Annotated in this window: 106 protein-coding genes (1 of these 106 running past the window's edge); 58 read left to right on the top strand and 48 right to left on the bottom strand. The window is 38.2% G+C overall.

Features of this window, described 5'->3' with window-relative positions; genetic code table 11:
• Window positions 1–455: 455 nt before the first annotated feature.
• From R2R28_RS08810 to R2R28_RS08825, 4 genes are all read left to right on the top strand, one after another.
• Window positions 456–596, top strand: a complete 141-nt coding sequence (locus tag R2R28_RS08810) for a twin-arginine translocase TatA/TatE family subunit (RefSeq protein WP_084153034.1) — start codon at window positions 456–458, stop codon at window positions 594–596.
• Window positions 597–654: 58 nt separating this feature from the next.
• Entirely contained in the window at window positions 655–867 is a 213-nt protein-coding gene (locus R2R28_RS08815; protein WP_316825317.1) for a hypothetical protein, read from the top strand.
• Between the two features lie 223 nt (window positions 868–1,090).
• Entirely contained in the window at window positions 1,091–4,570 is a 3,480-nt protein-coding gene (locus R2R28_RS08820) for a PKD domain-containing protein (protein ID WP_316825318.1), read from the top strand.
• Between the two features lie 2 nt (window positions 4,571–4,572).
• The gene (locus tag R2R28_RS08825) at window positions 4,573–5,583 is read left to right on the top strand and encodes a type IX secretion system membrane protein PorP/SprF (protein WP_316825319.1); all 1,011 of its coding nucleotides are present in this window, start codon (window positions 4,573–4,575) and stop codon (window positions 5,581–5,583) included.
• 258 nt (window positions 5,584–5,841) lie between these two features.
• Here the strand turns inward: R2R28_RS08825 and rpoN are convergent, their stop codons facing one another.
• On the bottom strand, window positions 5,842–7,314 hold the full coding sequence (gene rpoN / locus R2R28_RS08830) for an RNA polymerase factor sigma-54 (RefSeq protein ID WP_316825320.1): 1,473 nt from the start codon (window positions 7,312–7,314) through the stop codon (window positions 5,842–5,844).
• Window positions 7,315–7,480: 166 nt separating this feature from the next.
• Here rpoN and mscL point away from each other — a divergent pair, with 166 nt between their 5' ends.
• Window positions 7,481–7,870, top strand: a complete 390-nt coding sequence (gene mscL, locus R2R28_RS08835) for a large-conductance mechanosensitive channel protein MscL (protein ID WP_316825321.1) — start codon at window positions 7,481–7,483, stop codon at window positions 7,868–7,870.
• Window positions 7,871–7,910: 40 nt separating this feature from the next.
• Here the strand turns inward: mscL and R2R28_RS08840 are convergent, their stop codons facing one another.
• On the bottom strand, window positions 7,911–8,783 hold the full coding sequence (locus R2R28_RS08840; protein WP_316825322.1) for a ChaN family lipoprotein: 873 nt from the start codon (window positions 8,781–8,783) through the stop codon (window positions 7,911–7,913).
• A gap of 130 nt (window positions 8,784–8,913) precedes the next feature.
• Here R2R28_RS08840 and R2R28_RS08845 point away from each other — a divergent pair, with 130 nt between their 5' ends.
• The 8 genes from R2R28_RS08845 (at window position 8,914) to tsaB (ending at window position 15,042) form a co-directional block, all read left to right on the top strand.
• Window positions 8,914–9,678, top strand: coding sequence for a LiaF transmembrane domain-containing protein (locus R2R28_RS08845; RefSeq protein WP_316825323.1), 765 nt, complete (start codon window positions 8,914–8,916; stop codon window positions 9,676–9,678).
• 22 nt (window positions 9,679–9,700) lie between these two features.
• Window positions 9,701–10,048: a DUF4288 domain-containing protein gene (locus tag R2R28_RS08850; RefSeq protein WP_316825324.1), complete on the top strand. Its 348-nt coding sequence runs from the start codon at window positions 9,701–9,703 to the stop codon at window positions 10,046–10,048.
• Window positions 10,038–11,099, top strand: a complete 1,062-nt coding sequence (locus R2R28_RS08855; RefSeq protein WP_316825325.1) for a sensor histidine kinase — start codon at window positions 10,038–10,040, stop codon at window positions 11,097–11,099. The genes R2R28_RS08850 and R2R28_RS08855 overlap by 11 nt, the downstream gene beginning before the upstream one ends.
• Complete coding sequence (locus R2R28_RS08860; protein WP_316825326.1) at window positions 11,077–11,811, top strand: LytR/AlgR family response regulator transcription factor; 735 nt, start codon at window positions 11,077–11,079, stop codon at window positions 11,809–11,811. Before R2R28_RS08855 ends, R2R28_RS08860 begins: the two co-directional genes overlap by 23 nt.
• A gap of 996 nt (window positions 11,812–12,807) precedes the next feature.
• Window positions 12,808–12,966: a 50S ribosomal protein L34 gene (gene rpmH, locus R2R28_RS08865; RefSeq protein WP_010601723.1), complete on the top strand. Its 159-nt coding sequence runs from the start codon at window positions 12,808–12,810 to the stop codon at window positions 12,964–12,966.
• Between the two features lie 67 nt (window positions 12,967–13,033).
• Window positions 13,034–13,432 carry a ribonuclease P protein component gene (locus tag R2R28_RS08870; protein WP_316825327.1) on the top strand — a complete coding sequence of 133 codons (399 nt, stop codon included), beginning with the start codon at window positions 13,034–13,036 and terminating at the stop codon, window positions 13,430–13,432.
• On the top strand, window positions 13,416–13,646 hold the full coding sequence (yidD, locus tag R2R28_RS08875) for a membrane protein insertion efficiency factor YidD (protein WP_108201106.1): 231 nt from the start codon (window positions 13,416–13,418) through the stop codon (window positions 13,644–13,646). Before R2R28_RS08870 ends, yidD begins: the two co-directional genes overlap by 17 nt.
• 700 nt (window positions 13,647–14,346) lie before the next feature.
• A complete protein-coding gene (gene tsaB / locus R2R28_RS08880; protein ID WP_316825328.1) occupies window positions 14,347–15,042 on the top strand; it encodes a tRNA (adenosine(37)-N6)-threonylcarbamoyltransferase complex dimerization subunit type 1 TsaB in 696 nt (231 codons plus the stop codon).
• A 2-nt stretch (window positions 15,043–15,044) separates the two neighbouring features.
• Here the strand turns inward: tsaB and R2R28_RS08885 are convergent, their stop codons facing one another.
• Together R2R28_RS08885 and R2R28_RS08890 are read right to left on the bottom strand one after the other, a co-directional pair.
• The gene (locus tag R2R28_RS08885) at window positions 15,045–16,457 is read right to left on the bottom strand and encodes a DUF5723 family protein (protein ID WP_316825329.1); all 1,413 of its coding nucleotides are present in this window, start codon (window positions 16,455–16,457) and stop codon (window positions 15,045–15,047) included.
• A 29-nt stretch (window positions 16,458–16,486) separates the two neighbouring features.
• A complete protein-coding gene (locus R2R28_RS08890; RefSeq protein WP_316825330.1) occupies window positions 16,487–18,055 on the bottom strand; it encodes a hypothetical protein in 1,569 nt (522 codons plus the stop codon).
• Window positions 18,056–18,145: 90 nt separating this feature from the next.
• Between R2R28_RS08890 and R2R28_RS08895 the strand changes: the two genes are divergently transcribed.
• The 3 genes from R2R28_RS08895 (at window position 18,146) to R2R28_RS08905 (ending at window position 21,885) form a co-directional block, all read left to right on the top strand.
• Window positions 18,146–18,532 (top strand): DUF423 domain-containing protein, encoded by a 387-nt coding sequence (locus R2R28_RS08895; RefSeq protein WP_113948270.1) that lies wholly within the window; start codon window positions 18,146–18,148, stop codon window positions 18,530–18,532.
• A complete protein-coding gene (gene priA, locus R2R28_RS08900) occupies window positions 18,532–21,012 on the top strand; it encodes a primosomal protein N' (RefSeq protein ID WP_316825331.1) in 2,481 nt (826 codons plus the stop codon). The genes R2R28_RS08895 and priA overlap by 1 nt, the downstream gene beginning before the upstream one ends.
• A 216-nt stretch (window positions 21,013–21,228) precedes the next feature.
• Entirely contained in the window at window positions 21,229–21,885 is a 657-nt protein-coding gene (locus R2R28_RS08905) for a protein-L-isoaspartate(D-aspartate) O-methyltransferase (protein ID WP_316825332.1), read from the top strand.
• Between the two features lie 90 nt (window positions 21,886–21,975).
• Here R2R28_RS08905 and smpB read toward each other — a convergent pair whose 3' ends face one another.
• Window positions 21,976–22,425: an SsrA-binding protein gene (smpB, locus tag R2R28_RS08910; RefSeq protein WP_316825333.1), complete on the bottom strand. Its 450-nt coding sequence runs from the start codon at window positions 22,423–22,425 to the stop codon at window positions 21,976–21,978.
• A 554-nt stretch (window positions 22,426–22,979) separates the two neighbouring features.
• On the opposite strand from smpB, the gene R2R28_RS08915 reads away from it, so the two are divergent.
• Window positions 22,980–23,459: a TlpA family protein disulfide reductase gene (locus R2R28_RS08915; RefSeq protein WP_316825334.1), complete on the top strand. Its 480-nt coding sequence runs from the start codon at window positions 22,980–22,982 to the stop codon at window positions 23,457–23,459.
• 263 nt (window positions 23,460–23,722) lie between these two features.
• On the opposite strand, the gene R2R28_RS08920 is transcribed toward R2R28_RS08915, so the two are convergent.
• Entirely contained in the window at window positions 23,723–25,588 is a 1,866-nt protein-coding gene (locus R2R28_RS08920) for an Nramp family divalent metal transporter (RefSeq protein WP_316825335.1), read from the bottom strand.
• On the bottom strand, window positions 25,575–26,237 hold the full coding sequence (locus R2R28_RS08925) for a metal-dependent transcriptional regulator (RefSeq protein WP_316825336.1): 663 nt from the start codon (window positions 26,235–26,237) through the stop codon (window positions 25,575–25,577). Before R2R28_RS08925 ends, R2R28_RS08920 begins: the two co-directional genes overlap by 14 nt.
• Window positions 26,238–26,364: 127 nt before the next feature.
• On the opposite strand from R2R28_RS08925, the gene R2R28_RS08930 reads away from it, so the two are divergent.
• Complete coding sequence (locus tag R2R28_RS08930) at window positions 26,365–26,835, top strand: Lrp/AsnC family transcriptional regulator (RefSeq protein WP_025142637.1); 471 nt, start codon at window positions 26,365–26,367, stop codon at window positions 26,833–26,835.
• 323 nt (window positions 26,836–27,158) lie between these two features.
• Here the strand turns inward: R2R28_RS08930 and R2R28_RS08935 are convergent, their stop codons facing one another.
• The 4 genes from R2R28_RS08935 to R2R28_RS08950 form a co-directional block, all read right to left on the bottom strand.
• Window positions 27,159–27,569 carry a GxxExxY protein gene (locus tag R2R28_RS08935; RefSeq protein ID WP_316825337.1) on the bottom strand — a complete coding sequence of 137 codons (411 nt, stop codon included), beginning with the start codon at window positions 27,567–27,569 and terminating at the stop codon, window positions 27,159–27,161.
• Window positions 27,570–27,634: 65 nt separating this feature from the next.
• Window positions 27,635–28,303, bottom strand: coding sequence for an alpha/beta hydrolase (locus R2R28_RS08940; RefSeq protein ID WP_316825338.1), 669 nt, complete (start codon window positions 28,301–28,303; stop codon window positions 27,635–27,637).
• Window positions 28,303–28,983 carry a uracil-DNA glycosylase gene (gene ung / locus R2R28_RS08945; protein ID WP_316825339.1) on the bottom strand — a complete coding sequence of 227 codons (681 nt, stop codon included), beginning with the start codon at window positions 28,981–28,983 and terminating at the stop codon, window positions 28,303–28,305. Before ung ends, R2R28_RS08940 begins: the two co-directional genes overlap by 1 nt.
• Window positions 28,984–29,113: 130 nt before the next feature.
• Entirely contained in the window at window positions 29,114–29,632 is a 519-nt protein-coding gene (locus R2R28_RS08950) for a thioredoxin family protein (protein ID WP_316825340.1), read from the bottom strand.
• Window positions 29,633–29,748: 116 nt separating this feature from the next.
• Between R2R28_RS08950 and R2R28_RS08955 the strand changes: the two genes are divergently transcribed.
• Window positions 29,749–30,288, top strand: a complete 540-nt coding sequence (locus R2R28_RS08955) for a DUF2892 domain-containing protein (protein ID WP_316825341.1) — start codon at window positions 29,749–29,751, stop codon at window positions 30,286–30,288.
• Between the two features lie 336 nt (window positions 30,289–30,624).
• Here the strand turns inward: R2R28_RS08955 and R2R28_RS08960 are convergent, their stop codons facing one another.
• The gene (locus tag R2R28_RS08960; protein ID WP_316825342.1) at window positions 30,625–31,122 is read right to left on the bottom strand and encodes a YdeI/OmpD-associated family protein; all 498 of its coding nucleotides are present in this window, start codon (window positions 31,120–31,122) and stop codon (window positions 30,625–30,627) included.
• Between the two features lie 197 nt (window positions 31,123–31,319).
• Between R2R28_RS08960 and R2R28_RS08965 the strand changes: the two genes are divergently transcribed.
• Window positions 31,320–31,874, top strand: a complete 555-nt coding sequence (locus tag R2R28_RS08965; protein WP_316825343.1) for a pyridoxamine 5'-phosphate oxidase family protein — start codon at window positions 31,320–31,322, stop codon at window positions 31,872–31,874.
• A gap of 107 nt (window positions 31,875–31,981) precedes the next feature.
• Here R2R28_RS08965 and R2R28_RS08970 read toward each other — a convergent pair whose 3' ends face one another.
• From R2R28_RS08970 to R2R28_RS09005, 8 genes are all read right to left on the bottom strand, one after another.
• Window positions 31,982–32,194: a hypothetical protein gene (locus R2R28_RS08970; RefSeq protein WP_316825344.1), complete on the bottom strand. Its 213-nt coding sequence runs from the start codon at window positions 32,192–32,194 to the stop codon at window positions 31,982–31,984.
• Between the two features lie 140 nt (window positions 32,195–32,334).
• On the bottom strand, window positions 32,335–34,044 hold the full coding sequence (gene lysS / locus R2R28_RS08975) for a lysine--tRNA ligase (protein WP_316825345.1): 1,710 nt from the start codon (window positions 34,042–34,044) through the stop codon (window positions 32,335–32,337).
• A 63-nt stretch (window positions 34,045–34,107) separates the two neighbouring features.
• Window positions 34,108–34,464 (bottom strand): type II toxin-antitoxin system HigA family antitoxin, encoded by a 357-nt coding sequence (locus R2R28_RS08980; RefSeq protein WP_025142628.1) that lies wholly within the window; start codon window positions 34,462–34,464, stop codon window positions 34,108–34,110.
• A 4-nt stretch (window positions 34,465–34,468) separates the two neighbouring features.
• The gene (locus tag R2R28_RS08985; protein WP_187595364.1) at window positions 34,469–34,762 is read right to left on the bottom strand and encodes a type II toxin-antitoxin system HigB family toxin; all 294 of its coding nucleotides are present in this window, start codon (window positions 34,760–34,762) and stop codon (window positions 34,469–34,471) included.
• 57 nt (window positions 34,763–34,819) lie between these two features.
• Entirely contained in the window at window positions 34,820–36,736 is a 1,917-nt protein-coding gene (locus tag R2R28_RS08990; RefSeq protein WP_316825346.1) for a long-chain fatty acid--CoA ligase, read from the bottom strand.
• A 639-nt stretch (window positions 36,737–37,375) separates the two neighbouring features.
• The gene (locus R2R28_RS08995) at window positions 37,376–37,702 is read right to left on the bottom strand and encodes a HesB/IscA family protein (protein WP_025142623.1); all 327 of its coding nucleotides are present in this window, start codon (window positions 37,700–37,702) and stop codon (window positions 37,376–37,378) included.
• A gap of 103 nt (window positions 37,703–37,805) precedes the next feature.
• Window positions 37,806–38,219 carry a Fe-S cluster assembly scaffold IscU gene (gene iscU / locus R2R28_RS09000; protein ID WP_025142622.1) on the bottom strand — a complete coding sequence of 138 codons (414 nt, stop codon included), beginning with the start codon at window positions 38,217–38,219 and terminating at the stop codon, window positions 37,806–37,808.
• Between the two features lie 108 nt (window positions 38,220–38,327).
• A complete protein-coding gene (locus R2R28_RS09005) occupies window positions 38,328–39,539 on the bottom strand; it encodes an IscS subfamily cysteine desulfurase (protein ID WP_316825347.1) in 1,212 nt (403 codons plus the stop codon).
• Between the two features lie 117 nt (window positions 39,540–39,656).
• Here R2R28_RS09005 and mce point away from each other — a divergent pair, with 117 nt between their 5' ends.
• Window positions 39,657–40,064: a methylmalonyl-CoA epimerase gene (gene mce / locus R2R28_RS09010; protein ID WP_316825348.1), complete on the top strand. Its 408-nt coding sequence runs from the start codon at window positions 39,657–39,659 to the stop codon at window positions 40,062–40,064.
• Between the two features lie 336 nt (window positions 40,065–40,400).
• Window positions 40,401–40,685 carry a hypothetical protein gene (locus R2R28_RS09015; RefSeq protein WP_316825349.1) on the top strand — a complete coding sequence of 95 codons (285 nt, stop codon included), beginning with the start codon at window positions 40,401–40,403 and terminating at the stop codon, window positions 40,683–40,685.
• A gap of 10 nt (window positions 40,686–40,695) precedes the next feature.
• On the opposite strand, the gene R2R28_RS09020 is transcribed toward R2R28_RS09015, so the two are convergent.
• Window positions 40,696–41,385: a hypothetical protein gene (locus R2R28_RS09020; RefSeq protein ID WP_316825350.1), complete on the bottom strand. Its 690-nt coding sequence runs from the start codon at window positions 41,383–41,385 to the stop codon at window positions 40,696–40,698.
• A gap of 6 nt (window positions 41,386–41,391) precedes the next feature.
• Entirely contained in the window at window positions 41,392–41,559 is a 168-nt protein-coding gene (locus R2R28_RS09025) for a hypothetical protein (RefSeq protein ID WP_316825351.1), read from the bottom strand.
• 289 nt (window positions 41,560–41,848) lie between these two features.
• Here R2R28_RS09025 and R2R28_RS09030 point away from each other — a divergent pair, with 289 nt between their 5' ends.
• The 8 genes from R2R28_RS09030 to R2R28_RS09065 all read left to right on the top strand — a co-directional run bounded on the left by R2R28_RS09030 (window position 41,849) and on the right by R2R28_RS09065 (window position 48,384).
• Window positions 41,849–42,097, top strand: a complete 249-nt coding sequence (locus R2R28_RS09030) for a type B 50S ribosomal protein L31 (protein ID WP_025142617.1) — start codon at window positions 41,849–41,851, stop codon at window positions 42,095–42,097.
• Window positions 42,098–42,169: 72 nt separating this feature from the next.
• A complete protein-coding gene (locus R2R28_RS09035) occupies window positions 42,170–43,336 on the top strand; it encodes a putative sugar nucleotidyl transferase (RefSeq protein WP_316825352.1) in 1,167 nt (388 codons plus the stop codon).
• A 48-nt stretch (window positions 43,337–43,384) separates the two neighbouring features.
• Entirely contained in the window at window positions 43,385–44,146 is a 762-nt protein-coding gene (gene tpiA / locus R2R28_RS09040) for a triose-phosphate isomerase (RefSeq protein ID WP_316825353.1), read from the top strand.
• Window positions 44,146–44,994: a 50S ribosomal protein L11 methyltransferase gene (gene prmA / locus R2R28_RS09045; RefSeq protein ID WP_316825354.1), complete on the top strand. Its 849-nt coding sequence runs from the start codon at window positions 44,146–44,148 to the stop codon at window positions 44,992–44,994. The genes tpiA and prmA overlap by 1 nt, the downstream gene beginning before the upstream one ends.
• A gap of 103 nt (window positions 44,995–45,097) precedes the next feature.
• On the top strand, window positions 45,098–46,450 hold the full coding sequence (locus tag R2R28_RS09050; protein WP_316825355.1) for a UDP-N-acetylmuramate--L-alanine ligase: 1,353 nt from the start codon (window positions 45,098–45,100) through the stop codon (window positions 46,448–46,450).
• A 68-nt stretch (window positions 46,451–46,518) separates the two neighbouring features.
• Window positions 46,519–46,839 (top strand): helix-turn-helix transcriptional regulator, encoded by a 321-nt coding sequence (locus R2R28_RS09055; RefSeq protein ID WP_316825356.1) that lies wholly within the window; start codon window positions 46,519–46,521, stop codon window positions 46,837–46,839.
• 119 nt (window positions 46,840–46,958) lie between these two features.
• Entirely contained in the window at window positions 46,959–47,438 is a 480-nt protein-coding gene (locus R2R28_RS09060) for an Lrp/AsnC family transcriptional regulator (protein ID WP_316825357.1), read from the top strand.
• A gap of 4 nt (window positions 47,439–47,442) precedes the next feature.
• Window positions 47,443–48,384: an EamA family transporter gene (locus R2R28_RS09065; protein WP_316825358.1), complete on the top strand. Its 942-nt coding sequence runs from the start codon at window positions 47,443–47,445 to the stop codon at window positions 48,382–48,384.
• Between the two features lie 237 nt (window positions 48,385–48,621).
• Here the strand turns inward: R2R28_RS09065 and R2R28_RS09070 are convergent, their stop codons facing one another.
• From R2R28_RS09070 to R2R28_RS09090, 5 genes are all read right to left on the bottom strand, one after another.
• Entirely contained in the window at window positions 48,622–49,740 is a 1,119-nt protein-coding gene (locus tag R2R28_RS09070) for a GNAT family N-acetyltransferase (protein WP_316825359.1), read from the bottom strand.
• Between the two features lie 73 nt (window positions 49,741–49,813).
• Window positions 49,814–50,011, bottom strand: a complete 198-nt coding sequence (locus tag R2R28_RS09075) for a hypothetical protein (protein ID WP_316825360.1) — start codon at window positions 50,009–50,011, stop codon at window positions 49,814–49,816.
• A gap of 87 nt (window positions 50,012–50,098) precedes the next feature.
• The gene (gene scpB, locus R2R28_RS09080; protein WP_316825361.1) at window positions 50,099–50,665 is read right to left on the bottom strand and encodes an SMC-Scp complex subunit ScpB; all 567 of its coding nucleotides are present in this window, start codon (window positions 50,663–50,665) and stop codon (window positions 50,099–50,101) included.
• A 251-nt stretch (window positions 50,666–50,916) separates the two neighbouring features.
• Complete coding sequence (locus tag R2R28_RS09085) at window positions 50,917–53,778, bottom strand: two-component regulator propeller domain-containing protein (protein ID WP_316825362.1); 2,862 nt, start codon at window positions 53,776–53,778, stop codon at window positions 50,917–50,919.
• 133 nt (window positions 53,779–53,911) lie between these two features.
• Window positions 53,912–54,697 (bottom strand): LytTR family DNA-binding domain-containing protein, encoded by a 786-nt coding sequence (locus tag R2R28_RS09090; protein WP_316825363.1) that lies wholly within the window; start codon window positions 54,695–54,697, stop codon window positions 53,912–53,914.
• Between the two features lie 124 nt (window positions 54,698–54,821).
• On the opposite strand from R2R28_RS09090, the gene R2R28_RS09095 reads away from it, so the two are divergent.
• On the top strand, window positions 54,822–55,562 hold the full coding sequence (locus R2R28_RS09095) for a ferritin-like domain-containing protein (RefSeq protein WP_316825364.1): 741 nt from the start codon (window positions 54,822–54,824) through the stop codon (window positions 55,560–55,562).
• 6 nt (window positions 55,563–55,568) lie between these two features.
• Window positions 55,569–56,447 (top strand): ferritin-like domain-containing protein, encoded by an 879-nt coding sequence (locus tag R2R28_RS09100; protein WP_316825365.1) that lies wholly within the window; start codon window positions 55,569–55,571, stop codon window positions 56,445–56,447.
• Window positions 56,448–56,825: 378 nt separating this feature from the next.
• Here the strand turns inward: R2R28_RS09100 and R2R28_RS09105 are convergent, their stop codons facing one another.
• Window positions 56,826–57,950: a CofH family radical SAM protein gene (locus tag R2R28_RS09105; protein ID WP_121284745.1), complete on the bottom strand. Its 1,125-nt coding sequence runs from the start codon at window positions 57,948–57,950 to the stop codon at window positions 56,826–56,828.
• A 232-nt stretch (window positions 57,951–58,182) separates the two neighbouring features.
• On the opposite strand from R2R28_RS09105, the gene R2R28_RS09110 reads away from it, so the two are divergent.
• A complete protein-coding gene (locus R2R28_RS09110; protein WP_316825366.1) occupies window positions 58,183–59,427 on the top strand; it encodes a pitrilysin family protein in 1,245 nt (414 codons plus the stop codon).
• The gene (locus R2R28_RS09115; RefSeq protein WP_316825367.1) at window positions 59,420–60,691 is read left to right on the top strand and encodes a pitrilysin family protein; all 1,272 of its coding nucleotides are present in this window, start codon (window positions 59,420–59,422) and stop codon (window positions 60,689–60,691) included. Before R2R28_RS09110 ends, R2R28_RS09115 begins: the two co-directional genes overlap by 8 nt.
• Window positions 60,692–60,840: 149 nt before the next feature.
• On the opposite strand, the gene R2R28_RS09120 is transcribed toward R2R28_RS09115, so the two are convergent.
• The 3 genes from R2R28_RS09120 to R2R28_RS09130 are packed head-to-tail and all read right to left on the bottom strand — an operon-like array spanning window position 60,841 to window position 65,025.
• Entirely contained in the window at window positions 60,841–61,122 is a 282-nt protein-coding gene (locus R2R28_RS09120) for a pyrimidine/purine nucleoside phosphorylase (protein ID WP_316825368.1), read from the bottom strand.
• Window position 61,123: 1 nt separating this feature from the next.
• Window positions 61,124–63,019, bottom strand: a complete 1,896-nt coding sequence (locus tag R2R28_RS09125; RefSeq protein ID WP_316825369.1) for a DUF3857 domain-containing protein — start codon at window positions 63,017–63,019, stop codon at window positions 61,124–61,126.
• On the bottom strand, window positions 63,019–65,025 hold the full coding sequence (locus tag R2R28_RS09130) for a DUF3858 domain-containing protein (protein ID WP_316825370.1): 2,007 nt from the start codon (window positions 65,023–65,025) through the stop codon (window positions 63,019–63,021). Before R2R28_RS09130 ends, R2R28_RS09125 begins: the two co-directional genes overlap by 1 nt.
• 263 nt (window positions 65,026–65,288) lie before the next feature.
• Here R2R28_RS09130 and guaB point away from each other — a divergent pair, with 263 nt between their 5' ends.
• The 10 genes from guaB to R2R28_RS09180 all read left to right on the top strand — a co-directional run bounded on the left by guaB (window position 65,289) and on the right by R2R28_RS09180 (window position 79,572).
• Window positions 65,289–66,758 carry an IMP dehydrogenase gene (gene guaB, locus R2R28_RS09135; protein WP_316825371.1) on the top strand — a complete coding sequence of 490 codons (1,470 nt, stop codon included), beginning with the start codon at window positions 65,289–65,291 and terminating at the stop codon, window positions 66,756–66,758.
• A 615-nt stretch (window positions 66,759–67,373) separates the two neighbouring features.
• Window positions 67,374–69,953 (top strand): TonB-dependent receptor, encoded by a 2,580-nt coding sequence (locus R2R28_RS09140; protein ID WP_316825372.1) that lies wholly within the window; start codon window positions 67,374–67,376, stop codon window positions 69,951–69,953.
• A 197-nt stretch (window positions 69,954–70,150) separates the two neighbouring features.
• Window positions 70,151–70,744: a TIGR00730 family Rossman fold protein gene (locus R2R28_RS09145; RefSeq protein ID WP_316825373.1), complete on the top strand. Its 594-nt coding sequence runs from the start codon at window positions 70,151–70,153 to the stop codon at window positions 70,742–70,744.
• A 230-nt stretch (window positions 70,745–70,974) separates the two neighbouring features.
• Window positions 70,975–71,436: a MaoC family dehydratase gene (locus tag R2R28_RS09150; protein WP_316825374.1), complete on the top strand. Its 462-nt coding sequence runs from the start codon at window positions 70,975–70,977 to the stop codon at window positions 71,434–71,436.
• Window positions 71,437–71,495: 59 nt separating this feature from the next.
• The gene (locus R2R28_RS09155; RefSeq protein ID WP_316825375.1) at window positions 71,496–72,035 is read left to right on the top strand and encodes a hypothetical protein; all 540 of its coding nucleotides are present in this window, start codon (window positions 71,496–71,498) and stop codon (window positions 72,033–72,035) included.
• 652 nt (window positions 72,036–72,687) lie between these two features.
• Window positions 72,688–74,316, top strand: a complete 1,629-nt coding sequence (locus R2R28_RS09160; RefSeq protein WP_316825376.1) for an acyl-CoA carboxylase subunit beta — start codon at window positions 72,688–72,690, stop codon at window positions 74,314–74,316.
• A 307-nt stretch (window positions 74,317–74,623) separates the two neighbouring features.
• Window positions 74,624–75,580, top strand: a complete 957-nt coding sequence (gene trxB / locus R2R28_RS09165) for a thioredoxin-disulfide reductase (protein ID WP_025142590.1) — start codon at window positions 74,624–74,626, stop codon at window positions 75,578–75,580.
• A gap of 620 nt (window positions 75,581–76,200) precedes the next feature.
• Window positions 76,201–78,111: a beta-N-acetylhexosaminidase gene (locus tag R2R28_RS09170; protein WP_316825377.1), complete on the top strand. Its 1,911-nt coding sequence runs from the start codon at window positions 76,201–76,203 to the stop codon at window positions 78,109–78,111.
• A gap of 62 nt (window positions 78,112–78,173) precedes the next feature.
• Window positions 78,174–78,788: a hypothetical protein gene (locus tag R2R28_RS09175; RefSeq protein WP_316825378.1), complete on the top strand. Its 615-nt coding sequence runs from the start codon at window positions 78,174–78,176 to the stop codon at window positions 78,786–78,788.
• A 412-nt stretch (window positions 78,789–79,200) separates the two neighbouring features.
• Complete coding sequence (locus tag R2R28_RS09180) at window positions 79,201–79,572, top strand: diacylglycerol kinase family protein (RefSeq protein WP_316825379.1); 372 nt, start codon at window positions 79,201–79,203, stop codon at window positions 79,570–79,572.
• On the opposite strand, the gene R2R28_RS09185 is transcribed toward R2R28_RS09180, so the two are convergent.
• The 3 genes from R2R28_RS09185 to R2R28_RS09195 are packed head-to-tail and all read right to left on the bottom strand — an operon-like array spanning window position 79,561 to window position 81,247.
• Window positions 79,561–80,127: a DUF922 domain-containing protein gene (locus R2R28_RS09185; protein WP_316825380.1), complete on the bottom strand. Its 567-nt coding sequence runs from the start codon at window positions 80,125–80,127 to the stop codon at window positions 79,561–79,563. The two genes, R2R28_RS09180 and R2R28_RS09185, sit on opposite strands and share 12 nt — an antisense overlap.
• Before the next feature lie 36 nt (window positions 80,128–80,163).
• Window positions 80,164–80,763, bottom strand: a complete 600-nt coding sequence (locus R2R28_RS09190; protein ID WP_316825381.1) for a hypothetical protein — start codon at window positions 80,761–80,763, stop codon at window positions 80,164–80,166.
• Complete coding sequence (locus R2R28_RS09195; RefSeq protein WP_029275756.1) at window positions 80,750–81,247, bottom strand: RNA polymerase sigma factor; 498 nt, start codon at window positions 81,245–81,247, stop codon at window positions 80,750–80,752. Before R2R28_RS09195 ends, R2R28_RS09190 begins: the two co-directional genes overlap by 14 nt.
• A gap of 162 nt (window positions 81,248–81,409) precedes the next feature.
• Here R2R28_RS09195 and R2R28_RS09200 point away from each other — a divergent pair, with 162 nt between their 5' ends.
• From R2R28_RS09200 to R2R28_RS09215, 4 genes are all read left to right on the top strand, one after another.
• Complete coding sequence (locus R2R28_RS09200) at window positions 81,410–82,792, top strand: dicarboxylate/amino acid:cation symporter (RefSeq protein WP_316825382.1); 1,383 nt, start codon at window positions 81,410–81,412, stop codon at window positions 82,790–82,792.
• Between the two features lie 158 nt (window positions 82,793–82,950).
• Window positions 82,951–83,400 carry a hypothetical protein gene (locus R2R28_RS09205; protein ID WP_316825383.1) on the top strand — a complete coding sequence of 150 codons (450 nt, stop codon included), beginning with the start codon at window positions 82,951–82,953 and terminating at the stop codon, window positions 83,398–83,400.
• Between the two features lie 264 nt (window positions 83,401–83,664).
• The gene (locus R2R28_RS09210; RefSeq protein ID WP_316825384.1) at window positions 83,665–84,027 is read left to right on the top strand and encodes a BlaI/MecI/CopY family transcriptional regulator; all 363 of its coding nucleotides are present in this window, start codon (window positions 83,665–83,667) and stop codon (window positions 84,025–84,027) included.
• Between the two features lie 5 nt (window positions 84,028–84,032).
• On the top strand, window positions 84,033–85,529 hold the full coding sequence (locus tag R2R28_RS09215; protein WP_316825385.1) for a M56 family metallopeptidase: 1,497 nt from the start codon (window positions 84,033–84,035) through the stop codon (window positions 85,527–85,529).
• A gap of 145 nt (window positions 85,530–85,674) precedes the next feature.
• Here R2R28_RS09215 and R2R28_RS09220 read toward each other — a convergent pair whose 3' ends face one another.
• Window positions 85,675–88,335 carry a TonB-dependent receptor gene (locus tag R2R28_RS09220; protein WP_316825386.1) on the bottom strand — a complete coding sequence of 887 codons (2,661 nt, stop codon included), beginning with the start codon at window positions 88,333–88,335 and terminating at the stop codon, window positions 85,675–85,677.
• Window positions 88,332–89,282 carry a GLPGLI family protein gene (locus R2R28_RS09225; RefSeq protein ID WP_316825387.1) on the bottom strand — a complete coding sequence of 317 codons (951 nt, stop codon included), beginning with the start codon at window positions 89,280–89,282 and terminating at the stop codon, window positions 88,332–88,334. Before R2R28_RS09225 ends, R2R28_RS09220 begins: the two co-directional genes overlap by 4 nt.
• A 1,079-nt stretch (window positions 89,283–90,361) precedes the next feature.
• On the opposite strand from R2R28_RS09225, the gene rplU reads away from it, so the two are divergent.
• From rplU to R2R28_RS09240, 3 genes are all read left to right on the top strand, one after another.
• Window positions 90,362–90,673, top strand: coding sequence for a 50S ribosomal protein L21 (rplU, locus tag R2R28_RS09230; protein ID WP_316825388.1), 312 nt, complete (start codon window positions 90,362–90,364; stop codon window positions 90,671–90,673).
• 52 nt (window positions 90,674–90,725) lie between these two features.
• The gene (gene rpmA / locus R2R28_RS09235) at window positions 90,726–91,148 is read left to right on the top strand and encodes a 50S ribosomal protein L27 (RefSeq protein WP_316825389.1); all 423 of its coding nucleotides are present in this window, start codon (window positions 90,726–90,728) and stop codon (window positions 91,146–91,148) included.
• Window positions 91,149–92,234: 1,086 nt separating this feature from the next.
• The gene (locus R2R28_RS09240) at window positions 92,235–93,095 is read left to right on the top strand and encodes a hypothetical protein (RefSeq protein ID WP_316825390.1); all 861 of its coding nucleotides are present in this window, start codon (window positions 92,235–92,237) and stop codon (window positions 93,093–93,095) included.
• A gap of 173 nt (window positions 93,096–93,268) precedes the next feature.
• Here R2R28_RS09240 and R2R28_RS09245 read toward each other — a convergent pair whose 3' ends face one another.
• From R2R28_RS09245 to R2R28_RS09260, 4 genes are all read right to left on the bottom strand, one after another.
• Complete coding sequence (locus tag R2R28_RS09245) at window positions 93,269–94,243, bottom strand: polyprenyl synthetase family protein (protein WP_316825391.1); 975 nt, start codon at window positions 94,241–94,243, stop codon at window positions 93,269–93,271.
• A 45-nt stretch (window positions 94,244–94,288) separates the two neighbouring features.
• The gene (gene rnr / locus R2R28_RS09250; RefSeq protein WP_316825392.1) at window positions 94,289–96,421 is read right to left on the bottom strand and encodes a ribonuclease R; all 2,133 of its coding nucleotides are present in this window, start codon (window positions 96,419–96,421) and stop codon (window positions 94,289–94,291) included.
• A gap of 328 nt (window positions 96,422–96,749) precedes the next feature.
• Window positions 96,750–98,453 (bottom strand): ABC transporter ATP-binding protein, encoded by a 1,704-nt coding sequence (locus R2R28_RS09255; protein ID WP_316825393.1) that lies wholly within the window; start codon window positions 98,451–98,453, stop codon window positions 96,750–96,752.
• On the bottom strand, window positions 98,453–99,166 hold the full coding sequence (locus R2R28_RS09260) for a 3'-5' exonuclease (RefSeq protein WP_316825394.1): 714 nt from the start codon (window positions 99,164–99,166) through the stop codon (window positions 98,453–98,455). The genes R2R28_RS09255 and R2R28_RS09260 overlap by 1 nt, the downstream gene beginning before the upstream one ends.
• 95 nt (window positions 99,167–99,261) lie before the next feature.
• On the opposite strand from R2R28_RS09260, the gene R2R28_RS09265 reads away from it, so the two are divergent.
• On the top strand, window positions 99,262–99,759 hold the full coding sequence (locus R2R28_RS09265; protein WP_316825395.1) for a DUF1579 domain-containing protein: 498 nt from the start codon (window positions 99,262–99,264) through the stop codon (window positions 99,757–99,759).
• A gap of 382 nt (window positions 99,760–100,141) precedes the next feature.
• Here R2R28_RS09265 and R2R28_RS09270 read toward each other — a convergent pair whose 3' ends face one another.
• From R2R28_RS09270 to R2R28_RS09295, 6 genes are all read right to left on the bottom strand, one after another.
• The gene (locus tag R2R28_RS09270; protein WP_316825396.1) at window positions 100,142–101,038 is read right to left on the bottom strand and encodes a DUF72 domain-containing protein; all 897 of its coding nucleotides are present in this window, start codon (window positions 101,036–101,038) and stop codon (window positions 100,142–100,144) included.
• 174 nt (window positions 101,039–101,212) lie between these two features.
• A complete protein-coding gene (locus tag R2R28_RS09275; protein WP_025146786.1) occupies window positions 101,213–102,601 on the bottom strand; it encodes an arginine decarboxylase in 1,389 nt (462 codons plus the stop codon).
• A gap of 534 nt (window positions 102,602–103,135) precedes the next feature.
• A complete protein-coding gene (locus R2R28_RS09280) occupies window positions 103,136–103,714 on the bottom strand; it encodes an alkylphosphonate utilization protein (RefSeq protein ID WP_316825397.1) in 579 nt (192 codons plus the stop codon).
• A 573-nt stretch (window positions 103,715–104,287) separates the two neighbouring features.
• Window positions 104,288–104,602, bottom strand: coding sequence for a hypothetical protein (locus R2R28_RS09285; protein ID WP_316825398.1), 315 nt, complete (start codon window positions 104,600–104,602; stop codon window positions 104,288–104,290).
• Window positions 104,603–104,622: 20 nt separating this feature from the next.
• Window positions 104,623–105,555 carry a citrulline utilization hydrolase CtlX gene (ctlX, locus tag R2R28_RS09290; RefSeq protein ID WP_316825399.1) on the bottom strand — a complete coding sequence of 311 codons (933 nt, stop codon included), beginning with the start codon at window positions 105,553–105,555 and terminating at the stop codon, window positions 104,623–104,625.
• A 126-nt stretch (window positions 105,556–105,681) separates the two neighbouring features.
• Entirely contained in the window at window positions 105,682–107,133 is a 1,452-nt protein-coding gene (locus tag R2R28_RS09295; protein ID WP_316825400.1) for an arginine deiminase family protein, read from the bottom strand.
• Window positions 107,134–107,516: 383 nt separating this feature from the next.
• Between R2R28_RS09295 and argS the strand changes: the two genes are divergently transcribed.
• The 3 genes from argS to R2R28_RS09310 are packed head-to-tail and all read left to right on the top strand — an operon-like array spanning window position 107,517 to window position 110,086.
• Entirely contained in the window at window positions 107,517–109,289 is a 1,773-nt protein-coding gene (argS, locus tag R2R28_RS09300; RefSeq protein WP_316825401.1) for an arginine--tRNA ligase, read from the top strand.
• A 24-nt stretch (window positions 109,290–109,313) separates the two neighbouring features.
• Window positions 109,314–109,955 carry a sulfite exporter TauE/SafE family protein gene (locus R2R28_RS09305; RefSeq protein WP_316825402.1) on the top strand — a complete coding sequence of 214 codons (642 nt, stop codon included), beginning with the start codon at window positions 109,314–109,316 and terminating at the stop codon, window positions 109,953–109,955.
• A complete protein-coding gene (locus tag R2R28_RS09310; protein ID WP_316825403.1) occupies window positions 109,937–110,086 on the top strand; it encodes a hypothetical protein in 150 nt (49 codons plus the stop codon). The genes R2R28_RS09305 and R2R28_RS09310 overlap by 19 nt, the downstream gene beginning before the upstream one ends.
• 181 nt (window positions 110,087–110,267) lie before the next feature.
• Here the strand turns inward: R2R28_RS09310 and R2R28_RS09315 are convergent, their stop codons facing one another.
• Window positions 110,268–111,392 (bottom strand): AI-2E family transporter, encoded by a 1,125-nt coding sequence (locus R2R28_RS09315; RefSeq protein ID WP_316825404.1) that lies wholly within the window; start codon window positions 111,390–111,392, stop codon window positions 110,268–110,270.
• Window positions 111,393–111,629: 237 nt separating this feature from the next.
• Here R2R28_RS09315 and mnmE point away from each other — a divergent pair, with 237 nt between their 5' ends.
• From mnmE to R2R28_RS09330, 3 genes are all read left to right on the top strand, one after another.
• Window positions 111,630–112,991 (top strand): tRNA uridine-5-carboxymethylaminomethyl(34) synthesis GTPase MnmE, encoded by a 1,362-nt coding sequence (mnmE, locus tag R2R28_RS09320; RefSeq protein WP_316825405.1) that lies wholly within the window; start codon window positions 111,630–111,632, stop codon window positions 112,989–112,991.
• A 248-nt stretch (window positions 112,992–113,239) separates the two neighbouring features.
• Window positions 113,240–114,076, top strand: a complete 837-nt coding sequence (locus R2R28_RS09325; RefSeq protein ID WP_316825406.1) for a helix-turn-helix domain-containing protein — start codon at window positions 113,240–113,242, stop codon at window positions 114,074–114,076.
• Between the two features lie 78 nt (window positions 114,077–114,154).
• The gene (locus R2R28_RS09330; protein WP_316825407.1) at window positions 114,155–115,267 is read left to right on the top strand and encodes a site-specific integrase; all 1,113 of its coding nucleotides are present in this window, start codon (window positions 114,155–114,157) and stop codon (window positions 115,265–115,267) included.
• 38 nt (window positions 115,268–115,305) lie between these two features.
• On the opposite strand, the gene R2R28_RS09335 is transcribed toward R2R28_RS09330, so the two are convergent.
• Window positions 115,306–115,343 carry the final stretch of a helix-turn-helix domain-containing protein gene (locus tag R2R28_RS09335; protein WP_316825408.1) on the bottom strand. It continues 307 nt past the right edge of the window, so 38 of the gene's 345 nt are visible here — the last part of the coding sequence; the start codon falls outside the window, past its right edge; it ends in the stop codon at window positions 115,306–115,308.

Below are 115,343 nucleotides of genomic sequence, written 5' to 3' on the forward strand. Positions count from 1 at the left end.
GTCGATTTATTCTTTCGTTTGGTCATCCTGAGCGTAGTCGAAGGGTTTTTAAGTTTGGAGTTTGGAAATCGATTAACCGATTTAAACAATTAACCGCTACTTAGCCCTAAGTCCATAGTCTTTAGTCGATTCATTCTTTCGTTTGGTCATCCTGAACGTAGTCGAAGGGTTTTTAAGTTTGGAGTTTTGGGTTGGGAGTTTGGAACCGATTTAAGCAATTAACCGCTACTTAGCCCTAAGTCCATAGTCTTTAGTCGATTCATCTTTTCGTTTGGTCATCCTGAGCGTAGTCGAAGGGTTTTTAAGTTTGGAGTTTGGAATCGATTAACCGATTTAAACAATTAACCGGTTAACCGAAAAATTAAACAAAAACAACTATTAACCAATGAACCAGTGACTAATGAACTATTGACTAATAAACTTTTCTCCCTATATTGTACAAAAAACAAAACGAGATGTCTGCAATAGAAATTATTTTAATCGGAGTGGTAATCCTGCTCATTTTTGGTGGTAAAAAACTGCCTGAACTGATGAGGGGAATAGGGAAGAGCGTGAAAGAATTTAAAGATGCCAAAAACGAACCTCCTGTTAAATAATTGTTTTTGTAAAACTTTCCTGTACGGGTACTGTTTCTAATCCAAAAGCATCTTTAAAATGGAAAATCAAAAACACGGACAGGACAAATTGAAATCAGATTTTACTGAAGAAAATGCCAAACATCCTGAAAAAGGATTAAATGAGTGGAATGATCGGCTGGATGAAAATCTGGAACCTGAAGATCACAGCAGCAGTACCGCCGACGAAAAAGCAAAAGAATTTTCTGAAAAATACGGAAGCGGGGATCAATCCGACGAAAGCGATAAGTGAATATTCATTATTTAATTTACAAATACTTTTTGTTAAGTTCTTTTCAATAAGGATTTTGTAAAACTATTCAAAAATTTTACACCACACCTCGTGCTTTATTACACGAAACCCGGTTTTTCTGCCTAAAAAATGTTAATTTTTTTCCATGTGATTTGATTAATAGTATATTGCATCTCTAATCAAACAAACATGTATAACGTTTTCAAACTAAGCTGATAGGTTAATGAACAGGCATTGGTTATTGGTTTTGTTGGTGTCTTTGTTTTTTACCAAAACATTTGGGCAAAATATTTCTAACGAGGGAACCGACTTTTGGGCGGTTTTCCCAACACATGTGCCATCTAATGGGGCAAATGGAAATATTGCTATTTTTGTAACTTCAAAATCTATTTCAGAAGTTACGGTAAGTTGTGGAAGCGCAGCGCCCGTTACCAAAACCATTCCTGCAAATACTGCCGTTAGATTTGATGTACCTCGTGCAAATGCTTATATTGATAGAGTAGCCGATGCAAATAAGGTGTTAGCTAACAGGGGGATACATATTAAAGTTAGCGATGGTAAACCTAAGGTATCTGTTTATGCCCACATTTATGGCAGGCAACGATCTGCCGCTTCTTTAATCCTGCCATTTGAAACTTTAGGACAGACCTATTATTCTATGAATTTTACACAGACTAATGGGGGGAATAATTTTTTAACGTTGGTTGGGGTAGAAGATAATACCAATATTATCCTGCATGAGAAAAATGGAAATAAAATACCCATTACCCTAAATAAAGCAGGTGATGCCTATGAATATTTGGCGCCTGGAACCGAAGATCTAACCGGCGTTTATGTTGAAACTGATCCTGCAACATCATCCTGTAAACGTTTTGCCGCATTTTCCGGGACTTCTGCCGTTGCAATTGTATGCAATAGCTCTCAGGACCCGTTGTTTCAGCAACTTTATCCAACAAATAGTTGGGGTAAAAATTATGGCGTGGTACCTTTTATCGACCGGAAATATATTTTGAGGATACTTGCACAAGAGGATAATACGAGTGTAAGCTATAACGGCATTACCCAGATTATTGATAAAGGGAAATTTATTGAAACTGAAGCATTAAGCATTTCTACCTTTATTACGGCTAATAAATTAATCAGCGTAGCAGAATATGCACTTTCTCAGGATTGTTCTTCAATAAATGGAAGACCTATCATGGGCGATCCGGAAATGGTGATTTTAAACCCCATCGAGTTCAATATAAAAGGGGTTACGGTATTCTCTTCCAATCTGGAGTCAATTGAAGAAAAATACATTAATGTGCTGATCCGGACAGATAAAACTTCGGGCTTTAGGTATAATGGTGTAGCACCCACTACTGCATGGACAACCTTAATTGGCAATCCGCTTTATTCCTACACGCAAATTCCGGTTAACAGTGAAAGTGTAACACTTACTGCCGCCGATGGTTTTAATGCCATTGCTTATGGTTTTGGCGATCACGAATCTTATGCCTATTCGGCGGGTACAAATTTATCATCCAATAACTACCTTACTGTTTATAACACGATAAGAAATGAAGAGGGACAGGATGGCTGTGTTGGCGAAAATTACAACATTAAAATTACGCTCCCTTATAAACCCAATCAGATCAGTTGGTCGCTGGATAATGAGGCTGTTATTTTACAGAATGCTCCGTTATTGTTAGAAACCAAAAATTTACCTGATGGAACCAGTATATACACCTACGATTCGCCTTACAGCAAAACTTATACAACAAAAGGCAAACATAATCTGGATGTTATCGCCTATCTGCCCAATGGATCAGCTTGTATATCAGGAGAAACACCTATAAATTACACTTTTGATATCTACGATCTTCCTACATCCAAATTTGACCCGCTAATAGGTTGTGCAGGTTCGGATGTGAAATTTACCGATAAAAGTGTACCCAATTCGGATCTTACCATTACAAAATGGTTATGGGATTTTGGTGATGAAACTAGCCCATCAACCGACCAGCATCCTGTGCATACTTATACAAAAGCAGGCGAATATTTTGCAAGGTTAACAGTGAGTACGGAATACAATTGCTCAAGTACTTCAGATTTAGTAAAAATAATTATAAATCCTACACCAGTTGCTGATTTTAACATTGCTGGATTCTGTACCAATAAACCAACAATTTTAACCGACAAATCTACGATTGAAAATCCCGGAAAGATTGTAAAATGGACCTGGGATTTTGGTGATGGAACGCCTCCGGTAACCTTCGACAATAATGTTATTCCGCCACATCAGTACAGTATTGTGGGTTCTTATATCATTACTTTAACTGTGGAGAGTGATAATCATTGTTCGAACATCAAGACGAGTGAGAAAATTGAGATATTTGATCCTCTTAAGGATGTTGATTTTACACTTCCGGATTTCTGTTTGGATGATGGTGTAGCCAAGTTTAAAAATACTTCTAAAAATCCTAATGGAACCACTACAGGTTTAACCGCAAAATGGACCTACAGTTTCAATAATGTTGTTGTTGCTTCTTCTTCGGGATTTGACGGCTCTTTTTCACCTACCGAAGTAGGGGATTATACCGTTACATTGATTGTTGAAAGCCAAAGTGGATGTGAAAGTTCTGTGCCTAAAACATTTACAGTTAACGGGGCAGTGGAAAAGGCTGAAATTGAGGTTGTAAGAAATAATGTTTGTGTAAACGATAAAATTATAATAAAAAACCGGTCAAACACTTTTGCCGGTAAGATTACCAAAATTGAAATTTATAGAGATTATCCAAAGGACAAAACAATTTATAAAACGATTCCTTATCCCGATAATAGCGATATAGAAATTCAATATGATACTTTTGGAGGTACTCTTGATCGGGAGGCGACAATAAGACTTGTTGCTTATTCAGGCGAAAGTTGTTTTAAGATTGATGAAAAACCTGTTATCTTAAAGCCTATACCGCAACTGGAATTTGGTGATATGCCTTCGGTTTGCGAAGCTGACGGAACGGTACAAATTACACAGGCTAGGCAGAAAGCTGAAGAAGAAGTAACCGGGGGTGAGGGCGAATACGCAGGCGATGGGACGAAATCTGATGGGACCTTTAACCCTAAAATTGCGGGTGTTGGAGAACATACCATTACCTACACTTACAGGGGGGATAATGGCTGTTCTAATTCTATCAGTAAAAATATCATCGTAAATCAATCACCAATAGCCGATGCAGGTAATTCAATTTATATACTTTCTGGCGGACAGATCGAACTTCCGGCAACCGCTGAAGGAAAGAATTTAAAATATGAATGGTCGCCGGCCACAGGTTTAAACAAAACCAATGTATTAAACCCGGTTGCTTCGCCAGATCAGGATACAGAATATACCCTAACGGCCACTACGCAACCAGATGGTTGTGCAACTACATCAAAAATATTGGTTAAGGTATTGCAGGCTTTAAATCCACCAAATACTTTTACCCCAAATGGTGATAATGTAAACGATACCTGGACGATCAAATATTTAGAATCTTATCCTAATGCTACCGTGGAAATATTTAACAGAAATGGCCTTAAAGTATTTTCAAGCAAAGGGTATAAGGTGCCGTTCGACGGAACTTACCAGAATGAACCACTTCCTGTTGGGGTTTATTATTACATTATTGCCCCGCAAAACGGACGAAAAACCATCACAGGACCTCTCACTATAATCAGATAAAATTGAAGAAGATCACGACCATATTTGCCCTTTTTGTAACTCTTAACTGTTTTGCACAGCAGAAGCCACAGTATACACAGTATATTTTTAATCAATACCTATTGAATCCCGCACTTTCGGGTATCGAAAATTACCTCGATTTTAAAGCGGGTTACCGCAAGCAATGGTCGGGCATTACCGATGCACCTCAAACCTCATTTGTATCGGCAAATTGGGCACTGGGCGATAACCAGCTTTGGAGCAATGCGCTCACTTCTTTTCCGGAACAAACAGGTAATCCAATGGACAGGAATTATATGCAGAATTATATGTCGTCGCCATCGCACCATGGCATGGGTTTAACGGCGGTGCTTGATAAAACCGGGCCAATAAAAAGGTTGGATGCGAATGTAACTTATGCTTACCATTTACAATTGAGCAATAATTTTAATTTATCGGCTGGTGTCGCCGCCGGCATTTCGAGTATCTCACTGGATGTAAATGCGCTTACTTTTGATACTCCGATCGATCCGATTATGAACAGGGCACTGATTAATCAGGTAAAACCTGATTTAAGCATTGGTTTATGGTTATATGGCGCCCGGTTATTTGCAGGTTTATCCGTACAACAGATTTTACCTCAAAAACTAAGTTTTACAGGCGATAATAACTATAATTTAGGGAAAGAAGTGCCCCATTATTTTGCAACAGCAGGCTATAAGTTTTTTGTAGATGATGAAATTTCTGCCATACCTTCAATAATGGTAAAATATGTATCGCCGGCACCGACTTCTATTGATTTAAACCTGAAGCTGGCTTTTAAAGATAAAATATGGTTGGGTGGGAGTTACCGTAAAGATGATTCTTTTGCGGCAATGGCTGGCTTTAATATCGGTAAAATGGTAAACTTAACCTATTCTTACGATTTTACAACGTCTCAATTAAATCAGGTAAGTAACGGCAGTCACGAAATTGTATTGGGTTTATTGCTTAACAACGTTTATAAAGTGCCGTCGTATATTAGAATGTGGTAATCTGTTGGCCGTCCCATCACTATAAAATACATAGCTTTTATTTGAAGCGCAAAGCCTGTATAAAACACTAAATTTCTTCCCGTTTCGCGCTTTTTATGGTGTGCTTGCTTGTTTCACAGATTTCTTCGGAGCTATTGCGAATGGCAGGACTGCAAACTGCCAAGCACACAGAACTGTTCATTTCCAATCCCAATAGCAATAGATAGATAGCTTATTTAGTGTTTTATGCCTTCAGCCGGCAATTAACTGTTAACTGATCTAAAGTTCTTTTCTTAACCTTGCAACCGGAATATTCATCTGTTCGCGATATTTGGCCACCGTTCTTCTTGCAATGTTATAACCTCTTTCTTTTAAAATTTCGGTTAATTTTTCATCAGCCAAAGGTTTACGTTTGTCTTCGTTGCCAATACAGTCTTCGAGTATTTTTTTAACCTCTTTATTCGAAACTTCTTCACCGTTTTCGGTTTGGATGGCTTCTGAAAAGAAAGATTTTAATAAGAAAGTACCAAATTCAGTTTGTACATATTTAGAGTTTGCTACACGCGATACAGTTGAGATGTCCATATCGATTTTATCAGCAATATCTTTTAAAATCATCGGGCGCATTTTACGCTCATCAGCCGTTAAAAAATATTCGTACTGGTAGTGCATAATGGCATTCATGGTTTTTAACAAAGTTTGTTGCCTTTGTTTAATCGCATCAATAAACCAACGGGCCGAATCCAGTTTCTGTTTTACAAACTGAACGGCTTCTTTAAGCTTTTTATCTTTTGATGAAGCTTTATCGTAATGCTCGAACATTTCCTGGTAAGACCTGCTTACTTTAAGTTCTGGGGCATTTTTCGAGTTTAAAGTTAAAATCAGGATGCCATCATTGTTGCTGATGTGAAAATCAGGGATGATCTGCATCTGTTTGGTGGTTACCTGGTTGGCATCACCCGGTTTTGGGTTTAAACGCAGGATTTCATTTACCACTTCCTTAAGTTCTTCGCTGTCTAAACCTAAGCTTTTTTCTAACTTATCGTAATGTTTGCGTGTAAACTCATCCAGGTAATTTTCTACCACATTCATGGCTTTAATAATGATGGGGTTACCTGGATCTTTCCTTTTTAATTGGATGAGCAAACATTCTTTTAAATCTCTCGCGCCAATGCCCGGAGGATCGAAACTCTGAATCAGTTTTAACATTTCCAATACATCTTCTTCCTCTACAATTACATTCTGCGAGAAAGCAAGGTCATCGATCATAGAACCCAGCGGACGGCGTAAATAACCATCATCATCCAAACTGCCGATAATCTGTTTACCGATGATAAAATCCTGATCAGAGAGGGGGATGAGGTCTAATTGTTCTTGTAAACTTTCGAAAAATGTACTTTCAATGGCGATTGGGGTTTCCTTTTTCTCCTCATCATCATCGCCGTTATTATAATTGGTGCTGTAATCATTGGCCGAATCGTCCTGCAGATAATCATCCACATTAAATTCGTCCATGCTGGTATCTTCTGATGATTTTTCGTAATCTTCCGGACCATCATTTAAATCGTCGTACTCGCTTTTAGGCTCGTCCTGCGTCATTAAACTTGGATCTTCAAGTGCCGGGTTTTCTTCCAGTTCTTCTTTTACACGCGTATCTAAAGCAACAGTTGGCACCTGTAACAGCTTGATAAACTGTATTTGTTGTGGTGATAACTTTTGTAATAATTTTTGTTGTAGATGTTGCTTTAGCATATAAAATATAAAAGAATGGGGCAAAAATAAACAATAGATTTCAGATATTCTCTGCAATTGATCTAAATGCTGTCGATATGTTAGGTTTTTAAAATTATTTCCTAAACATTTGCATTAAGTTTAATGTTTGCTATTTTAGTAAATAAATAAACTAAAATTATAAAATATGGGATTTGTAAAAGAATTTAAAGATTTTGCAGTTAAAGGAAATGTACTCGATTTAGCTGTTGGTGTAATTATTGGCGCAGCATTTGGCAAGATTGTGAGCTCATTGGTTGAAGATATTATTACCCCTGCGGTTTTAGGGCCAGCATTAAAAGCTGCCGGGCTGGAAGACCTGAGTAAACTTACTATTGCAGGCACCGCCATTAAGTATGGTAATTTTCTTTCACAGGTAATATCCTTTATTATTGTGGCATTGGTTCTTTTCCTGATTATTAAAGCAGCCAATAACTTGAAGAAAAAAGAAGAAGCAGTAGCGGTTGCAGCTCCTGTACCTACAAAAGAAGAAGTGCTTTTAACGGAAATCAGAGATTTATTAAAAGCAAAAGCATAACATTAAAGCTCCGCAGACCGATCCCGCCTGCGGAGTTTTTTTAATAACTCCTTTTTACCGTCGGGTCGGTAATAATGATGTAATCGCCCAGGTTTTTAAATTTTTCCCAATCTGGTTTTGCAAAACTTTCATCAGAAAATGATGAAATGTTTAATATTTTTAATTTCGGGCTTGCTTGCGCCAGTTTAGCCAGCGTGCCCAGTTTTTCATCACTATGGAAACGGCCATTCAGCTGTAAAACTTTTATTCCCTTATTTGCTTTCACAAATTTATTGATAGACCATGCCATGGTGGCATCCCATAAATTCTGGGTTTGGTAAATTTTCATTGAGCCCATATTGTGGCCACCTAACGTTTCGGTAAATTTCTCATAATACCTGCCCCTGGCGGTATCAATAGGTGTGGGAGGCAGAAAGTTAAATGAATTTTTAGGAAAATTTTCCAACACTTTCAATCCACCCATGGTAACCGCATTGCTGTAACGCGTGGCTGCATTAGCAGCTATCACTTTTAATTGATGTGCTTTGGCATATTCTACCAAAGGTTTATAATCTTTGTAATTTCCCCAGGCCCTGCCTTCTTTGATGAAATTTTTCTCCGAAATCAAGCCTGCTAAATATTCATCTACTTCCGGTTGCACATCAGTATAGAACATCTCTAACGATAGGGCCGTTTTTTGTGGATAGGCTGTACTTAGTTTTTTAAAAATTTCAGCTTCCAGGTAGTGCCCGATGGAATCGTTATGGTCTTCGCCAAAAAACAATACATCATTAGCATTCATATCTGTAATAATATCCTCTATGGTGATGGTTTTTTGCTTTTTTACATCGTAGATTTTGTAATGATCATTTATTTCCTGCGCATATGTTGCAGAAGAAATGCTTAAACCCAACATTAATAATAAAAATTTCATGGCCTCAAAATAGCAAAATAATTTTCACCGATAAAATAAGGTCGCTTACCGCCTTTTTGCCATTTCCTGCACTTTGTATATATGAAGCCTGCATGCTTATCAATACATTTGGTTATTAAATATTACACACATGGATAATCTCAATCATAACGATAACAACAACACTAAAACCTCCGGGAGGGCCTTAAGTGGTTTCATCATAGCGATCATTGGGGTCGCACTTTTGTTAAACAATATGCACTTAAATATTCCACGATGGATATTAAGCTGGTCTAATTTTTTAATCTTAATTGGTGTATTTATCGGCGTTCGTCGTAACTTTAAAGGAGTAGCCTGGTTAATCCTGATTTTAATCGGTGCTTACAATACTTTAGATAATATACCCAACCTGGATTTTGACCCCTCTAAATATGCTTTGGGTGTTGGTTTAGTGATTATTGGTGGGTTTTTGATTTTCAGGACAAAAGATTCACAGTTGTTTGGTAAGAAACGTAAGGATAAAAATAAAGCCAAATTTGATTTCGAAGGGGCAGCTAATGATAAAACGGCAAATAATAACGATATTATCGATGTAACGGCCATTTTTGGCGGAAGTACACAAACTGTTTATTCTAAAAACTTCCAGGGAGGCGATATTATGGCGATTTTTGGTGGGGCAGATATTGTAATGACCCAGGCCGATTTCCCTGAAACCGTTTCGCTTGATGTTACTGCAGTTTTTGGAGGAATTAAACTCATTGTACCGCAAAACTGGGCCATAAAATCGAACGTAACTGCTTTATTTGGTAGCGTTGAGGATAAAAGATCTCATTTGATGCCGGTATCAGAAATGAAAAAAACACTGATTTTGGATGGTACTGCATTATTTGGAGGGATCGAGATTAAGAGTTTCTAAACATTTATATAAAACATCGCCTATGAAATGGTTTGCAGTAAATTGTATCTATCAGGTAATTTGTGGTGAAGGAAAGCACATGCCCCAGTTTAACGAGCAAACACGTTTAATACTGGCAGAGGGAATTGCCCAGGCCTTGGATAAGGCAAAATTAAATGCTATACATTTTAACCCGCCTTTTAACAATTGTAAGGGCGATAAGGTGGTATGGAAGTTTATAGGTGTAGGAGGAATATCAGCTGTAGAAGAACCCGCTGATGGTGTAGAAGTAAGCTCGAGGATTGTTGAACCGAAATCGGTTGATAAATACCTGGAGAAACTGGAACACCGCAATAAATCATTAACTAATCAAAACCGTTTTGACAACTAGACCTTTATCCGTTCCGCAGATACAGAAGACATCACTTGCCCTTGCAATCGTATGGACTATACTGTGTGGTATTGGATTGCATTATGTGGTAAATTTTTCGTGGTGGATAGCTATAACTGATAGCCTGATCAATAATTTTTTATTGGCGCTGGCCTGTATCGGGATCAGTAATATGCTGGGTTATTATCAGCCTAAAAACGAACGGATCCTCTATGTGTTGATTATTACCCTCGCCCTTACATTCGTAATTATTTATGCTGCAAAATATAGCATGCTTTATATTTTTGCTGATTATACAAGTTATAAGGATTTCTATAATTTCTCTTTTGCTTTCCGTGGATTGATTTCTTTTATGTGTTTGGCCTGGTGTGCGCTGGCCAATATTTTATGGTATAGGTTAGAAGAACAATCAGAAACGCACGAAAGGCTTTCTGCTGTTAAAAGTCTGGCTAAAGAAGCCGAACTGAATAAACTAAGACATCAATTACAACCACATTTTCTTTTTAATAGCTTAAACTCCGTATTTGCCTTAACCATGGTCAATCCGAAAGAGGCAGGGGTGATGATTATGAAACTGGCATCCTTTCTCCGTGGAACCTTAAAACGTGATGACGAATTATGGGTATCGGTAGAGGAAGAAATGGAGTACATTCAATTGTACCTCGATATTGAAAAGGTGAGGTTTAGTCATAGGTTAAATATCGAAGTAAACGTAGCAGAGGATACTTTAAACCTTTGTTTGCCAGGAACTTTATTACAGCCCATAGTAGAAAATGCTATAAAATTCGGACTTTATAATACTTCTGCAGGCATTACGATAAAGGTTGATGTTACCGTTGAATATAATATTTTACAATTGCGCGTACAAAATCCTTTCGATCCTGAAATGAAGGCTGCCGGTGGAACCGGATTTGGTTTAAGCGCCATTAAACGCAGGTTATATCTGTTATTTGCAAATACTCATTTATTACAAACCGATATTGAGGCAAATAATTTATATATTACCACCCTAAAAATTCCACAAAAAAATGATCAGAACCATACTAATTGACGATGAGCCTTTAGCAAGAGATATTGTAAAATTTTATCTTTCCGATCATGCAGAAATAGAGATTGTAGCCGAATGTGGCGATGGATTTGAAGGCTTAAAAGCAATTACCCAGCATAAACCCGACTTAATATTTCTGGATATCCAGATGCCTAAAATCAGCGGTTTCGAAATGCTCGAACTGGTTGAAGATAAACCCGCAGTCATTTTTACTACCGCTTTTGATGAGTTCGCCATTAAAGCATTCGAAGTTAATGCCGTAGATTACCTGTTAAAACCGATTGATAAATCGCGTTTTGATGCGGCCATTAAAAAACTGCCGAATAAATTAAACCAAACCGAAAATACAGAAGCCGTTTTAGATGCAGCAGCATTAAGTCCTGCACAAAACAATAGGGTAGTAGTTAAAAAGGACGGTGTAATTAAAATTATTCCGGTCGCCGATATCAATTACCTCGAAGCTGATGATGATTACGTGAAATTAAGCACAGTTGATGGCGTATTTTTTAAAAATAAAACCATGGCTTATTTTGAGCAGACGCTCGATGCGGGCCAGTTTATCCGCATACACCGCTCATACATCATTAACCTTGCACAGGTAACCAAAATAGAGTTAAAAGAGAAAGATAGTTATGTGGTGCTGTTAAAATCCGATATCTGGCTGCCGGTAAGTAAAACTGGTTATGTGAAGTTGAAAGCAGCTTTGGGGTTGTAGGCTGATTTTTATTTGGAAAACAATCAATTGCTAAAGTCATTGTTAGTCCTGCTTTCCGTTACAATCTTTTGCCCTTCAACTGCGTTACCATTGACAGATTTCACAAAAGCGGGTCGTCATTCCCGCCTTCGCTTATGGTGTGGACACATCTTTTTTAAATTTTTGTGGCGTTATGCTAGCTTGCTTTGAAATAACCCGGTCCTAACCGAAGGACTCCGTCAATCCCAAGTGGCGGAAGGATCAAAAAAACAGTTTCACAATAGGACAACTTGCGCTACCAAACCTGAAATGCAGTGGTTTTGTGAAAATATCAATCAAACTTTCATTGAGCAGAAACGAGCAAAACAATTGCCGCTGTTTTTTTGATGAGCGTGGGATGGTGAGAAGCCACATTGCCGGATTGACAAAGCGCTTTGGGTAATTGGCGCCCCAAAATGCGCAGCATTCTTGAACACCATTAAAAACAACATTAACTGTGAAAAACTACCTTGCCGCCGCGGCATAGAGCGGAAAAAGAATCTTTATAATTAATTGTGTCCACACGATAGGCACAGGCGGGAATCTTAAAGCTTATTGCATTAAGATTCCCAATCCAGTTGGGAATGACGATTTCTCGCAGCCTGTCGATTCCTTAAAATTTCTGTCATTTACATTGGTTTTTATGCCATAAATTATTTCTCAGGAGGCAAAAAGAATTTTCACTGCAATCAGGTTTGTTTTACGGGGGGGGGATTCTTATTAGCGGATTGTTCCTTTATAGCGTATTAAATTGCCTATCTCGTTCGGTAGGAATGCCTCCTGGGTAGAAAAAATGCAATATGCATATTTTCGTTTCGTGAAGAAATATCCATTAATAAATGGCCATTAGTTGCGTTTTTGAAAAGATTTTTTACATTTGCATCTAAATAGAAAAAATAATAATTAATCACTCTTGCATTTGTAGAGAAATCGCTTTATATTTGCACCTCTTAATTTTACAATAGATAATATACAGTCATGAAAAGAACATACCAACCTTCGCAAAGAAAGAGAAGAAACAAACACGGCTTCCGCGAAAGAATGGCAACAGCTAACGGCAGACGAGTATTAGCATCACGTCGTGCTAAAGGAAGAAAAAGATTAACAGTTTCTGACGAACGCAAGCATAAAGCATAATTTTTGATTGCTTTTCCGTTAACCCGGAATTGGCAGATCAGAATCTGCAGTTATCAATCAAAAATATATGTACACATTCAGGAAAGAAGAACGGTTATGCAGCAGGAAACATTTAGACCTGTTGTTTAAAAACGGTTCTTCTTTTTTATTATACCCATTTCGGGTTTCTTATCTTTTTATTGATGAACCAGCCAATGTGCAGGCACAGGTGGTTATCAATGTTCCTAAAAAAAGATATAAGCGGGCAGTAGATCGCAATCTGCTCAAACGCCGCATCCGCGAAGCTTACCGTTTAAACAAACAAGATAAATTATATCTTCCGCTACCGATCGATAGGGGATTACTTTTATTTTCCATTCAGTTTGTGGGTAAGGATAAATACGAATTTGCCTTTATCGAGAAAAAACTGATCACTACTTTTAAGCGTTTTCAAAATTTAATCCAGCCCAATGAAATTCATCAATAAAATTTTTGGCTGGTTCTTTTTAGGTTTGATCAAAGTTTATCAATACGCCATTTCGCCCATGTTAGGTGCGAATTGCAGATTTACGCCTACCTGCTCACAGTACGGCATAGAAGCCATTAAAAAACATGGACCTTTTAAAGGTGGCTGGCTGGCACTAAAACGCATTGGCCGCTGTCATCCCTGGGGCAAACACGGGCACGATCCGGTTCCATAGCTTTTAGTTCATTGGTTCATTAGCCATTAGTTTATTGGGTTAAGCGGTTAATTGTTTAAAACGATTAATTGACTGCAAACACCCAACTTAAAAACCCTTGACTACGCTATCAATAACAGATTCTAAAGAATGGTCGTCATTCCCGCGCAGGCGGGAATCTTAATGCAATCTGCAACCCCTACCAAGGCATTACGATTGCCAGTCGAGCTGGCAATGACGATTCTACGCACTGTCATTAAACCTCCAATGTATTTGAAAAATGCTAACCTCTATCAATGACAAATTCTAAAGAATGGTCGTCATTCCCGCGCAGGCGGGAATCTTAATGCAACCTGCAATCCTACTAAGGTATAACGATTGCCAGTCGAGCTGGCAATGACGATTCTATGCACTGTCATTAAACCTTCAATGTGTTTGCAAAATTCTAAGCGCTACCATTGGCAGACTCCCATAAAAAGGTCAGGACAGGCTGTCGGCGGAAGAAGCCTTCCAGCAATGGCGATTTATCGGGGAGTATCGCCATCATGGAGTTTCTCTGTCACTCATATTGATTTTTATACAATAAATATCCCTAAGAATGACAAAAGGAAAGGATGAATCGACTAAATTTCGGACTAGCGAGCAGTTAAATCCACTCCAAACCCCAAACTCTCAACTCCAAACTTATCGTCACTCTTCCATTTTTACTTATCTTTGCCCTATGGCTAAAATACTTCAAATAGAAACGGCTACAGCAGTCTGTTCTGTGGCATTATCTATCAACGGCGAAACAATTTCAGTTAAAGAGGAACAAGGGCAAAACCTGCATGCAGCAAATTTAACCTTGTTTATTGATGAGGTAATCAAAGCTGCAGGCCTGAGTTATTCAGAATTGGATGCCATTGCTGTAAGTAAAGGCCCGGGATCTTATACCGGTTTACGGATTGGTGTTTCTACCGCAAAAGGACTTTGTTATGCTTTGGATAAACCATTGATTGCTGTTGAAACATTAGAAATGATGGCCGCAGGTTTTTTGGCTGAAAATCCAGCTTATTCAGGTTTAATTTGCCCGATGATTGATGCCCGCAGGATGGAGGTTTATACTTCGGTTTTTGCTTCCTCATTAAATGTATTATTACCAACCGAAGCCAAAATTATCGATGAGACAAGTTTTGCTGATCTCCTTTCGCAGCATCCAATCACCTTTTTGGGCGACGGGGCAGCTAAATGTGCTGAAGTTTTAACACAACAGAATGCAAAATTTGATAGTGCTAATTTCAACTCAGCAGCCTATATGTCTAAATTAGCCATTCACGCTTTCGATAATAGTGACTTTGAAGATGTAGCTTACTTCGAGCCTTTTTACCTAAAGGATTTTGTGGTTACACAGTCGAAAAAACAACAGGCACAAGGTTAAGCTTATTTCTTTTTAAACACCGAAAAAAGGCTTTTAAAGAAGCTTCCACCTTCACTTTTGTCATTTATACCCGGTATTACATCAGCAAACTGCGGGTGATTAACCACATCGCCAAATTTAATCCCAACGCCCATATAAAAAGAAGCTCCATTTGGTCCGCTGCCTACCGTAGCATCTTTTTTAATGGTTCCGATCGTTTGGAAGCTCGTTGCCACTAAATTGTCGGTACCCAAAAACAACTCGAAGTTAGGGGTTTGGTATTTTGCCTGCAATCCAACCATAAAAACGCCATTTAAGTTATATAATGGTGTTATACTTCCAGAAAAATCGCTGGCAATAAAAGTATTAACAAAAGCAATGTCTCCGCCTTTATAAAACAGGTTTTTCGAAACTGCTATTGCGGGTTTGTAAAAACCGTAACGTTTAGACATATAAACATCCAATTTGGCATTGGTAGGGGCCAAAAACTTTTTAGGCTGCTCTGCCAGCAAAAAGATGTCTTTTATTTCCTGATTGGTGTTCGATTGGTTGTTCAACAAATCCTCTATCAATTTCGATTGGTTTATCGTAGTGCGCTGTGTATTGCTGCGCCACCAGATAAAGCCTAAATCTTTAATATTGGCCATTAAAAAGAGACCCTTTTTAGTGGTGTAATTGGTTCCAAAACTTAATGATAATCCCGGGTTTTTAAAGTTGGGGAAGAAGTTTTTCTTGTCTACTTCATTAAAATCTGTGAAATTGGCAGAATAAGTGCCTTTTAGCCCGATTAACATGGCGGATGCCTGAGGATCGATATAAAGGTAAGAGTCGGAGATATCGAGTTTGTTGTATAAAATCCCGCTTAATAAACTTGCTTTTAAACCAAAAGCAAGTCTCTTGTTCCAATTTTCGCGGTAAGTAAAACTAAACTGGTGATAACTTTGCTCATATCCTTTGGTATCAAATATGCCATTATACTGCTGACCTTTGTTAAAACGTTCAAAAGAATCGAAAATGGCTAAAGTTTCGTTGGTATAATCAATATGGGCATCCGACCTGATTTGCCAGGAAAAACCCATTTCTTTTTGGTACTTGTATGATTTAAAAAGGCGGAATGTGGCTACATAAACATTACTGTTTTCGAAGAAATGGTTAATTTCTCCTGTTCCTATAGGCAAACCAGTGGTATTGTACTCGCCTTCTTGTGATAATCTTCTAACGATATATTTCGAACTCCCTTTATTAATGGCATTTACACCAAAATAGGGCAGGAAGAAATTAGAAGAGAATTTCCGTGACGAATCGAGTGTGAAAGATTTTTGAGAAGGGTTTTCGAAAGCATCAAACATGGTTTTTGTTCCGAATAACGCATATTGTTGTGCATTTGCAACTCCGAAGCTGGCCAAAGCCAATAACGCAAGTAAAAGTTTCTTCATGTAAATAGTTTTTCTGGGATGATTTCTTATTAACGGTTACTTAACGAATCTGGTATTTCTGGTTTTAAATATTTGTTTAAAAGCAAGTTAGTGATGAATTTGTTCCGGTCTGCACTCATCTGATAATAAAAAGTATCGAAACTTTTTAAACCGCTATCAGCCCTTAAATGTTTGTAAAAGCCCAATAAGATATTGCTTCTGAAAATATCTGCTGAGTTTTTCGTATTGATGTAATAACTTATGTTCGAAGTTGTCGAAACCTGGTTCATTGCATCTAAATACTGTGGCGTTTGAATCAAAAGCCTGTTATTCTTATAATCATTTAAAAATGATTGAATGGTACTCGCATTATTGGCCACAATTAAAGTATTATCTGCAATGGCATAATATGGCCTGCCAAACTTTTTAAAAGGCTCTCCAAAATAACTGTAAAGGATATCTGATGATTTAAACAGCTTAATATCTTCGTTATAATCCGCACTCACATCAAGCAAAAGCTGTTTTACCTTTTCTCCATTGGATAATGAAATGGCACCCAGTTTTTCGGTGGTACTTAACTGGAAAAGGATAAATTGATTTTTGGTATAGATTGGGAATATTGCATTTAAATCTGTTCTGTATTCATCTTTTATTTTTTTGATAACCGCGCTAACTTTAATGTTTATTTTTGTCTGCTCTTGCCAGTTATTTAACTTTTTTAGCCATTTGGTATAATCATCGTAAGCGTATAAGGCATAGTTTGCCGTGTTATCAGGCAATATATTCTGGATTGAAGTGTTTTGTGCAGCAGTACTTTCGAATAGTTTAAGGTAGTTTTGCTGGTTTTTTAGCTCGGTATTTCCACTGAAAAGGATTTTTTCCTTACTAAAGTTGTAATTAAGTACCGCAAAACTGTTCTGTTTATTAAAAATAGCAATTTCACCATTTATATTTCCGGCAATAATGTTCTTTAATAATAGCGGTGCCTGGTTAAAGTTGATGTACACATGCGCCAGCACATTTTTAATCTGCCTGTTATTTTCTTTAATATATTCGGTAAAAGGATTTTCAGTTAAACGTACATTAGCATCATTTATCAGTTTTAAAGAGGTAGAAACGGTGAGTACCTGAGCATGAATACCCAGATAAACCGATAAACTATCATTTAATTTAACGGTGTAAAGTTCTTTTGAATTTTCAGTGATCGATTTTTTTGTTTTTAAAGCGCCGTAGAATTTTTTCAGGTCGTTATCCGGCTGGATTTGTAGCGTGATCAGGAAATTTAGCGTTTTATTCGAATCGGGAAGCACACTGATGTATACCTGTTGATCTTTCAGGTATTTATTTAGTCCGCTGTCATCAATAATATTCGATTTTAATTGCCTTAACAGGTTCATTTTATCTTTTCCCAAAACCTGTTGGATCAGCTGCTGACCTTCTATGATATCGTAAAAACCTTTATCGTTCTGAAAAGAAAATACCAAAGCAGCATTATTGGTGGCCGATTGCAAGGCCAGGTCCTTCGCATCATTATCGGTACCCAATCTCGAAAAATAGAAGTATGCCATAAAGGCTACACCTAAAAATAATGCACTTGTTAGAATTACGATTTTTTTCATCTGCTGTGCAACAAATTTAATTTATTACATTGATTAGTGAGAAGTTCTTTGTCAATTTATTAATTTAGCGATTGCTACTAGCAAATCATTATGAATAAACGAATAATCCTTACTGCTTCTTTTTTTGGTGCTGTTGCTGTTTTACTGGGTGCTTTTGGTGCGCATGGTTTAAAAGCCTTAATTGATGGACCATCATTAGAAATTTGGCAAAAAGGTGTTGATTATCAGTTCTATCATACCTTCGCATTATTATACCTGTCTACCTTTGCACGCTACCGGAACAAGCTGATTAATATTGCTTATTTCTGTTTTACATTTGGTATCATTCTTTTTTCAGGTTCTTTGTATTTATTAGCTACGCGAAGCATATCGCACCTGGGTTTTACAGAATTTATCGGTCCGTTAACCCCGATTGGCGGACTTTTATTGGTGTTGGGATGGATAATGCTCTTTTTTGCAGCATTTAAAGATAAATAATGAATAGTTTCGAAAACGATATTTTTGCAGAAAGAGAAACACTTTTTGTTGAGGTTATTTTGCCCTTATCTTTGGCGAAGAACTATACTTATCGTGTACCTTTTGATTTAAACGATGAGATTGCCATCGGGAAACGGGTGGTGGTACAGTTTGGAAAACACCGCATTTATACCGCACTAATCAGTGTAATTACCACCGTGCCGCCAACAGTGTACGAAGCGAAATACATTATTGACGTGGTGGATGCTGAACCTGTAATCACACCCATGCAGCTCAAATTCTGGACCTGGATGACGAACTATTACATGTGCAACGAAGGTGATGTAATGGCAGCGGCACTACCGGCAAGTTTAAAACTGGCCAGCGAAACCATCCTGATCCTGCGTGAAGATTATAATGAGGCTACTGAACTTAGCGATAAAGAAGAAATCATTATCAATGCGCTGAAACAGCAGCAAAAACTTACGGTTAACGATGTTTCTAAACTGCTCGGGCAGAAAACTGTATATCCGATTATTAACCATTTATTGGATAAGGAGTTGGTTTTAGTGGCAGAAGAGGTCGTACAGAAGTACAAACCTTTGCTTAAATCGTTCGTAATATTGAACGATTTTTATGCCGAAGAAGAAAATTTAAAACAACTATTCAGTGTACTTGAGAAGGCTCCAAAACAATTAGACGCATTGCTGGGATACCTCAAATTACAAAAATCGAACCTGCCGATTTCTAAAGAACAGCTTTTAGAGGAAAGTAATTGCGGCGCTGGTGCCCTGAAAGCTTTAACCGATAAGGATATTTTTGTGGTAATGAAAAGGCCGGTAAGCCGCTTGGCCGCCCATGATGAGGAATTTAGTGTAAATTTCAAACTCAACGATGGTCAACAGAAAGCTTTAGGCCAGATTAACCAGTATTTTGAAGAAAAAGAGGTGGTGTTATTGCATGGTGTTACGGCGTCAGGCAAAACGCAGGTTTATATCAAACTCATTGAAGAAATTATCCAAAATACCGATGGGCAGGTATTGTTCCTTTTGCCCGAAATCGCTTTAACCACGCAGATTGTAGAGCGGATTAAACGTTATTTTGGAAATTCCATCGGGGTATATCATTCTAAATTTAACAATAGCGAAAGGGTAGAAATCTGGAATAAGGTAAGAACGGGTGCATATAAAGTAATTCTTGGTGCGCGTTCAGCTGTTTTTCTTCCTTTCCAGCATTTAAAATTAATTGTGGTTGATGAAGAACATGAACCATCTTATAAACAATACGATCCAGCACCACGATACCAGGCAAGGGATGCAGCCATTTATTTAGGATATCTGCACCAGGCTAAAGTTATTTTAGGTTCGGCTACGCCATCTTTAGAAAGTTATTATAATGCGCTACAGGGTAAGTATGGCCTCGTAGAGATGAAAGAACGTTTCGGTGGGGTACAATTGCCCAATCAACAGGTGGTAAGCATTTCGGAAGAAACCAAGAAAAAAACGATGAGTTCGTATTTTTCGAGTGTGCTGATTAAAGATATCGACCTGGCACTTTCTAAAAAGGAACAGATTGTGCTGTTCCAGAACAGAAGGGGATATGCCACCATTCTGATTTGTGCAACCTGTGGTTATACCCCAAAATGCGTAAACTGCGATGTAAGTTTAACCTACCATAAAAGTAGCGGGAAACTGCATTGCCATTATTGTGGTTACCAGCAAAGCAGTGTAAACATCTGTCCCGCTTGTGGTTCGGTACACGTAGAGCAAAAAGGATTCGGTACCGAACGTATTGAAGAAGAACTCCGTTTGCTTTATCCCGAGGTAACCATTGCCCGTTTGGATATGGATAGCACACGAACCAAAAATGGTCTGCAGCAAATTTTAAACGATTTTCAGGAAAAGAAAACCGATATTTTAATTGGTACCCAGATGGTGGCCAAAGGATTGGATTTCGATAACCTGAACCTGATTGGTGTAATTAATGCCGATACTTTATTGGGGTATCCAGATTTCCGTGCTTACGAACGTAGTTTCCAGTTGCTGGCACAAGTTGCAGGGAGGGCAGGTAGAAGGGCCGAGCAAGGGAATGTTTGCATCCAGACTTACGATGCTGAAAACCGGATCATCAAACAGGTGGTAAACAACGATTATGAAGGGATGTACAATGATGAAATTGTGGAGCGTGAAAAGTTTTTATATCCGCCATTTTCAAGGATGATTTTTCTGTACATCAAACATAAAGATTCACATGTTTTAGATCATGCAGCTTTAACATTGGCCAATATCCTTAAGGCAAAGTTTGGTAAAAGGGTTTTAGGTCCCGAACAGCCATTGGTAAGTCGCGTAAGGAATCTTTATATCAAACAGATCATTATCAAAGCGGATAAACATACAGCCATTCAAAAAGTTAAAGATGCATTGCGCGAAACCCTGACAGAATTTAACGCAACCAAAGAATTTAAAGGGATTTTTACGCAGATAGATGTAGATCCTTATTAGGAAATTATGGAATGATCGAATGAATGAATTACAGAATGTTAGAAGGCAGATTTCCATTCAATCACTCAAAATTCAATCTTTCAATATTTCTCTCATTCAATCCTTAACTGATGTTGATAATGTATCATTCTCTAATTCAGGTAATCATTCACTAATTCAATCATTCTCTAATTTAACCCTTGTATCACCGTTTAAGAAACGCTAATTTTGAAACTCATGGCGTATAAATTTGTTGATAATTACAGGGAGCGTGGGGCGAGAAAAAAACTGGTTGAGTTGTTAAGATCCCGTGGGATTGGAGATGAAAATGTATTAACAGCAATTGGCAAGGTTCCACGGCATTTCTTTTTTGACGAAACTTTTTGGAACCAGGCCTATAAGGATATTGCTTTCCCGATAGGCGATGGACAAACCATATCACAGCCTTATACGGTTGCCTACCAAAGCGAATTGCTGCACATTAAAAAAGGAGATCAGGTACTCGAAATCGGAACCGGTTCGGGCTACCAAACCTGCATATTAATGGAATTGGGCGCCAGCGTTTTTACCATAGAAAGACAGGAGAATATTTACAACAGAACCATTCAGGTTTTACCGGGAATGGGATACAGACCTACATTTTACTGCGGTGATGGTTCAAAAGGAATTGCCAAACATGCTCCATACGATAAAATCATTGTTACGGCCGGAGCACCTCTGGTACCTGAAATCTTATTAAAACAGTTAAAAATTGGTGGTATTCTGGTAATCCCGGTTGGAGATGAGAAAACCCAAAAAATGGTTACGGTGATCCGCGTAAGCGAAACAGACTACGAAAAAATTGTATTGGATACCTTTAGGTTTGTGCCATTAGTAGGTGACCAGGCGTGGTGAGCTTAGCTGGAGTTTGGAGATCGGAGTTTTGAGGAGAATTAACTTAATGTTAAGTAACTCCAAATTCTAAACCCCCAACTCCAAACTAAATTATCTTTTCATCGCTCTATCCAACTCCCGTTTCGTATCCCTGTCTTTAATGCTGTCGCGTTTGTCGAATTCTTTTTTACCCTGAGCCAGGGCAATTTCCATTTTTGCGAAACCTCTTTCATTAACAAAAATGCGAAGCGGAACAATGGTATAACCTTTTTCTTCGCCTTTTAACTTTAATTTTCTGATTTCTTTTTTTTGTAATAATAATGCACGGTCGCGCTTAATATCGTGGTGATAAAAAGAACTGTGGCTATATTCCGAAACATGAAGATTACGCACGTATAGGTTGCCGCCTATAAACATGCAGAAAGCATCCGTCATATTGGCTTTACCTTGTCTTATTGCTTTTATTTCTGTTCCTAAAAGGGCAATACCCGCTACGTATTTATCTAAAAGATTATAGTCGAAATAAGCTCTTTTATTTTTTATGTTGATGTCGTTTTTCAAAATTTAATAAAGTATATGTTGTTTTAATTTCCGGCAATAATATAAAATATCTATGCCGGGTTGCAAATATCCTAAAAATTGATGTGATAATTTAATTTTTAATTGTATTGGTTAAAGATTCAATTTTCATGGCAATGTGCACATTTAAACTTGAATCTTTAATTAACGGATCTGATTTGGAAATGTTTGGGTTATCACTTTTGGCCTTTTCAGTCCCGCTTTCCCTCCTGCCAATTTGAAGGAAATTGGCATCCGTTCCAATCGGGTTTATTTAACACAGGCTGGTGCAAGAAAACAGACCTTTCATCCGCTTACAAAACCCTTGTTCCTAAACCCGATAGAAGCGGGCACCCCGATTTTTCATCGGGATAAAGCGGATGGCGGGACAACAGTACCCATGAAAAACGCACATTCGTTTCCAAAAAAAAAGTAATAATTTTAAATCTTCAACCAACTAATTCCGACCAAATAAAATATTCATCTGTTTGTAAAAGCTAAGGATATATTATTATGTTCGTATTTATTCAATTAAGTTTGGACATAAAATATCTAAAATGAAATTCAGAAACCTACTTTTAGTCTTATTATTAGCCGTTACATTCCAGGTAAAAGCACAGCAGCCAACATTGTTGCCTCAGTTTACTTTTTATCGTTTGGATGGGAAAGCTTTTTCCAATACCGATATTAAGCAAGGCAAAAAGAATCTTTTTATTTTATTCGATTGTACCTGTGAGCACTGTCAACGCGAAAGTAAAATCCTGAATACCAATTATGCCAAATTCAAGGATGTAAATATTTATATGATTACCATGGATGAAGGTTATATTATCCCTCAATTTTTTAACTCTTATGCCAAAGGTTTAAATACAAAACCGAACGTACTGGTATTGCAGGATAAGAAACGCATATTTATACCAACTTTTTTGCCAAAACAATACCCTGCAATGTATTTATATTCGCCGGCAGGTAAATTATTGATGTATGAATCAGGTGATGGCGGTATCAAAAAACTGATGACTGTGGTTAATAAATAGTACCTACAGTATTAATGCTTTTTATCAAATCCGCTGCTCAGAAGCTTACCATAAAATCATTTACCTGTTATGGTCTAAATAAAATAAGTTATTAATAATAATTCCAGGCTGCACACTGCAGGGAGCTTTCATTACCTATATAATTAGTCGCTGCACACTGCAGGGAACTTTCATTACCCTAATGATTTAGTGCTACACGCTGCAGCGGGCTTTCATTACCCACATAATTAGTTGCTGCACACTGCAGGGAGGTTTCATTACAATTACCTTATAATAAGCACCGGGATCTTAACTTTATGCCTCACCGAATCAACTGTTGTACCGAATATAAGATCTTTTAAACCTTTATGACCGTGGGCACCCATAACCAATAATTCCATTTCATTTTTGTTGCTGATATCGGCTATGGCCTTGCCAGTATTGCCAAAACCAATAAATGGAGTAGAATCATAGCCCAGATCTTCGAGATTGATCCGGTATTTCTCCAGGTTTTCTGCATCGCTCTGTGTTTCATGGTCCATTACGTCATTGCCATGGTATCGTGCAGCTGCAGTTTCTACCACATGGATCAGGTAATAGTGCGCATCTTTACCGCCTTGAATCAAGGCATGACGGATGGTGTTTCTGTCATTTTTGGAAAAATCAACTGCGATGCCGATCCGTTTGTAATTAATCTTATCTATTTTGCCAATGTCCAAGGCATTTCCATGTGGCACCATTTGTTTTGCCTCATTTCTCTTCTTTTCTAAAAGCGGATGAAAGAATACGTATAGGAGTAATAAAACGATGAGGATTAGGGCTGGAACTACGATAACATAGATCCACCAATTGTTTGCTTCTTTTGCCCAACCACTAATTTCTTCTATCACCAATTTAACATTTAGCGCAATAATCGCAATAGCACTCGCCCATGCCAGTACCTTAACCCAGGGTTTAATCGCAAAATCTTTCATCAGTTTTTTATCTGATGTGAAATGGATCAAAGGGATAATGGCAAACCCCAATTGTAAACTTAAAACCACCTGGCTTAAAACCAATAATCCACCAAGGGCATCATCGCCATAATGCAGGATGGTGAAAAATGCAGGAATAATAGCGAGTAAACGGGTAATTAACCTACGTAACCAGGGCTGAATCCTTAAATTGATATGCCCTTCCATAATAATCTGTCCGGCTAAAGTTCCGGTAACCGTAGAGCTTTGTCCGGCGGCAATTAATGCTATGGCGAATAGGGTTGGGGCTACATTGCCAAAAATATTCGATAATAGCTTATGCGCATCCTGAATTTCGGCCACTTCGTGCAGGCCATTTTTATAAAAAGCCGCTGCAGCAAGGATTAATATCGCCGCGTTTACAAAAAAGGCAAGGTTGAGTGCTACAGTTGTATCAATCAGGTTAAATTTTAAAGCTTCTTTAATGCCTTTATTACTCCGTTCTATCTTTCTGGTTTGTACCAAAGAAGAGTGGAGGTAAAGGTTGTGGGGCATCACGGTAGCACCGATAATCCCGATGGCAATGTAAAGTGCATCACCATTTAAAATAGAAGGTTCAAATCCTTTGGCAATTTCTTTCAAAGATGGTTCTACAATAAACATCTCGACCAAAAAGGAAATCCCGACGATAAAAACCATCGAAACGATAAAACCTTCCATGGCCCGCATGCCTTTGTTTAACAAGAACAGCAGTAAAATGGTATCAAAAATGGTGATGGAGATACCCCAGATTAGTGGTAAACCAAATAACAACTGTAAACCAATGGCCATCCCGATAATTTCAGCAAGATCGCAGGCAATGATGGCCGTTTGTGCCAAACCAAATAGAGGAATGTTCGCCCAGCGCGGATAAGCCTGTTTGGAGGCCTGTGCTAAATCAAGTCCGCGTACAATGCCTAAACGTGCGCTTAATGATTGTAAAAGTAAGGCAATGAGGTTCGACATCAGTAAAACCCAGATCAACTGATAACCGAATTTACTTCCACCCGCTAAATCGGTTGCCCAGTTACCCGGGTCCATATAACCCACGCTAATTAAATATGCCGGACCAATAAAAGCCAAAATCCGCTTCCAGCCTTTACGTTTATCTGTATTTACGCTTTGATGTACTTCACTTAACGATTCAGTTTTTGCCATTACTGCTGATTAAAATATGTTTTGCAACTTCTCTACTAATATTTACTTGTTTATCGGATAACAGAATTTCTACTGAACCATCGAAATCGGTAACATCGCTAATCTGTATTTGTTTGCCCAGGGTAAGGCCTAATTTTTCTAAATGTTTTAAAAAAGCAGAGCTGTGCTGGCTCACGCCGGTAATGGTACCCGAATCACCTACTTTTAATTCGATCAGTTTAATAAACTGGGTTTTAGCAAATCGACCGTTTTTATCAGGGATAGGATCGCCATGGGGATCTGCTTTAGGGAAACCTAAAAACTCATCCAACCTTTCAATCAATTCTACTGATCTGATGTGCTCTAATTCTTCGGCAACATCATGCACTTCATCCCACTTAAAGTTTAACTTATCTACCAGGAAAACTTCCCACAGGCGGTGTTTACGTACAATATCGATCGCTGTATTTTTTCCAATCTCTGTTAAAGTTACCCCTTGATATTTGATATAATCAACCAAACCTTTATCGGCTAACTTCTTGATCATGTCTGTTACAGATGCCGGTTTAGTTTGCATTTGTTCTGCTATGGCATTGGTTTGAACGTTTGTTGTACTTTCAGCCAGATGATAAATGGTCTTTAGATAGTTCTCTTCGGTATAACTTTGCATTTATATTTATCTAATTTTATTTTTAGGTAAATCTAAAAATTTTTATTTAAAATATATATGATAAATTATGTTAAAATTTAGAATATAATTTGGTTATGTTTGTATTCTCAAATACCTTTAACACCATATGGCATCTGAATTAGATAAAATTGACTTTAAAATTTTAAGAATTCTTCAAGAGAACGGAAGAATTACCAATTTGCTTTTATCACAAGAAATTGGTTTATCACCCGCACCAACTTTAGAGCGTGTGCGCAAGTTGGAAATGGCAGGGTATATTAAAAGTTATCATGCATTGGTGGATGAAGAAAAACTGGGTTTAGGGATTAAGACCTTTATTCAGATTCAGCTCGATTTTCACAAAAACAATACCATACAGATCTTTTTGGATGAAGTAAACCAAATTAAAGAAATCACAGAATGCCACCACGTAACCGGACAGGCAGATTTTCTGTTAAAGGTTTATGTAAAGGATATCAAAGCTTATGAACGTTTAATCATGGATAAAATCAGTAAGATTTCTGTGGTGAAAACCTTCCAAACGATGATGATCATGTCGACCACCAAGAAAGAACCGATTGTGCCTTTGGAATACTAGACCAATACTATCAAAGCAAATTGAAAAGATAAGGTGTTCTTAGTGGTTTATAATTGCTTGAGCTAGCCAAAATCACCTAAATTAGGTGCTTATATTTCTATCGTTTTTTATTTAACCACCTAAGTCATCTTAGATCATCTGAGTTGGGGTTATTCCTTTTATGTTAAGAATTAATCTCGTACATAGATTCATTAACAAGCTTTAGAGAACTATCCCGCAATACCCAAGGGTAATTAAAAAGCTAAGGTGCCCTCAGGTGACTAAGGTGGTTCATAATTTTCACCATCTAAAATCATCTAAGATGGGTGTTTATGTATTTATGATTAACTGTCTATATCATACATAAATTCGTTAACGAAACTCTTTTTTCCATTATGGACTATATTGGTTGAATTGAAATTGATAAGCAATCCCTTCGGGATTTTAAGCAACTTCATATAGGTTAAAATCTGCGCTTCGTGAATAGGCAATATACTTTCAACTGCCTTTAGTTCTAATACTAAGCAGTTCTCAATTACCAAATCAACTTTAAGTTCAGTGTTTAGTAATACATCTTTATAAGAAAGTAAAATAGGATGTTCAGCAGTAAAATTTATACCCTGTAACAGTAATTCCCGCATTAAACATTTGTGGTATACGCTTTCAAGAAGGCCAGGACCTAGAATTCTATTTACTTCTATACAGGCACCAGTAACCCTGTATTCTAAGTGGTCGAGAAAAGGTTTGTTCATCATAAAAATCAATCAAAGTATTCTTCATATTTCTTTGGGATTGTTTTTGGATGATTTGCAAAAAAAAATTAAATTGTCTTTATTGGCAAAGACTCCAGCAATTTATCAATAATTCCTGAAATTTCCTTTGCGTTTTGATAAACCATAAAGTGCGTTCCCTTGTGGATCACGAAATCGGGTTTTGCAATTTTAGAATACAATATCTTATCATTTGAACCATGGATGTGGTAAATCCGTTCAGGTATCGTTTTATTTTTCCAGCTCAATATGCTCCCGATAGCCCATTTCAAAAAGTAAGGGTCAGTATCTTTAATGATTTTGCTTAACAAAATTTTCTCACTGTTCAATTTTGTGCCGAAATAGTAATGCTGTGTGAGCTTGTTAGACGATTTTAAAAGTTTAGCCGGGATGAATTTCAGAATACCTAATCTTCCTGCAAAACGGTAGGGCGCAGGCAGATGGTCGCTTACCATGGTACTTGAAATAATAATCGTTATTACAGGGGTTAAGATTTTTGCAATTTCTATAGCTATCATACCACCAAAAGAAACGCCTACCAACGCAAAAGGCTGTGAAAGGTCAATCACTTTACTTAACCTTTCGGCATAAGCGGCAAGTGATTCATTTTTACCTGGAGCAATCCAATCAACATGAATGATATTAGTCCTTTCATCGAGCTTAAGCTTAGAAAAGATCCTTTTATCTGCACCTAAACCGCTTATAAAATAGGAGTTCATTATACCGGCAGGTTCCAGTCTATAGGTGTTAAATTGTTTTGCACCAAAAGCTGATTTGCTTTAGAAAAATGCTTCGAACCAAAAAAACCATTATAAGCCGAAAATGGCGATGGGTGAGCCGCTGTAAGTACATAATGTTTCTTCTGATCTATTAAAGCCGCTTTTTGCTGTGCATATTTACCCCACAATAAGAAAACAATATGTTCGCGTTTTTGCGATAAGGCTTTAATAATTTCATCGGTAAAAATTTCCCAGCCACGGTTTTGATGGGAGCCAGCTTCAGAAGCACGAACGGTTAAAGTTGCATTCAATAACAACACACCTTGCTCTGCCCAATAGGTTAAATTACCATGACCTGGTGTTTTAAAACCTTCAATATCAGTTTCTAATTCCTTATAAATGTTTTTTAAGGATGGTGGTACAGTTACACCACGTTGTACCGAAAATGATAATCCATGCGCCTGCCCGACACCATGATAAGGATCCTGACCTAAAATAACCACTTTAACCTTGTTGAAGGGCGTGGTATTTAATGCATTGAAAATATCAGCGCCTTTCGGATACACCATTGCTCCGTTGTTTTTCTCTTCCTGTAAAAAAGACTTCAGATTTTTCATGTAGTCTTTTTCAAACTCCTCTTCTAAAACGGCTAGCCAACCCGGCTCTAATGCTGCAGACATAATATTGATGTAAGATTGTAATGTAAAATGGAATTTGGTTAATGGTTTTATAGTTCATGGTCAATGGTTAGGGAATCGGCTATCAACCATAAACCATTTAAACTACAAACCATAAAGCCGCTCAAAAGGTTTAAGATTTTTTCTTGTATATCGCCAATAAATCACCTTCAAGACTGGTTTTCGGTCCTTCAATAATTCTTCCCAGTTCTTTCCCTTTTTTATCAAAAACAATAAACGTTGGTACTCTTGAAATATCCAGGCCATCTAAAATGCCATTTTCTGCCTTTTTATTCCCGTCAACAGCAATAATTTCTACGTTTTTTTCTTTAAAGTGTAAGGCGTCTAGAATTTTGAAGAAGTTTGGCACATTTGCTTTACTATCACCACACCAGGTACCTAAAACAATTTTTATTTTTTCGTTTTTAACCAGGTTTTTTAATTCAATCATGGTTGCTGCATCAGGTACGTAGGCAGCATAAAGCGGATCGTACATTTCCTTAAATTCTGGAAACGAAGTAATTCCTTCACGCGTGCATGCATTAATGAGGATATCTTTATTGTGGACTTGATCGTGGATTTTTTTATTTACTTCTTGTGCAGAAACGTTCATTGCAAGTACGATTAGGGTTATAGATAATAGGATTTTCATATTGTAGAGGTATTTTTTTTGATCTTTGTAATTTTTAATGAAATTATTGTTTTAAAATCTAATTTCTGCCATTTAAACACGATATTTGCAAAAATAAAATAATTAGAATAAAATTTATGCCAAATATTATCAGATTAATTGCGGGGTTTGCTTTACTGGGTGGCGCAGTAGCTTTATTTATTTTCGGCTTTTGGCCGTGGGGCATTCTTGCCATTTTATTGGGTATAATTGTGCTCGTAACTTATTTCTTTAACGAAAACATGCTTTTAGCACAATGGTTTCTTAGAAAAGATAACATGCCTAAAGCAAAAATGTTTTTAGATCGCATTACCAATTATGAAACCCAGTTGATTAAAGCTCAGCACGGTTACTATAACTTATTGATCGGTTTAATCGAAAGTCGCACTGCACCGATGCAAAGTGAAAAATATTTCAAAAAATCGCTTGCCTTAGGTATGCATATGGATCACAACGTTGCTTTGGCTAAACTAAGTCTTGCTGGTATAGCAATGGCAAAACGTAATAAACGCGAAGCAACCATGTACCTTGCCGAAGCTAAAAAAGCAGATAAAAATAAATTATTGGCCGATCAGATTAAACAAATGAAAGATCAGATGGGTATGATGGACAAGCAACAGCAAGTTCGTTACAGATAATATTAAACGTAGTAGTTTGAAGCCATTTCATAATTGAGATGGCTTTTTTGTTTAGTTTTAAGCGGTCTTTTTTGTTTTGAAAATGGGAGGGCAGTATTTCATCGGGAGCGGCAATCCCGCTGTATGCTTTAGCCCTCATGTTTCGGGGCTGCCGCTCCCATCAGGTTTATGGGTGAAGGAACTGTGCATTAAATGCGCGGTGTTCAAAATATAATCATTCTGAACAATAAAACTCGTCATTGCGAGAAGGCTTTTTCAGCCGGCGAAGCAATCTTTCTTGCAATATCGCCGGTAGGAAAGATTGCTTCCTCGTACCTCCTCGCAATGACGACTTTTCTACAATGGATCTCTTCCGATAAATCTTTCTTCACCCAACAAAAATCTGATTGCCTTTTTAACATTTTTCTCTACTGATTCTTCTGTTTTAAGATTGACAATGTAACGTACAATTTCTTTCTGTAAATAAGGTGGGAGGCTATCAAATATCTTTTTAGCATCCTTGTTTTCTGCCAGGGCTTTAACCAATTTTGGGTGCATGGTTATTAAACGTTCCTCAATATCAAACGTGATTTCGAATGTCGCAAGATCTCCAACATCTTTTCCTGCTGCTTTTCGCATCGGGGTGTTCAGGTACAAACGCCAATCGCCAGCATATTTAACCAAAGTTTGCTTAAACTTATGGCCATCAATTTTCATAATAACAGGAAATTGACCTTTGCTTTTACCGGCGTGTTTAAATATATATTCTAATGTTTCTTCTGGTACAAATACAAAAGGATTAATGCCTATAAGGTTAATCTTGGCTGTAAAAGGTTTCGGTTTTTTAATATCCATTAATTAAAGATATTGCCTTTGATTAGAAAAACCATGAAATCTTGTTGAATATATCCAATTTCATAGTTTATCCTCTACGCTCCACTTAACGCTCTTTACTCAACGCTCTTCGCTTTTCGCTCTCCGCCAAAGGCCCTCCGCAAAAATCCAAAACCAAACCCCATTTTCCATTGTAGTTTATATAAAATCTTAATCCTATGGCAACATCACAAGAAGGAAGTACGAACAATACTCAGGAAGAAAATAATATTAAAGATTTGGGCGGCAAAGAGGCCATCGAAAAACTTAAAGAATTAGCAGAAAAAGCTGAAAGTTGTTTTTTCTGTACCAATATTAAAACGGGTATACCCTTATCGGTAAGGCCAATGGCCATTCAGCAGGTTGATGAAGAAGGGAATATCTGGTTTATGAGTATGAAAGATAGTCATAAAAATGATGAAATTTCTACTGATCCTTTTACCAATTTGTTATTTCAGGCAGGTGCGCATTCAGGTTTTGTTAATATTTACGGCATTTCAGAAATCAGCAGGGACCAGGCCAAAATTGACGAACTCTGGAGTCCGTTTATTAAAACCTGGTTTCAGGGAGGGAAAGACGATCCGAATATTACGTTGATTAAAGTAATCCCATCAGAAGGCTATTACTGGGATACTAAACACGGCACTGCCGTTGCATTTTTAAAGATGGCTGCATCCGTAATTACAGGGAAAACAATGGATGATTCGGTAGAAGGAACGCTGGAGGTTGATTAAGAGTAGGCGGTTAGCTGTTAGAGTTGGTTAATCGGTTAATTGTTTAAATCGGTTAACTGGCTCCAAACGCCCAACTCCAAGTTCCAAATTTATCAACTGTAAACTGGCTACTTGTCTCCCAAATAATCAAATCCCTCAAATTCTTCTCTTTGGGCTCTTTTGCTTAAGATATCCTCATCTTCGGCCTGAGTTCTTGAGAAAAATAAGGCTTCGGCCTGGATTCTTTTTATTAATTGGCGAACTAAAGTTAAATCAAAAGCATCTTTGCTTAATTTAATGCAGTATTCTCTTTCGTTGATTTCTAAACTTGACGTATTCATAAGGCAATGGTTTTAATTATCGATTGCTGTAAATATAGAAAAGGCCTGCTAAACAATTGTTAGCAAGCCTTTTAAGTTTTTGTTATGTTTATGTTAACACTAAAAGTGTTATTTCAACGTTAGAAAGACACGTTTTTTGACTATTTCTGCGATAAAAACAGACCTTCATCGGTTTTAGTCACCTTTAAAACGCCTTTACCAGTTAATGCCTTTAAAGTAGTATCCCATTTTTTATTGCTCCAATCGGCAAGCTTCGCTTTTATATCCGTTAACAAATATTGTTCGCCTTCCGAAACCAGTGCATACAATTCGGTTTCTTCTGGGTTTAATTCTATTTTCTTTTTCTCAGGGCGCATCTGCGGGAAAAATAAAACTTCCTGAATGGTACTTTGATTGGTCATTAACATTACAATCCGGTCGATACCAAAACCTAAACCTGAGGTAGGAGGCATACCATATTCCAAGGCACGAACAAAATCATCATCCATGGCCATTGCTTCAGCATCACCACGGTCGGCAAGTTTTAATTGATCTTCAAAACGTTCTTTTTGATCGATTGGATCATTCAGCTCTGAATAAGCATTTCCAATTTCCTTACCATTCACAAATATTTCGAAACGCTCCACTAAACCTTCAGCACTACGGTGTTTTTTAGCCAGTGGTGTCATTTCTATTGGATAATCGGTAATAAAAGTAGGTTGGATTAAATTCGCTTCTACTTTATCACTAAAAATTTCATCTACTAATTTACCGCGACCCATGGTAGAATCGGTTTCGATGCCTAACGATGCACAGGTTTGTAAAAGTTCCTCTTCAGTCATTTTTGAAACATCGATTCCGGTATATTTTTGGATCGATTCGTACATGGTCAGTTTTTCGTATGGTCCTTCGAAATTAATATCGTTTTCACCAACTTTAACTACAGCTGAGCCATTGGTTGCAATCGCTACCTTTTCCAAACATTCTTCAACCATAGCCATCATCCAGATATAATCTTTATAGGCCACATAAATTTCCATTGAAGTATATTCCGGATTGTGCGTACGGTCCATTCCTTCATTACGGAACATTTTACCGAACTCATAAACACCATCGAAACCTGCAACGATTAATCTTTTTAAATACAGCTCATTTGCAATACGCAGGTAAAGCGGCATATCTAAAGTATTGTGGTGTGTAGCGAACGGACGAGCGGCTGCACCACCGTGTATAGGCTGCAGGATAGGGGTTTCTACCTCCATCCAGCCTTGTTCATCAAAGTAATTACGCATGCTGTTAATCACCTTGCTGCGTTTGATGAAAATCTGTTTAAAATCAGGATTTACCGTTAAATCTACATAACGCATGCGGTAACGTAATTCAGGATTGGTAAAACCATCATAAACGTTTCCTTCATCGTCGCGTTTTACAATTGGTAGCGGACGCAAAGATTTAGCTAAAACCTTAAAACCGGTAACGTGGATAGAGATTTCCCCTGTTTGGGTAGTAAAAACGTAACCAGTAATCCCGATGAAATCACCAATATCCAAAAGTTTCTTAAATACGGTGTTATATAAGGTTTTATCATCGCCAGGACAAAGTTCGTCACGTTTCAAATAAATCTGAATACGGCCTGTAGAATCTTGTAATTCTGCAAAAGATGCGGCACCCATGATGTTACGGCCCATAATACGACCGGCTAAACTAACGGTCTTATAGGCGGTTTTATCTTTTTCGTAGTTTGCTAAAATGTCGGCAGCAGTAACGTTAACATCGTATGCTTCTGCTGGATAAGGCTCAATGCCTAACTGGCGTAATTGTTTTAACGACTCACGTCGTAATACTTCTTGTTCTGATAATCCTATACTCATTTCGGGTATTTTTTGCAAAAGTAATGATTTTGCAGGGTTTTATTTTTGTCTTAATGTATAATTTTAATATGCCTGGATAAGCACATCTGTAGGTATATTGAAACTTTCGTGTAATTGCCTGATCATATCGAGTGATAATTTCCGCTTTCGGTTTAATATTTCACTTGCTCGGCTTTTTAAACCAACAACTTTGGCTAAATCACTTTGTTTGTAGCCCATTTGTTCCATTCTAAACTTAATGGCCTCAATTGGGTCAGGAAAACCAATAGGGAAATGTTTGTCCTCGTAATTTTCGATGAGGATCGCTAATACCTCTAATTCATCACCTTCGACCGAGCCTTTTTTAGCATCGAAAATAACTTCGAGCCTTTCTAAGGCTTGAGTATAATCATTTTGATTTTTGATCGGCTTAATATTCATGTGTTTAGATTTTAGTAGCATCTATTTTATCATATTCAGCATGAGTACCAATAAAACGTATCCAGATCATCTGATAATCATAATTGATTTTGATAATCAACCGATAATTATTGCCTTTAATATTAAAAACAATTCTATTATCAGCTAAGATACTTGCACTGGGATAATCGCTTTTTACATCATTAGGCTTTTCCCAATTGCTATTGCTTGTTTCCTGATACCACGATTTCAGTTGTTCTTCACAATCTGGATGCCTTTCCCAAAAATCACGCAGTATTTTTTTAGCGATTATTCTCACTTAGATAAATATTGAACAAATATAAGAAAAGTTCCCTAAATGGGAAATTTTTAATTGTTACGATTCCGCTTCTACACCTTCCTCATACATTTCGTTAATGGCCTCTGCATATTTTTTTTCTACAATGCGGCGTTTCACTTTCATAGTTGGCGTAATTTCGCCTTCGTCTATATTGAAAGGATTACGTTTGATCTTGAAGTTTTTTATGCGTTCAAATTTGGCCAGCTCGTTAGAGATTTTTTTGATGTCCTGCTCCATCCAATCCATAATTTCCTGGTTACGGATAAAAGGATCTGCTTCCTCAAAAAATGATGGTTGCAGTTTAAAGGTTTCTTCCAAAGTTTCCCTGTTAGGGATAATAATGGCGGTAATAAATTCACGTTTATCGCCAATCAAAAACAACTGGTCAATCTTCGGACTTTTTAGATAGATGTTTTCTACAGGTGTAGGATATACGTTTTTGCCATAAGCATTTACAATCATGTTTTTTAAACGGTCGGTAATCTGCAAGTTTCCTTTATAAAAACGGCCAATATCGCCGGTGTGGAACCACATATCCTTATCAATCGCTTCGGCAGTTTCAGCAGGTTTGTTAAAATAACCTTTCATTACACAATGGCCACGTACAATTACTTCCCCTTCGGCACATTCAAAATCTTCTTCAAAAGTATTGTGTGTTTGGATGCTCAGTATCGCTTTACTTTCAACATCTTGTATCGCTACCTCAATGCCAGGAATTATACGGCCAACAGTACCATAAACCTGTCTATGGTATTCAGTAACCGACATTACAGGTGAGGTTTCAGTCAACCCAAAGCCCTCTAGTATTTTAATGCCCAGATCGCCAAAAAACTCACCCACATTTTTAGGTAAGGCGGCGCCACCCGAAATCATAAATTTTAAACGACCGCCTGTTTTTTCCTTAATTTTGCTGAAAACCAATTTCTCCGCGATTCCTTTTTTTGCAGATAGGATTAAACCCGGATTTTTCCCGGCTTCTTTTGCCACGCGGTATTTATTCCCCGTTTCTAAAGCCCAGGTAAATATTTTTGCTTTTGTTCCACCTCCTGCAGTTCCTCCTTTTATCGCTTTATCATGTATGCGTTCTAACAAACGGGGTACACAACTCATTACCGTTGGACGAACTTCGCCCATGTTTTTAGCTAAGAGCTCTAAACTTTGTGCAAAAGCAATTTTACAACCCTGCGCACAGCAAACATGGTAAGTAGCCGTACGTTCAAAAACGTGCGATAAAGGTAAAAAGGAAAGAAAAGTTTCCGTTTGGTCGATCACCGGGATCTGTTGTAAACACACTTCCACATTTTTAACAAAGTTATAATGCGTAAGCATTACGCCCTTTGGCGTTCCGGTGGTACCCGATGTGTAAATTAGTGAAGAAACATCTTCTGGCAATACCAGGCTTCTACACTGGTCTATTTCGGCCCTTTCTGCTGCTGTAACCTGGTGTTTAAGTGCCAGGATATCAGAAAAAGCAATTACCTCAACATTTACATCTGCGGGAATGGTAACTTTCTCAAAATCTTTGAAAGCAGGAATAATATATTTTAATGCCTTACAATTGGCCGCTACCTTTAATACTTTACGGTATAAGAAATTATTCCCTACAAGAATGGCTTTTATGCCAGAATCGTTAATGATATAAGCCACTTCCTGTTCAGAAAGTGTAGGGTAGATCGATACGTTGATTACACCAATCTGCTGAATACCCTGATCGTAATACACATATTCTGGAGAATTTTCGATCATCAAGCCTAAACGATCACCCTTTTTTATTCCCTTCTCTAAAAAGAACGCAGAAACTGCATCGGCTCTTTTTAAGGTATCTTCATAAGAAATTTCAGCCCATTCCGCACCTTGTTTGTGAATCAAGAAGGTTTCTTGTGCTTGATGTATATTTTTTACAACATTCCGCAACAGGGTAGGGACCGTTGAAAATTCGTTTATTAATGGCATTGCTCGTAATTGGTTCGCTGAATATAATTAACAATTATAACGCTTTTTGGTTTAAAAATACAAATTGACGTTAGTGTTTCTTCCATACCTGTCATCCTGAGGGATAATTTATTTTATAAAAATCAATATTAATGACAGAAGAATCTTAGCGAATAGATAAGCCGCCAAATTCGTCATTGCGAGAAGGCTTTTTCAGCCGACGAAGCAATCTTTCTAACAAGGATCGCTAACAGGAAAGATTTCTTCGTTGTTCCTATACCTTTACTTTTATAATATCACTTGTTCACCCATCTGCTCAGGCTTGCCTCGGCTCGCCGCCGCCGAAGGGCTCCTTCTTTTTGGCGTCAAAAAGAACCAAAAAACGCCGGCTGAAAATTTTTCTGTGGAAGCTATTGGGATGGCTGGGTCTGTGGAATCCGAAAAATTTATTAGGCCGGATTAAAGTGGAACGGGGATTCGGTGCTTTGGCCTGGGCTGGATGGAAATACATGAAGGTGATTAAGTTGTTGCTTAATCTGCGCTTCAAATCTGCTTAATCTGCGGGAAAAAATGTGTGGCTAATCTTGCGAAGACAAACCTCTTAAAACGCAAAAAAGGTTCCATAAAATGAAACCTTTTTCTATAAGTTACTCGATCCAATTAAACTGAAAAACTCTCGCCACAACCACAGCTGCGACTGGCATTTGGGTTGATGAAGTTGAAACCTTTTCCGTTTAAACCATCTGTGAAATCTAATTCAGTTCCGGCCAAATAAAGGAATGATTTCATGTCTAAAGCAATTTTAATTCCTCTGTCTTCAAAAAACTGATCGCCTTTTTGTTCCTCGTTATCAAAATCTAAATTATATGATAAACCCGAGCAACCACCACCTTTTACCGAAACGCGTAAAAAGTAATCAGAACCCATTTCCGAATCCTGCATTAAATGAGTGATTTTTTCTTTTGCTTTATCTGTTATCGTAATCATAGTATCGAGTATTTAGTATCAAGTATTTAGTATCAAGTTATTAGTATAAAGTATCAACTAGAAATTATCTTGATACTTTATACTGTAATACTTTATACTAACCTTAGTGGTGCGATTTTTCTAATACAATTGCCTCTAAGCCGTTTTTAACGCGGTAATCGTTAATAGCCGATTTAATTGCATCTTCTGCCAAAACTGAGCAGTGGATTTTTACTGGCGGTAAAGCCAATTCTTCAACAATATCCATGTTATCGATAGATAAAGCTTCATCAATTGTTTTTCCTTTTAACCATTCGGTAGCTAAAGAAGAAGAAGCAATAGCCGAACCACAACCAAATGTTTTAAATTTAGCATCAGTGATTACGTTATCTTCTCCAACTTCAATCTGCAAACGCATTACGTCGCCACACTCAGGTGCACCAACTAATCCTGTTCCTACAAATTTGCTGTCTTTATTTAATGTACCTACGTTACGTGGGTTATTGTAATGGTCAATTACTTTTTCTGAATATGCCATGATTTTATTTTTTTAATCTCCTTACGGAGCAATTTTTTAATTATTTGTTTAGCTCTAGGCGTTCTGCGTATGGCGTTAGGCCTTTAACCTTCCAGCCTTCAACCTTTCTTAGTGTTCCGCCCACTCAATTTTACTCAAATCGATTCCTTCTTTAAACATTTCCCAAAGTGGAGAAAGTTCTCTTAAGTGGTTAACCGCTTTTTGAGTTACTTCAATTGCCTGATCAATTTCAGCTTCAGTAGTAAACCTTCCTAAACCATAACGGATAGAAGAGTGAGCCAAATCATCAGATAAACCTAAACTTTTCAACACGTATGATGGTTCTAAAGATGCCGAAGTACAAGCTGAACCTGAAGATACCGCTAAATCACTCATCGCCATCATTAAACCTTCACCCTCAACATATTTGAAAGAAATATTCGCTACGTGTGGTAAACGGTGTTGTGTATTACCATTAACATAACTCTCTTCCATTTTGTTTAAAGTAGTCTCTAACTTATCACGTAAAGCTGATAAACGGATTGATTCGCTTTCCATTTCTAAACGGCAAAGCTCGCAGGCTTTTCCTAAACCAACAATACCAGGAACGTTTAAAGTACCCGAACGCATGCCACGCTCGTGGCCACCGCCATCCATTTGTGCAGTAACCTTAACCCTTGGGTTTTTACGACGAACGTAAAGTACACCAACACCTTTCGGACCGTACATTTTGTGAGCCGAAAAAGCCATTAAGTCAATACCATCAGCATTTACATCAACCGGAATTTTACCAACTGCCTGCGTAGCATCAGTCATAAATAAAGCGCCGTGTTGGTGTGCAATCGCTGCAATTTCTTTAACCGGTTGTATTACACCAATTTCATTGTTGCCATACATAATCGAAACTAAAATAGTTTCAGGAGTCATAGCCGCTTCTAATTCAGCTAAATCAATTAAACCATCTTCTTTAACGCCCAAATAGGTAACGCGGGCGCCATTTTTCTCTAAATGTTTACAAGTATCTAAAATGGCTTTATGTTCAGTAACCGCAGTAATAATGTGGTTGCCTTTTTCTTTATACATCTCAAATACACCTTTAATAGCCAGGTTATCGGCTTCGGTAGCACCTGATGTAAAAATAATTTCTTTTTCAGTACAGCCGATTAGTTTGGCTACCTGCTCACGGGCATAATCTACACCCTCTTCAGCCACCCAGCCAAACGCGTGATTACGACTTGCGGCATTTCCAAATTTCTCAGTAAAGTAAGGTAGCATTGCTTCCAACACCCTAGGATCTAGCGGGGTTGTAGCATTATTATCTAAATATATCGGCTGTTTCATCTCTATTCTGTTAATTATACCACAAAGATACGAAAAAACTTATTTAACAATTATAAATAATAGCTATGAGCTTATAGATAAAAGCCGCATTTTTACATTCACATAACCTTATAATCTATGAACAAGATAGAACACATCGGCATCGCGGTAAAAGACCTTAACAGTTCTATATACATTTATCAGAAACTGCTCAATACCGATTGCTATAAAACAGAGCAGGTTGCGTCTGAATTTGTAAATACAGCTTTTTTTAAAACCGGCGAAAATAAGGTGGAACTGCTTCAGGCTACTGCTCCTGATAGCGCAATTGCTAAATTTATCGATAAAAAAGGAGAGGGGATTCATCACATTGCTTTCCTTGTTGATGATATCCTGGCAGAAATGGAGCGCTTGCACAAAGAAGGATTTGTACTGCTCAGCGATTCTCCAAAAAAGGGTGCAGATAATAAAATGGTTTGTTTCGTGCATCCAAAAGATACCAATGGCGTGCTGATTGAGATCTGTCAGGAGATTAAATGGATTTGATGGGTGGAAGATGTAAAATGGAAGATGTAAAATGGATGATGGTTTTTATGCGCCCACTTATTCCCCTCTTTTAGAGAGCCTGCTCCGATATTCGGAGGGTGCCTGAAAGGCGGGGTGTCAGATTGTTGCTTTATGAAAACGAATGGTTCCGTATTCCATAGCACCTGCAGTCCTGCTAACCGCTGTAGTCCCGATGAAGAATCGGGAGCTGCCGCTTTTATCAGGTTTATTTAATTTTGGACTGTGCTTCTTCGGACAATGCAAATTGCCTAAGCCCAATATTAACAACTCCTATTCTGACACACTTTAATCTTGAAATCTTAAAAATCCTATTCCATGTCATTAATTAGCATTATCAGCAAAGATTTCGATATACCCCATACTCTTTCCGAAAGTCAACTCCGAGATGCAATGGTTGATGCTTTTGCTTATTTAATCGATAACGATTTTTCAAAACTGATTCAGATCTTATATAAGGCTGATGTAGATCAGTATAAATTAAAGGAATTGTTAGAGACGGTAGAAGGGGTTAGTTCTGCCGAAATAATTGCTGATGCCTATATCGCCCGTCAGAAAGCCAAAATCGAAACCTGGGCAAAATACAGCCCGAAGAAAGATTAGTTTAATGTGTTTATTCCTGCAAAGGGTTAAAGCGGTTGTACATATCCATATCAAAAAACGAAATGGAATTAATTTTGTCTGCTTTTATTACCAGGTCGGTTTTTAGTTCGTCGGTATTGGCAACAGAGCCATCTTCGATGTAACTGGCATAAACCGTTAAATATTGCGTGGTAAAAACAAGTTCTTTGTCGTCAGCTTTGCGGTAGCCGCTAAAAGCAGGGGTAATGCGGATGTAACTCGTGGTAAATGGTTTTGGCAATTCTTTTACCCAGCCAATGTAAAATTTCCCGCTATCCATGGTAAACTGTAAAAGGTGTGCATCAAAAAAAGAGGAACTCAATAACAATTCAAATTCATTTCCTGAAGTAGCAATTGCCCTTTTAATGGCTTTAAGCCGGTTGATAAAAAGATTTGCGATTTCTGTTGCAGCAACAGCAACCAATAATGATAGGCTGGTTGTGCCAAAGTAAGGTGCATGGATAGGTAGTGATTTGCTAAGGTGCTCAACCGTTTCAGGCCAAATGGCGATAAAAATTGCCCTGAGTATAAAACATGCGCCCAGTAACAAAATACCCGCAAAGGCAGAGTTTAATAATATGCGCTGGCTTTCTAGCCGGTACTGTACATACCGCAGGTACCTGAATCTGATTAATATATAGTAGCCACCTACAAGAGAAAATAAGAGTAGGTTAAATGGCATTTATAGTTATTTTTTGTTTTTGTCCTTCTCTATTTTTTTAAAAATATTCGATTGCATTAATGCGCCCACCATTTGGATAACCCTTGGCTGTGCAAAAAAATCAGGACTTTTAATGTAGAGCTTTCCGCTGCTATCGGCGTGGATGATGCCATCAAATTCGCTTTCTTTTCTCATATATCAAATTTACATATATTTTTTAAATATCTGAAAAACAATATTAAGGTCGAAAAAGTTTAATTTTGCAACCATCTGTTTTCAGACTCTTTTAATTACAGCAGAAGTAGAAAAGCCATATAATTTAAAAATCTTTATTTAGGCTTGTAAATCAAAAATAAAATTAAGATATTTGCATCCTCTAAAATAGAGGTAGAAAGACTAATAGGAAATGTCATAAGCGTTGTTGCCAGCAAATTGCAAAAATGTTCTTGATGCTTTCACACAAATAACTAAAAATAATATTCAAATGAAAAAAGATTTGCACCCAACAAGCTACAGACCAGTTGTTTTTAAAGACATGTCTAACGAATATGCTTTCTTAACAAAATCTTGCGTAGATACTAAAGAAACAATTAAATGGGAAGATGGTAACGAGTATCCTCTTTATAAATTAGAGATTTCTCACACTTCACACCCTTTTTATACTGGTAAAATGAAATTGGTTGATACTGCAGGACGTATCGATAAATTCAAAAACCGTTACGCTAAGAAATAATTTTAGCTGTAAAAAGCATTTTTTGAAGTCCCTTTGCCAAAAGCATCGGGACTTTTTTTATTTTTGCAGCTTATGACAATCAATCTTTTTGATGATGCTAGCTGGATGTCCCTGCGTCCACTTACTTTTACCAGGCCTGTGGCCGATTTACGCATAGGTATTTTAACCATTGCAGAAAAATGGGCCAAATATTTAAAGGCCGATTTCGGCTTTCAAACCCAGGATTACCTCTCTATAAAATTTGCGCCAAAACCCAATGCTGATTTATATATAAATGGCTCTGTTTGCCCTGATGAAGCCTTGCTTAATGCTATTGCCGGTCTAAAGGCAGGAGAAGTGCTTTACAAAGAAGATGTTGTTATCGCTTATATTGCCGGTCAGCACAATCTTCAGGCGGTTAAGTCGCTAAAACAAATTGAATATTCAGGCGATTTTATACATATTGTTTATCCTGAGCATATTTTTAGTCATAATCCAGCTGAAATCAGAAAAGATTTTAAATTATTGACCGAAGGACGTAGCTCGGCAAAGTTAAGTGGTACCAATCAACTGCTAGGTAATGATATTTTTCTTGAAGAGGGTGCCAAAGCCGAGTGCAGTGTATTTAACAGCACTTACGGACCCATCTATATTGGTAAAAATGCCGAAGTTTGGGAGGGTAGCTTAATAAGGGGATCTTTTGCGCTTTGTGATAATTCATCTATAAAAATGGGTGCTAAAATATACTCGGGCACTACAATTGGTCCGAATAGCCGTGCCGGAGGAGAAATTAACAATTCTGTAATCTGGGGTAATTCGGCCAAAGGTCATGAAGGTTATTTAGGTAATTCTGTAATGGGCGAGTGGTGCAATATCGGTGCCGATACCAACAATTCGAATTTAAAAAACAACTACGCAGAAGTAAAACTTTACGATTACGAAAGCAAAAAAATGCGTAATACTAACCTGCAATTCTGCGGGCTGATTATGGCCGATCATGCCAAATGCGGCATCAATACCATGTTCAACACCGGGAGTGTAGTAGGGGTTAGCGCCAATGTTTTCGGCGGCGGACTTCCACCAAACCATATACCCGATTTTAGCTGGGGAGGCGGTAATAGTTTTGAAGTATATAAATTAGATAAAATGTTCGGAACTACCGAAAAAGTTTTCGCCAGGAAAAATATGGCTCTTGATGAAGTAGAAAAGGATATTATTGCCAAAGTATTTGAATTAACCGAATCGTATAGGCGATTTTAATATAAAACCTTGATCATAAAAGATCAACCAACCATTAAATAATACAAAATGAGAAAAAAGATTGTTGCCGGTAACTGGAAAATGAACTTAGATTACAACGAAGGTGTTTCGTTGTTCAGCGAAATCGTAAATATGGTTAAAGATGAGCGTAAAGGCGATCAGTTGGCTATTATTTGCTCACCATTTATTCATTTAAACAGCTTGGCAAAATTGGGTGGTAACGATGTTAAAATTGGCGCTCAAAACATTAGTGATAAAGAAAATGGTGCTTATACAGGCGAAACTTCAGCTAAAATGGTTAAATCTGTTGGCGCCGAGTATGTGATTTTAGGTCACTCGGAACGCAGACAATATTTTGCTGAAAGTGATGAATTATTGGCTGCTAAAACCAAAACTGCTTTAGCAAATGGTTTAACCCCGATTTTCTGTATTGGTGAAACTTTAGATGAGCGTAACAATGGTAGTTATTACGAGGTATTGAAAAAACAACTTGTTGAAGGTGTTTTTAGCTTAACCGAAGAAGATTTCAAGAAAATCGTGATCGCTTATGAGCCGGTTTGGGCTATCGGAACAGGCTTAACTGCTTCTCCAGAGCAGGCACAGGATATTCACGCTTTTATCCGTAGTGAAATTGAGGCTAATTATGGTTTCAATGTGGCTGATGATACAACCATTTTATATGGCGGTAGCTGTAACCCAGGTAATGCAGCGAGCTTATTCTCTCAAAAAGATATTGATGGTGGCCTGATTGGTGGCGCGTCATTGAAATCACGCGATTTTACAGATATTATTAAAGCATTAAACAGCTAATGCAGTACATTAAAGCAATATTTACATTCAAAGGTATCGAAGACTATCAACAGGATCTGCTCATCAGCGATCTTGCCGATTCAGGCTTCGATACTTTCGAAGATAGTGAGGGTGGTTTTACGGCCTTCGTAATCAAGGATAATTTTAACGAGCAGGAACTAAAAGATCTTTTGGCCAATTATAGTGACGAATTTGCAACGGATTATACCTTAGAAGATGTTGCCGACGAAAACTGGAATGCCGAATGGGAAAAGAACTTCAGTCCGCTGATTATTGATGATGTGTGTTATGTAAGGGCAACCTTCCACGAACCACAGCCATCATATCCTTACGAGATTGTAATCGATCCTAAAATGGCCTTCGGTACGGGTCACCACCAAACCACGACCATGGTGATGCAATATATTTTAGCCGCCGATTTAAAGGACAAAAGTATCCTGGATATGGGTTGTGGTACCGGTATTTTGGCTATTCTGGCTGCAAAACTGGGTGCTAAAAGCTTAATGGCCATCGATTATGATGATATCTGTTACGAAAGTACCATCGAAAATGCTGCACTTAACCAGGTAGATAATTTACAGGCACTTTGTGGAAGTAAAGAGGTAATCCCTAACGAAGAATACGATGTTATTTTTGCCAATATCAATAGAAACATCCTTTTAGATCAGATTCATAGTTACGCCGAAGTCTTAAAAGCCGGAGGTAAGATTTTCTTCAGTGGATTTTATTTAGACCCGGATCTGGGAATGATTACGGCCGAATGTGCTAAATACGGTATTAAATACATTGATCATAAACAGAACGGCGATTGGATTGCGGCACAGTTTGAGAAGAAGGCGGAAGGGTAGAAGGTTTAGTGTTTAAGGTGGAGGGTTTGTTGTCACATTTCCGGTCTCCAATCTTGTATCTCAAATCTCACGTCTCCTTTCTCACATCTAAAATAAAAAAAATATGCGCATACATTTTATAGCGATTGGCGGAAGTGCCATGCACAACCTGGCGATTGCCTTACATAAAAAGGGATATCAGATTTCGGGATCTGATGATGTGATTTTCGAACCTGCAAAATCCCGTTTAGATAAATATGGACTATTGCCTGCTGAAATGGGCTGGGATGAAAATCGCATTTCAAACGACCTGGATGCTGTAATTTTAGGCATGCACGCCCGGATTGATAATCCAGAGTTATTGAAAGCACAAGAATTAGGTGTTAAAATATATTCTTATCCTGAATATATTTACGAGCAAAGTAAAAATAAGCTACGTGTGGTTATCGGTGGTAGCCATGGTAAAACAACCATTACCAGCATGATTTTGCATGTGTTAAATTATTACAAACGCGATTTCGATTACCTTGTTGGTGCGCAGCTGGCCGGTTTCGAAACCATGGTTAAAGTAACCGAAGAAGCGCCCGTAATGATTATTGAAGGTGATGAATATTTATCATCGCCGATTGATAGAAGACCTAAATTTCATTTATATAAGGCAAATGTTGCCGTAATTAGTGGTATTGCATGGGATCACATCAATGTTTTTCCAACATATGCCGATTATACTTTACAGTTCGATAAGTTTATCGATACCATTGAGTCTAACGGTACTTTGATTTTTTGCAAGGCAGATGCTGATTTAAATGAAATCGTAACCCAGTCGAAAGCAAATGTTTCAAAGATTGGTTATGCCATTCCTGAGCATGAAATTAGAAATGGAATAACTTACTTGCTTCCGGAAGAAACGGCGCTAAAGATTTTTGGCGATCATAACCTGATGAACCTGAATGCAGCCAAACTGGTTTGCAAACAGTTAGATATCAGTGGGGAAGAATTTGATACTGCTATTGCTTCGTTCACTGGCGCTGCTAAGCGTTTGGAAGTGATTTCAGCAGATGAATCGACCAATGTTTACAAAGATTTTGCACATTCGCCATCAAAATTAAAAGCTACAATTGATGCGGTTAAAGCGCAGTTTACGGATCGTAAATTAGTAGCCTGTATCGAACTGCACACTTTTAGCAGTTTGAATAAAGATTTTTTGAAAGAATATACCGGTGCAATGGATAAAGCTGATGAGGCAATTGTATTCATCGACATCAAATCTTTTGAACAGAAACGCATGGAACCTTTTTCTGAAGACGATGTTCAACAGGCTTTCGCCAATCCAAAATTGAAATTTTTTAACGACGCTGCCAAGCTGAAAAGTTATCTGTTAAGCCTCAATTATAAAGATGCCAATTTGCTGATGATGAGCTCTGGCAATTACGCAGGTTTCGATCTGCCTGAGTTAGCAGCTTCATTAGATAAATAGATTGAAGACCTGAGATTTGAGACAGGAAATAATTCCATCTCAAATCTTATATCTAGTATCTCATATAAATGAAAAGCATCGGAGACCGCATCAAACAAAGCAGACTGGCCCTGGGTTTAAGTCAGGCTGATGCTGCCAAAAAATTAAATATTTCTACACCGGCATTCTGTAAAATAGAAACGGGCCAAACCGATCTCAACATTTCCCGTTTACTCCAGATTTCCAAAGCCTTTAAAGTTCCTGTTGCACAACTGATCGATGGTAAAGCAGTGGAAGCCGAGCCATCAGCTGAATTGGCTACGCTTAAAAGAGAGCTGATTGAGAAGGAAGAAGAGATCAATAAACTCCGTAAAAAGGTAATCGACCTCTACGATAAACTCGGGATATAAAATTCGGATTTCCATTTATTTGACCGACTAATCATCATAATAAAACTATATAATAGAATAAAATTCATTTTTATTTAAAATATTTTGAATTTTGTTCTAAATATTTATAGTTTTATAGAATGGTAATCGAAAACAATTTTAGTCTGGATCACGTCGATCTGGCTATACTTAGGCTTATGCAGGAAAATGCCCGGATCTCGAACGTAGATTTGGCAAAGGCATTAGATCTTGTTCCATCGGCTGTGCTGGAGCGTGTAAAAAAACTCGAAAAGAAAAACGTCATAATTGGATATAACGCCAAAGTAAATCCTGTTGCGGTCGATTTAAAATTACTGGCTTTTATTTCGATGAAATCAGCGCAAAGTTTCAGCTGTAACGATACGGCGAGCGAACTGGCAAAAATCCCTGATGTGCAGGAAGTGCATGTAATTGCAGGAGATGATTGTTTTCTGGTTAAGGTGAGAACTACAGATTCGGCATCATTAATGGCTTTATTACGTGATGAATTTAGCAAGGTTCCCAATATTTTATCGGTCAAGACCACTATTGTATTAGAAACGGTAAAAGAACAGCAACAATTGGTAATTCCTCAAAAATAAAGTCATGACAAATTTAAATAAAACGGCATCTCCGGTAATGGTTTATCTGGCCTTTGCCATCGTATACATTGTATGGGGTTCAACCTATTTCTTCATCCAGAAAGCACTGGCTGGCTTTCCGCCATTTATTTTGGGTGTCGTAAGGTTTACTACCGCGGGCATTTTGCTTTTGAGTTGGTGCAAACTAAAGGGAGAAAAGATTTTTAACTTAAAAACGATTAAAATTGCAGCAGTAAGTGGGATTTTGATGCTGGGGCTCGGCAATGGCATTGTAATTTGGGTAGAACAGTTTATTCCAAGTGGTTTAGTGGCCATTATGGTTGCTTCAGCAGCAATATGGTTCGTCATTCTGGATAAATCGCACTGGAAAGAAAACCTGAGTAATAAATACATTGTATCAGGTTTAGTTATCGGCTTTTTGGGTGTTGTACTTCTGTTTGGCGATCAGATTGTGCAGGCACTTAATAAGCCTCAAAGTAACCTGCAGATTATAGGTATGGTATTGCTTGTTTTTGGGCCGATTGCCTGGGCAGGAGGATCACTTTATTCTAAATATCACCCCACTACCGAAAGTTCAGTTTCTGTAAATACAGGCTGGCAGATGTTAATGGCCAGTTTGGCTTTTTTACCAGGAGCATTTATAAAATCGGAATTTAAGCTGTTAGATTGGGGAGGTATACCACTTGATGCATGGCTGTCAATCATTTATCTGATTATTTTTGGTTCAATTGCTGCCTTTAGCGCCTATGTTTGGTTGTTAAAAGTACGCCCGGCAACTCAGGTAAGTACTTATGCATATGTAAACCCGGTTGTGGCTGTTTTATTGAGCTTAACCTTTACCAATGAGGTAATCGGGTTAATGCAGGTGATCGGTTTGGTGATTATTTTAGGAAGCGTGCTGTTGATTAATTTACCTAAATATAAAAGTGCGCAGGTTATAACTTAAACGTCATTTGGACTGTGTACGGGATGAAGAAATCTGCTGCATAAGGCTTAGAAGTTTAATTGATCCGTGTTTTCTGCGTCTCCGTGGCAAAATAAATTAAAAAAGGTTCGTGGAGACACGAACCTTGGTGAAGAAAAGTTTAAGTTACATTTCTCCGTGTTTCCGTGAATCAATGGCAGGAAAATAAAAAAAAAGGTTCGTGGAGACACGAACCTTGGCAGTGACAAACCCATAAGGTTAAAATATCTTTCGCATGGTTAAATGCTTTTTGCCAAAGGTTGCACCTGTAGCTTTATGTATGGCGATCATTTGTTCGTTAAAATCGCCCACCCAGCTTAATTCAAGCTCTTTATACTGGTTTTTTGGCAATACATATTCACCTAAACGAATAAATAGAACCGATTCCAATCCATGCTTCTGGAATTTAGGTTTAGTACCCATTACAATAGCCCTCATCCTTGTAGCGCCAACCCAGCGACGGTACGCAAACTTTAATTTTTCGATTAAACCCAGTTTACCATCAAAACCTTTAATCATCTGGTTTGCATCAGGAATCAACACCACAAAAGATGCTGGTTCGCCATTAAAATAAGCAAACTGAATTAAATGCTCATCCATAATCGGTTCCATGCTTTTAAAGCTTTCCTCAAGCGTTTCCTTTTTAATTGGAACAAAGTTTTCGAAATCCTGCCAGCCATCGTTATAGATTTCCATTAAATCGTTGATGTATTTACTGGAATTGGCTTTGCTGAAATATTCGAAAGTATAACCTGGTTTGTTTCTAACCCAATTGGCAATTTTTGTAAAACGCTCAGGAAATGGGATCGTAAGGTTAATGTGATTGGTTAATTGTTCATATTCGGTAACGAAACCATATTTTTCAAAAAACTTTTGATAGTAGTGGAAATTATAGTTCATGCCGAAAGAAGGAGGAGTGAAACCCTCAACCAATAAGCCCCAGAAAGTATCATTTTCGCCAAAATTAATAGGTCCGTCCATGGCTTTCATTCCATTTTCGGTTAACCATGTTTTAGCGGTGTCGAATAAAAGAAAGGCAGCTTTTTCATCATCAATACATTCAAAAAAGCCCATTCCACCGGTAGGTTGATCGTAATGGTAAGCTTTTTTCTCATTAATAAAGGCGGCAACGCGGCCAATCAGTTTGCCTGCATCATCTTTTAAAATCCAACGGGTACATTTGCCATGTGCAAAAAAGGTGTTTTTTTCAGGATTAAAAACATTTTCTACTTCGCTATCCAATGGACATATCCAGCTTTTATCGTTTTTATATAAGAGTTTGGGTGTATTTAAAAAGTCTTTTTTTAATGATGGGTTGCTTACCTGTATAATTTGCATGGGCACATTTTAAAATTAAAAAGCATCCTACCAAGCGGGCGGATGCTTTTTCAAATATATGTTTTTTTAAATATTAATAATCTTCATCATCATCATCGAAATTATCGAAATTGTCAAGATCGTCTAACGGCATGTCAAAATCTTCGTCATCATCATCGTCTTGAGACTTCTTTTTCGTTGTTTGAATATCGTCATCATCTTCAAGATCATCATCTTCGTCTACCTGTTTCTTGGTAGTCGGCTTTGTTGGGAGTTTCTTTGGCGCTTTCATAACACAAAAATAAAAATTGCTTTTATAGTTTAAAAATACAAAAAAACTTTTTTTAATAACAACCTGGAAGCAAAGAAATTAAATTATTTATTCAACATTTTCACCAACGGTATTTTCCTCTTTTACGATATCTTTTAATTGTGGAAGCTGGCTTAAGTTGTTTAGCCCAAAATAATCCATAAATAAGGTACTGGTACTGTATAGGATTGGCCTGCCGGGTGTTTCTGCTTTTCCATCAATGCTGATCAGCTCTTTTTCCAATAGGCGCTGTACAGAATAATCGGAATTTACACCTCTGATCTGTTCGATTTCCAATTTGGTAATGGGCTGGCGGTAGGCAATAATGGCCAAAGTTTCCATAGCAGCCTGACTTAATTTTTTCTTTGACCGGTGTAACTGGAGCTGATTAACAGTTTCGTGGTAATTTTTTTTGGTGAGAAACTGATAACCATTGTTTAAATAAACCAGTTCGATGGCAAAGTCTTCGTTAATGTATTTTTCTTTAATCTGATTGATACTTTCGAATACCTGTGTTTCGATAAACTCTTCGTTAAAAACAGCATTTAGGGCAAGTATAATTTCCTGCGTACCTATACTTTGACTGGAAGAAAATACAAGGGCTTCGATGTGCCTGGTGATGTTGTGATTGGGCATATACAAAAATAGAATTTTTGGGCATAAAAAAAGCGGTCTCGCTTTTAAAAACAAGACCGCTTTCAACACACAAATGAAACCTGAATTAAGATATAGTTTTAGGTTAGGTTATTAAATATCTATATCAATTCTATAAGAACGTCTTTGATAAACACTATCGTTTATTTCTAACACAAGTTTAAGGCTAAAGCAGGCTCAATCAAGGTTCTATTTAGTGAGTGGTATTAATAATTGAGTAAACGGTAAAATTTCTATTTTAACGGTATAGAAATCGATACTGTAGTACCATTTACAGTGTTCTGCTGTACGTTTAAGTGTATAGGTTTTGCTCCAATCTGCCCTAAAAGGTGTAATCTTTCTTTGGTAAGCTGCATGCCTTTACTGATATGGGTCTCTTTTTTATCCTTTAAAGAATTGTCAATCCCAATCCCATCATCAATAATTTCGATGTTTAAATAAAATTCATCCTGCAGTTTAATATTGATCTGGATTTCGCCACCGGTTTCTTTAGGCATAATGCCATGCCAGATTGCATTTTCTACGTAAGGTTGTAACAGCATGGATGGGATAAAGGTTTCTTCCAGGTCAATATTTTCGTCGATATTGAAGATATATGCCAGTTTATCGCCAAAACGGTTTTTTTCTAATTTTAAATAAAGATTGAGATATTCTAATTCCTCTTCCAGTGAAATGTAGCTTTTGGTACAAATTTCCAGGTTTTTTCTGATTAACCTGGCAAAACCTGTTAGCACTTTGTTTGCAGATGCTGTATTCTGCGTATTGATATAATGCTGGATGGAGTTCATTACATTAAATACAAAGTGTGGGTTCATCATCGCCTGCAAAGCCTGCTGTTCTAACATTAATACTTTGTTTTTTAACAACAACTGCTCTTGTTCTTTGTCCTTTTGTTTGCGGGTGATGTATACGGCCACTTTGTAAAAAATATAAGCTACAAGCAGTATTAAAATGGATAAAAACCATAAGCTTTGCCAGAAATGTTTTTTAATGGTAAAGGCGATTCTTGCCGATTCGCCCCAATTGCCGTTCTGGCTTTTGGCGCTTACCTCAAATACGTAATCGCCCGGTTGCAGTGAAGAAAAATCCAGTCTCCTGGTTCTCGTTTCTATCCATGGCGAATTTTCATTTAAACGGTAACGGTAGGTAATATCGCTGGTGGTAAAATCTACCGCACTAAAAGTAAATAAAATGGTATTATTTCCTGTTTCGAAGGTAAAGTTCCCCTGATCAACAGGTAAACGCTCATTATCCTTAATGATAGAGGTAACATATACTTTGGGGAGGTTTTTAATGATGTTTTTATTGTTGTACTTAAACAAAATCAAACCCTTATTTGTAGCAAAATAGGCGGTACTGTCATCAATAAATAAACTGTTGATATCGTCGCTTAACAAATCTTTACCATAGTCGAAATTGGCTACACTGGGTTGATTCGGATAATCGGCAATTTTGTTAACCCCTTTATTGGTTAATACCCATATCTCACTGTTTTTTACAAATATTTTGGTACAGATATTATTTGTTAAACCATCTTTTTGGGTAATTTGGGTGGTAATCCGGCCATCTTTATAAAAAATCAGTCCGTAACCATCGGTAGCTAAAATTAAAGTGCCATCTGCCAGTTGTTGAATATCGTTTATTCTTTTGGTGAGTAAGGGATGGTTTTCGTAATGTTTAATCAGTTTGCCTTTAGAAAACTGTGATAAACCATTCACATTTGAAAACCATAAGCTGCCCTCACGATCGTAAAAAACGTGATAGGAGCGATCTTTAAAAAAATCTTCCTTTTCGCGGTATTTTGCAGCGTTAAATTCAAATTTATTTTTCCTGTCGGATAAAAAAACTACTCCTGAGGATAAGGCAAGCGCTAACTGGTTGTTGTTTTCGCCTATGCTGAAGTGTTTGATCACGAACATGGAGTTGTTCGATTCTTTTAGGTAATTTACCTCGTCACTACCATTATAAATGTTTTTAAAAACACCCATGCCATAATCGGAGGCGAAATAAATGGATTGATCTTTTGGGTCGAACGTGATCTGTTTAATGGTTTTATACTTTTTAAAATCATCGAGACCAATCTCGTTAACCTGGTAATTGTTAATACTTAATACATCGATTACGGCATCATCTGTACCCAGCCACAAGCGGTTTTTACCATCCTTAGTAATGCTTTTAATCACATTGCTGCTTAAGCCCGATTCGGCATCGATAATAGAAAGCCTATTGTTTGCATTTGGGAGCATATAAATGCCCTGATTGGTTGCAAACCAGATGTTTTGGTTACTATCTTTGATCACCTGGTTAACGGCGATATCCTGTAAATACTGAACTGTTTTTCCGTTTTTATCGAGCGCAAAAGCACCATTGGCATTTGATAACCAAACCTCTTTACTGGTTACGTCGTAATAAAAATATCCCGACATATTTTTGATCAAATTTTGCGGAATGGGGATCAGGTCGTTAATGGTTCCATGCCGGTATTGTTTCAATCCGCCTTTATCCAGATAGAATAAAGACCGGTGAGGACTATTTGTCGCAGTCATGTAAGAAAGTGGCTGCACTTTCGATTTAACCATGGAAAAGGTTTTTCCATTAAATTGCTGAACACTTAAATCGCTATAGGCAAAAATATTTCCCTGTTCGTCCTCATGGATAAAAGCATTGATGAATTTATCATTCTGATTAGGAGAAATATACTTTTTAATCGTTTTTCCATCCCAGCAAACTATAAGGTTAGCATTGGTTCCGAGCCAAATTTTTCCTGACTTATCAACTAGAAATGAAACAATTACGGTGTTAAAATTTAATTTTTTAAGTAACTCATCGTTATCCTGGTTGTAAAATTTGCCTTCTTTAAGGTAGCTAAGCTGGCCATTGAGTGCGAAAAACCATAAACGGCCCTCTTTGTCCTCTTTCATCTGCAGAATCTGCGTATCGGGAAGGCCATCTTCGATGGTGAAATTCTGGAAATTGGTGCCGTCAAAACGGCTCAGGCCATTATCGGTCGCAATCCAGATAAAACCTTTTTTATCCTGTAATATATAATAACAGTTATTGCTTGCTAATCCATTTTTAGATGTATAATGGGGCAAATAGGTGGTTTGGGCAAAGGTTTTTTGTGAACAAAAAAAAGTAGCGACCAAAAATAAAAAAGCAATAAAAGTACCGGCAAAATTACACGGCGATATAACTTTTTTAGTTGAAAAAGTTGCTTTAATATGTTGATTAATGATCACTGTTTGCTTTTGTAAATAATTTTATTTTCTCGAAGAAATCGCTTGCCCTTCGTCTCGAAATGTTGATGCTTTCTCCGTTTTTTAAGAAAACCTGCAGTCCGTTTTTAGAATTATATTCCTTTAAGTGGTTTAGGTTGATGATGCTGGATTTATGGATCCTTACAAACTGATCGGTTGGTAAAAGTTCTTCAAACTCCCTTAAAACTTTCGAAACGGTAATTTTATCATGGTTATTTAAGTGTACTATCGAATAATTACTATCCGCTTCGATATAAATAATGTCATCAATATCGATCATTTTAAAGCCCTGACCATAGGGAAGGGTAAGCTTCCTGATTTCTGTTCTCGAGTTTAAACTGGAAGCGAGGTTATTAATCCTTTCGTCGTTTTCATTTTGCCCTTTAAACAGTTTAATATGCTGAAAAACCTTCTCTACGGCTGTTTTAAGCTCATCAATATCAATTGGTTTTAATAAATAATCGAGTGCATTGGCTTTAATTGCTTTTAGTGCATATTGATCATAAGCGGTGGTGAAAATAACCGCTGCATTGTGTTTTTGTGCATCAGGAATAAGTTCAAAACCGTTGCCACCCGGCATGGCAATATCCAGAAAAATTAAATCAATAGGATGATGTGCTAAAATATCTTTTGCCTCTGCTACAGATCGCGCGATACCGGTAATTTCTACCTGTGCACAATTTTGTTGCAGTAAAAAAAATAATGATGACCGGGCAAATTCCTCATCATCAACAATAATGGCTTTTAGTGTAGTCATAGTTATAGGTTGGTGAATGTATTAAAATGGTCTTATAAAAAAAAATGCAAAAAGAAAAAACCAGTGTTCTGATTGTCACGTATGTATCATCAAACGAATTCAAAACCACTAAACATAGATTACTATGAAAAACAATGAACTAGAAACAAAAAGTGAACTTCGGGAAGCAAGTTTATTTGACAAAACTGTAGGCAGAAGATCTTTTCTTCAGTATGCAGGTGCAGGTGCTGCAGGTATTGCTCTGGTAGCTGCCGGTTGTAAAAAAGACCGCGGTTACGATAACCCAACAATGAATGGGGGAGTAACGTTAGATTTTAAAGATGATTTCGGCGTATTAAATTATGCTTATGCTTTAGAACAATTAGAGGCTGCATTTTATATTAAGGTTGCATCAGCTCCAGCTGCAGATTTTACAACAATTCAAAAAAATTATTTTACTGATGTACAATTTCATGAAATTGCCCACAGAGAATTCTTTAAAAAGGCATTAAGTACTGCAGCAATTCCTGGTTTGGAAGTTGATTTTTCTAGTATAGATTTTACAAAAGCTTCAAGCGTACTAGCAGCTGCAAAAACTTTTGAAGATTTAGGAGTTGCAGCATATAATGGGGCTGGTAGGTTATTGGTAAGTGGCGATTTTCTATTGATAGCAGGTAAAATTGTTTCAGTAGAAGCGCGTCATGCATCATGGGTTAGGGATCAGATAACTCCAGGGTCATTTTCTGATTTAACTTCGCTTTCAGCATTTGGTGCAGATAGTACCAATGCATTAGATGGAGCTTTAACTCCCGATAAGGTTTTGCCTTTAGCAGCACCATTTATCAAAACAAAAATTAATGTTATCAACCTTAAATCTCAAAACTAAGCAATCATGAATATCTTAAATATACTAGAAGAAATTGAAAAAGTTGATGGAGAAATCTATGAAAGATTAAATCCACGACGCAAAGCGATGCAAGATTTTTATAACATCGGTAAAAAAATCTCCTTAGCTGCACTTCCATTGGCTATGGGTTCAATGTTCCAAAAGGCTTATGGCCAAACAGCTACAAGTACTGTAACAGATGTGTTGAATTTTGCTTTAGGGTTAGAGTATTTAGAGTATAATTTTTACAATCACGCTTTGGCAGCTCCAGTTCCAACTCCAATACCAGCTGGCGCAGCAACTGCGGCAATTACCCTTATACGTGATCATGAACGTGCACACGTAAACCTATTAAAATCGGTATTAAAAATTACTACCCCTACTGATCCTGCCAGTGATGGTACTAAATATGCTGACTATCAATTCGAAGCTGTATTAGCTGATGTTTTTACCAACTATACAAGCTTTTTGAAAGTTGCTGTTGCGTTAGAAGATACTGGTGTAAGAGCTTATAAAGGCCAGGCGGGTATTTTATCTCAAAAAGGAGATTTAGCTAACAATGCTGTTTTAAGAACGGCTTTACAAATCCACTCGGTAGAAGCACGTCACGCCGCACACCTACGTGGAATGGCTGCTGCTGCTGGTCTGCCTTTAAAACCATGGATTGCATATGCAGCCAATGGCAATGATACCGGTATTTCGTTAGTAGATGCTAATTATGCCGGAGAACAAAATACTTTGCAAGCAGGAGTCGAAATTAATGGTTTAGGTGGGGCTTCACAAACTCAAGCTGCAGAATGTTTTGATGAAGCATTAGATGGAGTAAGTGTAAAAAAGATTGCCAATGCTTTTATTAAAGTTTCAAGCGGTAAACAATTTACATAGTAAAACCAAAATATTTACATTATTGATTAGGTAATGTTTAGTTTAAGGTAGGGAGGTAGAATTAATTTCTGCTTCCCTTTATTATTTGACCTCGATAGGGTATCTAAAAAATTTCTTTTTTAGCCATCAATAAATTTTGTGACAGTTTTTTGTGTGACAGTTTTTTTTGTCACATAAAAAACTGTCACAAGTTTGTGAGCAAATTTTCGTTTGTGATAAAAGTTGTCACAATATTGATTACAGTTGTAGAGCAGGCTATAGATAGTTTATACTAATAAACAATGATGAAAAATAAATATTGCTGAGATCAAATTGTACTAAATGAGAAGGCCCCATTAATGATTATTTATGGGGCCTTCTCTGTAATTTAATTCTTTTCTAGTAAGTTATCACCTGCTCTTCTAAATGTTCAGGTAAATCCCTGTAATTGTATTTTTGTCCGCGTAACTGTGGTTCGAAACCTGCAGCTTTGATAGATTGCTGGATACCATTGGCTGTAAAACGGTGTGGGGCACCAGCGGCCGATACTACATTTTCTTCGATCATGATCGATCCAAAATCGTTTGCACCTGCATGTAAACAAAGTTGGGCCGTGGCTTTTCCAACCGTTAACCAACTGGCCTGGATATTTTTGATATTCGGCAACATGATGCGGCTTAAGGCAATCATGCGGATATATTCATCAGCAGTTACATTGTTGCTGATGCCGCGAAGCCTTTTTAATAAAGTTCCATCATCCTGGAAAGGCCATGGAATAAAGGCTAAAAATCCATTTGCATCGGCAGGTTTTTCACTCTGTACCTGACGGATCCATACCAAATGTTCAAAACGTTCTTCAATGGTTTCTACGTGGCCGAACATCATGGTAGCGGATGTGGTAATATCCAATTGGTGGCAGGCACGCATCACGTCAAGCCATTCTTGTCCGCCACATTTGCCTTTAGAGATTAAACGCCTTACGCGGTCGTTTAAAATTTCAGCACCTGCACCCGGCAAAGAGTCCATTCCGGCTTCTTTTAAAACTTTTAATACTTCGGTATGGGTCATACCTTCCAGTTTTGCAACGTGTGCAATTTCCGGTGGACCTAAAGCGTGAAGTTTTAAATCAGGATATAATTCTTTTAATTTTTTAAAAAGGTCGGCATAAAAGGCCAGGCCTAAATCAGGGTGGTGGCCCCCCTGTAATAATAACTGATCGCCTCCTAAACGGAAAGTTTCTTCAATTTTAACTTTATAGGTTTCAATATCAGTAATGTAACTCTCATCATGCCCGGGCCTGCGGAAGAAATTACAGAATTTACAGTTGGCAATACAAACGTTAGTCGTATTTACGTTACGGTCGATTTGCCAGGTTACTTTACCACTTGGTACCTGGATTTTTCTTAACTCATTGGCCACAAACATCAGCGATGCCGTATCGGCATGATGGTATAAATGTACGCCTTCTTCAAGGCTTAAAAAATCAAAATGTAATGCCCGTTGCAGTAAATCGGCTGTATTCATAGTACAAAGATAAGTAAAAGGGAGGGAAGGTTGAAGGTGTAAGGTTTAAGGTTTGTAAAAAAATGCATGTGGAGTTGAGCCGGTAGTGCTTGGCTTGAAGAATTTCCATCTTCCATCCTACATCATCTGTTTAGTATCGAAAATTGTCCCTTATTTGCCATTTTACATTCTCCATCATTTTACATCTCCCATTTTGCCTTAAAATAATATCTTTACGGTTCTAAAATTAGATATGGTAGATTTTAATCGTTTTACACTGGCCAATGGGTTAAAGGTTTTAGTACATGAAGATGCTACAACCCCAATGGCCGTTTTAAATATTTTATATGATGTGGGTGCCCGAGATGAGGAGCCCGAAAAAACCGGTTTTGCACATTTATTTGAGCACTTAATGTTCGGTGGATCGGTAAATATTCCAAGTTACGATGAGCCTTTGCAAAGGGTAGGTGGCGAGAACAACGCTTTTACCAGTAATGATATTACCAACTATTACATTACATTGCCTGCAGAAAACATCGAAACGGCATTTTGGCTGGAAAGCGACCGGATGCTGAGTCTGGCTTTTTCTGAAAAAAGTTTAGATACGCAACGAAATGTGGTAAGCGAGGAGTTTAAGCAGCGTTACCTTAACCAGCCTTATGGCGATGTTTGGTTAAAATTGCGTCCACTTGCATATAAAAAGCATTCTTACAGGTGGGCAACCATCGGAAAAGAGCTTTCGCATATCGAAAACGCAACAATGGATGATGTAAAAGCATTTTTCAAAAAGCATTATACACCACAAAATGCCATTTTAATAGTGGGGGGAAATGTGAAAACAGAGGATATTAAAAAACTTGCTGAAAAATGGTTTGAGCCTATTCCGGCTGGTGAGAAATACATCCGTAATTTAGTTCAGGAAGAGCCACAAACAGAGGCAAGGCAGGAAACGGTTAAGGCAAATGTGCCTTTGAATGCCATTTATATGGCTTTTAAAATGCCAGGGCGCTTAAATCAGGATTATTACGCATTTGATCTATTATCGGATATTTTATCACGTGGACAGTCTTCGCGATTATATAACAGTTTGTTAAAAGAGCAGCAGCTTTTCAGCGAGATTAATGCTTATATCTCAAGCAGTTTAGATCCGGGTTTATTTATCGTTGAAGGTAAACTGGTAGAAGGCGTAACCATCGAAGCCGCCGAAAAAGCAATTTGGGCAGAACTGGATAAACTAAAGGCAGAACTGGTTGCCGAAGCGGAATTAACCAAAGTAAAAAACAAAGTAGAATCGGTTCTTGTATTTTCTGAAATGAGCCTGCTGGATAAAGCCATGAATTTAGCTTATTATGAGTTATTAGGTGATGCAGCTTTATTGAACAACGAAACAGAAGAATTTTTAAAAGTGACGGCTGAAGATATCAAACGTATTTCGAATGAAACTTTTAGCCCAAATTCATCATCAACCTTATATTATTTAACCGAAGAAAATGCTTAACAGACAACAGGCGCCTGATTTTAAGCAGGTATCGACTATAAATTTTATCGAACCAGAGAAAAAAGCTTTGGATAACGGTGTTCCCGTTTTTACCATTTACTCTGGAGAGCAGGATTTAGTGCGCATCGAATTTATTTTCGAAAACGTAAACTGGAAACTTGATAAACCATTACAAGCCATTGCGGTAAGCTCGCTGATAAATAATGGAACGAATAAATTAACTTCAAAACAAATAGCGGAGCAAATTGATTTTTACGGAGCGTTTTTCCAGACGGAATATCTTCAGGATCAATCATCGGTTACGCTATATACTTTAAATAAACATTTGCATTCGGTATTACCGATTGTGAAAGATGTTGTATCAGAAAGTCAGTTTCCACAACATGAGCTTGATATTTACATCCAGAACCAGAAACAAAAGCTGCAGGTTAACCTAAAGAAAAACGATATTCTTGCGAGAAAAGAATTCGCACATGCTTTATTTGGCGATACTGCTTATGGTGTTAGTATAAATGCAGAACATTATGATGCTTTGAAACGCGCCGACCTGATTGAGTATTTTAAAGCAGCCTATGCGCCAAATAATTGTACCATTATCGTTTCAGGGAAATTTGAAGCGGCAAGTTTTAACTTATTGAACGATATTTTTGGGAAAGATTGGGAAAAAAGCAATGCGGTAAAAAACAGTTTTAATTTTACTACCACAGAAAAACAGGTTATTTATACCGAAAAACCTGAGGCCTTACAATCTGCCATCAGAATAGGTCAATTGGCTATCAATCGTAAACATAAAGATTTTTCGGGACTTCAGATTTTAAACACTGTTTTAGGGGGGTACTTTGGTTCGCGATTGATGAACAACATCCGCGAAGATAAAGGTTATACTTATGGAATCGGTTCTGGCATTTCTTCTTTGCAGGAGGCAGGTTATCTATTTATTTCTACGGAGGTAGGTGCAGATGTTTGTGCAGCGGCTTTGACGGAAATTTATAAGGAAATAGATACCTTAAAAAATGAACTGATAGGAGAAGATGAACTTAACCTGGTTCGTAATTATATGCTGGGTTCGATGCTGGGCAGTTTGGAAAACGTTTTCTCACATGCCGATAAATTTAAGAATATTTATTTCTCGGGATTAGATTACGATTATTACACCAAATATATTGAAAAAGTGAAAACCATTACTGCCGGAGAGTTACTGGCATTAGCCAATAAATACCTCACTACCGAAAGTTTTACAGAAGTAGTAATAGGGAAGAAATAAGTACAAATATTCAACCGCTTTTCGTCATCTCGACTGAAGCGCAGTCCCGGATTTTCGGGGGAGAGATCTTATCCATATAGATTTCTCGGCTGCGTTGCACTTCGCTCGAAATGACGATCTTTTGCGGTTGTTATTCTTGCATTAAATACCTACCTATATTGGCAAAGATATGCCGTTTGCACGGTTGCTTTTACTTTAAATGATGCATTTGCAGGCACTTCGAACTTACTGCCAGCCTTAATGGTTTGCCAGTTGGTAGTTTCAGGAAGCAATGTTTCTAATTCGCCTTCTATTACATGCATAATTTCTTTTTGAGCAGTTCCAAAGGTATATTCTCCTGGATTGATAATGCCGATGGTTGATTTTCCTTCAGAAGTTTCATAACCCAACGATTTTACGTTGCCATCAAAATATTGGTTTTCAGTAATCATATTATAAGGTTTTTGCTAAAATGGCTTTTTGTTTATCTGCCTGGTAAATTTTTTTATAAAAATCTACATACTCACCATACTTTTCAGGCGGGTACTTTTTATTGTTCATGGTTTGTGTACGATTATAAACAATCTGATTGTCTTTTACGCTAAATTTTGCCGTATATGAACCAAATTCAGAGTTAATGGTAATGTCTTTAGGGATAAATTCTACATTATAACCCTTTGGCAGGATATAATTGATTTCATCATCATCATTATAACCAAAAGGTACCGCAAAATAAGTTTTCCGGTTTTCTACTTTAAGCGGTACACTTTCGCGGCGATTTATCTGGTTTACCACTAAAAATAATTTGTCGCCACCTTTGGTTAATATTGGGTTGGTTTTAAAATTGATTTCTTCTGTCAGCACAGGTACTGTTTTATCAGCCTGTAGGTATTTATAACTGATCAGTTCTGCTACCGGAATAGGGCTATCCTCAATAATTTTTTTTCTAACATCAAAGGGTTCCATCAGCGTCATCGAAAAATTTTCTTCAAACTGGGCATTGGCGTAAGTAGATTTTATTTCAGAATCAGCTGTACCATCTTCAGCCAGTTTAATTTTTGTTTTTCTGATCTGATAGTTCTCCCTGGCAGCGTAAGCTGGGGTGTGTACAAGTTTTCCGCCGTTTTCGGTAACCATGAGCACATTCCGGTCTGAATTGCTATAGCCAACAAAACCCATAGGCTGGTATTGACTGGTACACTCTAAAAACGTAGTGTCTTTGGCAATTGGTACACATAAAATCATGTGGTTTGCCTGGCCCATGCTCGAATAATCAGGATTTAAGCTTGGCATATCGTTTCCGATTACAATTAAGTTTGATGCAATACCAGCTTCGTTAAGTAGTGCTTTCATGTAATTAGACAGCGCTTTGCAGTCGCCATAATTAACCTGTGCCACTTTCTCTGCCAAAATAGGTCTAAAACCACCAATGCCTAGCTGTACGCTTACATAGCGGGTATTCTGTTGCAAATGATTATACAATATCCTGATTTTTTCTTTAGGGGTTTTGGCATCTTTAATCAAATTCTGCACCATCAGTTTGGTCGCTTCAGGAAGTTTGTTGCCGCCCTGGTTTAGGATGTACAACCATGATCCGAAATTTTGCCAGTTATCGAAATTTCCTGATGAACCATCGTATTCGAACTGGTTAGGGGAGGCTTTAACCCAGGCAGCAAGGTTATCAGTGCCTGTACTTAAAGGTTCACTGGCAACAGCCGCTACATTAGCACTTTTCCATTTATACTGAACCTTTTCTCCATTAATTACCGAATCGGTTTGTAAATTACGGCTGGTAAGGTACCTCATTTTATAATTTTTGCCTTTTTGGATGGTGTAAGCAGATTTTTCTACCGATACACCAAAGCCCTTAAGATCGCGCCAGGACGGAAAAGAAAGCAATCCGTTATAATCCTGACTATAGCTATATTCTATCGTATATGGATAATTTACACTTACAAATTTTAAAAGCTTAAGCCTATTGTCTTCAAAAATGGAGAAATCAGAAATCAGGCTTTGATCTTTAATATCCGAGCTTTTATAATCCTTCACTTTTTTACCGGCAGCATCGTAAAGGGTAGCTTTGATGTTGTAGATACTGCTAAATTTATCGTAAACCTCTGCCATTTCACTATATTCCTCACCAGCTTTATTCAAAATGGTCATGGCTACCTTATAATCCATCCGTGCAGCCCCTAAACCTTTAACATCAAAAAAAGATTCTTCATTCCTGATCACTACAACAGCATCTTTTTTCAGGTTTTCAGGGATTTTTGCTACATCGTAATCTGTTTGTGCAAAGGCGGTATTAAAGGCCAATAGCCCAAGTGCTAAACTTAAGTAGGTTCTCATTATACTTTCTTTTTAAATACGATTTGTTCCGCCTGTTTTTCTACAACAGTTTTAAATAACTCCTTTAAATCAAAATATTCTTCTGGCGTATAAAGCGATTTATTTACATTGATGGTGCTTTTAACCATCAGGGTTTTTCCTTCTGTGATATAATTGATGGTGAATGTGCCGTTATCTTCAGGGAGTTTGTAAATGCCACCCTTAGGAAGTTTATCTATTTCATAATCTTCAGGAAAATTTACTGTAATGCGGTAGCTTTCTTTAAACGGATAAGCAAAATCTACCGGGAACTTTCGCTGCTCCAGTTTAAATAGATTTTCTTTTGTCCTTTCGAAAAGGAGAGGGGTAAAATACACCAGGTTTCCGGCTTCTTCCACATTTTCTTCAATCACTACATCCATACTCTCGGTCAATAATTCGTCGAGGTTATCTAAATTATCAATTTTATAGGCAGAAACTTCAAGACCTGTTTTATCTTTTTTAAAACCTTTTATAAACTCGGTCTCATTATTTGTTGTCCTGTATTTATTGCGCAGGTTTAATGCGGCATAACCTTTAGAATATTGATTGATTTTTCCTGATAACTTATTTTCTTTATCGAGTACCATATTGTATGTGAAAATCTTTTCACTCGCTACATTGGGCTCTGTAGAAAGCCATCTTCCGTTAAAGCTTTTTAAATCTATGTAAAAGCCCTGATGGCTCAGGTTTTCATAATCTAACATGCCTGCAGGTAAATCTTTGTCTGTGGCATCAAGAAAGTACAGGGTATTGCCAATCTCCGTAACGCCAATTACATTATTAAATGCCGATACCAAAGGATAACCTGGATGTGCGCCATTTTCTCTTGTACTCAACAGCACCGGATAAGCTTCGATTTTCGCCTCCTTTAATAAATTCAGTAAAGCCAGGTTAATATCACCGGATGAACCGGTTTTCTTTTCGAAGAGGGTTTTAGGATTGGTTTCGTTAGAATATTTAGAATATTCCTTATTCCATTTTAAGCTGTTTTTAACATAGTTGAAAATAAGTTTTACAACAGTAAGGGTATCTTTTTCTCCCTTTAAAATGCCCGGAAGCACCGATTTTGCATAACTATTTCTATTGATGTAAGATCCGAAATTTTCATCCCCAGCCAATCCGCTGATAATTTTCGGCCATGAGCCGTTGTAATCATGATAAATATCACCAGGAAAGTTCGTTGCCCTGAGTTCGAACTCAATTTTCGGCGTATAATCATCCATGGTGGTAACATATGGTTCATTTTTTAATGCAGGCATATTGGCTACGCAGTATTTATCATAAACCGCACTAGAGTTTACACCTGATATATAAGTTGCATTTATACTTTGGTGAAGCGGATGATCAACCTGATAATATCCACTTAAGTTATTTTTATAGGTAAAATATTCTGGTACCCTCACATTGTATTCAGACCAAAGTGTTGGTACGTTTGATTGAAATTTCCAGCCCCTAAGCGTAAATATAAAATCTGATTTGATTTTGTATTTAAATTCTATAATCGATCCTTCTTTTACATTTGGTAATGCAAATTTTTTAATCATATAGTTTTTGTTAAACTCCTCGGTAAATTTTGCGTCCTTGTTCAGTTTGCTGGTTACCATTTTGCCATCAACCATGTTATAGGTTGCACCATCCATATAATTGAGGTCTTCTTTTGCCGAACCACTGCTTTTATAAAGCTCTACTTTAAAATTAGCCAGGTCGTAGCCATTTTTATTGAGGATTTTGTAACGGATGTGTCTTTCAAAAACGTAAACGAAACCACCAGATGAAGGCCCGATTTCGAAATAACATTCGCCTACATCGAATAATTTGATAGCTGATGCTGAAGAATCCTGTCCAGATGCTTTGGTTTCGAATTCTGCCGGAGCAATTTTTCCAAACTTAAATTCTCTTTTTACGGTTTGGCCCGTTTGGGCATAGAGGTTACTAACCCCAATGCAAAGCATTAAAGTCAGAAATTTGAGAGCATTTTTCTGCATGATAAAAAAAATAGTTTTTTGGTTACTGCAATAATAAAAACAATCTTTCAATTATTACGAAATAATTGTTGCTCAATGTTGTAGGCTTATAATGCTGTACATTAAAGAATGAGTGAATCTTTAAAAATAGAAGTCTGCCCGAATAACAGGATGAGATAATTGTCAGGCAAGCTCCATATTTAAGCATTTTTACTATTATGCTTTTATTTTCGCGTTATTTCCGTATCTTTGCCTGGCAAATAATAAATCCTAATTTATTTGCTATGCAACTCGATTCCACAAAGTTTATTGCCACAGGTTTAACATACGACGACGTACTTTTAGTACCCGCATATTCAGAAATTCTGCCCCGTGAAGTAAATACATCCACTTTTTTAACCAAAAAAATCAAACTTAATGTTCCGTTGATTTCTGCCGCAATGGACACTGTAACAGAGGCCGAACTTGCCATTGCAATAGCACAAAATGGTGGTATCGGGATGTTGCACAAAAACATGACTATAGAAAGACAAGCTGCTGAAGTACGTAAGGTAAAACGTTCAGAAAGCGGCATGATCCAGGATCCTGTAACTTTATTGGAAACAGCTGTAGTTGCCGATGCTTTCAAAATCATGAAAGAGCATAAAATTGGTGGTATTCCGGTAGTAAGCAGCGATAATAAACTGGTTGGTATTATTACAAACAGGGATCTGCGTTTTCAAAAGGATATGAAAAGGCCAGTTTCTGAGGTGATGACTAAAGAAAATTTAATTATTGCACCAGAAGGTACAACTTTGGTACAGGCAGAAGAAATTCTTCAGAACCATAAAATCGAGAAACTTCCGGTAGTGAGTAAAGATGGTTACCTGAGCGGTTTAATTACTTTTAAAGACATTTCGAAAGTTAAAAATTACCCTGTTGCCTGTAAAGATGAGCGTGGCCGTTTACGCGTAGGTGCTGCGGTTGGGGTAACAGCCGATACCATAGAAAGGGTTGATGCTTTGGTTGCAGCAGGAGTTGATGTGATTACCATTGATACCGCTCACGGTCACTCAAAAGGAGTAGTTGATAAATTAAAAGAAGTTAAAACTAAATATCCTGATTTACAGGTTATTGTTGGGAATATTGCCACCGGTGCTGCAGCTAAATTTTTGGCTGATGCTGGTGCCGATGCAGTTAAAGTAGGTATTGGTCCCGGTTCTATTTGTACCACCAGGATTATTGCCGGTGTTGGTGTTCCTCAGTTATATGCCGTTTACGAATGTGCCAAAGCATTAAAAGGTACAGGTGTACCGGTTATTGCCGATGGTGGTATTAAACACACGGGTGATATTGCAAAAGCAATTGCATCCGGAGCAAGTACCGTAATGGCAGGTTCGTTATTTGCAGGTGTAGAAGAATCGCCGGGTGAAACCATTATCTACGAAGGACGTAAATTTAAATCTTACCGCGGAATGGGCTCAATTGAAGCGATGGAGCAGGGTTCTAAAGACCGTTATTTCCAGGATGTAGAAGATGATATTAAAAAACTGGTTCCAGAAGGTATTGTAGGTCGTGTGCCGTTTAAAGGTACTTTGGCAGAAGTAATGTACCAGTACATTGGTGGTTTACGTGCAAGTATGGGCTACTGTGGTGCCGCTAATATAGAAGCATTACAGGAAGCACAATTTGTGCAGATTACTGCTGCTGGTATGCGCGAAAGCCATCCACACGATATTACCATTACCAAAGAAGCACCTAATTATACCAGATAGGGTAAAAGGTTTGAGGTGTAGGGTTTAAGGTAAATCCTACACCTTTATTAATAAATAAAAGAACGGGGCATCGGTTTACGATAGCCCCGTTTTTTTCAACCATCGTCTTCGTTACAAACGAGGACTATTTGACAAACAAATTAGAGCTTAGGTGTGCTAAGGTGCCTTAGGTGGTCAATATTTTTTTGGAAATGGTGGGTTCGGTACCAATGGCAGCCGATAGTCCTGCTATCCCTCCAAGTCCTCGCTCATGCTTCGCTACGGGCTTTCCGTTCTATCAGGTTTAAATTACCTGAGTTGGTGCTGCTTGACTTAGGTTGTCCTCGCCTCGGTTCGTGTCGCCACGAACTGAAATTTAATTTCAAAAACCTCGCAGGTTTTGGAAACCTGCGAGGCTAACAAATCCATAAGTAATATAAAAATCGCAAAATAAAATTTGGCAGCTAATATTTTTTAATATATTTGTCGACTAAATCTATAGGATTTATATAATAATTATGAAAGCCAATCAAAACTCACATTTCTATTGTTGTTGTTGCCATGCTAAAACAGTAATCGAATACTTTCGAACGGGTCTTTAATCAACAATATTCAAAACAAACCATATCACTAATCATGAACAAACGTTTACTCTTTCTCTTTTCATTTTTCCTTTCGGCAAGTATTGCTTTTGCCCAAAGTCCGATAACAGGTATCATAAAAAAATCTAACGGCGATCCGGTACCACGCGCCACCATAAAAGTAAGGGGCACCAATATTACTGTAAGTGCCGATGATAACGGAGCTTTCAGGATTGATGCAAAACAAGAACCTCCATTTTACCTTCAGGTAAGTTCGGTGGGTTATAAACCGCAGGATTTTCAGATTTTAAGATACCAGGAAACACCTATCGAACTGGTTTTGGTAGAAAGTGTCCTGCTGGATGAGATCGTGGTAACCTCACGCAGGCGTTCTGAAGTTTTACAGGATGTGCCTATCCCGATTACCGTTATTGGCGGCCGTGCGGCAGAAAATGCTGGTGCTTTTAACGTAAACCGTTTAAAAGAACTGGTTCCTTCGGTGCAGTTATATGCTTCAAATGCCAGAAATACAACATTGAACATCAGGGGCTTGGGTTCAACCTTTGGTTTAACCAACGATGGTATCGATCCGGGAGTAGGTTTTTATGTAGATGGTGTGTACCACGCCCGTCCGGCTGCAACCTCTACCGATTTTCTGGATATCGAGCAAATCGAAATTCTGCGTGGTCCGCAAGGTACTTTGTTCGGTAAAAATACTACCGCTGGTGCATTTAACATTACTACGAGCAAGCCAACTTTAACGCCAAGTGCAAAAGTAGAAATGAGTGTAGGTAATTATAATTTTATCCAGGCTAAAACTTCAGTTTCCGGCGCGCTTGCAAAAGATCTTGCTGCAAAAATTTCCATTTCAGGTACACAACGCGATGGTACCATCTGGAACACCAGGGAAGAACGCAAATACAGCGGACAAAACAACCTGGGTTTCAAAAGTCAGTTGTATTATACCCCATCTGATAAATTACAGGTATTGTTAAGTGGCGATGTAAGTATTCAGCATCCTGCAGGTTATCCGCTGGTAATTGCAGGCGTTACCCAAACCGAAAGAAGTGCTTACCGCCAGTACGCTAAAATTGTTTCTGATTTAGGTTATCAACAGCCTAAAATTGATCCATTTTCAAGGGAAATCAATACCAACACACCCTGGAGACATAACCAGTCTATCGGTGGTATCTCTTTAAACGTTGATTATAAAATTGGTAACGGAACCTTAACTTCTACAACGGCCTGGAGATTCTGGAACTGGGATCCTACAAACGACAGGGATTTCTCAGAATTAGCCGCTTTAACAAAATCTCAGGGTACTTCCCGTCACGATCAATACTCGCAAGAGGTGAGGTATGCCGGTAACCTAACCGATAAATTAAGTGGTGTAATTGGCGTTTATTTATTAGGTCAGAACTTAAAAGGTTTGGCACAAACCGAAGAAGTGGGTAAAGATCAATGGAGATTTGTACAAACCAGCAATACAGGTAGTCAGGCTTTATACTCAACCCCAGGTTTACTGGATGGTTTCGGTATCAAAACCAACTCAACCATCAAATCTTTAAGTGCGGCTATTTTTGCCCAGGTAGATTGGGAAGTGTTAAAGAACTTACACGTTTTACCAGGTTTAAGGTATACGTATGATAAAAAAGATGTTGATTATGATCGCGTAACTTATGGCGGTTTACAAACCACCGATGCTGCTTTATTAGCTCTTAAAGCTGCTGTATATGCAAATCAGCAGTTTACAACCAAGGTAGATAACAACAATTTATCGGGTAACTTTACCGTATCTTACCGTCCTAACCATAACTTAAATGTTTATGGAACTTTCTCTACCGCTTACAAACCGGTGGGTGTTAACGTAGGTGGCCTGCCAACTACCTCAACCGGAGCAGCCGATTTATCGGTAGCTGTTGTTAAACCTGAATATGTGCAACATTACGAGTTAGGAGCCAAAACGAAGCCATTTAAAGGTGCTATTGTAAATATCAGTGCATTTAATACCGATATTAAAGATTACCAAACCAATGTTCAGTCGCCACAATTGGGTGTAAACAGGGGTTATTTAGCTAATGCTGAAAAAGTGAGGGTAAAAGGATTGGAAATAGACGGAACTTACCAGTTAGAAAGGTTTTTAACCTTAAACGCCGCCTTAGCTTATCTTGATGGAAAATATGTGAAATTTACCAATGCACCGCTTCCTTTAGAGGAAACCGGTCACACTGAGCTGGTAAACAATGTTGCTACACAGGTTGCATTTAAAGATGCTTCGGGTGGTAGGTTGCCAGGTGTATCAAAATGGAATATTTCAGGAGGTACAGAGTTAAGCACGGCAGGAAATCTGGCTACCAAAGAAGGTAGGTATTTTATTGCCGGTGATGCCAGTTACCGTTCAGAATATTCTTCTAACCCTACACCATCAAGCGTATTAAATGTTAAAGGTTATGCCTTATTTAATGCAAGGTTAGGTTTCAAATCAGATAAATTCTCATTATTTGTTTGGAGCAGAAATATTGCCAATAAAAACTATTATGAGCAATTGCAGGCTGCGGCCGGTAACTCTGGTTTATATGCTGGTGTATTAGGCGATCCCAGAACGTATGGTGCTACTATCCGTTACGCTTTCTAATATTAAAAATAATCTTTTCTCTTATATTTGGTTAAAAGGAGTGGCGTTATGCCATTCCTTTTTTTGTTTAAACCAAACCTATCAGGTTTTAAAAACGTGATAGGTTTAATATATAATAATGCCTTGTAACAGCATTGTGCAGAATTTAAATTTATAGAAAGGCGATAAAATCTTAACTTCGGTAAATTTTAGATTAAATGAACAAGCTTAATTCGGTTTGCGTGTATTGTGGCTCAAACTTTAACGGCGATATACAATTACGCAAGGCAATAAAACAACTGGCAGAAACGCTGGTAAAACAACAGATTAGGTTGGTATATGGTGGTGGTAGTGTTGGTGTGATGGGCGTTTTGGCCAACGATGTTCTCGAAATGGGCGGTTTGGTAACCGGCATTATTCCACAGTTTTTAATGGATAAAGAGGTTGGCCATAAAGGTGTAACCGAAATGATCGTGACTGAAAACATGCATCAGCGAAAACAAAAAATGGCCGATTTAAGCGATGGTTTTGTGATTTTACCCGGTGGTTTTGGTACACTCGAAGAGTTTTTTGAAGTGCTTACCTGGTTGCAGCTAGGCTTGCACAATAAACCCATTGGCGTATTAAATGTAAATGGGTTTTACGATCCGTTATTTGCCCAGATGGAGATGATGGTGCAGAGCAAATTCTTAAAACCGGCTAACCGCGACCTTGTTTTTAACGAGGCAGACGCCGAAATATTAATCAATAAAATGGATAATTTTTCTGCCATCCCTGACGAAGTTTGGTTCAGAGAAAGAAATTTAAGTTAATCATGCTACCGCTTTATGCTTGATAGCTCATGGTTAATGGATCATAGTTGATAGTCAAATGGTAAATTTTTTATAGTTGAGGTTATAAATGGAAAGTTTAGCCACGATCTATGAGCAATTACCTATAAAACAATGATCTATGGACCATAAAACCATAAACAAAAATAAAAAAATAAAAAAAATATAAACCCGCCATTAAAAAAAAACATGGCGTTAAATACATAATAAGAATGCAAATCATTACCTCCCACGCAGAATTTGAACAATACCTTGGCAAGGAATTAGGCGTTTCTTCATGGCACACCATTACCCAGGAACAGATCAATAAATTCGCCGATGCTACATTAGATCACCAATGGATCCACGTTGATGAAGAACGCGCACAGAACGAAGGACCGTTTAAGGCAACAATTGCACACGGTTATTTAACCTTATCTCTGATTCCATATCTTTGGAAAGAGATTGTTGATATCCAGAATTTAAAAATGGAAATTAACTATGGTATTGAAAGTTTAAGGTTTGCACAAGCTGTTACGGTAAACAGTAAAGTAAGGTTAAAAGCAAAATTAGCCTCTATTATCAATCTTCGTGGGGTTACCAAAGTTAATATGGCCATCGAAATGGAGATCGAAAACCAGAAAAAGCCTGCTTTTAACGGTGAAGTAGTTTTCTTGTACCACTTTATCAATTAATTGGTTATGCTGTAGCGTATGGTTGATTTTTAACGTTATTAATAAAACCAATAATAAACATGAAAAAAATCAGCACATACCTCGGTTTAACTTTAGCCAGTCTCTTTATGCTTTCCTGTCAGGAAAAGAACCAGGAAAACGCAGCTGCCGATTCATTTTTACCCATGCAGATCGGTAACTTATGGTATATGAATAATATGTCTTATACCGAAATTAAAGATACCGTTCGCATTAATAAAAAGGTTTTTTACAAGTTTTATTCCTTAGTTGGTGGTGATGCGGGCAGCACAGTTTACCTGCGGATAGATGAGCACAATAAGTTGATCGAAAGTTATCCAGATAGCCCAACCAAAACTTATGTACGCGCTGATTTTAATGCAAACACTGGTGATAAATTTTTCACTACCGGCGAAAAGGATGAAAATGATAACGAAGTAACTGTTGTTCAGAAATCGGATAACGAAATGACGTTTTCTTTCGATCCTGTTTATCACCCGAACTTAAAAGGCCATCCATTTGAAGTAAAATATCTAAAAGGTAGAGGCTGGGCTGAGAAATATCAAAAAATAAAGATTGATGGGGTAGTTTACCAAAACTAGCTGCAATAAATTAACCACAGAGATCACGGAGTTTACACAGAGAAACCAGAGGTTAAGATAAAATATTTAGATCTGATTATAAGTGGTTAACAATTAGGTGGTTGGCGCCATGCGCTTACCATTTAATAAAAACCTCTATGTCCTCTGTGATTTTCCTCTGTTTCCTCTGTGGTAAAAAAGCGGGCGGTTGGCATCATTGCTTAGCGTTTAATAAACCTCTATGCGCTTCTGTGGTTAACAATTAAGGGGTTGGAGCCATGCACATAGCGTTGAATTACTAAAACCAGCTGCAATAAATTAACCACAGAGATCACAGAGTTTACACAGAGAAACCAGAGGTTAAGATAAAGTATTTAGATCTGATTATAAGTGATTAACAATTAGGTGGTTGGCGCCATGCGCTAACGGTTGAATAAAAACCTCTATGTCCTTTGTGATTTTCCTCTGTTTCCTCTGTGGTAAAAAAGCGGGCGGTTGGCATCATCGCTTAGCGTTTAATAAACCTCTATGCCCTCTGTGATTTTCCTCTGTGGTTAAAAAACTTAGCGCTCTTAGCGCTCTTTCTTTGCGTGCTTTGCGGTTAAACCTCCTCGTAGACCAGAAACCGATTTGGTCAATGCTGTTTTTCTAAAATTAAATTTAAATTGCCTCCATGAATATCGAATTCAATAAAAACGAGGATGTGAATAAACAGTTGATTTACGAACTGAAAACCAAACTCAAAAAAATATACCTGGGTGGCGGCGAAAAAAATGCCGCTAAACAAAAAGAAAAAGGAAAACTTTTGGCCCGCGAACGTATTGCCTATTTAATCGATAAGGAGTCAAACTTTTTGGAGGTTGGTGCTTTTACTGCCGATGGCATGTACAAAGAACAGGGCGGCTGTCCTTCGGCAGGAGTGGTATGTGGTATTGGTTATGTGAGTGGCAGGCAATGTATGATTGTAGCAAACGATGCCACCGTAAAAGCAGGTGCCTGGTTCCCGATGACAGCCAAAAAGAACCTCCGCGCACAAGAAATTGCCATGGAAAACCGCTTGCCTGTAATTTACCTGGTTGATAGCGCCGGGGTTTATCTCCCTATGCAGGATGAAATTTTCCCCGATAAAGAGCATTTTGGGAGGATGTTTCGCAATAACGCCATCATGTCGTCGGACGGGATTGTACAGATTTCGGCCATTATGGGCGCTTGTGTGGCAGGTGGCGCTTACCTGCCAATTATGAGCGATGAAGCCATGATTGTAGATAAAACCGGATCGGTATTTTTAGCAGGTTCCTACCTTGTAAAATCAGCCATTGGCGAAGAAGTGGATAATGAAACTTTGGGTGGGGCAACTACCCATTGCGAAATATCAGGGGTTACCGATTATAAACATCCTAATGATCAGGCCTGTTTAGATAGCATCCGTAATATTATGAGTATGCTTGGTGCACCCGAAAATGCAGGTTTCGATCGCATTGCGGCTGTAAAACCGAAAGAAAAAGAAGAAGAACTTTACGGCATCTTTCCTGAAAACAGGGATAAGCCTTACGAAATGATGGATGTGATTAACCGTTTGGTTGATGGATCTGAGTTCGAGGAATATAAACAAGGCTACGGTCAAAGTATTATCTGCGGTTTAGGCCGGATTGATGGTTGGGCAGTGGGCATTGTAGCCAATCAACGTAAAGTGGTTAAATCGAAAAAAGGAGAGATGCAGTTCGGCGGTGTTATTTATTCTGATAGTGCCGATAAAGCCTCGCGTTTTATCATGAACTGCAACCAAAAGAAAATTCCACTGGTATTTTTGCAGGATGTTACCGGTTTCATGGTGGGCAGCCGCTCAGAGCATGGTGGTATTATAAAAGATGGTGCTAAAATGGTTAATGCCGTTGCCAATTCGGTAGTGCCAAAATTTACCATTGTATTGGGTAACTCTTATGGTGCCGGCAATTATGCCATGTGTGGTAAAGCTTACGATCCACGGTTGATTTATGCCTGGCCAACAGCCAAAATTGCCGTAATGGGCGGTTCGCAGGCAGCAAAAACACTCTTGCAGATTCAACAGGCCTCTTTAAAGGCAACAGGAGAGGTGATAACACCAGAAAAGGAAGCCGCATTATTAAAAGAAATTACCGATAAATACGATAGTCAAACCACGCCTTATTATGCCGCATCGCGGCTTTGGGTGGATGGTATCATCGATCCCCTGGAAACCAGGAAGGTAATTTCGATGGGGATAGAAGCAGCGAACCAATCGCCGATTACCAGGAAGTTTAATGTAGGGGTAATACAAACTTAGGTTTCGAGGTGCCGTCAGATTTTACCATCTGAAAGACTTATCGATTAGTGTCAGATAGAAATATCTGACACCACGAGGATCAATGGCTATCAGATAGAAATATCTGATAACATAATGATATTTTTTACCACCTAAGCCACCTGAATACACCTAAGTTTAGTGCCATGCGCCAAACGCTTAGCGCTTTTCGCGCTGCCCCTGCGTCCAGCTGTTAATAAGTAAACTATGTTGACAATGTACGCTTGTTAACAATTGTTTAAAGCGTTAAATTTGCGCTACGATTAATGAATTTCAAACACACAATATAATGTCACAAGAAAACGAGCACGTTCAGTGTTTAATTATAGGTTCTGGTCCGGCAGGTTATACTGCTGCAATTTATGCAGCAAGGGCTGATTTAAAACCGATTATGTATACGGGTATGCAAGCCGGCGGCCAGCTTACGCAAACTACCGATGTAGAAAACTTTCCGGGTTACCCACAAGGTATTATGGGACCAGAAATGATGGAAGATTTCCGCAAACAGGCAGAGCGTTTCGGTACCGATATCCGTTTTGGTTATGTAAGTTCGGTTGATTTTTCTTCAACACCGCACAAAGTAGTGGTTGATGAAATTAAAACCATTACTGCCGATACCGTAATTATTGCTACAGGTGCAACAGCCAAATGGTTAGGTTTACCAAGCGAGCAACAATACAATGGTTTTGGTGTTTCGGCATGTGCCGTTTGCGATGGTTTTTTCTTTAAAGGACAGGATGTTGCCATTGTAGGCGCTGGCGATACCGCTGCCGAAGAAGCAACCTATTTGGCTAAACTTTGTAAAACCGTACACTTATTGGTGCGTAGGGATGAGTTTAGGGCATCGAAAGCCATGGTGAGCCGTGTATTGGCTACTCCAAATATCATCGTACATTACAATACCGAAACCCAGGAAATTTTAGGTAACGGTAAAAATGTAACCGCCGTTAAGGTTTTAAACAATAAAACAGGTGTTGAATCTGATATCGCTGTAGAAGGCTTCTTCGTAGCCATCGGTCACAAACCAAATACCGATATTTTTAAAGGTCAGCTGGATATGGACGAAACCGGTTATTTGGCTACCAAGCCTGGTTCTACCTTAACCAATATCGAAGGTGTTTTCGCTTGTGGCGATGTGCAGGATATGTATTACCGTCAGGCGGTAACTGCTGCGGGTTCTGGTTGTATGGCCGCGCTTGATGCCGAAAGGTACCTGGCTGCTAAAGAGCATCCTGTGGAAGCGTAAGGATATTTTAATATCAATTGGTAAAAGAGAAATCAGTAATGGTTTCTCTTTTTTTGTTCATTTCGTCATCTCAGGCGAAGTGCAGCGTAGTCGAGAGATCTATTAAAGCAGATATTATTTTATAAAACTTCCGTTTTTTTAGAAAGCAATTGGAGTGGTTCTTTTTATTGTTCGTCCTGCTTTTCGCTTGTAGTCCCAATCAGGTTAAGTACCCGGATTTCTGCTGCTATTGAGGTTTTAATAGCATATTGCCTATAGTTTCTTCAGTACCCTGCAACCCCAAATTTTATTACTTGCTGTGCCACCTAAACCCGATTGAAGTGAACATTCCGATCCTTCATCGGAATAAAACGGAAAGCGGGACTATCGTAACCCAAATGCTACTGTACCTCATTTCCAAAAAAAGATCATAGCCTTCACCTGTGTTTATCCTTTTTATCTATGGTTAAAATAACCTTAAAAAGTTGAGGGAAAAAGAATCAGTTGAATTATCTGCGCTAAACTATTCAGTCAAACGGTTGATCTGGATTGTAACAAAAATGTGGGATTAGGAATCTGCCCATAATCTCTATCTTGGTTTAATTAATCAGATAAATTCTATTCTAAACCACACATTAAACATGAACAAAGCATTATCGATTTTTATTGGAGTATTAATCAGTACAAGTGCATTTGCGCAGAGTGATCCCAATTTGGGCATTATACCTGCACCCGTAGCCATAACCAGGGCAAACGGTAATTTTATTTTAGATAAAACCACAGTTTTGGTAAATCAGAGCATCGACGGCGCAAAAATGACTGATTTATTAAATGCTTTTATCGTTACCAAAGCAGGTTTCGCCCTAAGGGAAACCAAAACACCTCAAGCTAACCAGAAAGCAATAGTATTAACATCTGTTGGAGCAGATAAATTACCAGCTGAAGGTTATACCATTAAAGTTACACCTACACAGGTCGTTTTAACAGGAAAAGGAGCGGGGCTTTTTTATGCGGTACAATCGGCCATGCAGATGATGCCTGATAAAGTTGCTGATAAAATTACTATCCCTGCGGTTAACATTAACGATTATCCACGTTTTAGCTACCGAGGAACAATGCTCGATGTTTGTCGCCATTTCTTCCCGGTATCTTTTATCAAAAAATATATCGATCAGTTGGCTTATTACAAAATCAATACCTTTCACTGGCATTTAAGCGATGATCAGGGATGGAGACTGGAGATTAAGAAATATCCTAAACTCACCGAAATTGGTTCGTCACGTAACGGCAGTATCATTGGTAATTACCCTGGCAATGGCAATTACCTTACACCGGTTAAAGGTTTTTATACCCAGGATGAAGCCAAAGAAGTTGTGAGATATGCAGCCGAGAAATACATTACCGTAATTCCTGAAATCGAATTGCCTGGCCATGCCTCTGCTGCAATTGCTGCTTATCCTGAATTGAGCTGCTTCCCTGACCGCGATACTTTTGTAAGCGATAAAACACCATGGGCGGGCAGTAGAAAAGGTAAACAAGTGCAACAAACCTGGGGCGTTTTTGATGATATCTTTGTGCCTTCAACCAATACCTTTACTTTTTTAGAAAATGTTTTGGATGAAGTGATTGCCATTTTTCCATCGAAATATATCCATATTGGTGGTGATGAAGCGCCTAAAACCTATTGGAAAGAGTCTACTTTCTGCCAGAACCTGATGAAAGAAAAAGGCCTGAAAGATGAGCACGAGTTACAAAGTTATTTTATCCAGACCATCGAAAAACATGTGAATGGTAAAGGACGCTCGATTATTGGTTGGGATGAGATTTTAGAGGGTGGTTTGGCGCCAAATGCAACGGTGATGAGCTGGAGGGGAGAAGATGGTGGTATTGCTGCCGCACAACAAAAACACGATGTAATTATGACTCCAGGTTCAATGGGTTTATATATCGACCATAAACAATCTACCTCTCCTGACGAACCCGTAACCATTGGCGGATTTGCACCTTATCAAAAAATCTATGCTTACGATCCTATTCCGAAGGTATTAGCTGCGGATGAACGTAAATACATTAAAGGCGTACAGGCAAACATGTGGACAGAATATATTAAAACCACTGCAAAGGCCGAAAATCATGCTTTTCCGCGTTTATTGGCCTTAGCCGAAATTGCATGGTCGCCGGTTGAACGTAAAGATCTAAAGAACTTTTCAGAACAACGTTTACCCGTTCATTTGGCACGTTTGGATAAAATGGGGGTTAATTTTTGGGTGCCTACGCCAATTGGACAAAGTGATAAACCTTTAACAGGCGGCGATTTTACCATCGATTTAAAAGTGCCGGTTACCGGAGCGAAAATTTATTACACCATCGATTTGGCTCGTCCATCAGAAAATGCATTTTTATATACCGCTCCAGTTAAAATTACTGTTCCACAGGGAGAAAAAAGGGTGTTAAAAACCATTGTGATTGCACCAAGCGGCAGAAGAAGTGTTGTAACCGAAACTGTTTTAAACAACGGGGCACCTGAGGTTAAAGCCGAAGCAAAGAAATAATATTTATTGCTTTGATAAGCTAAAATAATTAATTTGGGGCAACCAAAATGAACCCAAATAGAATGAAACTACAGAAATATACATTACAGCACCTTTTGTTAATTACAGGGGTGCTGTTTTGTTTTGCATGCACGGAAGAAAAACCTAAAGAAGTTAAACCAGAAATGACGAAGGTAGAAAAGAACCCCTTCCGGTTTTATAAGGATATAGAAATAAAACCCGGATTAAATTTCGAAGTCGTAAGTTGGGGCAAAGGCGTAGACTCGGTAGGTGGATACCAGATTTTAATGTCTGATTCTATTCGTAACAATTACAAATCGGCTGCGGTAGATCGAAAAGGCATTATTACCGATGCCTGGAACATGGATCTTGATAACGATGGCAACCCTGAATTGTACATTCAGCTGTTAAGCAAAAAAGATATAGCTGATCTCCAGGTATTTGAATATGCGGGAGGAGATTTTAATAAAATTGGTTTTCCTTCCTTAAGCCCAAACCAGAAAAAAGGCTATACCGGCAACGATAAGTTTTTTATTAAAAACGGCGATCTGTTTCGTTCTTTCCCTGTAAGATACCCGGCAGATAGCACTAAAACGATTAACAAAACGCTGCAATATAAATTAAGTGGAAATAGTTTTTCTGCGGGTGAAGTGAAGGCGGAGGATAAGAAGAAGTGAGGTTGAATACCAAAGCTATGATGTTAAGCGTAGAGGCAACCCCATCGAGTAGCCGTCATTTCGAGTTAAGTGAACAGAAGTCGTGAACCCTGAGGCTCAGAGAAGCAAAATCTGTCTCGGGATAGATCTTTCTCCCTGTGTCCGGTCGAGATAACCACTTTTTATTGGAGTTGTTATTCTGAGGGATAGTTTATTGTATAAAAATCAATGTTAGTAACAGAAGAATCCTGACGTAATAATAACCGCCAAATTAGTCATTGCGAGGAGGCTTTTTCAGCCGACGAAGCAATCTTTCTAGCAAAGATCGCTGGCGGAAAAGATTGCTTCGTCGTTCCTCCTCGCAATGACGAATTTTATTGGAGTTGTCATCCTGAGTGTAGTTGAAGCTCTTTATAGTTTAAATTTTAAAACAATGAACAACGGAAAATTTTCAATTATCGATCGGATCAAGAGCTTTAAATACGCATTTAACGGCTTAAAACTTTTTTTTATAAATGATCATAACGGAAGAGTGCATTTATTTGCTGCTATAATTGCCATTGCTTTATCTTTCTACCTCAACATATCCGGTTACGAATGGATTGCGATCTTATCTGTAATTTCTGCTGTTTTCGTTGCCGAAATCTTAAATTCCGCTATAGAAAAACTCGCTGATGTAGTTTCTCCTGATTACCATCCAAAAATTAAAGTGGTAAAAGACCTTGCTGCAGCTGCGGTTTTGGTAGCTGCTTTTTTAGCGGTGGCAGTTGGAACCATTGTATTTATCCCAAAACTATTTTTGTAATTCTGCCATTGCAGCCCTTGATTCGTCCATCTTATCCTGAATAATATCATCCCAGCGTGCTTGCATTTTATGATTGCTACCGTGTTCAGTTTCATCGTCATAATTGCGTTGCATCGTGTCAAAAAAACCGCTGATCTGGTTGGCGAGTTCAGAAATTTGTGCCTTGTAATTGCTTACCGAATAGTTCCGGTTTTTTAATACCCTTTCGGCCTCTAAAAGCAAAACATATTGAATATTGGCATGGCCCTGTTCATGGTGTAAAAGGCTCGCCCTGATTTCAGGATCTTTAATTTTATCCCACTTTACCCACGATCTGGTTTTATCTATACTCACATCGTTTTTAAGCTTAATCACCACGCGGTTCCGGTAAACCGTACTTTCATAGCTGTATTTCCAGGTCATGGCGGTTAAGGCAAAAAAAGGTGAACGCGTATCAGCCTTTCCTTTAAAATGCGTTTCCCAATCCAGTTGTACCGGTTGGTCCAGGTCTTGTTTAAAAGCAAAAGTGCATGGCAAAGCAAGCAAAAATAATAAGGGTATAATCAGTCTCTTCATGTGTTATTTTTTACAATGAAAAAACCGTGCCTAAAATTATTCCGGGGTAGAAATCTGTCCGCTGATGCGCTCAAATTTCTCGATCAATAAAGCAATTCTTTCTTTTTCCCTGCTCATTACCGCCTTCCTTAAAATGGTTGAACAGAATACCATCCATACAATCGTAATGCCCACAGCAAATATTCTTTGGATATAACTTAAGTTAGGCAGTATTTCTATAAAAGTAAAAATAAAGCCTAACGATAAGGCTGTTGTATAAAGCCAGTACATCCTGTTATATAAGCTGTATCTATTGAGTTGATAGATTTTAAGACTATTGATGAAATCTTTGGGGTGAACTGTAAAATCACTTTTAGAAATCAGTCGATGATCTCTGTAAAGTACAATGGTACTGGATAGGATGGCAACTAAAAATATAACAATCCCTACGTGTGTAGTCCACGATTCGAAGTGAAAAAATATCCATAATGCAGCAATGGCAATAAAGGATGCCAGCATACCCACAATGTTTAAAGCAGATTTTAGCTTTAATCCATTTACTTCTTTCTTCGCTTGTTGCAGCATTTCATCAGCAGAAACCTTAACTTCTACCTCGTGCTTTTGCCACAACTCCTGTAATTGATCAAACGCTTGCATACTGGCTATATAATTCTGTTAATTTTTGTTTAATTCGGTGAATTTTTACCCTTAAGTTGCCTTCGCTTATCCCGGAGATATCGGCAATTTCGTGGTATGGCAATTCATCAAGCACCATGGTAATAATTAAACGGTCGTTTTCTTCGAGCTTCGAGATACATTTATAAAGGAGGGCAACCTGTTCATTTTTTTCCGAAAACTCCTCTATTTTATTTTCTATAATGTTATCCGTTAATTCGTCTTTAGCTTGTCTTTTTTCGGACCTCAAATACGTTAAACAGGTATTTACTGCAATTCTATAAATCCATGTAGAAATTAAAGATTTGTTCCTGAACTTGTCCAGATTTTGCCAGACCTTTAAAAAAGTTTCCTGTAAAAGATCGTTTGCAGCGTCGGTATCGCCGGTATAACCATAACATAAATGGAATATCTTTTTGGAATTTGAATCGAAGATCTCTTTAAATAACTTGTCTTTTTGTTCCATTTAGGGGGTTATAGTTGCGTTTTAGATGATGATGTACAATTTTTGTTACACCCGAGGGCCAAAAATAATATATTTTTTGATGTCACCCGTTATCAAAATTTGTTACAAGCTGTAAATATCGTAGTTTTACCAAATTAAGAGTACCACAAACTTTTTATATTCATGAAGAAAAACAAACTCACGCTTTTTATATTCATAGCGCTGATTGCGGGTATTGCACTGGGCTACATTTTAAATGTGAACTCTATTGATGTTTACAACCAGAAAATACTCAACGCTGATGCGAAAGTTAAAAGTATAGAGGTAAGCATTGCCAAATCAACCGATACAACAAATATTGTTTACACACAGTTAAAGGCTGAAAGAAAGGCTACTGCTAAAATCAAAAAAGAAAACGAAGACATCAGGGAGAAAAAATTAGAATATTTTACGCTGCTGAGCGATATTTTTCTTCGCCTGATTAAAATGATTGTTGCGCCTTTAGTGTTCACAACCCTGGTGGTTGGTGTAGCCAAAGTTGGCGATATTAAAGCCGTTGGCCGCATTGGTGGTAAAACATTGGGGTGGTTTTTGGCTATGTCGTTAATGTCGCTGGTGTTGGGGATGATCCTGGTAAACCTATTCGAACCCGGAAGGCACATGAAATTATCATTGCCCGATCATTTGGTGAATACAGGCATTCAGAAAGCCGCAATGAGTGTTAAAGATTTTATTGCACACGTTTTTCCCAAAAGTATTGCCGAATCAATGGCGACTAACGAAATTCTGCAGATTGTGGTATTCTCCTTATTTTTTGGGGTAGCTACGGCTGCCATTGGCGATTTAGGTCAGGTGGTAATTAAAGCATTTGATGCCATCGCCCATGTAATCTTAAAAATGACCGGTTATGTGATGAATTTTGCACCATTAGCCGTTTTTGGCGCAATGACGGCGATTATTGCCAAACAGGGTTTAAACGTATTAAATACCTATGCCATATTTATCGGCGAGTTTTACCTCGGCTTGGGTATTTTATGGTCAGTATTGATTTTTCTAGGCTTTTTAGTATTGGGTAGACGTATTTTCCGTTTGGTAAACGATATGAAAGAGCCTGCTATTCTGGCTTTCAGTACGGCAAGTAGTGAAGCAGCTTATCCCAAAACGATGATGCTTTTAGAGCGTTTTGGCTGTAAAGATAAAATTGTCAGTTTCGTGCTCCCATTAGGCTATTCGTTTAACCTGGATGGTTCGATGATGTACATGACGTTTGCTTCCTTATTTATTGCACAGGCTTATGGCATTCATTTAAGTTTTGAACAACAAATTTCCATGCTTTTAATCCTGATGTTAACCAGTAAAGGAATTGCGGGTGTACCAAGGGCATCGTTGGTGGTTATTGCTGGTACCATTGCCAGTTTCAATATTCCTGAAGCAGGTTTAGCGCTATTGATTGGTATCGATCCATTGTTAGATATGGGCCGTTCTGCAACCAATGTGGTTGGAAACAGTATTGCTACCGCAGTGGTAAGTAAGTGGGAAGGGGAGTTGAAGGAGTCTGAAGTCTAGAGTCTTTAGTCCTGAGTCTTTTAACATTCATTAAATCAGTCATTCATTCATTAAATAATGGCTCTCATTCAATCATTAAAAAATTCATTCAATAATTCAATATAAAAGTGTCAAGTAGAGGAAAAAAAATATTCTTAGCCCTAAGCATCATTGTTCCGATGATTATTTATTGTTATATCTATTACAAACCGATTATCCAGAATGCACCTTTCAGGAAAAATGAATTTGTATCTATGCAATTTAAATGGGGGGTAAAAGATACCTTAGAAAACAACTATAATTCTGCTACAGGCGAATATCAATATGTTACCGGTGCAGATTCTACCGTTCGTAAAAAGATCTTTTTAAAGAGCGATGATATTTTATACATGCATGCTAAAGCCAACGAAATCGGTTTGTGGAATTTTCCGGATACTATAGGAAAGAAAAGTCCAAAATCAATGGCTGTGCCCCGTTATGATATATTATTCAATTATAAAAAGAAATCAAAACATGTAATTATTTACGGAGATTTCGATGGAAACCCTAAATTGCTGGATGCCGCTGTGCAGATGAGAAAAGTAATTATCGAAACCTTAAACCAGGCGGAGAGAAGAAGCGGGAAGTAGTCCGAAGTCGATTAAGCTATTCCTCTTGATTTGTCAACCATGACCGGAGTCGAAGGGTATTTTAGTTTGGAGTTTAGAGCCGGGCGTTTGGCGTCAATTAACCGGTTTGAATAATTAACCGGTTAGCCGCTAAGCTATCAACCATGAACCAATAAACCTTCAACCAATAAGTCAGTTTAATGTTCAGTTAACCGATTCAAACAATTAACCGGTTAACCAGTCTTTTTTAGGATGTTTTCGTATATTTACGATATATTCGTAATAATGGAAAAATTAACGTTACAGGAAGAAGAGGCCATGTTGGCCATTTGGCAGATAAAAAAGGGATTTATAAAGGATTTTATGGATGTACTTCCAGAGCCGAAACCGCCATATACCACCCTGGCATCAACTGTTAAAAATTTAGAGCGTAAAGGCTATCTGGTAAGTGAACGTTTTGCCAATGCCAACCGTTATAGCGCCAAGGTTAAAGAAACAGCGTATAAAAAACGCTTTATGAGCGGTTTCGTAAATAATTATTTCCAAAGTTCGTATAAAGAGCTGGTTGCCTTTTTCGCAAAGGATAAAAAAATCAGTGCCGAAGAATTAAAAGAAATTATTAATTTGATTGAGAACCCTGAAAAGTAAATGCCATGCCACATTTCTTTATCATCCTATTAAAGATTAATCTGGTGCTGATCTTGTTTTCGGCAACTTATTACCTGGTATTACGCAGGTTAACATTCTATACCATTAACAGGGTGTTTCTGTTGTTTGGGATCGTGTTTTCTTCAGCTTATCCATTTATTAACCTGACTGATTTTTTTACTCATCAGGATGCTATTCCGGCTTTTGTACCTCAATTAAACCAGCAGGTAAGCCGTTTGGTAGAGCGGGATGCAATTTCGGTATTCTGGCAAGTATTAACCGTGCTTTTTTATGCTGGCGTGTTACTAATGGCAATTAGATTGCTGGTGCAGTTTATTTCGCTTTACAGGATGCATAAAAATTCTTCGCCCGATCATTTGACTGATTACAAGGTGAGGATTTTGAATGAAGAAGTAAGCCCTTTCAGTTTTTGGCAAACCATTTATATCAATCCGCAACTGCATAAGAAACAGGATTTAAATAATATTCTCGAACATGAAAAGGTACACGTAGATGAATGGCATACTTTAGATATTATTCTTGCCGAAATCTGTGTGGTTTTTTATTGGTTTAACCCAGGTGTATGGCTGATGAAAAAAGCAGTCCGCGAAAATATTGAGTTTATTACCGATGCCAAAATTTTGAAAAAAGGGATTGATAAAAAGGCTTACCAATACAGTTTGCTTGATGTGGGCACTTTGCAGCCATCAGTCGCCATTGTAAATAACTTTAACCTATCCGACCTTAAAAAGCGGATCAAAATGATGAATGCCAAACGTTCATCGAAGGTAAATTTAACGCGCTATTTATTTGTGTTGCCGATATTGCTTTGTGTTACCCTGGCATTTACCATTGATAAAAAAGAAGTGAAAAAACATCTGGCGCCAATCACTAAAATGGTGAATGATGTTTTGCCTGAAAAAGTTATTGAGGTGCAGGTAAAACCCAAAACTGTTCTAAAACCTAAAGCAAAAGGGAAAATATTAATCGATACCCTTAAAGCGCCAGATACCGTTACCAAAATGACTTTTATTATCAAAAGCATTACCGATGGGGCAGATTCTTCGCGTAAATCAGTTGAGGAAGTTTTAAAAGGATTGGGTAATAAAGTAAAAATCATGAGCTTTAAAACTGATGGCGATTTTAAAGGCAAAACCTTTGTACAGCATTTCAGCTTTACCGATACAGTAAACTCAGATCATAAAAATATTGATGTAAAAGTGTTAGCTAAAAATGGCGGAAACTTTGAAGAACTGCCAATACCAAAGAAAAATGGTGTTAGCTATATGTATATTGTAAAATCTACAGCAACAATCTCGAATGAAAAAGAGGGTAATCACCATCCAATAGGTGATGGAATGATGGTGAAAGAAAATACATCTTATTTCCTGAATGGTAATAAAATCACGAAAGAACAACTCGATAAACTGAACCTTAATAAAGTTTCTGATATGAAAATTGATAGAAATAATCAGGCTATCCAGATTACTACGAAACCTTAATGGGTTTCAAATAGCGTAGTTTTTTGCTAAAGGTCGTCATTGCGAGTAGATACGATGAGGCATTCTTACAACAATCGCTATTTGCATGCGCATTAAGATTGCTTTGTCGGCTGAAAAAGCCTTCTCGCAATGACGGATTTACTTATTAAAAACTAAAAGTCGCTTTTAACATAGCTACTCTTCCCGGAATATAGTAGGTTCCGGTGGTAAGCGAATTGGCGGAAAGGTAAACCGCATCAAAGCTTTTAATATTCGCCAGGTTGGTGATGCCGAATTCAAAATCTGTTTTCATTTTCAGGTATTTGTATTTAATGTTCATATCTGCGAAAAGATATTTCAGATTTGGCTGTGTAGATTGATGCGTAAATAAATGTTCGGCCGATAAGTTTAAATAAACGTTTCTGACAGTGGTAATGGCCAGGGTTGATTGTTGCCTTAACTGTTGGAAATTAGTTTTTATTGCATCAGCAACTTTAGCTTTGTTATCCGTTACTGAAAAGTTTGCAAGGTAAGACCAATTGATAAAGCTGGTGAGTTTTGCTTCTATGCCGGCTTTATAAGAAATCGTTTGTGCGTTAAAGGCAAATAATTCATTATTCTGCAATTGATCGTACCTGCTTTGCGAAAAATTAATCCCTGCACTCACTGTACTTTTCAAGGCAAAAACATATTTACTGGCGTTTGCAGCTAATGAAAATGTACGAACATGGTTACTCAGTGGCAATACTATCCTTTGCTGGATATTGTTGCTTAAACTATACGACGAAATGGTATTCAGTTCGGCATCGCTATAATTTGCCGTGATGTTAAAGAAAAACATCTGCATTGCTTTTCTGAAATTAAATCCTGCGCCAACATTGTGCGTTTTCGATTCCGAAATCGGAGCATTGTTCGCAAAAAGCGAACGGTAGTTTTTTAACACCGTACCACGGTAAACGTCGTCAATTCCGCCTAAATCGTTACGGAAATTATAATTTGCCGTTACATAATTTTCGGTACTGGTTTGGTATTTAATATTTAAAGAAGGGCTTAAGAACAATTTATGCAGGCTTTTATCCAGTTGATTGATGTCATCACGATACTTAATCAGGTGATAACTCAAGGGCAAGCTTATTCCGGCCTTTAATTTATCGTTGGTAAATTCGTAAGTGGCATCTGTATAAAGTTTGGTTTTAACCCAACCAAGATTATTTACTGTATTGCCAGATACCAATTCGGTTTGTTGGTTATTTTGCGTGCGGTAAAGTTCCGAATTAAGCTGTTGTTGCTGCACATTAAAACCTGCCTTATAGGTTTGCACAAAATGATTGTTTACAAAAGCAAATGATGCATAATTATTGGTGTACCAGGTTGGTATTTTTAGGTATTGGCTTAAACGGAGATAACTGTTGCCATTGTTCAAAATGTCGGCATTAAGTCCGGGTGTAATGTTTAGGTTTTCTGGTTGGGTGGTACGGTTTAAATAGGAGTAGAGGTTAATCACATCTTCCGACTTTAATTTTTTCCGGTAGTTAAACTCATTGGAAATATCCAGCGTTTCCTGACTTAACACCTGATTGGCTGCCACTCCATTAATTACAAAACCCGACGAAGTTTTAAAAGGTGCGTAATCCAGCACAAAATTATTATTCAGGTAATATTTATCCGCGTTTCCATTCAGGTTAAATTGTGCCCTTAATTTTTGCGGATTAATGGCATTGTTCTGCGATTCTGTATAACTGATGGTTTGACCTGAAAGGTAAGTTTCTGAAAATTTATTGTACTGTTGACGGCGCTCATCATACAGATAAGAAAGGTTTGCCCTTAACTGTAAGTCCTGGTTAAATTTATATAAATTATTTAAATTTACTAAGCCTGCTTTATTGAACAGATACCTGCTTTGTGGCAAAGAGGGAACACCGGCAGCGCCGGTAGATAGCAGGCTGCTTGGCCTGTCGTTATCAAGCTTTTTTAAATAATCAGATAAATTATGAGAAGTAAGATCAATTCCCGGATCATTACCAATGTTATTGCCCTTAATGTTATTGATAAATTTAAGTTTTTTATTGAATAACATGGCCGTTAGGTTTTCATCAAAACGGTTCGGCATTCCGGCACCGGCTGTAGCATCGCCCATTACCTTCAGTTTGGCTTCATCCTTTAATACCAGATTCAACGCAACATCATCGCTCATGTTATTTTTACGCATCATTTTTATGGGTTGATCATTCTGGATCACCTGTACCTTATCTACAGCGCCCTGTGGGATGCTTTTGGTGCCAATGTTATACTTATCATCCAAAAGGTTGTCGCCATCAACATACAGGTTAGAAATGGATTTACCGTTATAACTGATTTTGCCATCTTCTGCAACTTCGATCCCGGGCATTTTTTTAAGCACATCGCCGATGCTTCTGTCTTGTTTATCCGCAAAATCGGAAGGTCTGTAATTTAAGGTATCGCCCCGCGAGCTTAAAGATGGACGGTTTTTCACTGTTACCGTTTCTAATGTCGTTTCACTGCTTTGCATCACGAGATCATAACTTTTGGCAACATCAGTAATTATCATGCTTTGCTTTTTATAACCAATACTCGAAGCCTCTATTTTATAACCTGAAATCTGATCGTTTTTTATTAGAATGCTAAACTCACCATTACGGTTGGTTCTGCTGAAATTAATGATGTTGCCTTCAGCATCTTTCAGACTTACATTAACAGATTCTATCGCTTTTCCATTGGCATCTTTAACCAAACCTTTAATCGGTTTTTGTGCCATGGCCGAAAAACTAACGAGCAAAAGCACCAGTATTATCGCATAATTCTTCATTTTTTCTCCGGAATTTCGATCGGGTTGTTTATTTCAGGTTTTATTGCGGTACCGCCGGCAGGGTGAGGAGCATTATTGGTTTTAAATGAACCCTGCATGCCATTGGCAGCCATTTGGGCCTGCATAAAGCCTTGGGGGTCTTTATCCCTGGCATCTTTAAGTTTATCCAGTTCTTTTCTGGTGGTTTTAATGGCATCGGCAGGAAGTTTAATCTCCGGGCCGAGGTAAGAAGTGCTCATATCAATACCCACCATTTTTACTACACCACCATTTGGAGCGGCAATTTTAACATCGTCGCCGGCATTTGCCTGATTCGTTTCGTCTTTTACGTTTTCGAGACCTGCAAATGTAAATTTCACTTCCTTTTTCTCATCGTAAGCTTCTATAATCAAGCCCGGTAATCCGTTTAATTTCCACGGACCACTTTGAAAAGGTATCTCGGTCGCAAACCAGGCAATCCAGTTCCTGCCTTTAAATGTAGTAGTTGCTTTTTGACATGGAATACCTGAAAAACTCATGGTATCCTTTAAAATTTTCCAATCTAGCTGCGGTGCCGTTTCTTCAACCAGGTAATTGTTAAAGAGGCGTTCTTTGGTAATCATTTTATGCTCATTGGCAAAAAAGAAATAATCTACCTGTGTTAAAGGGAATTTTGTTTCGCTTTTGACTTCAATTTTCACATTACCATTACCGGTTTGGTTTTTAATCTGCTCCTGTATCTGCTTTTGCATGTTCAACGACTGGTTCAGTTTATCATAACTGGTATAAACAGACGCATTTTTGCCGGTTACGAGCAGCATGTTTTCAATCCGGGGTTTATCGCGTTGGGTGGTATCCTGGATATGCGTAAAAGTGTAGCGTACTCTTGCAAGTGCTTTATCGGGGTTTTGGGCTTTTACCGAAATGGTGAGGGCTATTGCCAAACAGAGGGTTAGGATTCGTTTCATGATGATTGGTTTAAATTAATCTATTTACTTTTCGTAAAACTACGAAATATTCGTAATTAAAAAGTGATTTAACATTTTTTAACAATGGAATTGATATGAGTTTTTTTAACACAGATACACGGAGAATTTGTCAGTCTGAAGGCAATGAAGAATCTCTTCTATAGGTTGTTACTTTACTGACTGAAACCTAATAGAATAGTATTTAATTATTATTTGTAAATGAATGGGGGTGCTTGTTGGCGGGGTTCGGCCCCGCTTTCCGTTCTTTCCGATGAAGAATCGGAACCACTGCAATCGGGTTTATGTACAAGGTATGGCGTAATACATGTGAGGCAGGATGGTTTGAAAAGCTGAACTTTGTAAACTAAACCTGATGGAAATGAAAAGCCCACAGCGCAGCGAGGACTTGGAATGGACAGCAGGGTAGGTTTAACATAAGCATTACCAGACCTTGCTTTTCAAAAAAAACAGTTTTCGGAAAGGATATTAATCTACAGGTTAGTGTCTCACAGATCAAAACCTAATCGTATATTTAAATGCTTAATTGTGATCTGGACACCACTGCAATCGGGTTTATGTATAATGTATGTGGCGTAATAGGTGTGAGGCAGGATGGTTTGAAAAGCTGAACTTGTAAACTAAACCTGATGGAAATGAAAAGCCCACAGCGCAGCGAGGACTTGGAATGGACAGCAGGGCAGGTTTAACATAAGCATTACCAGACTTTGCTTTTCAAAAAAAAACAGTTTTCGGAAAGGATATTAATCTACCGGTTAGTGTCTCACAGACCAAAACCTAATCGTATATTTAAATGCTTAATTGTGATCTGGACACCACTGCAATCGGGTTTAAGAAGAATGGTTGTTGGATCTTATGCAGAACTCAAATTTCCTAAATTGCTTTCTGGAAAACGAAATTAAAATAATGTATAAATCGATCTTGAAATCCTTAAATCTTCCAAATCCTGATCCTGTATGATTTTAGTGAAAAATATTTTCGATATGTGTTTGTGTGTTAATTGAATTTGTTCTATATTTGCACCTCGTTAAATAAAAATTATAAAAACAAATATTTAAACAATGTACGCAATAGTAAATATAGCAGGGCAGCAATTTAAAGTTGCTAAAGACCAGCACCTTTTTGTACACAGATTACAAGGAGATGAAGGCGCTAGTATTGAATTTGATAATGTATTGTTGGTTGACAACGGTGGTACAATTACTGTAGGTGCTCCTGCAGTTAAAGGTGCTAAAGTTTCAGCTAAGATCGTATCTCATTTAAAAGGTGATAAAGTAATTATTTTCCACAAAAAACGTAGAAAAGGTTACAAAAAGAAAAATGGTCACCGCCAGTTTTTCACTAAGATTCAGATCTCTGACATCACTCTATAATTAATTGTTAACCCAATAATTCGCTTTTGGGCGAGTTACAAAATATAAAATCATGGCACACAAAAAAGGAGCCGGTAGTTCGAAAAACGGACGTGAATCGCATAGTAAGCGTTTAGGTATTAAAATTTTCGGTGGGCAATTAGCTATCGCTGGAAACATTTTAGTACGTCAACGTGGAACAAAACACCACCCTGATAAAGGTGTTGGTATCGGTAAAGACCATACTTTATTTGCTTTAGTTGATGGTACGGTAGTTTTCAGAAAGAAACAAGATAACAAATCTTATGTATCTATCCTTCCTATCACCGACGCTGAAATCGAAGCAGCAGTAGCTAAAGCACCAGTTGCTAAAAAAGCAGTTGCAAAGAAAGAAGTTGTAGCAGAAGAAGTTGTTGAAGCTCCGGCTAAAAAAGCACCTGCGAAAAAAGCAGCTAAAAAAGACGAATCTACTGAAGAAGCTGCACCTGCAGAATAATTAGTAATCAGTTATAAAAGAAAAGTTCCGATGATAATCGGGACTTTTTTTGTTTAAAATAGGTTCAGTAGTTCATTAGCCATTTGTGGATTGGTTCAGTTCATAGCCAAATTGTTTCTAGAGACCATTTGCATCTTAATTTTCTTAACGTTCGGTTGGTTAACTATTTAAATCGGTTAACTGATTGTTGTAATTGTTGCAATGCATACTGTAAACTGTTAATTGGAAGTTGGTTAATTGTTGGGTTCGGTCATTTCTGCTATAAATCGTCATTGCGAAACCGATTTTTCATCGGGTGAAGCAATCTTACAACGATCGCTGAGTATTAAAACTATATAATGCTTTTTGTCCACCCATTGTAGTAAGATTGCTTCGTGCCTCGCAATGACGATTTTTGGCAGATTTCTCAGCTCCGCTATCAATGACAGATTCTAAAGAGTGGTCGTCATTCCCGCGCAGGCGGGAACCACGAAGTGCTCAGCGAAGCTAATCTTAATGCAAGCTGCAATCCCTACTAAGGCATTACGATTGCCAGTCGGGCTGGCAATGACGATTCTACGCACTGTCATTAAACCTATCAATGTATTTGAAAATTCTAACCTCTACCATAGCCGTTGTTTTGCAATAGTTTAAAAATAAGCGCGTTATGCGAAATGTACATTTCCATCCAGCTAGGCCTTAGCACCATTTCCCGTTCTACGTAAATCCGGCCTAACTCCCGATCAAGGCATCGGGATCAGGCCCCACTGTTTTAGCCAATACCACTTACTTCGAAAGAAAACGGCGTAAGCCCTCATGAATACCATTGAAAATTACATCAAAAAATGAATAAATTTTCTGCCGGTGGTTTTTGTTTTTTCACTTGTTCCCGTTTTTAAATTGTGTTCAAGCTAGCTTCGCTGGTCTTTTTGGCAGCAAAAAGAAAGAGCCCATCGGCGGTGGCGGACCTTTACCGATTTTCCATCGGTAGCCGAGGAAAGACTGCTGAGGACTCCCGACTATTGACTTAATTGTTAAACCATGTTAAATAACAAAAATTAACATTTCGCTGATTTAGATTTGAGTATTGATTTAAAAACAATCCAAATGAATCTGAAGAGAATATCCTTATTAATCACATTACTTATTTCGGGCCGTTTATTACATGCACAAGATGTAGAAGATAATATCCGCATGGTAAAACCATTTAAAGCCGATGGCATATCGAACGAATGGAATGAGCCACTTAACCAGTATAATGATGCTACTAAATTAGCCTTTGCATTGGCCAACGACGATAAAAACCTGTATGTTATTATCGAATCGTTAGATCCACAAACAACTTTTAGTGTATTAAGAGGTGGTATTACGCTAAATATTAATACTGCAGGAAAGAAGAAAGATGGAATGAAATTAACCTTTCCATTAATGGAAAGACCGCCAATGCCAAAGGAGGGGGAAGAACATCACGATCATGCTGCGTTACCAACAGAAAGGGAAAATGAAATGCATGATCCCGCTGCGATGAATAAAAGCATCCGGGTATCGGGTTTTAAAAATATTCCTGATGGCGAGTTGCCTGCGATCAATCAGGATGGAATTGAAACAGGAATGAGTATCCATCCAAACAGAGATTTAATTTATGAGTTAAGCATTCCATTAGCACAGTTACAGGTTGGCTTAGATTTTAAAAAACCGCTCGTTTACAATATTAAAATAAATGAACCTGGTAAATCTGGATTTAAAAGACAGGGTGCTCCAGAAGGTGAGAAGGGCGGCGGTGGAAGAGGTAGATCTGGCGGCAGAGGTGGAATGGGAGGCGGAGGCATGGGCGGAGGTGGCCGTGGTGGTATGGGTGGTGGTGGAAGAGGTGGAATGGGCGGTGGCGGTCAAAGATCAGCACAAGGCGGCGAATCTTCTGCTAAATCATCTGATTTCTGGATTAAATATAAATTGGCGAAAGCTTAGATAAAATAAATGAAGTGCGTCATTGCGAAGCCAATTTTTCATTGGATGAAGCAATCTTAATGCGAACGCTAATAGCGATAGTTGTAAGATTGTTTCCTCGGCTGAAGAAGCCTCCTCGCAATGACGAATTTTTCTTTGAAATTTTTTCTAAGTCGAGATGATGACGATGAAATTTAATACTCCCTGGCCATTAACTGTTCGGTAAGCGTTAAAAGGTTTGCTTTCTTTTCATCGTTCACATTAATCTGATCGAATACAGCTAAGGCTTTGTTCCGGTAGCTATTCATGCTTTCTCTGGCAATTTCCTGGATATCCAGCGTATCGTAAACCTGGCGGACAGTTTCTACCTTTTCCTGTGCGTTAAATTCTTTATAGCCTGTCCAGGTATCTAATGATGCACGGGTTTCACCTTTGGCGAGTTCAAAAGCTTTTAAGAGCAGGAAAGTCTTTTTATTGGCAATAATATCGCCACCAACCTGTTTTCCAAATTTTTCAGGATCGGCATACACGTCTAAAATATCATCCTGTAACTGAAAGGCAATTCCGATATTTTCTCCAAACTGATAAATCAGATCTGCATCTTTTTCTGACGCACCTGCAATAATTGCCCCTAGTTTTAGTGCTCCACCAAGCAATACAGCCGTTTTCAGCCTGATCATGTTGATGTATTCTTCGATACTTACATCATCGCGACCTTCAAATTCCATATCCAACTGCTGACCTTCACAAACGCCTTGTGCGGTGGTATTAAAGGTATCCAGCACATCTTTAAGGAAGACAGGATTTACTTTAGCAAGGTTTTTATTGGCTTCTACCATCATCACATCGCCACTTAAAATGGCCACATTAGTACTCCATTTTTCATGTACGGTAGCTTGACCTCTGCGGAGTGGTGCATTGTCCATAATATCATCATGAACAAGTGTGAAATTATGAAAAACTTCGATAGCCATTGCCGCGTGGACAGATTGGTTCGCATCTTCGCCAAAAAGTTCGGTAGCCATTAAAACCAACAGTGGTCTCACGCGTTTTCCGCCAAGATTAATGATATAAGTAATCGGATCGTAAAGCTGTTTAGGGTGGTCCGGAAACTTTAAATTTTGTATTGCAGTATCTAAAATTTGCTGTAATTGTTCTGTAGTATGCATGCTTTGCTTTGAACATTGTGTTTTCGGGCACAAATGTCTTAATTTTTAATCAGGAATTAAGGTAAAATCGATTTGACGTTTAGAAAGATCTACTTTTTTAACCCTGATCATTACTTCGTCTCCCAATTGGTATTTTTTCTTTTTACGCTGGCCTATAATGCAGTAGTTTTTCTCGTCGAGCACATAAAAATCGTCAGATATATCGCGTAAACGGATCATGCCTTCACATTTGTTCTCTTCAATCTCTACATACATACCCCATTCAGTAACGCCCGAAATAATACCTTTATACTCGGTACCGATGTTATTTTCAAGGTATTCAGCCTGTTTGTATTTAATGGATGCGCGTTCTGCATCAGCTGCTCTTTTTTCCATTGCGGAAGAATGTACACAGGCTACTTCGTAAAATTCTGCGTCGGCCGATTTACCGCCATCTAAATAGCTTTGTAAAAGCCTGTGGGCCATCACATCGGGATAACGGCGGATAGGGGAAGTAAAGTGGGTGTAATATTCGAAAGCCAGGCCATAATGACTGGTTTTTTTAGTGGAATAAATCGCTTTAGCCATTGATCTGATGGCTAGTGAGGTTAGGATATTTTGTTCCTTTTTACCTTCTACATCAGCCATTAAGCTGTTTAATGATTTGGCAATTTCTTTATCTGATTTAGTATTTACCTTATAACCGAAACGGGCAGCAAATGTGGCAAAGGTATTTAGGGTTTCCATGTTTGGCGAATCGTGCACGCGGTAAACAAAGGTAAGTTTATTTTTACCTTTTACTTTCTTGGCAACGAATTCGGCCACTTTCCGGTTGGCCAGCAACATATAATCTTCGATCAGTTTATGTGCGTCTTTACGTTCTTTAACATAAACACCAATCGGTTTCCCGGTTTCATCCAGTTTGAATTTAACCTCGGTACTTTCGAAACTAATGGCTCCGTTTTTAAATTTGCGGTCGCGGAGGATATAGGCCAGCTCATTTAATTTCAGGATTTCCTGAGCGTAATCACCGGCTTTGTTTTCGATCACTTCCTGTGCTTCTTCATAGCTGAACCTTCTGTCAGAGTGGATCACTGTACGGCCATACCATTCATTTTGAATATTAGCCTGCTCATCCAATTCGAAAACAGCAGCAAAACACAATTTATCCTCATGTGGACGTAATGAACACACACCATTGCTTAATCGCTCAGGCAACATCGGGATCACCCGATCAACCAGATAAACGGAGGTGGCACGGCTGTAGGCTTCTTTATCCAAATCTGTTCCCTGGATTACATAATGCGAAACATCGGCAATGTGTACGCCGATTTCGTGGTTTCCATTAGGGAGTTTTTGATAAGAAATGGCATCATCGAAATCTTTCGCGTCAGCCGGATCTATGGTAAAGGTTAATATATTTCTAAAATCTTTTCTTTTGGCAATTTCTTCGGCCGGAATTTCTTCGGGGATCGCATTTGCTTCGCGTTCTACCTGTGGCGGAAACTCCAACGGGAAACCATATTGTGCTAAAATCGCATTCATTTCGGTATTGTTCTCGCCTTGATTGCCGAGTACATGTTTAACAATTCCGATAGGGTTTTTTGCGCTTTCTGGCCAGTCAGACAAGGTTACGAGTACACGCTGACCATTTTTTGCATCGTGGGTATCGGCCAAAGGCACAAAAATATCGTGCATCATTTTTTTGTCGTCTGCAATTACGAATGCAAAACGATCTGATATCTTGATAACACCTGTAAAATCTGATTTTGCTCTTTTAATGATTTCGACAACTTCGCCATCGTTTTTGCGACCGCTTTTCTTTGCGAAAACATAAGCTTTAACGGTATCGCCGTGCAACGCATTTTTAAGTTTTCGTGGCGCAACAAAAACGTCTTTTTCAAACTCATCTTCCGGAACGATATAAGCAGAACCATCGGCGGTCATATCAACCGTGCCAATTATGAAGTTTTGTAACTCTTTAAGTTTGAATTTACCTTTTTCGGGTTCTAAGAAAATCCCCGCACTTTTCCCCTCTTTTAAGATCTCGAGAATGGTTTCTCTCGATTCCTGATCGTTCAAATTTAATTTAGCCGAAACCTGCTTATAATTTAGCAGCTGATTACTGTTCTTTTCAAAAACATCACTAACCAATTGATTCAGAACCAATTTTATATTTGCCGATTTTTTCTTTGCCATACGCTAATACTGAATTTATCGAAGATACAGAAAAGATAGGTACAATAGGTAAGATGGATGATGGAAAATGGATAATGGAGGGAGTTGAGGGGTTGATTGGGAATTGGTTATTTGGTAAGGCAAATTGCCTATTGGCTCATGGTTGATGGTTCATAGTTTTGGTGGATAGTGAAAATGGCTATATGAATATTGACCATGAACCATTGACCAAATAAATAATACTCCTGATTAAACCTTCTTTCTAAGATTTATTCCGTTTTACGGACTACGGACTACGGACTACGGACTACGGACTACGGACTACGGACTACGGACTAAGGACTACGGATTACGCTCCGGGGATCGCTTTAATTAATTTCCTCGTATATTCTGCCTTTGGTGCGTAGAAAATCTGCTCGGGAAAACCTTCTTCTTCGATTTTTCCTTTGTTCATTACCAAAATCCGGTCTGAAATGTGTTTTACTACGGCCAGATCGTGGGATATGAAGATATAGGTAAGTCCGAATTCTTGTTGAAGATCTCTGATCAGGTTTAAAACCTGTGCCTGAACGGAAACATCGAGCGCAGAAACGGATTCGTCGCAGATGATGAATTTTGGTTCTAAAGCCAAAGCCCTGGCAATAACCACGCGCTGTCTTTGTCCGCCGCTAAACTCGTGCGGGTAACGGTTAAAATGTTCTTCTTTTAAACCTACTTTGTTGAGGAGTTCTAATACCTTTTGCTTGCGTTCGGTATCGTTGCGGTGTAGTTTATGTACTTGTAAAGGTTCTAAAATAGATTGACCAATGCTTAATTTTGGATTTAAAGAGGCGTAAGGATCCTGAAAAATGATCTGAATATCTTTCCTTAATTTCCGTAAATCTGTTTTGCTGATGTGTGTAATGTCTTCACCGTTAAAAATAATCTGACCGGATGTAGGCTGGATTAACCTTAAAATGGTTCGGCCCAAAGTGGTTTTACCACAGCCCGATTCGCCTACCAAGCCAAGTGTTTCCCCTGGGAAAACTTCAAAATTCAATTGATCAACGGCTTTAACATAATCGGTTACTTTTCCGAATAAGCCGTTGCTGATTGGGTACCAGGTGCAGAGATCTTTTATCTGAAGTAAAGGTTTTTGTGCGTAAAGTTGTTCCCTTCGTGCTGATATTTCAGTTTGGCTTAACTGGTTCGAGGCTTGTAGATGCGCTGAGGCATCGTCAATTTTTCCGGTAAGGAAATCAGCCACCACAGGTAATTTTTTTAGCTGCAGGTTAGGGGAAGGGCGACAGGCCAGCAAACCTTTAGTATAAGGGTGTTGTGGGTTATTAAAAATAGATTTTGCCGATCCTTGTTCTACAATTTCGCCTTTGTACATTACCGCAACTTCATCGGCAATTTCATTTACCACGCCTAAATCGTGGGAAATAAAGATCATCGCCATATTCCGTTCTGTTTTCAGCTTTAAAAGTAACTGAAGAATTGTTTTCTGAACGGTTACATCTAGTGCGGTGGTTGGTTCATCGGCAATCAATAGTTTTGGATCGCAGCTTAAGGCCATGGCAATCATTACCCTCTGTTTTTGTCCGCCGGAAATCTGATGCGGATAACTGTCGAATATTTTTTCGGGCCGGGGTAACTGTACCTCATTAAAAAGTGCAATGGTATGTTTTTTTGCTTCCGCTTTATCCACTTTTCTGTGCAGCATAATGGCTTCGGCCACCTGATCACCACAAGTAAAAACAGGATTGAGGGAAGTCATGGGTTCCTGAAAAATCATCGAGATCTGGTTTCCTCTGATCTGCCGGATTTCATTGGTGCCAAGATTAAGCAGACTAACATTCTCAAAATCGATATCCCCCGTAATTTTTGCACTTTTTTCATCGTGCAAACGCATAATAGAAAATGAAGTAACCGATTTCCCGGAACCCGATTCGCCCACGATACCTAAAACCGTTCCTTTTTTTACATTAAAACTGATCTGTTTAACGGCTTTGAACCAGGTTTTATCTTCCTGGTTATAAAAATCGATATTTAGGTTTTCAACGTTTAGCATTACGTTACAATGGTAATGTTTTCTGCTGAAATTATATCCATTCCCTTAAATTTTAACAGCACCTGCGCGGTAGTAATTACATCTTTCTGGCAATAGGTAACTATCCGTTCGAGGTTTTTCTCTTCATAGTAAACCTGTCTTACCTGCGAGCCGTTAATGTCATCTTTGGGGGTTGGAATGTTTAAAATTGCCGCTAATAGGTTTAATGAAGTGAAGTGTTTGTAATCGCCGAATTTCCAGAGCTCCATGGTATCGATATGGTTTACTTCCCATGGTTTTTTGCCCGAAAGCTGCAACTGAACCGGTATTTCTATTCCGTTAACCAATAACCTGCGGCATAAATAAGGAAAATCGAATTCTTTTCCGTTGTGCGCACAGAACATTAACGTGGGCGCTTGTTTACTTAACAGGCTGGAGAACTGCAAAAGCATTTCCTTTTCATCGTGACCAAAAATAGATTTGATCCGCAGGGAATAAGATTGATCCTGTACATTAAAAATGCCCAGACTAATGCAGATAACTTTGCCGAATTCGGCCATAATACCTGCTTTTTCATAAAAATCTTCAGGACTTTGGTCTGCATTTCGCTGGTAATGCGTTTTTTGCTCCCAAAGTTCCTGAAAATGTGGAGGTACATCCTGAAATGATGGGTATTGCGGAACAGTTTCGATATCGATAACCATTACCTGATTGAGATCTAACGTTTTTAGCATACATGAATTTTTGTATTAAACAATTTACAACTTTCATTTCAATATCTTGTATATAAATGATTTAACATTTTAACTATATTTCTATAGCTTTGATTATGGCGAAAAGTAAATTCGAGAAATCTTTAGCAGATGGCGCTCACAAAAAACTTTTACAATTAATTGGAAATTGGCAGGGATCAACTAAAACCTGGTTCGAAAAGGATGTACTGGCCGATGAATCTTTATCTGAAGCTCAAATTATTTCCATTTTAGGTAGCCGTTTTATTTCGGTTGATTATCATGGAAGTTTGGAGGGGAAACCTTTTGAAGGCAAAATGATTATCGGCTTTGATCTTCCATATCAAAGGTTTACCACAAGCTGGGTGGATAGTTTCCATATGGGTACGCAGATGATGCTTTCGAGTGGAGAAGCTACGACAAATGGATTTTCGGTTTTTGGCGAATACGGCAGTCCGGAATATGGCGGGCAGCTTTGGGGCTGGCGCACGGCTTTAGATATTGTTGGAGATGATGCGTTTGTATTAACCGCTTATAATGTTTCGCCTGAAGGGGAAGAGGCAAAAGCGACGGAAACGGTTTATAAGAGAATTTAAATTTCGCAGGTTTTTAGAAAAAGGTTCGTGGGACACGAACCACGGCGCGGGGAAATGATGCGTTTGTATTAACAGTTTATAATGTTTCGCCTGAAGGGGAAAAGGCAAAAGCGACGGAAACGGTTTATAGGGAGTTGTTGGTCGGGATTTGTAATCCGATTTTAGAACTAAGGATTTTTAATCCTTTAAGGTGGATTGCAAATCCACAGCTCATCCAGTCAAGATTGCAAATCTCGACTAACAGTAAATTTAAGGTCGTCATTCCCAACCCGATAGCTATCGGGTTGGGAATGACGAAGTGCTCATCAAAGATAATCTTAATGCCTCATGTAAGATGTATTAAGATTCCCGCATACGCGAGAATGACGTGCCGTAAATAAAACTAAAATAAACTTGGCGAAGCCTGATTGGCCATCACCGGAATTTTTAAATCGGTACCAATAGCTTTGTTCAGTTTTTCGGTAAAATAAGCAGAGAATAAAGGCGATGAAAGTTCTACGTTCTGGTGAACAAAAAAGTAAAGGTTTTGTAAACCCTGTTCTTTCCATTCCACAATTCTTTCAATCCAGTCGTCTAAGCGTTTCTTATCAATTTCATCATCGTTTGCGCCTACAAAACGCACAAAAGCCGTAGGTGTGGTTAAACGCATGTGCAACATGTCTCTTCTGCCTGCAGTATCCACAATAATATTGCTGATCCCATTCTCTTTGAACAATTTGGCAAATTCGTTTGCAATGGCCGGGTTCGTAAACCATTCTGTATTTCTTACTTCAACACCTAATGGTATTACTTTTGGAAATTCGTTGATCACGGTTTTTAACCTTTCGAAATCTTTAGGTTTAAAGTTATCATGCAACTGAAGAAAGGCCATGCCTAGTTTATCTTCAAAGTTACTAATGGCATCACAATATTGCTCAACAGGCTCTTTAACGTTGATTAACCTTTTAAAGTGACTGATGGTATTGGTGAGTTTTGGAAAAAACTTAAAATCTGCAGGTGTTTTTTGCGTCCAGGTGATTACCTGGTCGCGGGTAGGCATGCCATAAAAGGTGGCATTTAGTTCAATCGAATTAAATTGTGTAGAATAATAGGTTAACTCGTCCTTAGTTCCTTTTGGGTAAAAACCCTTTAAATCAGTTTTATTCCATTTTGCACAGCCCACAAAGGCTTGAAAAGCTTGTTTAGGTTTATTCGTTGCTAAAATTGCTGCTGTTTCAGGCGCATCAGCCGGAAGGGTATAATCTATAATGGTTGGATCTTCTACTTGGCCGAATTTCATTTTTAAAGGTTTTAGATGTAAGGTAAAAGGTTTAAGGCAAAAAAATACCTTAGCTTATTCAGCTAAGGTATTTATATATTGTAAAAATAAGAAACTTGTTCTTTGCTTTAGCTTATTGTGGAAAGTTTATGTTTTTCGTATGTCCAAACTCCCAACTGAAAACTCCAAACTAAACTAGTAACCCAGTATTTTCAGCACCTGCTTACTGTTCTGTTCTTCGCCAAAAACCTCAAAATTGAAACTTTCATCGCGGTTTCTGCGGATCAAAACATGTTTCGGACTTGGCAATAAACAGTGGTGGATACCGCCATAACCGCTCAATACTTCCTGGTAAGCACCCGTGTGGAAGAAACCTAAATACTGCACTTTACGCGTTTTCGGCATAAATACACTGTTCATGTGCGCTTCCTGGTTATAATAATCCTGTCCATCGCAGGTAATACCACCTAAGTTAACACGCTCATATTCAGCATCCCAATTGTTAATTGGCAATAAGATATATTTTTGATTTAAAGCCCAAACATCAGGTAAATTGGTAATAAAAGAACCATCCAACATTAACCAACGCTCACGGTCGTTTTGTTGTTTACGGCCCAAAACTTTGTAAAGTATACCAGATGCTTCTGCTACAGTATATTTACCAAATTCGGTAATAATATCTGGTTCCATTACCTCGTGGATGGCGCAGATTTCTTTAATCCTTTTTACAATTTCGTTTACCATATATTCGTAATCGAAATCAAATACCAACGAATCTTTAAATGGCATACCGCCACCAATATCAAGCGTATCTAAATCAGGATTGATTTTTTTAAACTTGCAATAAAGCGTTACATATTTCTCTAACTCGTTCCAGTAATATGGCGAATCGGTAATACCTGAGTTAATGAAAAAGTGTAATAATTTAACCCTGAAATTAGGATTATGCACGATTTTATTGTTGTAAAAGTCGATGATGTCTTCCATACGAACACCTAAACGCGAAGTATAAAACTGCGAGTCTGGCTGCTCTTCAGCCGCGATACGAATACCTAAATTACAAGGCGTGTCAATATCAACCTCATCATCAAAAAGGTTAAATTCTTCCTTATTATCTAAAACAGGGATAATATTGGTATAACCATCATGCAACATATCGATAATATATTGCTTGTACTGGTAGGTTTTAAAGCCGTTACAAATAATGGTGGTATCTTTTGTTAATACACCTTTTTTCTCTAGCGCATCAACCATCGGCATATCAAAAGCCGAAGATGTTTCCAGGTGGATGTTATTTTTTAAAGCTTCTTCTACAATATGCTTAAAATGTGAGCTTTTTGTACAGTAGCAATATTTATAATCGCCACGATAGTTGTTCTTTAAAATAGCGGTCTGAAAAAGAATCTTCGCTTGCTGAATCTTCTTACTTACCATTGGTAAATACGTGAAACGTAGGGGAGTACCGTAAGTTTCGATCATTTCCATCAGGTTTAAATCCTGAAAATATAATTCATCATCTATAACATCGAAACCCTCCTGAGGGAAACCAACACTTAGATCAAGAAATTCTGAGTAACTCTGCATTTACTTTTAAATAATTTTTGCAAAAATGTAATTTTAAATCGAGAATTAATCTTTAATAAAAATATTTTTACTGTAGGGAAACGCTTAGCCTAACTACAAAATTTGAGTGCAAATTGTTTTTTGAGAAAAATAAGGCAAGCTAATTCGCTAAATATTTGGAAACCAATTGGTAATGGGCGTTTAGTTTATGGGTTTGGAAAGCAGGTTCCTGTTTTTATAGATTGGGGTTGGCCCTGCTCTCCACTTTACTCGTTGCACTCGTGTTCGTTCCGATCAGGTTTACCTGGCAAGGTAAGTACAGCTATTTGGGGTTTGACAGCGAGTGGGCTAATTAATTATAGGTAAATCATTAATTGATTGATGTTTATGAGGTTGTATCATAAATATAGATTGTCATCCTGAGTGAGCTTGTACTGAGCGTAGTCGAAGTGAAGGACTTGTTTAAATGCACTGGTAAAGCGTTTCGACAAGCTCAACGTGACAAGTTTGGATGAAACACAACTTAAGATACAGGCTCTGGAGCCAAATAGCATATTAACCTTTGCGGAGGTATTTGGTTAAAATTACAATGGTTTGTCCTTCTACTTTACCTTCAATCTGTTCGGTATTATCGTGTACCAGTCTAATGTTTTTAACCACAGTGCCCAATTTTGCACTTATGGTTGAGCCTTTAACATCCAGCGTTTTAACCAAAACTACCGTATCGCCTTCAAATAAACGCGTGCCGTTGCTGTCCTGATGAAATTCCACTGTTCCATCTTGCTCATGGTCGCCGGTTTTTTTAGCCCATTCTAAAGTTTCATCCTCAAGGTATAAAATATCCAGGCTATCTGCTGCCCAGCCTTCATTTCTTAACCTGCTCAACATTCTCCAGGCCACAACCTGTACCGGGGCAAATTCCGACCACATGGTTTCTGTTAATATTTTCCAGTGGTTTGGGGCAAGCTGTTCCGTTTTTTCAATCTGGTGTAAGCAGGTTTTACAAACTAAAATACTGTTATCGCTATTGGCATTACTGGTTGGCGGCACTTCATATACCGATAAATTGGTTTCGGCGGTGCATAATTCGCATTTATTGCCCGAACGGGTTTGTAATTCTTGTACTAAAGACATATTGATGCTGGATTTTTGGCGAAAGTAATAAAACTAATCGGAATCACGCAGGTCGGCGTTTCGACTGGAGATCTCTTTAAAAGTTGGTTTGATAGAAAGGGAATGTTTGCTGATCATTTGGAAAGCAGGTTCCTATTTTTATTGGTTTGGGGTAGTTCTGCTCTTCATTTTACTTCGTTGCACACGTGTTCACTTCGATCAGGTTTATTTAATATAGGCTGGTGCTGCTATTTGAGGCTTAATAGCGAGTGTGCGTCTGTCAGATGGGTTTTGCGTGCGCTCCGAGTTTTCGTGGCAAAAATACAATGGTTCGGAGATACGAGAGATGTGTGAGAAATAATGTTTGCTGATCATTTGGAAAGCATGTTCCCGTTTTTATAGGTTCGGGTTAGCCCTGCTCTTCACTTTACTTGTTGCACTCGTGTTCGTTCCGATCAGGTTTATTTAAATTTGGGTGGTGCTGCTATTGAAGGTTTAATAGCGAGTGTGCGCCTGTCAGATGGGTTTTCCGTGCGCTCCGAGCTTCCGTGGCAAAAATACAATGGTTCGTGGAGACACTAGCTAATAAAACTGTTAACCTTTTATAATTCCTTTGTTTTGCTCAACATCCTTTTTAAATTTTTCTGTCCATTCTTTTAAGCTCAAAGCTGTTTCCTCTTTATCGTCATCATATACGATCCAGGCATCTGCATCTGTATAAAGCTTAATCAATGTGGAAACATCAGCTTCGGTGATGTAGGATTGTCCATATTTCCTTTCACCATTTATTACCGCGTTCCATAGGGCATATTCTAAATTCTGCATCCAACCTGCAGAATAACAATATTCTGAAATTTCACTCATAAATGTTGCTAAACGCAATTCTTTTTCTGTTAAATCTGATTCCATTAAAATAGATATGCAATCTGTTATTCCTTAACCGGCAAATGTACCTCAGCCAGCATACACCTTGCACTGCCACCCCCATTTTTTTCGATGGTGTAAAGTGGGGCATAAATAATTCGGCTATACTTTTCAAGTGCAGCAATCTGCTCAGCATCTAATGATAAATAAGCCTGTTCAGACATCACCAATAAGTTTTCGCCGGTTGCATTGCTTACCTGCAGCATGTTGCCCGCAAATTTATTCATCTGCTCCAGGCTGATTTCTATAATTTCTTTTCCAGCGCCTTTTAAGCTTATCGTTACATTTAATTTTTCTTCTGGATTTTTAATCGAATCCAGACAGATCACCGCAAAACGGTCGCCGATGCACATCATTACATTGGTGTGGTAAATCGGGAAGTTTGAGGCATCAACCGCCTGAAAAGCCACGGGCTCATATCCGGTAAGCATGCAGAAATTATTCAGCACTTCTTCATCGGTACGTACACTTAGGCAAGCATAGGCAATTTTATTGGTGCGGTCTAAAACCATACTTCCTGTACCCTCTAAAAAAGCATATTGCTGCTCGTAAAAGCTTAAATCACTAATGTGGTTTACCTCGAATTTGTTTTTTAGTCCATCCAAAATTTCATTGCGGCGCTCTAACCTGCGGTTTTCAGAAAACATCGGATAAAGGTATACCGAGCCATCCTCGTGAAAGGAAACCCAATTGTTCGGGAAAATAGAATCCGGCGTTTCAGGTTCAAAAGTATCATCCACGACCGTAACATCGACACCGTTTTTGCGCAAAAGATTAACAAAAGCATCAAATTCCTTTAAGGCTTGTTCTTGTACATCGCTATCTGCAGATGCAATTTGAAACATGTTATTTCCAGCCGTTTGCTCGTTGAACTTAAAATCAACAGGGCGGATCATAAGGATATGGTTGGTAGATTGGTTCATTAGTTCACTTGTCATTTGTGTATTAGGTTCATTGGTCATTTGTGCAATAGTTCACTTGGCAAACTGTTCATTGATTCATATCGATCGTAATTTTAGGTGTTTAAGTCGTACGCCACAACAAATGAACCAATGACAAATGAACTACTGAACTAGGTTATCTCTTAATATCGGTAAACTCATGCAATGGAAACCACCACGGGCACGAGATAATTCTGCCGAAGGCATTAAAATCAGGGTATCTGTTATCGTTTCGGCGCTTACTTTACCGTTTTCTAAATCCTGGATCAAATCTTTTACATCTACCACATCAAATCCGGCAGCTTTAAAAGCTTCAACGGTTTTATCGTTTCTATCATAGCCTAAAACCACGCCTTCTTTAATGGCTAACAGATTACAGGAATCTGTCCATTGCTCACGCGAATCGTAAGGGAACTGATTGTTTCCGCTATAGATGATCCGGGTTGGTTCGGTACTTTTTAAATCATTCTGACTAATATCATTCAACAAGGCCTCTACATGTTCGAAGTGTTTAGGCTCTTGCGGGTTTGCTTTTGTAAACTGAATGGCGGTAGTCGCTTCCAATTTTTCTGGTTCCTTTAAAAAGTTGATCGGCTCGTAAGGATTATATTTCGGAGAATGTGCAATAGAATTCAAAATTACCCAGGTATTGCGTTTTACCTGTGTAAAAACGGTATCCAGGTGCATATAATCGCGTTTACTAGGGATTTTTACCACCGTAACTTTTTCTACCACATCCTGATCGAATAACAGTTTAATCGCTTCGTTTGCACCATGTTCTGAAGTTCTTTCGCTACAACCGATTAGTACGTGGTTAGGGCTCACCATCATCACATCGCCACCTTCTAAAGTGGTGCTGAAAGCAGGTTCATCGCCAGGCCTTAAAAAGTGCATGGTTACATCCGGAATTTCGAGAATGTTATTGCGGTAGCCCTCAAACAATGGATGGTTAAAGAAAATATAACGCATTAAAAGCGTTTCGCGTACACGGGCTTTTTTTGCCGGTTTGTTTAATAAAATATGGTTGTTGATGGTTGTACCCACATCCCTGGTAAAAATTAAATTGGGGATAGGTGCAAAAATCATGGTATCGTTGGCCAATGTTCCGGAAATAAAAATCTCAGCCAATTGTTTCGGATCGGTATTGGTTAACTCCAATTGTACTTTATAGGTACAGCCTTCAATCGCACAAACAGCCGCAACGAGTTTTTTGCGGATTGATTCGTTTTCGAGCATTTCACTCAACAGGTTCTGAATCTCAATTACAGATTTAGAGTTGTGGAAATCGGGGTGGTTGGGTTTATAAAAATTACGGTCTGAAGCTTCCGAATCTATTTCGGCCAGTTTTCCTTTGATCTTATCGGGATCAAGAAAATACATCAACAATTTAATATAATAATCGTATTCGCCTTTGCGGATGGTATCTAAATGTACAATATCTTCGAAAAGCCAATCTTGCGCTTTAGAGGGTACTACTTTGCCTAATCCACTATCAGGACTATGTATTAATAATTTACGCAACCTGCCGATTTCGGTGTTTACGCTCACTTTAAAATTTGGGTTCTGCTCGCTCATAAAAAAGTTAGTTATTGCAAATCTATTAGAATTTTTGAGAGTCCGAAAGTCTGAGGTCCGAAAGTCGGAAGATATAGTTTGAAAGTTGATGGTCTGAAATTTTGAAGCATAATAAGTTTTATCTTACAGGCATCCTGTCTTCCGACCTCGGACTTCGGTCTCAGGACTTTTTTATTGCACAAAACCAACATCTCTAAACCTTATTGTAGCGGCACCTCCCGATTCCTTCAATCGGGACTATAGCGGAAAGAAGGACTATCGGAACCGACCGGCACTACAGTAGCTTTCCAAACCCTTTAAAAACAAAGAAAACTGAAATTTATGGTAAAATTTCTTCGGACTTCGGACTCCCGACTTCGGACTTTTTTCTCTATTTTTGGCGCATGAATTTTATTATTGCCGCAACACAGAAAGCCATTTTTGAACTTTACAAAGATGAAGTAGCCGAAAGTGTAATCAACATACAAGAAACCCGTAAGGAATTTGAAGGACAGGCAACGATTGTTGTTTTTCCAATTACCAAAATCTCGAAGAAATCGCCTGAACAAACGGCCAATGAAATTGGTGAATATTTGGTTGCCAACGTAACCGATATCACTAAATTTAACGTGGTTAAAGGTTTTTTAAACTTAAGCATTGCCGAAAGTTATTTCTTAAAACAGTTTAACGAAGAAATTTTATCGCCTGATTTTGGTGTTTATGCACCGACTGGTAAAAAGGTAATGGTAGAATATTCTTCGCCAAATACCAATAAACCGCTCCACCTGGGGCACGTACGTAATAATTTATTGGGTTATTCGGTTTCGGAGCTGTTAAAAGCTTACGGTTACGATGTAGTAAAGGTAAACCTGGTTAACGATCGCGGTATCCACATCTGTAAATCGATGCTGGCCTGGCAAAAATGGGGTAATGGCGAAACACCTGAAAGTACCGGCTTAAAAGGCGATCACCTGGTTGGAAAATACTATGTGATTTTTGATAAAGAATACAAAAAAGAGATTGAAGCCTTAAAAGCGGAAGGACAAACAGAAGAGGAAGCCAAGAAAAATGCACCATTGATTAAGGAAGCACAACAAATGCTTTTGAAATGGGAGCAAGGGGATGAGGAAGTAGTTTCGCTTTGGAAAACCATGAACGAATGGGTTTATGCTGGCTTTAATGTAACATATAAAAACCTTGGGGTTGATTTTGATAAATTCTATTACGAAAGTAATACCTATTTATTAGGAAAAGGTACGGTTGAGGAAGGCTTGGCAAAAGGCGTTTTCTTTAAAAAAGAAGATGGTTCGGTATGGATCGATTTAACTGCCGACGGTTTAGACCAGAAACTGGTTTTACGTGCGGACGGAACTTCGGTTTACATTACACAGGATTTAGGTACAGCCGAAATGAAACACGACGATTTCAATATGGATGAGTCGATTTATGTAGTGGGGAATGAGCAGGATTACCATTTCAAGGTATTATTCCTGATTTTAGAAAAGCTAGGCAAAAGCTGGGCGAAAGGTTTATACCATTTATCGTACGGAATGGTTGATTTGCCAAACGGGAAGATGAAAAGTCGCGAGGGAACTGTTGTTGATGCTGATGAATTGATTGAAAGCATGGTTACTACCGCTCGAGAGAAAACAGAAGAGTTGGGTAAAACCAATGATTTTAGTGAAGCAGATAAAGAAGAACTCTATAAAAACATCGGTTTAGGTGCTTTAAAATATTTCCTTTTAAAGGTTGAACCTAAGAAACGACTATTGTTTAATCCTGCTGAAAGTATCGATTTCCAGGGGAATACCGGGCCGTTTATCCAGTATACACATGCCAGGATTAAGTCGCTTTTGAGTAAATCTGATTATAAGTTTGCAGTGGGGAGTGAGCAGTTTTCGGGAATATCGGATGTGGAATTGGAAATGATTCTGCAACTGGCTAAATACCCTGCTGAGATTGCTATTGCCGCTAAAGCTAATAGTCCGGCAAGTTTGGCCAACTATTTATACGAACTGGCTAAACTGTTCAACAAGTTTTACCATGAGGTACCGCCAATTGTAAAAACAGAAGAAGGTGATACGAAGCAGTTCCGTTTAAATTTGAGCAAAAAAACCGCTGATATTATTCATGCCGGAATGCTTATTTTGGGAATTACGTCGCCAGAGCGCATGTAAGAATTGATTTTAAAAACCTAATTAGTGGTTAACGAACTGATTTTACTTTGTTTGGTAGCTTTTGCCGCCGGATTTATAGATGCTATTGTAGGTGGCGGTGGTTTATTACAAACTCCCGCCATTTTACTTATTTTGCCCCATTATCCTGTGGCTACACTTTTAGGGACAACCAAAATCCCATCAATGGCGGGTACAACGCTGGCCGCTTTCAAATATTCGAAACAGGTTAATTTTAATTATAAGGTGCTTGCTGCCTGTGTACTTACTGCATTTTGTGCTGCGCTTTTGGGTGCTTTTTTAGTGAGCAGGATCGATAATTCGGTCATTAAACCAGTAATTCTGGTTGTACTGATTTTGGTTGCACTTTATACTTATTTTAATAAACAGTTCGGTATTCACCAGGAAAAAGTTCACTCTGTTCAGAAACAGGTTTTAATGGCTGGCTTATTCGGAGTTGTAATAGGCTTTTATGATGGCCTAATCGGACCAGGTACAGGTTCTTTTCTGATCCTCGTTTTTATTGCCGTATTGGGGTTCGATTTTATTGGAGTCAGTGCACATGCTAAAATCGTAAATATGGCGACCAATTTGGCGGCTATTATTTATTCAGCTCTACCGGACATATCTTGTTTCAATATGCGATACCAATGGCTCTTTTTAACCTAACCGGCGCTTTTTTCGGAACGAAACTGGCCTTGCTGAAAGGCAATAAATTTGTACGTGTATTTTTCTTGATCGTAGTTTTCGGAACAATATTGAGGTTTGCCTATGATATTTTGAAGATGAAATTAATGTAGGGGTAGGCAAGATGGAAGAGGTAGAGTGTAAGATGAAAATAATGATTTAAAAGATTCTTCACTACGTTCAGAATGACAAAAAAAGCATCGCTGGATTAAACCTACGATGCTTTTTCATTTCTATTTAAAGACTAAAGACTAAAGACTAAAGACTCAGGACTGGAGACTCTCAACTCCAAACTCATTTCCCTTCCAATCCTGATTTTACTGCCACAGGTTTCTTTTTCCTAAAGTTTGGAAACGTCATAGGGCTTTTGGCCGGTCGTTCATCTCCCAATAATACACCCCATTGTTTAAATGATTCTGTACGGTCGAATACGATTTTGAGTACCGCTACAATAGGTAGTGCGAGGAACATCCCGGAGACACCTGCAATGCTGCCACCAATAAATACCCCGAGGATAGCGAATAAAGCATTGATTTTTACTTTAGAACCTACGATACGCGGCATCAAAATGTTATTGTCTAAAAACTGAACGAATGCAATAACACCCAATACGGTAATTACCGGCCACAGTTCCTGCGAGGAAGTAAGGGTTAGCAATACGCCAATTACATTACCAATTAGTGCGCCTACATAAGGAATCAGGTTTAAGATAGCAAAGATTACCCCAATTAAAAGTGCATGTTTAATGCCGATCAGCATCAGTATACCACCCAATAAAATCGTCATATAGGTAATCTGGATCAACAAACCAATGAGGTAACTTTTAATAATAGATTCCGTTTCGTAAATCGCTTCCTTCACTTTTAGGTGATCATCGGTTTTAAACCACATAAATATAAAACGCAATAAGATATCTTTATAAAAAAGCATCAGGTAAATGTAAATCGGCAACAGACCGATAAATACAAAAATACCACTTAAAGTTACGGCAGCGCCACCGGCAAGTGAAGTTCCCATGTTCATGAGATCATCGCTTTTACCCTGAATAAAGGCTTTTTGCTGTTTATCATCGTAATGGGTAATGCGGCTGATCCAGTCACTCAGCGAATTGATGTGTTGTGTTACATTGGCTTTAATCTGCGGAAAATCTTTCACCAATATGCCAATCTGATTAGAAAAAAACCAAACGATCAGCGCTACAAATAAGGCTACCAATAAGATGGGTAAGATAATGGCGAGCGTTTCCGGGATTTTTTTTCTTCTTAAAAAACGATAAACAGGGAGTAACATAATGCTAATGAAAAAGGCCATCAACATAGGCATGATGATGTCTCTGCCAATCACCATTACTGCTACAATGGCCATTATACCCAATAATTCAATAGATCGTTTTACGGTTAGAGGTAAATTGTTAGTCATAAAAAAGTTTATCTGATTAGGGTTTAAACATAATCGTTGTAAAAAAGTTTTATTTTTTAGTCTGAAGTTGGCAGTCCGGAGTCAGAAGTAAATTAACCAATAAGAAGTTTTGAGTTGGGAGACTTGCCGTTTCGGGTCGATTAACCGATTTAAACAATTAACCAGTGGCAAAAAAATTACTTCCCATACACGATATACCCACAGATTAGGCTTATTTTTGCAGCTTTAATACAGCACATGAACGACAATCAAGATACCATTATTGCTTTATCTACCCCTTCAGGCTCGGGTGCCATCGGCGTAATCCGTTTATCCGGTTCGGATGCAATTTCGCTTACCAATACCGTGTTTGCCGGAAAAGATTTAGAAAAGCAAGCTACACATACCTTACATTTTGGTTTGGTAAAAGATGGCGATCATATTGTAGATGAAGTGGTTGCTGGGTTGTTTGTTGCGCCGAAATCGTATACCAAAGAAAATGTAGTGGAGATTTCCTGTCATGGTTCTAATTATATTATCCAGCAGATTATTAACCTGTTGATTAGTAAAGGTGCACGTGCGGCCAAGCCTGGTGAATTTACTTTACGAGCATTTTTAAATGGTGCTTTCGATTTAAGTCAGGCCGAAGCTGTTGCCGATTTAATTGCTTCCAATTCGAAAGCTTCGCACGATGTGGCGATGCAACAGATGCGTGGTGGTTTTGCTACTGAGCTGAAAGGCCTGCGTGAGCAATTGATTCATTTTGCTTCGATGATTGAACTTGAACTCGATTTTGCAGAAGAAGATGTAGAATTTGCCAACCGCGAGCAATTGAAGAACCTGGTAAACAAAATCAATTATGTTTTGCAGCGGTTAATTTCTTCTTTCGAAATGGGGAATGTGATTAAAAACGGTGTGCCAATTGTAATTGCGGGTAAACCTAATGTAGGAAAATCGACCTTATTAAATGCCTTATTGAATGAAGAACGCGCTATCGTATCAGACATTGCTGGTACCACACGCGATACCATTGAAGATGAGCTAACCATAGGTGGCATTGTTTTCCGCTTTATTGATACAGCCGGAATTCGCGATACTGCTGATATTATTGAGGCTTTAGGTGTAGAACGGACGCTGGAAAAAATGAAACAAGCCAAACTAATCATTTATATGGCGGATGCATCCCAAAGCATTTTGGAAATTGAAGAGCAGGTGAGGGGTTTAGCGCAGTTGGCTATCCCATATTTAATTTTAGTCAATAAAGCCGACCTCATGGCAGACGCACAGCGTAAGGCTTTCGAAGCCTTGGATGTGGTTTTTATCTCTGCAAAGGAGAAACAGGGTATAGATGAGTTGAAAATAACCTTATTGGAGCATGTAAACTTGCACCACATTAATACCAGCGAAACTTTGGTGACGAATATTCGCCATGTAGAAGCTTTAAAACAAACCGAGAATGCATTGCAGCGAGTTTTGACCAATGTAGATAATCCTGTTACTTCAGATTTTTTGGCAATGGATATTAAACAGGCTTTACATTATTTGGGTGAGATTACAGGAACTGTGACCACAGATGATTTGCTGGAGAATATTTTTACGAAATTTTGTATCGGCAAGTAGATAGGCAAAATTACGCATAATCATGACAACTCATGACAAGTAAATCGCTAACACATAATATGTTAGCGATTTTTTTGTTTTTAAAGTTTTTGTAATTTACCACCGTTTTGCATACTTTTGTACCGTATTTGGTCACTTTTTACAAATATACATAGTGTATCTGCGTTGTATGTTTAATGTTTAAAGTTAACGTTACTTAAATACACTTATTTATACTTAGATATACTTATATTAACTTAAAGGGAGACATGAGCAGCAATATTCAAGTAGTGAAAATATGCAGTTGTTGTGGAAACGACTTCATAGCAAAAACAACAGTAACTAAATTCTGTGGTAAGGCATGCAATAGTAAATTCTACAAGACGCTGATCAGGGATTCTAAAATACAAGGGAGCAATCTGGATACTGCAGCTAAGCGAACTGAGATAAAAGCTGATAAAATTGACCAAGAATATCTCACTGTAAATGATGTAGCACATATTTTGGGCATGTCCAGACCTGCAGTTTACAGGATGATCAATAATGGGACACTAAAAGCAACGAACTTGATGATTCGTGGAACCAGGGTTCTTCGTAAAGATCTCGACCAGCTCTTTTTCGAAACTAAAGTCAATTCCAAAGAATCACCAAGGGCAACTCAAAAGGATACGAAGAGAGTCGTAACTGAACTCCAGATAGAAGACTGTTATAGTATTCTGGAGTTGATACATCTCTTTGGTAAAACAAGAAGTGCATTGTATACCGCATTTGCCAGAGCATCTATCCCAAAAAAGAAATCTGGAAAAGAAGTGTATTTCGAAAAGATTGCAATCGATAAGCTTCTTAAAAAACAGCAGCTGCCAAAACAACCTGGACTGTTCAAGGATAGAATTACAAATCAAAACATTGCCAAACAGGGTCTTAAAATTTCCCAGTGCTATACGATAGATGAATGCACGAAAATGTTCGAAAAAGATAGGTCATTACTGTACGGTATTTTCAATAGAAGATTAGTTCCGAAAATAAGAGATGGTCACAAGGTGTTAGTATCCAAAAAAGTTGTAGATAAACTGTACAAAGCGTTCAAGAAAGAAGGAAAAATTTGACTATCTGTTCCTGTCTTATCAAACGATAACACCAGCAAAGAAATAAATGTAAATATTTGAACCTAAAAATTTATCGCCATGTCCAAAGTAACCATTCGTAAGAGAGAATTGAAGAATTACAGGCACGCCCTTTTTTTGGATTTTTATCCACCGATTAGACATCCAAAAACTGGTGCCCTGGTCCGCAGAGAAAATCTTAAGCTTTTTGTTTATGATAAGCCAAAGAACGACTATCATAAAAAACACAACAAAGAGACGCTAAATCTCGCAGAGCATGTTAGGTGTACCCGGCAGATCGATGTACAGAGCAGAAAGTTCGGTTTTTTGTGCGATGACCTAAGAGATGGGGATTTTATAGCTTTTTTCAAGGAATTCAGCCGGAAAAAGCAGCGTTCAACCTCTGACGGAGCAGCTATGGGCGTTCGTTACTTTGAGGCCTTTGCAGGCGAAACACTAAAATTCAGCGATCTCGACGAGTTTTTCTGTGAAGACTACAAACATTTTCTGTTAGGCGAGCCTGGAATCAGCAGAAGGGGCAGGGGAATCAGCCGGAATACGGCGGTGAGTTATTTTGCAAAGTTTAGGACGGTTCTAAAAGAAATTTATAAGAGAAAACTTATAAATGATGATTTATATACCATGGTGGAGCCGATCGATGCAAAGGAAACACACCGAGAGCGATTGGAAATCGAAGAGTTACAGCTGCTGGTTCATACGTCTGCTAAATCTGATGTAATGAGAAGAGCATGTTTATTTTCCTCCCTTACTGGACTTAGGTTCTCTGATGTCCAAAGTTTGACTTGGGATGAGGTCAGGGGCTATCAAGGAAACTACTCCCTACAATATAGACAGGATAAAACTGACTCCGCTGAAATCCTTCCGATTTCTGATCAGGCGGTAGAACTCATGGGAAGGCAGAGGGGATATACCGACAAAGTTTTTGAAGATCTGGTATATTATAGGATTAAAGGTTTTTTGCGAGATTGGGTTAAAAAGGCAGGAATTCAGAAGAATATTACTTTCCACAGTTTTCGCCACACCTATGCTACGCTTCAAATCCAAATGGGAACTGATCTTTATACAGTATCGAAGATGTTGGGACATAAAAGCATCAAAACAACGGAAATCTACGCCAAGGTCGTGGATTCGAAAAAGATAGAGGCAGCGAAAAGAATTAAGCTTGAATTGTAACTGAATTTCAGAAAGCTTTCTTCCAATTTTTTATAGATTCATCCCCCGAAGTACTTACGGTATCCTTTCATTCTGT

It is taken from the genome of Pedobacter miscanthi (assembly GCF_032678605.1).
GTDB lineage: Bacteria > Bacteroidota > Bacteroidia > Sphingobacteriales > Sphingobacteriaceae > Pedobacter > Pedobacter miscanthi_A.

Excerpts from the sequence above, each read along its gene's own strand:
- R2R28_RS08810 (WP_084153034.1), top strand. The coding sequence starts at position 456 with ATGTCTGCAATAGAAATTATTTTAATCGGAGTGGTAATCCTGCTCATT.
- R2R28_RS08815 (WP_316825317.1), top strand. The coding sequence starts at position 655 with ATGGAAAATCAAAAACACGGACAGGACAAATTGAAATCAGATTTTACT.
- R2R28_RS08820 (WP_316825318.1), top strand. The coding sequence starts at position 1,091 with ATGAACAGGCATTGGTTATTGGTTTTGTTGGTGTCTTTGTTTTTTACC.
- rpoN (WP_316825320.1), bottom strand. The coding sequence starts at position 7,314 with ATGCTAAAGCAACATCTACAACAAAAATTATTACAAAAGTTATCACCA.
- mscL (WP_316825321.1), top strand. The coding sequence starts at position 7,481 with ATGGGATTTGTAAAAGAATTTAAAGATTTTGCAGTTAAAGGAAATGTA.
- R2R28_RS08840 (WP_316825322.1), bottom strand. The coding sequence starts at position 8,783 with ATGAAATTTTTATTATTAATGTTGGGTTTAAGCATTTCTTCTGCAACA.
- R2R28_RS08845 (WP_316825323.1), top strand. The coding sequence starts at position 8,914 with ATGGATAATCTCAATCATAACGATAACAACAACACTAAAACCTCCGGG.
- R2R28_RS08850 (WP_316825324.1), top strand. The coding sequence starts at position 9,701 with ATGAAATGGTTTGCAGTAAATTGTATCTATCAGGTAATTTGTGGTGAA.
- R2R28_RS08860 (WP_316825326.1), top strand. The coding sequence starts at position 11,077 with ATGATCAGAACCATACTAATTGACGATGAGCCTTTAGCAAGAGATATT.
- rpmH (WP_010601723.1), top strand. The coding sequence starts at position 12,808 with ATGAAAAGAACATACCAACCTTCGCAAAGAAAGAGAAGAAACAAACAC.
- R2R28_RS08870 (WP_316825327.1), top strand. The coding sequence starts at position 13,034 with ATGTACACATTCAGGAAAGAAGAACGGTTATGCAGCAGGAAACATTTA.
- yidD (WP_108201106.1), top strand. The coding sequence starts at position 13,416 with ATGAAATTCATCAATAAAATTTTTGGCTGGTTCTTTTTAGGTTTGATC.
- tsaB (WP_316825328.1), top strand. The coding sequence starts at position 14,347 with ATGGCTAAAATACTTCAAATAGAAACGGCTACAGCAGTCTGTTCTGTG.
- R2R28_RS08885 (WP_316825329.1), bottom strand. The coding sequence starts at position 16,457 with ATGAAGAAACTTTTACTTGCGTTATTGGCTTTGGCCAGCTTCGGAGTT.
- R2R28_RS08890 (WP_316825330.1), bottom strand. The coding sequence starts at position 18,055 with ATGAAAAAAATCGTAATTCTAACAAGTGCATTATTTTTAGGTGTAGCC.
- R2R28_RS08895 (WP_113948270.1), top strand. The coding sequence starts at position 18,146 with ATGAATAAACGAATAATCCTTACTGCTTCTTTTTTTGGTGCTGTTGCT.
- priA (WP_316825331.1), top strand. The coding sequence starts at position 18,532 with ATGAATAGTTTCGAAAACGATATTTTTGCAGAAAGAGAAACACTTTTT.
- R2R28_RS08905 (WP_316825332.1), top strand. The coding sequence starts at position 21,229 with ATGGCGTATAAATTTGTTGATAATTACAGGGAGCGTGGGGCGAGAAAA.
- R2R28_RS08915 (WP_316825334.1), top strand. The coding sequence starts at position 22,980 with ATGAAATTCAGAAACCTACTTTTAGTCTTATTATTAGCCGTTACATTC.
- R2R28_RS08920 (WP_316825335.1), bottom strand. The coding sequence starts at position 25,588 with ATGGCAAAAACTGAATCGTTAAGTGAAGTACATCAAAGCGTAAATACA.
- R2R28_RS08925 (WP_316825336.1), bottom strand. The coding sequence starts at position 26,237 with ATGCAAAGTTATACCGAAGAGAACTATCTAAAGACCATTTATCATCTG.
- R2R28_RS08930 (WP_025142637.1), top strand. The coding sequence starts at position 26,365 with ATGGCATCTGAATTAGATAAAATTGACTTTAAAATTTTAAGAATTCTT.
- R2R28_RS08935 (WP_316825337.1), bottom strand. The coding sequence starts at position 27,569 with ATGATGAACAAACCTTTTCTCGACCACTTAGAATACAGGGTTACTGGT.
- R2R28_RS08940 (WP_316825338.1), bottom strand. The coding sequence starts at position 28,303 with ATGAACTCCTATTTTATAAGCGGTTTAGGTGCAGATAAAAGGATCTTT.
- ung (WP_316825339.1), bottom strand. The coding sequence starts at position 28,983 with ATGTCTGCAGCATTAGAGCCGGGTTGGCTAGCCGTTTTAGAAGAGGAG.
- R2R28_RS08950 (WP_316825340.1), bottom strand. The coding sequence starts at position 29,632 with ATGAAAATCCTATTATCTATAACCCTAATCGTACTTGCAATGAACGTT.
- R2R28_RS08955 (WP_316825341.1), top strand. The coding sequence starts at position 29,749 with ATGCCAAATATTATCAGATTAATTGCGGGGTTTGCTTTACTGGGTGGC.
- R2R28_RS08960 (WP_316825342.1), bottom strand. The coding sequence starts at position 31,122 with ATGGATATTAAAAAACCGAAACCTTTTACAGCCAAGATTAACCTTATA.
- R2R28_RS08965 (WP_316825343.1), top strand. The coding sequence starts at position 31,320 with ATGGCAACATCACAAGAAGGAAGTACGAACAATACTCAGGAAGAAAAT.
- R2R28_RS08970 (WP_316825344.1), bottom strand. The coding sequence starts at position 32,194 with ATGAATACGTCAAGTTTAGAAATCAACGAAAGAGAATACTGCATTAAA.
- lysS (WP_316825345.1), bottom strand. The coding sequence starts at position 34,044 with ATGAGTATAGGATTATCAGAACAAGAAGTATTACGACGTGAGTCGTTA.
- R2R28_RS08980 (WP_025142628.1), bottom strand. The coding sequence starts at position 34,464 with ATGAATATTAAGCCGATCAAAAATCAAAATGATTATACTCAAGCCTTA.
- R2R28_RS08990 (WP_316825346.1), bottom strand. The coding sequence starts at position 36,736 with ATGCCATTAATAAACGAATTTTCAACGGTCCCTACCCTGTTGCGGAAT.
- R2R28_RS08995 (WP_025142623.1), bottom strand. The coding sequence starts at position 37,702 with ATGATTACGATAACAGATAAAGCAAAAGAAAAAATCACTCATTTAATG.
- iscU (WP_025142622.1), bottom strand. The coding sequence starts at position 38,219 with ATGGCATATTCAGAAAAAGTAATTGACCATTACAATAACCCACGTAAC.
- R2R28_RS09005 (WP_316825347.1), bottom strand. The coding sequence starts at position 39,539 with ATGAAACAGCCGATATATTTAGATAATAATGCTACAACCCCGCTAGAT.
- mce (WP_316825348.1), top strand. The coding sequence starts at position 39,657 with ATGAACAAGATAGAACACATCGGCATCGCGGTAAAAGACCTTAACAGT.
- R2R28_RS09015 (WP_316825349.1), top strand. The coding sequence starts at position 40,401 with ATGTCATTAATTAGCATTATCAGCAAAGATTTCGATATACCCCATACT.
- R2R28_RS09020 (WP_316825350.1), bottom strand. The coding sequence starts at position 41,385 with ATGCCATTTAACCTACTCTTATTTTCTCTTGTAGGTGGCTACTATATA.
- R2R28_RS09025 (WP_316825351.1), bottom strand. The coding sequence starts at position 41,559 with ATGAGAAAAGAAAGCGAATTTGATGGCATCATCCACGCCGATAGCAGC.
- R2R28_RS09030 (WP_025142617.1), top strand. The coding sequence starts at position 41,849 with ATGAAAAAAGATTTGCACCCAACAAGCTACAGACCAGTTGTTTTTAAA.
- R2R28_RS09035 (WP_316825352.1), top strand. The coding sequence starts at position 42,170 with ATGACAATCAATCTTTTTGATGATGCTAGCTGGATGTCCCTGCGTCCA.
- tpiA (WP_316825353.1), top strand. The coding sequence starts at position 43,385 with ATGAGAAAAAAGATTGTTGCCGGTAACTGGAAAATGAACTTAGATTAC.
- prmA (WP_316825354.1), top strand. The coding sequence starts at position 44,146 with ATGCAGTACATTAAAGCAATATTTACATTCAAAGGTATCGAAGACTAT.
- R2R28_RS09050 (WP_316825355.1), top strand. The coding sequence starts at position 45,098 with ATGCGCATACATTTTATAGCGATTGGCGGAAGTGCCATGCACAACCTG.
- R2R28_RS09055 (WP_316825356.1), top strand. The coding sequence starts at position 46,519 with ATGAAAAGCATCGGAGACCGCATCAAACAAAGCAGACTGGCCCTGGGT.
- R2R28_RS09060 (WP_316825357.1), top strand. The coding sequence starts at position 46,959 with ATGGTAATCGAAAACAATTTTAGTCTGGATCACGTCGATCTGGCTATA.
- R2R28_RS09065 (WP_316825358.1), top strand. The coding sequence starts at position 47,443 with ATGACAAATTTAAATAAAACGGCATCTCCGGTAATGGTTTATCTGGCC.
- R2R28_RS09070 (WP_316825359.1), bottom strand. The coding sequence starts at position 49,740 with ATGCAAATTATACAGGTAAGCAACCCATCATTAAAAAAAGACTTTTTA.
- R2R28_RS09075 (WP_316825360.1), bottom strand. The coding sequence starts at position 50,011 with ATGAAAGCGCCAAAGAAACTCCCAACAAAGCCGACTACCAAGAAACAG.
- scpB (WP_316825361.1), bottom strand. The coding sequence starts at position 50,665 with ATGCCCAATCACAACATCACCAGGCACATCGAAGCCCTTGTATTTTCT.
- R2R28_RS09090 (WP_316825363.1), bottom strand. The coding sequence starts at position 54,697 with ATGACTACACTAAAAGCCATTATTGTTGATGATGAGGAATTTGCCCGG.
- R2R28_RS09095 (WP_316825364.1), top strand. The coding sequence starts at position 54,822 with ATGAAAAACAATGAACTAGAAACAAAAAGTGAACTTCGGGAAGCAAGT.
- R2R28_RS09100 (WP_316825365.1), top strand. The coding sequence starts at position 55,569 with ATGAATATCTTAAATATACTAGAAGAAATTGAAAAAGTTGATGGAGAA.
- R2R28_RS09105 (WP_121284745.1), bottom strand. The coding sequence starts at position 57,950 with ATGAATACAGCCGATTTACTGCAACGGGCATTACATTTTGATTTTTTA.
- R2R28_RS09110 (WP_316825366.1), top strand. The coding sequence starts at position 58,183 with ATGGTAGATTTTAATCGTTTTACACTGGCCAATGGGTTAAAGGTTTTA.
- R2R28_RS09115 (WP_316825367.1), top strand. The coding sequence starts at position 59,420 with ATGCTTAACAGACAACAGGCGCCTGATTTTAAGCAGGTATCGACTATA.
- R2R28_RS09120 (WP_316825368.1), bottom strand. The coding sequence starts at position 61,122 with ATGATTACTGAAAACCAATATTTTGATGGCAACGTAAAATCGTTGGGT.
- R2R28_RS09125 (WP_316825369.1), bottom strand. The coding sequence starts at position 63,019 with ATGAGAACCTACTTAAGTTTAGCACTTGGGCTATTGGCCTTTAATACC.
- R2R28_RS09130 (WP_316825370.1), bottom strand. The coding sequence starts at position 65,025 with ATGCAGAAAAATGCTCTCAAATTTCTGACTTTAATGCTTTGCATTGGG.
- guaB (WP_316825371.1), top strand. The coding sequence starts at position 65,289 with ATGCAACTCGATTCCACAAAGTTTATTGCCACAGGTTTAACATACGAC.
- R2R28_RS09140 (WP_316825372.1), top strand. The coding sequence starts at position 67,374 with ATGAACAAACGTTTACTCTTTCTCTTTTCATTTTTCCTTTCGGCAAGT.
- R2R28_RS09145 (WP_316825373.1), top strand. The coding sequence starts at position 70,151 with ATGAACAAGCTTAATTCGGTTTGCGTGTATTGTGGCTCAAACTTTAAC.
- R2R28_RS09150 (WP_316825374.1), top strand. The coding sequence starts at position 70,975 with ATGCAAATCATTACCTCCCACGCAGAATTTGAACAATACCTTGGCAAG.
- R2R28_RS09155 (WP_316825375.1), top strand. The coding sequence starts at position 71,496 with ATGAAAAAAATCAGCACATACCTCGGTTTAACTTTAGCCAGTCTCTTT.
- R2R28_RS09160 (WP_316825376.1), top strand. The coding sequence starts at position 72,688 with ATGAATATCGAATTCAATAAAAACGAGGATGTGAATAAACAGTTGATT.
- trxB (WP_025142590.1), top strand. The coding sequence starts at position 74,624 with ATGTCACAAGAAAACGAGCACGTTCAGTGTTTAATTATAGGTTCTGGT.
- R2R28_RS09170 (WP_316825377.1), top strand. The coding sequence starts at position 76,201 with ATGAACAAAGCATTATCGATTTTTATTGGAGTATTAATCAGTACAAGT.
- R2R28_RS09175 (WP_316825378.1), top strand. The coding sequence starts at position 78,174 with ATGAAACTACAGAAATATACATTACAGCACCTTTTGTTAATTACAGGG.
- R2R28_RS09180 (WP_316825379.1), top strand. The coding sequence starts at position 79,201 with ATGAACAACGGAAAATTTTCAATTATCGATCGGATCAAGAGCTTTAAA.
- R2R28_RS09185 (WP_316825380.1), bottom strand. The coding sequence starts at position 80,127 with ATGAAGAGACTGATTATACCCTTATTATTTTTGCTTGCTTTGCCATGC.
- R2R28_RS09190 (WP_316825381.1), bottom strand. The coding sequence starts at position 80,763 with ATGCAAGCGTTTGATCAATTACAGGAGTTGTGGCAAAAGCACGAGGTA.
- R2R28_RS09195 (WP_029275756.1), bottom strand. The coding sequence starts at position 81,247 with ATGGAACAAAAAGACAAGTTATTTAAAGAGATCTTCGATTCAAATTCC.
- R2R28_RS09200 (WP_316825382.1), top strand. The coding sequence starts at position 81,410 with ATGAAGAAAAACAAACTCACGCTTTTTATATTCATAGCGCTGATTGCG.
- R2R28_RS09205 (WP_316825383.1), top strand. The coding sequence starts at position 82,951 with ATGATTATTTATTGTTATATCTATTACAAACCGATTATCCAGAATGCA.
- R2R28_RS09210 (WP_316825384.1), top strand. The coding sequence starts at position 83,665 with ATGGAAAAATTAACGTTACAGGAAGAAGAGGCCATGTTGGCCATTTGG.
- R2R28_RS09215 (WP_316825385.1), top strand. The coding sequence starts at position 84,033 with ATGCCACATTTCTTTATCATCCTATTAAAGATTAATCTGGTGCTGATC.
- R2R28_RS09220 (WP_316825386.1), bottom strand. The coding sequence starts at position 88,335 with ATGAAGAATTATGCGATAATACTGGTGCTTTTGCTCGTTAGTTTTTCG.
- R2R28_RS09225 (WP_316825387.1), bottom strand. The coding sequence starts at position 89,282 with ATGAAACGAATCCTAACCCTCTGTTTGGCAATAGCCCTCACCATTTCG.
- rplU (WP_316825388.1), top strand. The coding sequence starts at position 90,362 with ATGTACGCAATAGTAAATATAGCAGGGCAGCAATTTAAAGTTGCTAAA.
- rpmA (WP_316825389.1), top strand. The coding sequence starts at position 90,726 with ATGGCACACAAAAAAGGAGCCGGTAGTTCGAAAAACGGACGTGAATCG.
- R2R28_RS09240 (WP_316825390.1), top strand. The coding sequence starts at position 92,235 with ATGAATCTGAAGAGAATATCCTTATTAATCACATTACTTATTTCGGGC.
- R2R28_RS09245 (WP_316825391.1), bottom strand. The coding sequence starts at position 94,243 with ATGCATACTACAGAACAATTACAGCAAATTTTAGATACTGCAATACAA.
- rnr (WP_316825392.1), bottom strand. The coding sequence starts at position 96,421 with ATGGCAAAGAAAAAATCGGCAAATATAAAATTGGTTCTGAATCAATTG.
- R2R28_RS09255 (WP_316825393.1), bottom strand. The coding sequence starts at position 98,453 with ATGCTAAACGTTGAAAACCTAAATATCGATTTTTATAACCAGGAAGAT.
- R2R28_RS09260 (WP_316825394.1), bottom strand. The coding sequence starts at position 99,166 with ATGCTAAAAACGTTAGATCTCAATCAGGTAATGGTTATCGATATCGAA.
- R2R28_RS09265 (WP_316825395.1), top strand. The coding sequence starts at position 99,262 with ATGGCGAAAAGTAAATTCGAGAAATCTTTAGCAGATGGCGCTCACAAA.
- R2R28_RS09270 (WP_316825396.1), bottom strand. The coding sequence starts at position 101,038 with ATGAAATTCGGCCAAGTAGAAGATCCAACCATTATAGATTATACCCTT.
- R2R28_RS09275 (WP_025146786.1), bottom strand. The coding sequence starts at position 102,601 with ATGCAGAGTTACTCAGAATTTCTTGATCTAAGTGTTGGTTTCCCTCAG.
- R2R28_RS09280 (WP_316825397.1), bottom strand. The coding sequence starts at position 103,714 with ATGTCTTTAGTACAAGAATTACAAACCCGTTCGGGCAATAAATGCGAA.
- R2R28_RS09285 (WP_316825398.1), bottom strand. The coding sequence starts at position 104,602 with ATGGAATCAGATTTAACAGAAAAAGAATTGCGTTTAGCAACATTTATG.
- ctlX (WP_316825399.1), bottom strand. The coding sequence starts at position 105,555 with ATGACAAGTGAACTAATGAACCAATCTACCAACCATATCCTTATGATC.
- R2R28_RS09295 (WP_316825400.1), bottom strand. The coding sequence starts at position 107,133 with ATGAGCGAGCAGAACCCAAATTTTAAAGTGAGCGTAAACACCGAAATC.
- argS (WP_316825401.1), top strand. The coding sequence starts at position 107,517 with ATGAATTTTATTATTGCCGCAACACAGAAAGCCATTTTTGAACTTTAC.
- R2R28_RS09310 (WP_316825403.1), top strand. The coding sequence starts at position 109,937 with ATGGCTCTTTTTAACCTAACCGGCGCTTTTTTCGGAACGAAACTGGCC.
- R2R28_RS09315 (WP_316825404.1), bottom strand. The coding sequence starts at position 111,392 with ATGACTAACAATTTACCTCTAACCGTAAAACGATCTATTGAATTATTG.
- mnmE (WP_316825405.1), top strand. The coding sequence starts at position 111,630 with ATGAACGACAATCAAGATACCATTATTGCTTTATCTACCCCTTCAGGC.
- R2R28_RS09325 (WP_316825406.1), top strand. The coding sequence starts at position 113,240 with ATGAGCAGCAATATTCAAGTAGTGAAAATATGCAGTTGTTGTGGAAAC.
- R2R28_RS09330 (WP_316825407.1), top strand. The coding sequence starts at position 114,155 with ATGTCCAAAGTAACCATTCGTAAGAGAGAATTGAAGAATTACAGGCAC.